The following is a 115,343-nucleotide window of genomic DNA, read 5'->3' as shown; positions in this document are numbered from 1 at the left end:
CCGGATCGGCGCGGTGATCGGCACCGGCAGCGAGGAGCGCGGCGGTGGCTGGCGCGCCCGCCCGGTGCCCGGGCCGGGCGTCTTCACCCGGCTGCCGGCCCGGTCGGGCCGCAAGGAGGCGCAGGGGCTGGTGCGGGCGATCGCCGGCACCGAGATCCGCCCCGGGCGGGGTGACCTCGGCGTCCTCGTCGACATGCTCAACCGGCCGCCCCGGCGGCGGGGCGTGGCGGTGGTCGTCTCCGACTTCCTCGCCCCGACCGAGCAGTGGGCCCGCCCGATGCGCAAACTGCGGGTACGCCACGACGTCCTGGCGGTGGAGGTGGTCGATCCGCGCGAGCTGGAACTGCCCGACGTGGGTGTGCTGCCGGTGGTCGACCCGGAGACCGGGCAGCTGCACGAGGTGCAGACCGCCGACCCGCGGCTACGCCGCCGCTACGCCGACGCGGCCGCCGCCCAGCGGGCGGAGATCGCCGCCGCGCTGCGCGCCGCCGGTGCCGCCCACCTACGACTGCGGACCGACCGAGACTGGCTGCTGGACATGGTGCGTTTCGTCGCCGCGCAGCGGCACGCCCGCACCCGGGGGACGACGCGATGATCCGTTTTCTGCAACCGTGGTGGCTGCTGGCCGTGCTGCCGGTGCTCGCCCTCGCCGCGTTCTACCTGTGGCGGCAGCTGCACCGCCGGGCGTACGCGATGCGCTTCACCAACGTGGACCTGCTGCGCACCCTCGCGCCGAAGGGCCTGGGCTGGCGCCGGCATGTGCCGGCGACCGCGTTCCTGCTGTGTCTGCTGGTGCTGGCCACCGCCCTCGCCCGGCCGGCCGTCGACACCCGGGAGCCGCTGGAACGGGCCACCGTCATGCTGGCCATCGACGTGTCGCTGTCCATGCAGGCCGACGACGTGGCCCCGAGCCGCCTCGAGGCGGCCCAGGAGGCGGCGAAGCAGTTCGTCGACGAGCTGCCGGAGAGCTACAACCTCGGGCTCGTCTCGTTCGCCAAGGCCGCCAACGTGCTGGTCCCCCCGAGCAAGGACCGGCAGGCCGTGGTGACCGCCATCGACGGTCTGGTGCTGGCCGAGTCCACGGCGACCGGGGAGGCGGTGTTCACCTGCCTGGAGGCGATCCGGTCGGTGCCGGCCGACGGCGCGGCCGGTGTCCCGCCGGCCCGGATCGTGCTGCTCTCCGACGGCTACCGCACCTCGGGCCGGTCGGTGGAGGAGGCCGCGGCGGCGGCGCAGGCGGCCAACGTGCCGGTCTCGACGATCGCGTTCGGCACCGACGGGGGCCAGGTGGACATCGGCGGCCAGCTCCAGCGGGTCCCGGTGGACCGGCTCGCGCTCGCGGAGCTGGCGGAGACGACCGAGGGGTACTTCTACGAGGCGGCCACGGTGACCGAGCTGAAGCAGGTCTACCAGGACATGGGCTCGTCGATCGGGTTCCGGACCGAACCGCGCGAGGTCACCCAGTGGTACGCCGGGATCGCGTTGCTGTTCGCGCTCTGCGCCGGGGCGACGAGCCTGCTGTGGTCGTCCCGGATCATCTGATCCGGGCGGCGCGACGGCCGGCGGCGGTCAGTGCCCGCCGCCGGCCAGCACGAAGAGGACGGCCACCCAGACGGCGGCCAGGGTGAAACCCAGTGGTGCGACGTAACGGCTCATGGGATCTGCTCCGGTGGCGACTGGACGCGGGCACGGGTGCCCGCGAGGGTGGGTCAGAACGCACACACGAAGTCGTGACCGGGGGGCTCCGGCCGCGCACCGGTGTTCGCCCCGGCCGGGGGCCGGGTAGGTGGCGCGGAGGAGCGGGGCTGGTCAGCCGGGCTGGGCTCAGCGAGGCTGACGGTCGGCCCGGCCACGACTGGGAGGATCGCTATCTCGCACAGCGATCACCTCCTGCGGTCGGCGGGGCCCGAAGCCGCGAGCCGGCCGTCCGGCTCGCAAACGGGATCATCGTACACCCGCCGAGGGAGGCGTCCGCACTCGCCCGATCGGCCGACCGGGCCGGCGTACCAACGCCACGAGGACGGCCGCCAGCAGCGGCAGCCAGCAGAGCCGCGCGACGATCCAGGCCGGGTCGTCCGGAGCGGTGTGCAGGCCGGGCAGGGCGAACCCGGTGCGGCCGAGCAGCACCGCGACACCGACGAGCACCGGCTGGTGCCAGAGCCAGATCCGCACCGCGTCCCGGTTGACCGCACCGGCCAGGCGCCCGGGCAGCCGCCGGCCCAGCAGGCGGGTCAGCGCCGGTCGGGCGGCCAGCCCCAGCCCCACCTGGGTCACGGCGAGTGCCACCGTCAGCAGGGAGGGCGGGTCGAGGTTGGACACCCCGGCACCCGGTACGCCGACGGCGCTGACCGGGTAGTCCAGCGCCACGAGCGCGGCGAGCCCGGCGGTGCCGGCGGCGGCCAGCCGCCGCCCGTACGGCCGGTCGGGCAGCCGCCCGTCGGCGTGCGCCAGCCCGAGCAGGTAGGGCACCGCCCAGGCGGCCAGCACCGCGACCGGCACCGGCTCGACATCGGTGCGGCGGGTGACCAGGTCGGCCACGGCCACCAGGCCCACGGCCGGTGCGGCGCAGCGCCACGGCCCCCACCGTCGCAGGGCGGCGCGAAGTGGACCGGTGAGTGCCACCAGCGCCAGCAGCGGCGCCAGGAACCACAGGGGACTGACCGTCAGCGTGAGCGCCACCGCGAGGGTCGCGTCGGGGGTGCCCGCGACGACGGCGGCCAGCAGCACGGCTGCCCCGGTGCCGAGCAGGGCCACGGCCGGCAGCACGAGCCGGCTCAGCCGGCGGGCCAGCCAGGCGCGGCTCCCCGTCGCCCGGGACGCCGAGCGGGCCGAGGCGTATCCGGCGGCGAAGAAGAACAGGCCGATGGTCTGGAACGCCCAGGTGGCGGGGGCCAGCCCGGGCATCGTGGCCAGCGGGCTCGCCTGCGCCAGCGAACCGTCGGAGGTTAGCACCAGGCCGGTGACCAACCAGTGGCCGAACACCACACCGGCCACCGCGTACGCCCGGAGCCCGTCGACCGCGAGGTCACGCGGCCGGCCGGCGCCGCTCACCGGGCCGCTCCCGGCACCGGCCCCGCCGTGCCGGCGAGGACCACCGAAGCTACCGCGTCCAGCGTCACGCAACCGGGCATCAGGTAGCCGTCGTGGCCGGTCGAACGGGCGACGGGCAGCGGCCGTGCCCCGAAGGCGGGATTCCCGGGCCGGATCCCGTGCCCGAGGCCGAGCAACGTCACCTGCGGCACCCGGCGGATCCAGTCGGCCGCCGCCTCGGCCGCCCAGACCCGCACGCCGTCGAGCTGGTCGGCCCGGTCCACGCCGGCGCCCACCCCGCCGAGAGTCACCACGTCGGTGACCTGCGGCGGCGCGTCGACGGCCGCGTACCCCACGACCAGCGCTCCATAGCTGTGCCCGATCAGCGTGATCCGCGCCCCGGGCCGGTGCCCGGCCAGCGTGCGCAGCAGGCCGGACAGGGCGGCTCCGCCGTGTCGGGCGCTGGCCGTGCCGGCGGCACCGGGCACTCCGTCGGGCGGGTCGTAGCCGAGCCAGGCGAGTACCGCCACCCGCGCTCCCGGGTCGGCCGTGCGCAGCGCCTCGTACACGTCGCGCGCCTGCCGTCCGGGCGCCCGCCGGGCGACGCCGCCCAGCCCTCGGTCGAAGTCGCTCACCGTGCTGCCCACCCCCGGCACCAGCACCGCGATCCGGTCCGCGGCGGCCAGGTCGCCGAGGACCTCGACGGCCCGGCCGTCCCCGAGCGCGTCGAAGACCAGGAACCGCCGTCCCTGGCGGGCCCACCGCTCGTACGGTGGGCCGGCCGCGCGCATCGCCGCCGCCGTCACCGGGTACGCCTCCACATAGGCGGCCACCGGTGCCGGGTCGGGTCGGGCCGGCAGCACCAGGCCGGTGCCGAGTCCGGTCGCCACCGCGAACCGGGCCACGCCTGTCCACCGCATCGCCGTTCTCCCTCCGCGTGATCCTGCGGTGGGCAGCGTGCGCGGGGCGCCGGTGCCGTGGCGTCACACCGGAGAGCTGTTCCCGACCCCGTACTCCGGTGTCACTCGCCGGCGGCCACCAGACCCGTCTCGTACGCGAGGACCACGGCCTGGGCGCGGTCGCGCAGGTGCAGTTTGGCGAGGATGCGGCCGACGTGGGTCTTGACGGTCTGTTCGGCGACCACCAGGTCGGCGGCGATCTCGGAGTTCGAGCGGCCCCGGGCGATCAGGCGCAGCACCTCGGTCTCCCGGGGGGTCAGTGCGGCCAGGGCGGTGGGGCGGGGGCGGCGCCGGTCGGGCCGGGCGGCGAACTCGGCGATCAGCCGCCGGGTGACCGCGGGCGCGAGCAGCGCGTCACCGGCGGCCACCACCCGGACGGCGTGCACCAGGTCGGCGGCGGGCGCGTCCTTGAGCAGGAAGCCGCTCGCCCCGGCCCGCAGCGCCTCGTAGACGTAGTCGTCCAGGTCGAAGGTGGTGAGGATCAGCACGCGCGGCCGGTCGGCCGGTCGGTCGCCGAGGAGCTGCCGGGTCGCCGCCAGACCGTCGAGCACCGGCATCCGGACGTCCATCAGCACCACGTCCGGGTCCAGGCGGCGGCTCGCGGCGACCGCCTGCGCGCCGTCCGCGGCGTCCCCGACGACGAGCAGGTCCGCCTGGGCGGCGAGGAGCGCGCCGAAGCCCTGCCGGACCATCGCCTGGTCGTCGGCGATCAGTACCCGGATCATCCGTTCCCGTCCTCCGTGTCCGCCCAGGGCAGCTCGGCGTGCACCGCGTAGCCGCCGTCGGCCGTGTGCCCGGCGGTGAACGTACCGCCGAGGGCGAGTGCCCGTTCCCGCATCCCGGTCAGTCCGTGCCCGCTGCCGCGCTCCGCCGGGCGGGCCGGTGCGGGGTCGTTCTCGACCCGTACGGTCAGGGTCCGCCCGTGCGCGCGGAGCGTGACGCGCACCGCGGCGCCGGGCGCGTGCCGGGCGGCGTTGGCCAGTGCCTCCTGCGCGATCCGGTACGCGGCGAGCCCCACCGGTGCCGGCACGGCCGGCGGCGGGCCGGCCGCGAGGGTGACCGTCATGCCGGCGCGGCGGGCGGTGTCCACGAGACCGGGCACGTCCGGCAGGCCGGGCTGCGGCGCCACCGGTGACGGCTCCGCCTCGTTGCGCAGCACCCCGAGCAGCCGGCGCATGTCCGCCAGCGCGGCGCGGGCGGAGCCGGCGATGGCGGTGAACTCGGCGCGGGTGCGCTCCGGCTGGTCGCCGAGCCGGTACGGGGCGCTCTCCGCCTGCACGGCGATCATCGACATGTGGTGCGCCACCACGTCGTGCAGCTCCCGGGCGATGCGGGCGCGCTCCTCCAGCACCGCCCGGCGGTCGCGTTCCCGCTCGCTGACCTCGGCCTGCTCGACCAGGGCAGCCTGGCTCTGCCGGCGGCGCCGGATCTGGTCGCCGAGGACCAGCAGGATGACCACCAGGACGGTGACGCCGTGGGCGTTGGCCTGTTCGTCGACGAACAGGTACACCGGCAGCAGCGTGAGCAGGCCGGCCCAGGCCGCGACGCCGGTGTCGGTGCGTGCCGCCACGGTGACGAGGACGAACAGCCAGCCGATGACCTGCACCGGGTTCCACGGCCAGGCCTCCTCGGGGGTGACGTCCATCACGCCGAGGAAGAGGGCCGGATAGCCGAGCCGCCACGCCCACAGCGGGCGGCGCACCGCGAGCGCGGGTGGGACGGTGGAGGCGACGGCCAGCACGAGCGCCCGCCCCTCGGGCGCGCCCCGGGTGTCCTGAAGGTACCGGGCCGCGGCGACGGTGAGGCCGATCGCGGCGAGCAGCCCGGCCTGGACGAGAACGTGCTGCCACCGACCCCGGCGGCGGCGCGGTGCGGGCGGCGTTTCGGCGCCGGCGAGCAGCCGGCCGAGGTCGCGCCGGGCCAGCCGTACCGGGCTGTCGGGTCGGGCCATCACCGCAGGCTACGTCGGCGCGGCCGGCCGGTCGTGCCGCCACAGGTTGACCCGCATCTCGTACCCCGGTATGACCTTGCCGGCGTTAGCGCTTACCTACCGGTAACCCCTAGGCTCCGACGCGACGCTGAGATCGGCTGAGCAGAGGGGGAAGCGTGGCCCGTACCGTGCTGGTGACCGGCGGCAACCGGGGGATCGGCCTGGCCATCGCGCAGGCCTTCGCCAAGCAGGGCGACCGGGTCGCGGTGACCCACCGCAGCGGCGACGCGCCCGAGGGGCTGTTCGGCGTCCGCTGTGACGTCACCGACTTCGACTCGGTCGACGCCGCGTTCGGCACCGTCGAGGCCGAGCTGGGGCCGGTGGAGGTGCTGGTCGCCAACGCCGGCATCACCGACGACACGCTGCTGATGCGGATGTCGGAGGAGCAGTTCACCCGGGTCCTGGACACCAACCTGACCGGAGCGTTCCGCTGCGCCAAGCGCGCCTCCGGCCGCATGCTGCGGGCCCGGTGGGGCCGCATGGTCTTCATCTCCTCGGTGATCGGCCTGTACGGCGGCCCGGGCCAGGTCAACTACGCCGCCAGCAAGGCGGGTCTGGTCGGCGTGGCACGCTCGATCACCCGGGAACTGGGCAGCCGCAACATCACCGCGAACGTCGTCGCGCCCGGCTTCATCGAGAGCGACATGACCGCCGAGCTGCCCGACGAGCGCCGCACCGAGTACCGCAAGGCCATCCCGGCGGGCCGGTTCGCGTCGCCCGACGAGGTCGCCGGTGTGGTCACCTGGATCGCCTCGGACGCCGCCGCCTACATCAGCGGCGCCGTCATCCCGGTCGACGGCGGCCTGGGCATGGGGCATTGAACAAGCACGGAGGACACAGCGACATGTCAGGACTGCTCGCCGGCAAGCGGCTGCTGATCACCGGCGTCATCACCGACGCCTCGATCGCCTTCTCGGTGGCGCGGCTCGCCCAGGAGAACGGCGCGCAGGTCGTGCTCACCGGCTACGGCCGGCTCTCCCTGGTCGAGCGCATCGCCAAGCGGTTGCCGCAGCCGGCGCCGGTGATCGAGCTCGACGTGACCGACAGCGACCACCTGGCCGGTCTCGCCGACCGGGTCCGGGAGCACGTCGACGGCCTCGACGGCGTCGTCCACTCCATCGGGTTCGCCCCGCAGAGCTGCCTCGGCGGCGGCTTCCTCGACGCGCCCTGGGAGGACGTCGCCACCGCCGTGCACGTGTCGACGTACTCGTACAAGTCGCTGGCGATGGCGGCGCTGCCGCTGATGTCGCCCGGCGGCGCGGTGGTGGGGCTCACCTTCGACGCCACCAGAGCGTGGCCGGTCTACGACTGGATGGGCGTCGCCAAGGCCGGCCTGGAGTCCGCCAGCCGGTACCTGGCGCTGCACCTCGGCCCGAAGGGCATCCGCAGCAACCTGGTGGCGGCCGGGCCGCTGCGCACCATCGCCGCCAAGTCGATCCCCGGGTTCGAGCAGTTCGAGGACGCCTGGTCCGAGCGGGCGCCGCTGGGCTGGAGCCTCACCGACTCCGAGCCGGCCGCGCGGGCCTGCCTGGCGCTGCTGTCCGACTGGTTCCCCGCCACCACCGGCGAGATCGTCCACGTCGACGGCGGCTACCACGCCATCGGCGCCTGAGGTGTAAGGAAGGGCCCCTTCTTAACGCCTCCGGCATAGGAAGGGCCCCTTCTTAACGCCCCGGGACCGGGGCCGTCGCCGCGCCGCGACAGGCAGCGGGGAAGAATGGGGACCATGGTGTACGACGCGGTGGTGCTGGTCTCCTTCGGCGGGCCCGAGCGGCCCGAGGACGTGATGCCGTTCCTGCAGAACGTGACCCGGGGTCGGGGCGTGCCGCCGGAGCGGCTGGCCGAGGTCGCCGAGCACTACCTGCACTTCGGCGGCGTGTCGCCGATCAACCAGCAGTGCCGGGAGCTGCTCGCCGCGGTCCGGGAGGACTTCGCCGCCAACGGCGTCGACCTGCCGGTCTACTGGGGCAACCGGAACTGGGACCCGATGCTCGCCGACACCGTGGCGCGGATGCGCGACGACGGCGTCAAGCGGGCGCTGGCGTTCGTGACCAGCGCGTTCGGCGGCTACTCGTCCTGTCGGCAGTACCAGGAGGACATCGCCGCCGCGCGCGCCGCGGTCGGCCCGGACGCCCCGGTCATCGAGAAGCTGCGGCAGTTCTGGGACCATCCCGGCTTCGTCGAGCCGCACGCCGACGCGGTGAAGACGGCGCTGGCCCAGCTCGACCCGGCCCGGCGGGACAGCACCCGGATCGTGTTCACCGCCCACTCGGTCCCCCTCTCGGCGGCGGCCAGCGCCGGCCCGAACGGCGGCCGGTACACCGCCCAGCTGGCCGAGACCGCCCGGCTGGTGCACGCTTCCGCCGCCCCGGACCTGCCGTACGACCTGGTGTGGCAGAGCCGCTCCGGGCCGCCGCAGGTGCCGTGGCTGGAGCCGGACGTCAACGACCATCTGGCCACGCTCGCCGAGCAGGGCGTCACAAGCGTGGTGGTCAGTCCGATCGGGTTCGTCTCCGACCACCTCGAGGTGGTGTGGGACCTCGACACCGAGGCCCTGGAGACGGCCAAGCAGGTCGGCCTGGACTTCGTCCGCGCCGGCACGCCCGGCACCGACCCGCGGTTCGTGGCGATGGTGCGCGAACTGGTCCGCGAGCGCACCGACCCGGACGGCGCGACGCTGCGCCGGCGCCTCGGCGAGCTTCCGATGTGGGACACCTGCCCGTCGGTCTGCTGCGTCCCGGCCCGCCGCCCCAACTGACCGCCCCGGCGGCCCGACCCCTGGACTGACGAGATGCATGACCGCAAGCCCGTCGAGAGCTGGCTCACCGACATGGACGGCGTGCTGGTGCACGAGGGCCAGCCGGTGCCCGGCGCACCGGAGTTCATCACCCGGCTGCGCGCCTCCGGCAAGCCGTTCCTGGTGCTGACCAACAACTCCATCTACACCCCGCGCGACCTGCAGGCCCGGCTGGCCCGGATGGGGCTGGACGTGCCGGAGTCGTCGATCTGGTCGTCGGCGCTGGCCACCGCGCAGTTCCTGGCCGACCAGCGGCCGGGTGGCACCGCGTACGTCATCGGGGAGGCCGGCCTGACCACGGCGCTGCACGCGGTCGGCTACGTGCTCAGCGACTTCGCGCCGGACTACGTGGTGCTGGGGGAGACCCGCACCTACAGCTTCGAGGCGATCACCAAGGCGATCCGGCTGATCAACGACGGAGCCCGTTTCATCTGCACGAACCCGGACGCCACCGGCCCGTCGGTCGAGGGCGCGTTGCCCGCCGCCGGTTCGGTCGCCGCGATGATCTCGAAGGCGACCGGGGTGGAGCCCTACTTCGTCGGCAAGCCGAACCCGATGATGATGCGCTCGGCGTTGAACACGATCGACGCCCACTCGGAGACGACGGCGATGATCGGTGACCGGATGGACACCGACATCCTCTGCGGGCTGGAGGCCGGGCTGGAGACGATCCTGGTGCTCACCGGGATCAGCAGCCGGGCCGAGGCGGAGCGCTACCCGTACCGGCCGTCGCGGATCGTCGACTCCGTCGCCGACCTGATCGACGAGATCTGACGCGGGCCGCCGTCGCGGTCGCCCGCCGCGCGCGGCCGACGGCTCCGCGCGGGTCCCGGTTGCCACGCGGGTACGCCGTCGGCGCGCCGGTCAGCGGAGGAAGCCGGCCACCACCGGCGCGAGGGTCGTGGCGGGCACCTGATGCCACTCGCCGGGCAGGCTGCGGTGGACGGCGTTCGGCAGCAGCGCCGCTGCGGTGGCGGCCATGCCGGTGAGGTCGTCGGTGCTGCCGCCGCTGTCGAGGACCAGCGTCGGCGCGGTCGCCCGGGCGAGCAGCTCCGCGGTGGTGGCCTCGCTGAGGCTGCTGTCGTACGCGAGGGTGTGCGCCACCGACACCATCGCCGTCCAGTGCGGCGTGCCCCGCATGCCTGCCACGATCTCCTCCGGCACGCCGATGGCGGTCAGGAAGAAGGCGACCGCGTCCGCGTCGGACAGCTCGCGCAGCGTGGCCGTGAACGCCCGTTGCTCGGCCGAGTCCACCGTGGGGTCGAGCGGTGGCTCCAGCAGGACCAGCCGGTGGATGTCGAGGCTGGCGGCCGCCGCGTGCAACGCGAGGAGGCAACCGGACGAGTACCCGTACAGCGACGTCGGGGCGCCGATCGCGGCGATGAGCGCGGCGAGATCCTCGACCTCGCGCTCGGGCGCGTACGGCGGGGTGTCCGTGCTGTCGCCGCGTCCCCGGCGGTCGTAACGGTGGACCGCGAACTCGGCGGCGAGCAGGTCGGCCAGCTCGCCGTGGGCGCTGTTGGCCCGGTAGTGCCCGGCGGCGTCGACGAGGATCAGCGGCGGCCCGGAGCCGGCGCTCTCGTACGCGATGCGGGTGCCGTCCCGCGAGGTCACGGTTCCCATGAACTGAACGGTACAGTACAGTTCAGGCATGCGGAAGGACCTCAAGCGGCGGACGATCCTCGACGCCGCGCTCGCGGAGTTCCTGGAGCACGGCTACCTCGGCGCCGGGATGGACCGCGTCGCCACGCGGGCCGGTGCGTCCAAGGTGACCGTGTACGCGCACTTCGCCGACAAGCAGGCCCTCTTCGAGGCGGTGTTCACGCAGGCCGTCGCCGACGCCGAGCGGGCCGGCTCGGCGTTCGTCGACGCGCTCGCCGAGTCCGACGACCTGCCCCGCGACCTGCGCGCCTTCGCCCGAGAGCACATCGTCACGGTCACCCGCCCGCACCTCGTGCGGTTGCGCCGCATGCTCATTGGAGAGGCCGGCCGCTTCCCCGACCTGGCCCGCGCCTGGCACCGGGCCGCGCCGGAGCGCGGGCACGCCACTCTCGCCGCCGTCATCACGCGACTCACCCGGCGAGGGCTGCTGCGGGCTCCCGATCCGCTGCTCGCCGCCCAGCACCTCAACTACCTGATCCTGTCGGTCCCGCTGAACGAGGCGATGTTCGCCGTGCGGGACACGTTCCCGACGGCGGAGCTGGACCGCTGGGCCGACGAGGCGGTCCGCGTCTTCCTCGCCGCGTACGGCGTCTAGAGCCGCCCCGGACGGCCATTCGGGCCGGGGCCACAACCATGCCGTTGCACCCGCCGGGCGGTCGGCGCGGCCGCACCTGCTGCCCCGGCGCGCGGGCAGGGGCGGGCGGGGTCGGTGCGCGGGGCCGGCGGTCCGTTACGGGCGCAGCGGGGCGTTGCAGGCGGCGACCAGTGCCTGCCGGCAGGCGGTGGTCAGCGGGCGCAGTGCGGCGTCGCGCTGCTGGGCCTCGTAGTTGTTGATCGCGCCACCCGGCGCGGCGTGCCCGGCCAGGGCCAGCACCCGGTCGAGCACGGCGGCGCGGGCGAAGAGCCGGCGGGCCCGCGGATCGAACCCGGGCGGCAGGTCGGTGGTGCCGTCCGGGCGGCGCAGCGCTTCCAGCGCGCCGGCCAGCTCGGGGCGCCACTGCGCCACGTCGAGCCGGGTCAGGGCGGCCGTGGTCTCGGCCAGGGCGGCGGCCAGCTCCGCCTCGGCCTCGGCGGCGCCGGGCAGGGCGAGTGAGGCGGCCGGGGCGTCGGCGGGCAGCGGGTAGACCCGCCACAGCACCGTCTCGAAGGTGTCCCCCGAGCCGGAGGTGTGCGTGCGGACCTGCGGAATCAGGCCGAGACTCCCGGCGACCACGGCCTCGCCGGCGAGCAGCGCGGCGCCGGCGAAGTCACCGGGCCCGGGCAGCCCGCGCGGGTCGCCGGGAGCGGGCAGCACCAGGCGGATGTCGTCGGGCGAGAGCTTGGCGAGCGTCGGCAGCGCTTCGGGCAGCGGGACGTCGGTCCAGGTGCCCGGGGCGTCCGCGACCAGGTGCTCCTCGTCACCGGCGATGGCGTCGGCTACCTCGTCGAATGGCACCAGCCCGGCGCGCCACGCGCGCACCCAGGCAACGAACCGGCTGGACCGGCGCGGCGCGAGAGTGACCGCGCCCGCTGCGGGGGTGGACATGCCGAAAGGGTACGTGCTGACGGCCACCCCTGTCTCGACTGCCGCTCCGGCCCGCCCTTCTCTCGCCGATCATGGAGTTGTGGTGGGCGTTTCAGGGCGTTCAGTCGCCTTTGTCAAGCACCACCACTCCATGATCGACCAGGGGTTGGGCGGCGTGCCGGAGCGGGCGGGTGCGGGGGGCGCGGGTTAGCGTGATCGACATGGTGGGGCGGTACGACCGGGACGTGTTGGCGGGGGACTGGCGGCGGCGGAAGGTGACCCCGGAGATCGAGGCCGAGATCGATCTCGTGGTCGAGGACGCCGACTCGGGCTTCTGCGGTGCGGTGGTCGGGTTCGAATCGGGTGCGGTGGTGCTCGAGGACCGGCACGGGCGGCGACGCAACTTCCCGCTGCGGCCGGCGGCGTTCCTGCTCGACGGCCAGCCGGTGACCCTGCGGCGCCCGGCGCGTCCGGCGGTCCCGGCCGCCCGGCGACGGACCGCCTCCGGATCGATCGCCGTCGACAACGTCCGTGCCCGGGTCGCCAAGGCCAGCCGGATCTGGGTGGAGGGCGTCCACGACGCCGCGCTCGTCGAGCGGATCTGGGGCGACGACCTGCGGATCGAGGGCGTGGTGGTGGAGCCGTTGGACGGCGTCGACGCCCTCGACGCGGAGATACGCGACTTCGCCCCCGGCCCGGGCCGGCGGCTGGGCGTCCTCGTCGACCACCTCGTGCCCGGCTCCAAGGAGAGCCGGATCGTGGCCCGGGTGACCTCGCCGTACGTGCTGGTGACCGGGCACCCCTACGTCGACGTGTGGCAGGCGGTGAAGCCGGCTGCGCTGGGTATCCGGGCCTGGCCGGTGGTGCCGCCCGGCCAGCCCTGGAAGGAGGGCGTCTGCGCCGCCCTCGGCGTGGCCGAGCCGGCCGACTTGTGGCGGCGCATCCTCGCCCGGGTGGACAGCTTCGCCGACGTCGAGACCCCGCTGATCAACGCGATGGAGCGCCTGATCGACTTCGTGACCGAACCGGAGGGGTGAGCCGCCGGTCCGCTCAGGGCTCCTCGTCCGGGTCGCGGGTGAAGACGAAGGTGGCGATGTCCAGCGCCACCGCCGCCCCCGACCCGTCGCGCAGCACCGACAGGATCTCGCCGTACTCCGGCCCGCAGCTGCCCCGCCAGCGGTCCGGGCCCGCCGGCCCGAACCGGCTGATCCGCTCCCCGCGAACCGCGGCCACCAGCTCACCCGTCCCGTGGTCCCAGGTGAGGTCCATCGGTACGCCCATCCACCACCAGCGCCCCGCCAGCTCGGCCGTCCCGGCCGGCGGCGGCTGGGCCGGCCGCCAGGGCGCCGGCGGCACCGGCTCGGTGTCCAGCACCAGGTCGAGGATCCGCAGGGCGAGGCTGCCGATCCCGCCGGTGCGGAAGCCGTACGAGTTGGCGAAGCCCACGACGGCGGTGCGGCTCGGCCGGTGCACGACCAGGGCGGCCACGTAGCCGGGCATCGACCCGCCGTGGCCCACGTACACGCGGTCGCCGCGCCGGTACAGCTCCAGCCCCAGCCCGTGCCCGCCGCTCCACGAGTCCAGGTCGTTGATCACCACCGGTGCGCACATCTCGGTGACGGTCTCCGGAGCCAGGACGTCGGGTGCGGGGTCGGCGAGGAACGCCGCCCAGCGGGTCAGGTCCCCGACCGTGGACCAGAGCTGCCCGGCGGGCGCCATCGCCCCGGTGTCGGTCCGGGGCTCCTCGCGCAGGGTGTCCGTGAAGGGGTGTACGACGTAGCCGCGGGCGAACGGCTCGGTGGCGGCGTACGTGGTGCGGCGCATCCCGAGTGGTTCCAGGATCCGCTCGCGCACCAGGTCGGCCCAGGACGTGCCGGTGACCCGCTCGAGCACGCCGCCGAGCAGCCCGTACGCGAGGTTCGAGTAGTGGTACGACCGGTACGGCGGGTACGCGATCTTGTCGGGCGTCACGCCGCCGAGCAGGGCGGGCAGGTCGCCGCCCTCGGCCCGCTCCCACCAGGCGCCCACCGGCTCGCGTTGCAGGCCGCTCGAGTGGCCGAGCAGTTCGCGCAGGGTGAGCCGGCCGCCCGCCGTGCCCGGCAGGTGCCGTTCCAGCGGATCGTCCAGGGCGAGCCGGCCGGCGTCGCGCTCGGCCAGCACCAGGGTGGCGGTCATCGTCTTGCTGATCGAGCCGATCCGGTACTGCAGGTCGGCGTCGGGCCGCGGATGGTCCCCGGCTGTGGCGAGGTGGGCCAGGGCGCCGCCACGGACCAGGCCGATGACCAGCGACGGCGTGCGGCCGGTGGACTGCGCCTCGGCGACCATGGTGTCGATCTGACGGGTGGTACCGGGTAGAAGGGGCACATTTCCTCCTCGGTGGGCGGTTGCCGGGAGCCTACTGATCATGACAGTTCGATGACACGTGCATTTGCATGTCACGATCGTGTACGTGGACGCGGTGCTGTGGATCGTGCTCGGCGTGGTGCTAGCCGTCGCCGAGATCTTCACGACGACACTTTTCCTGATCATGTTCGCGGTCGGCGCCTTCGCCGCCGCGGGCGCCGCGGCGCTGGGCGCTCCCGTGGAGATCCAGGCGATCGTCTTCGCGATCGTCTCCGCGCTGACCGTGCTGGGCGTCCGGCCGTCGCTGCGCCGGCGTGCCTCGCTCACCGCCAGCGAGGAGCCGTTCGGTGTCGGAGCGATCGAGGGGACCACGGCGCTCGTCCTGGAGCAGGTCGACGTCGACCACGGCCTCGTCAAGATCGACGGCGAGCTGTGGCAGGCCCGCTCCTACGACGCGACCCAGACCTTCGTCCCGGGTGACCGGGTGCAGGTGATCCAGCTTCGTGGCGCCACCGCCCTGGTGTGGCGGGACGACCTTTCTTCCCCCGGCGAGCTACCCGACGCGAAAAGGTGAGTACATGGAATTCGTGTTCCCGGCCCTGTTGATCGCCGTGGCGGTCATCGCCGTGGTGACGCTGGCCAAGGCGGTGCGGATTGTGCCGCAGCAGCGCCAGGACGTGGTGGAACGGCTCGGCCGTTACAAGCGCACCCTGAACCCGGGCCTCAACCTGCTGGTGCCGTTCATCGACGCGGTGCGTACGAAGGTCGACATGCGGGAGCAGGTGGTCAGCTTCCCGCCCCAGCCGGTCATCACCTCGGACAACCTGGTCGTCTCGATCGACACCGTCCTCTACTTCAAGGTGGTGGACTCGGTCCGGGCGACGTACGAGATCTCGAACTTCCTCCAGGCCATCGAGCAGCTCACGGTCACCACGCTGCGTAACGTCATCGGCTCGCTCGACCTCGAGCGGGCGCTGACCAGCCGCGAGGAGATCAACCGGCACCTGTCCGGCGTGCTCGACGAGACCACCGGCCGGTGGGGCATCAAGGTGACCCGGGTGGAGATCAAGGCGATCGAGCCGCCGCCGAGCATCCGCGACTCGATGGAGAAGCAGATGCGCGCCGAGCGGGACCGCCGCGCGGCGATCCTCAACGCGGAGGGGCACAAGCAGTCGCAGATCCTGACCGCCGAGGGTGAGAAGCAGGCGGCGGTGCTGCGGGCCGACGGTGACCGGCAGGCACGCATCCTGCAGGCCGAGGGCCAGGCCAAGGCGATCCGCACCGTCTTCGACGCGATCCACCAGGCCAACCCGAGCCAGAAGGTGCTCGCCTACCAGTACCTGCAGGCGCTGCCGCAGATCGCCAACGGCACCGCGAACAAGGTCTGGATCGTCCCGGCGGAGCTGACCAAGGCCCTCGAGGGCATGGGCGGCGCGCTGGGCGGGCTGAGCCAGATGGTCGGCGACGCGCCGACGCCGGAGGCCTCCGACGGCGCCAGCCAGGTCGAGCAGGAGGCGGCCGAGGCCGCGCAGGCCGCGGCGGCCGCCGCCCAGCAGATCCACGACGAGGTACGCGTCGCCGAGGCGCAGGCCTCGGGCGGCAAGAGCGCGCCGCAGGGGCTTCCGGCGCCCGAGCCGGTGTCCCCGGCGAGCCTGCTCACCGATCCGGCCGACCAGCGCGAGCGGGGCTGACCGGAGGGCTCGCCCGACCGGGCCGGCCAAATACGAGAAACTCTCATGGGGCGCTCCGGTGCCTGCCACGATCGGTCTTAGGACGGGTGGTGACCAGGCCTCGGGGCGCCCCGGCGCGTCCCGCACCGCTCGTGCGGAGCGAGGTGACGCATGAAGGATCCGGGCAGGCGGGCACGAACCTCGGCGGAGATCGGGGCGCACGACCCCGTCGCGCCGCTCGGCACCCGGCGTGCCGGCGGGGGGTTCGGGGTGCTGCCCTTCGTCGCCGAACCCAGGTGGACCGCACCGGCCACCAACGCGACCTGGGCGTGGTCCCTGCGCCGGCTGGCCCGCGCGGCGGTCTGGCTGCTCCCGGCGTACGCGATCCTCTACGGCCTCGTGTCGATGGCCAGTGACGGCGGTGTCGGCAACGACCCGTACCCCGCCGACGGCCGGCCCCTCTACCTGGTGGGCTGGGTCGCGGCGGTGTGGCTCGGCCTGCTCGCGATACTCGCCCTGACCGGCCTGCTGGCGGCGACCCGCAGCCGCCGTGCCGCGGTGACCGGCCTCCTGCTCGGTCTCGCCGGCACCGTGCTCATGCTCCCGTTCGCGGGCCTGGCCGAGGAGACGCCGGTCTTCGGCACCACCGCGCGCATGCTGGTGCTCGTCGGCTCCGCCTGCTATAGCCTGGGCTGGCTGGCCACCGGTTGGGCGGTGGCCCGGTCGGGCGCGTTCAGCATGGGCGACGGCACCATGCTGATGATCGCGGCGCCGCTGCTCGGCCTGGCCGGCTCGCTCATCGGTTCGCTGCAGACGTTCGGCGCGATCTTCGTGCTGATCGCCGGCATCGGCATCGGCTACCGCTCGGGCCGCCTGACCCCGCGGGACATCATCCGCGACGCCACGGCCGCCAGCCTCAGCACACCCACCCCACCCACCCCGACCACCCCCCAGGGCCCCCTCCCAACCTGATCCCCACCCGCCCCGCCCGCGTTGATCATGAAGTTATCGCGGTCCGCGTCGGCGTGTCGCCACTACAACTTCATGATCAACCGGGGGTGGGCGGGTGGGGCTGGGAGGGGGCTGGTTACTCGCCGTGAGGTTGCTGACAACCGGTCGCTGCGGGTGGGCGGTTGGTGGCTTTCGTGGCAATCCTTGGGGACCATGGCCACCCGTACGCCGCTCGCGCGGCTGTTCACCGTGCTGCTCGCCGGCGTTCTCGCCGGTCTCGTCCTGGCGGTCGCCGCGCTGCCGGGCAACCTGCTGCTCGGCTTCACCGCCCGCGCGGCCTTCGGGAGCTACGAAGCGCTGCCGGACGCCCTGCGTACGCCGGCCACCCCCCAGCGCTCCTACCTCTACGCCAACGACGGCAGGACGCTGCTCACCACGTTCTACGACGTGAACCGGACGGACGTGCCGCTGGCGGACATCGCCCCGGTGATGCGGGAGGCGATCGTCGCCGCCGAGGACCGCCGCTTCTACGACCACGGTGGCGTCGACCTGCGTGGCCTGGCGCGCGCCCTGGTCGCGAACGTCTCCGACGGCGAGACCGCGCAGGGCGGCTCGACGCTCACCATGCAGTACGTCCGCAACGTGCTCAAGACCGACCCGGGCCGCACCGCCGAGGAGCGCGCCGCCGCGACCGAGCAGACCGTCGGGCGCAAGCTCCAGGAGATCCGGTACGCGAACGCGCTGGAGCAGCGCCTCGGCAAGGACGAGGTCCTCAACCGCTACCTGAACATCGCGTACTTTGGCTCCGGGGCGTACGGCATCGCCGCCGCCAGCCAGCGGTACTTCGCCAAGGCGCCGGCGGACCTGACGCTCGCCGAGGCGGCGCTGCTCGCCGGCCTGGTGCAGTCGCCGGAGGCGTACAGCCCGATCGACGGCGACGCGGACGCGGCGCTCGTCCGGCGGGCGTACGTGCTGGACGCCATGGTCGCGACGGGCGCGATCACCGCCGACCAGGCCGCCGCGGCCAAGGCCGAGAAGCTGGCGCTGCGGCCCACCGCACAGCCCAACGGCTGCACCGCGATGGCGGGCGGTCACGACGACTGGGGCTTCTTCTGCGACTACCTGCGGCAGTGGTGGCTCACCCAGCCCGCCTTCGGCGAGACGGTCGAGGAGCGCGAGCAGGCGCTGCGCCGCGGCGGCTACACCGTGGTCACCTCGCTGGACCCCCAGATCCAGGCGACCGCGCAGAAGCAGGCGACAAGCGTCTACGGATACGGCAACAAGCGCGCCCTGCCGATCGCCGCGGTCGAGCCGGGAACCGGCCGCGTCCTCGCGATGGCCGTGAACCGGCACTACAGCCTGGCGCCGAACCCGGACGGCCAGACCAACCACCCGAACACCGTCAATCCGCTGATCTCCGGTGGCGGCAGCGTCGCCGGCTACCAGGCCGGGTCGACGTTCAAGCTGTTCACCATGCTCGCCGCCTTGGAGGCGGGCAAGCCCCTGTCCACCGGCTTCGACGCGCCGAGCCGCCTGCCGACCCGGTACGCCGCCGACGGCGACGGCGCCTGCGACGGGCGCTGGTGCCCGGCCAACGCCAACCCGGAGTGGATGGACGGCTACCGGATGATGTGGGACGGCTTCGGCCGTTCGGTGAACACGTACTTCGTCTGGCTCGCCGAGCAGGTCGGGCCGGAGAAGGTGGTCGAGATGGCCCAGCGCCTCGGCATCACCTTCCGGGCCGACGCCGACGCCGCGTTCGCCGCGAACGACGCCGAGAACTGGGGCGCCTTCACCCTCGGGGTCGCCTCGACGACTCCGCTGGACCTGGCCAACGCGTACGCGACGGTCGCCGCGGAGGGGACGTACTGCGCGCCGCTGCCGGTGGTCTCGGTGACCGCGTCGGACGGCTCGACGGTGCCGGTCGAGCCGTCCTGCAAGCGGGTGCTCGACGCCGACGTGGCCCGGGCCGCGACCGACGCGGCGCGCTGCCCGGTCGGCCAGCAGTCCCCGTTCGGCCAGTGCAACGGCGGCACCGCCACCGCGGTGAACCGGATCCTGGACGGCCGGCCGGTCGCCGGCAAGACGGGTAGCTCCGAGGGCAACGCCACCGAGACGTTCGTCGGCTTCACCCCGCAGGTCGCGGTCGCCGGCATCGCCGCCAACCCGGACGACGCGACGGACGCGGTCGGCGGGCCGGTCCAGGCGCGGGTGATCGAGGCGGTCGCCCGGGTGATCGCCACCGCCGTCAAGGGCGAGCCGGAGAGGGCGTTCGCCGCGCCCAGCCCCGAGCTGGTCGGCGACCCCCGCCGCCCGGTCGAGCGCCCGGAGCCGGACGACCGCCGGCCCCGGCGCGACCCGGCCGAGGACCCGCTGGAGAACTTCCGCCGCTGGCTCGACCGCCGCGGCTGAGATGTAAGGAGGGGCCCCCTGTTAACGCCTCGCGTTGTACAGGGGGCCCTTCTTAACACCGCACTGCACCGCGCGGCACCGCACTGCACCGCGCGGCACCGCACTGCACCGCGCGGCACCGCACCGCACCGCGCGGCGCTGCGCGGTCGCCGCAGCAGTCGGTCAGCGCACCGCGCCGCCCCGGGCCCGGCAGGTGTCCCGGACATGCCAGAAGTCGCGCAGGTAGTCGTCGTGCATACCGCGCCCCATGATGCGCAGCAGGGTCTCGTCGGCCTGCCGCAGCGCCGAGACCGCGTAGTTGTGGCTTCCGGTGAAGACCCGGGGCACGATGTCGTCGTCGTACGCGCCGTCGATCAGCATGTACTTGTTGTGGGTCCGGACGTCCAGCCCCGGGCCGACGTTGAAGTTGCACCTGGTGAGCTGGATGGTGCTGCTTAGCGCGTTGAGCACCGCCGTGTTCGCCTCGGTGTAGACGACGTCGACCCAGCAGCCGGCGTTGCGTAGCGCGGTGAGCCGTTTGGCGACCTCGGGCCGGGTGAACGAGTACATGTTGACCCGGATGTCGGTCTGCCGGCGGGTGCCCGCGTCGTCGTAGCTGCACGAGGCCACGGAGTTCAGGATGCTGACGACGGTGTCGGTGGCGGGGTCGGAGACCGGCTGGCCGGACCGTTCCCGGCGCGGGAAGAAGTGCGCCTTGTAGGTGCTGCCGGTCGGCGTCACCCAGTAGTAGTTGTTGTCACCGGTCGAGCTGTACCGGTGGGAGCGCAGGTCCGCGAAGTACGTCCGGTACGCGGTGTACGTCGCGGCGTCGCTGAAGGTGACTCCGTTGTTGTACGCCTCGTTCGCGTCCCACCAGGTCAGGTTCGCCGAGCCCTGGAAGACCACGTTGGAGACGGTCGCCCCGCTGTCGAGCACGATCTTCGAGGCGGTGAGGAACTTGTTGTGGTTGTACGCGGTGACCGTCGAGTCGGTGTAGCTGATCGCCCGCGTACCGATGCAGCCACGGTCCTGGCTGGGGAATCGGTCCGAGCAGTGCACGATGTACGAGCCGGCGGCGTCGTTCGAGCCGAGGACCGGCTGCAGCCGTTGGAACGGGCGCCCGCTCGCCGAGGAGTGGTCGAGGATGATCTTCACCCGTACGCCCCGCTGGTGGGCGCGGATGAGGCGGCCGGGGATGTCCGGCGTGGTGGCCGTGTCGGTGACGTCCGAGAACGAGAAGTGGAACCAGGACATCTGAATCTCCTCGCCCGCCGGGACCCGGTCGATGATCCGGGCGAGCTGCGCGAAGATCGCGTTCTGTTCGGCGACGGTGCCGAGCGGCCGGCTGAACACCGGCTTGTTCAGCACCGGGTCGGGTTCGGCGGCGCTGGCCGGCGCGGGGAGCAGGGCGGGGACACCGGCGGCGGCGAGGAGGGTCGTGAAGACCAGTGCCGACCGGGTCGCGAGGCGTGGCAGAAATCTACAAATCTGCATACCTGGATGATGTCAGCGAACCGGGCCGCCGAGCTACCCCCTCACCCGCTCGTACGCGGCACCACCAGGCCCGACTCGTACGCGAGCACCACGAGTTGCGCGCGGTCGCGGGCCCGCAGCTTGGTCATCGCGCGGTTGACGTGGGTCTTGGCGGTCACCGGGCTGATCACCATGCGTCCGGCGATCTCGTCGTTGGACAGGCCCAGCGCGACCAGGGCGACGGCCTCGCGTTCGCGGGTGGTGAGCTGCGCCAGCGCGGCGGCGGCGTCCGTGGGCGGCGGCTGGGTGACGTACCGGTCGATCAGCTTGCGGGTGATCGACGGTGCGAGCAGCGCGTCACCGCGGGCGGCGACGCGGACGGCGTGCAGGAAGTCCTCCGGCAGGATGTCCTTGACGAGGAAACCGGCCGCGCCGGCCCGCAACGCGTGGAAGACGTACTCGTCCAGCCCGTAGTTGGTGAGGATGACGACGTGCACTCCGGCCAGGGCGGGATCCGCCGCGATGCGCCGGGTCGCCTCGATGCCGTCGACGACCGGCATCTGGACGTCGATGAGCGCGAGGTCGGGCAGGTGCCGCCGAGCCAGGGCCACCCCCGCGCCGCCGTCGGCGGCCTCGGCGACAACGGTGATGTCGTCCTCGGCGTCGAGCAGCGCGCGGAAGCCGCTGCGGATCAGCGGTTGATCGTCGACCAGCAGGACCCGGATCACGACGCACGCTCCACGGGGAGTTCCGCGTGGACGGTGAAGCCGCCCTCGTCGCGCGACCCGGTGCGGAGCCGTCCACCGACGGCGGCCACCCGTTCCCGCATCCCGAGGAGCCCGACGCCGGGCGTCGGCGTGGATCCCGGCGTGGCTCTGCCGTCGTCGTCGACCTGGATGAGCACCGCGTCGGGACGGTGGACGATCCGGACCGACGCGGTGGCGGCCGCGGCGTGGCGGGTGATGTTGGTGAGCGACTCCTGCACGATCCGGTACGCGGTCCGGTCGACGGCAACCGGTACGGCACGGCGGCTCCCTTCGACCGTCAACGTCACGTCCAGGCCGGCTGTCCGTACCCGCCGCACCAGGTCCGGGACCTGGCGCAGCCCGTACCCTGTGGTGTTGCCGTCGTCGCGCAGCGCCTCCAGGGTCGCGCGCAGCTCGCGGGCCGCCTCCCGCCCGGCGTCCCGGATCGCCAGCAGCGCCTCCGGCACCTGCTCACCCCGTTTCTGCGCCAGGTGTACGGCGGCCTCGGCGTGCACCTTGATCACCGAGATCTGGTGGGTGAGCGAGTCGTGCAGTTCCCGCGCGATGTGCAGCCGCTCCTCGTCGGCGCGGCGCAGCGCGATCTCCTCGCGGGTGCGTTCGGCCTCGTCCGCCCGCCGCTCGGCCTGGCGCAACGCTTCGCCCGCCGCACCGGCGGCGATCAGCCAGGCCAGCTCAAGGACGCCGCGGGCCTGCAGGAGCGCCTCGCCCACGTCGCGCAGACCGGAGAGCGTCGCCGCCAGGGGGAGCGCGACAAGCATGACCACGCTCGTCACCACAGTGGCGGTGCGATGCCCGGCCCGCACCGTCGCGTACACCGCGACCAGGTACGCGACCGCGAACACGGTGAATCCGGCGGCCTGGTAACCCACCGCGCAGGCTCCGGTGCCGACCAGGACGGCGACCGGGGCGCGCCGGCGCGCGGCCAGCGCCAGACCACCGGCCGCCAGCAGCGTGACGCCGAGCAGACCCGCGCCACCGGCCGGGCGGTCTCCGGACAGCCCGCTGATCAGCAGGATCGCCGCCACCCCGACCGCGATCAGCCAGTCCCGGACCCGCAATCGTGGGCTGCTCATGCGCGCACCATAACCGGGCGCCTGCCCCGGCGACTCGTGCGCGGGAACGAGCCGCGCCTACCACGTACGCGGTATCCGCACGGCCCGCACCCACGCTCGCAGCAGCGTGAAGTGTCCACATCGGCACGACGCAACGGGACGGGTCCACCGGACAGGATCAGCGACATCCGGACACGAAGGAGAACCTCATGCCGATCAGTGACCTGCTCGCCGCGTCCACCGTCGACGCGTACACCCTGACCGGGGACCGCCTCGTGGCCACCGTGGCCGCGATCGCCACGCTGGCCGCCGTGATCATCGGCGGGCTGGCGCTCGCCCGCCCCGCCGGCCGCAGCGGGAGGCGGAACGCGCTCGTGGCGGTGGTGGCGGGGGTGACCGGCACGCTCGTGGGCGGGCTGGTGGTGGGCACCGCCGACGGTGGCCCCGGCACCGGCAACGGCATCGTCGGCGGGTACGCGGCCCTGGTGCTGGGGCTGGTCGCCGCCCTCCTCGGCGGGCTGGCGCTCGCCCGCACCCGCCGCACCGCCTGAAGACCCAGCCACCGAGGATCGCGCCGACCGGCGGCGGGCCACCTAGTGACGCGGATCGACCGGCGCAGACGGCCGCCGCGGACCGCCCTGCGGTGGCGGCCGGCTCCGGCTGGCCGCCACCCACCGGCAGCCGGACCGACCGGTGCCGCCCACGGACCCTGGTGAGGCTGCTATCGGCTCGGGAGCGATCGCGGTAGCCCGAAGGATGGGAGGACGGTGTTCTCGAAACGGGTCATGGCGCAGATCCGGGCGCCGGTGAGAGTGAGGACGTAGAGACCGGTCCCATGGCTGATGCCGTTCGGGGAGCGTAGGTATGCGCCGAACGCGGGTTGACCGTTGGCTCGCGTCGGGACGAGGTCGAACCGCCGACCGGCGTGGAAGATGCTGGCGCAGAAGCGGGCCACGACGTCCCGGCCCTCGTACTCGAAGGGCATCGGTGGCATCGAGATGAAGACGTCGTCGGTCAGGAGGGCCACCAGCGCGTCCAGATCGGCGGACTCCCAGGCACGGAGGAACTTCGCCACGATCGCATCCTCAGCGGCTGAGTCGGGGACGGGTGACCGTTCGCGGTCGTCGGTCGTGGGCCGTCGGTGCTGCAGGCCGGCGCGCGCCCGTTTGAGAGCGCTCTTGACCGACTCGACGCTTGAGCCCAGCATGCCGGCCACCTCGTTCGCCTGGTAGCCGAGGACGTCGCGCAGGATGAGCACGGCGAGCTGGCGAGGCGGCAGAATTTGAAGGGCGGTTACGAAGGCCAGGGAGATGGCTTCGGTCTGCTCGTAGCGGGCCGCTGGGCCGAGGGGCGCGTCGATGGCTCCCTCGAGCAGGGCGTCGGGAAATGGTTCGAGCCAGACGACCTCGCCGATCCGCGTCGGCTCGGGCGGTTCAACATCGGGTACGTCCCACTGCTTGGCCGGGCGTCGACTGGCGGACCGGCGTGCGTTGAGGCACCGGTTGGTGGTGATGCGGTAGAGCCAGGTGCGCAGCGAGGCCCGTCCCTCGAACCCTCCGAGGCCTCGCCAGGCGGCCAGCAGCGCCTCCTGCAGGGTGTCCTCGGCGTCCTGGAACGATCCGAGCATCCGGTAGCAGTGCACCTGCAGCTCCCGGCGGTACGGTTCGGTCAGCTCCCGGAACGCGTCGCCGTCCCCGGCCTGCGCCCTGCGGATCAAGTCAGCTGCCGCTTCCTCCACCTCGGGCCACCCTCTTCCCGCGAGTTGTCGCGCTTCCTGTCTGGACACCGGCCAAGGGGCGAACGGGGCGGTTGGCGGGCGCCACTTTCGCCACGCGGCGTTGTCTACATCATCGGTAGCGGACAACGCCGAGAAGGAGACCCGACGTGGGAAAGATCGTCATCAGCGAGAACGTCTCGCTCGACGGAGTCGTTCAGGACCCGACCGGTGAGGAGGGCTTCGGGCGCGGTGGCTGGTTCAGCCAGGTCGGGGACAGAGACCGCGAAGCGTGGGCCCAGGTCGAGCGTGACGAGGCGCTGGGCGCCGAGGCGCTGCTGCTGGGCCGGCGGAGCTACGAGTTCTTCGCCGCGCGGTGGCCGTCCCGCAGGGGTGGGTGGGCGGACAGGCTGAACAGCCTGCCCAAGTACGTCGTCTCCGCGACCCTGGAAAATCCCAGGTGGAACAACTCGACGGTCCTGACCGGCGACGTGGTGACCGAAGTCTCGAAGCTGAAACAAGGGTTGAACGGGGACATCGTCGTCTACGCCAGCGGCCGGCTCGTGCACACCCTGATAGAGCACGACCTCGTCGACGAGCTGCGGCTGATGATCCACCCGTTCGTCCTCGGGGCCGGCGAGCGCCTGTTCGGCGGGACCAGCGACCAGAAACCCATGCGCCTGGTCGACATCCGAGCCGTCGGCGACGGGCTCGCCTTCCTCACCTACCAGCCCGTCCGAGACGCCTAGCTACCGCTGGAGGTCGCCGACAACCTGCCGGGCGTGGTGCTGGTGCGTGACCCCCGAGGACCCCGACGGCGGAACGCTGCGCTTCGAGCCGTACGCCTGGCGGGTCTTCGCGGCCGCGGTGAAGCGCGACTGACCGGCGGCGCTCAACTCCGGCGCGGCTTGTACGCGCTGACCGTGGCCGGCAGGCCCCGGCGGAGGATGCCGGCCCAGTCGGTGTCGCCCCGCAGCACCGCCGCGGCGGTCTTGCGGGCCTGGTCGGCGGTGAAGTGCGGCGGCAGCATCAGCTCGGCCGGGTCGACAAGGGCGTTGATGACGGTCGGGCGGTCGGCGTTGAGGGCCCGTTCCCACGCGCCGGGCACCTGGTCGGGGGAGTCGACAAGTTCGCCGCCGAGCCCCAGCACCTCCGCCCACCGGTGGTAGCCGATGTCGGGCAGCTGCTGGCTGTCCGGGAACATCGGCGTGCCCTCGCTGGACCGCTGCTCCCAGCTCACGAACGCCAGGTCCCGGTTGTTGAGGACCAGCACCACGAAGCGCGGGTCGGCCCAGCCGCGCCAGTACTTCGCCACCGTGATCAGTTCGTTGACGCCGTTCATCTGCATCGCGCCGTCGCCGATGAGGGCCACCAGCGGCCGGTCCGGGTGGGCGAACTTGGCGGCGAGGGCGTACGGCATGGCGCCGCCCATGGACAGCAGGGTGCCCGACAGGCTGGCCAGCATGCCGGGGCGGACCTGGATGTGTCGCGCGTACCAGGCGGTGGCGGTGCCGCAGTCGACGGCCAGCATCACGTCGTCGGGGAGCCGGTCGCTGAGGCTGGCGAAGAGCAGCTGCGGGTTGACCGGGTCGCCCGACTGCCCGGCCAGCTCCCGCTGCGACTGCCGCCACGCCGAGGTGTCCCGGGCGATCGTCTCCCGCCAGCGGGTCGGCCCGGGACCGGGACCCAGCTCCCGCAGCAGCGCCCGTAGCGTCGGGGCGGCGTCGCCGGTCAGGTTCACCTCGGTCGGGTAGCGCAGCCCCAGCAGGGTGCCGTCGTGGTCGATCTGCACGGCGCGGGCCTGCCCGGGCGGCGGGTAGAACTCCGAGTACGGCATGTTGCTGCCGACGATCAGCAGCCGGTCGCACCCCTGCATGAGCTGCCAGCTCGGCCGGCTGCCGAGCAGACCGATGGCGCCGGTCACCCAGGGCTCGCGGTGGTCGACGGCGGCGAACCCGAGCAGCGCCGTGGCCACACCGGCGCCGAGCCGGCGGGCGATCTCGCGTACCTCGGTCTCGGCGCCCAGCGCGCCCTGGCCGACGAGCACCGCCACCCGCTCGCCGCCGCGCAGCACCTCGGCGGCCCGGCGGACGTCGGCCTCCGGCGGCACGGTCGGGCCGCTGCTGGGCACGCTGCTGGTGTGGTAGTAGCCGTGGGCGTACGGGGGGTCGGGCACCGCCGGCTTGTCCTGCACGTCGAGGGGGAGGACCAGGGCGGTGACGGTACGCCGGGCGAGCGCCGTGCGGCACGCCCGGTCCACCAGGTGGCGTACCTGGGTGGGGTGGTCGAGCTGGGCGAGGTACGCGGCGGCGACGTCCTTGTAGAGGGCGAGCAGATCCACCTCCTGGTAGTAGCCGCCGCCCTCGGCGGTGAGCGCCGTGTGCCCGACCAGCGCGACGACGGGCTGGTGGTCGAGTTTCGCGTCGTACAGGCCGTTGAGCGCGTGGATCGCCCCCGGCCCGCTGGTGACCAGCACACAGCCGAGGGGCCCGCCGCCGTACTTGACGTGCGCCGACGCCGCGAAACCCGCGGTCTCCTCGTGCCGTACCTGGACGAACTGCGCCTTCTCGTCGGTGCGTTGCAGGGCGGAGGTCATGCCGTTGATGCCGTCACCGGGGAAGCCGAAGTACCGGCGGACGCCCCAGCAGGCCAGCCGCTGCACGATGTGGTCGGCGACCGTCGCGTTTCGGGGCAGGGACCACGGCGGGGTCGGCCGCCACCCGTCACCGTCGATGCTCACGGGCGCGGCTTTCCCCGGCCACGACGGCGGAAACACCCCGAAAGGGTGGCGCCCGGTGCGGGGAGGGGAAGCCCGCACCGGGCGTCGTAGGGAATGGTCAGCTAGCCGAGCAGGACGGGGTCAGCGTGCCGGGGCTGCCGTTGCCCTGGAAACCGAACTCCGTGGTCTGGCCGGCGCCCAGCCGGCCGTTGTAGCTCATGTTGCTGAACCGGACCGTCCCGCTGTTGGCGCTGGGGGTGGCGTTCCACGAGTTGACCAGCGACACACCGCCGGGCAGCGTCATGGTGACCGCCCAGCCGTTGGTGCCGGACGAGCCCGCCGTCACCCGGACGGTGGCAACGAAACCGCCGGTCCAGGTCTGCAGGCTCACCGAGGCGTTGCAGCCACCGGGGCCGGGCGGCGGCGTGCTCGGCGGCGGGGTCGACGGCGGCGGGGTGGACGGCGGCGGCGTGGATGGCGGCGGGGTGGTGGGCGGCGGGTTGCCGTCGTTGAGCGCGTTCAACACCGCGGTGTAGGCGGGCTTCTTGTTGCCGCTGGCGTCGAAGAGCAGCGGGTTCTGGTACGAGCGCCACGAGTCGCTGTCCCGGATGCCCCAGACGGTGATGCCGTTGCAGCGGGCGACGGCGAGGCAGTCCTCGACCACCCGGCGGTAGGTGTCCGCCGACGCGCCCTCGATGTCCAGCTCGGTGATCTGCACGTCCACGCCGAGCGCGGCGAAGCTGGACAGGGTGGTGCGGTAGTTGCTCGGGTACGGCGACTGGTTGTTGAAGTGCGACTGCAGACCGACGCAGTCGATCGGCACGCCGCGCTGCTTGAAGTCGCGGACCATCCGGTAGACGGCCTGCGTCTTGGCGTGGGTCCAGTCGTCGGTGTTGTAGTCGTTGTAGCAGAGCTTCGCGTTCGGGTCGGCGGTCCGGGCGGCCCGGAACGCCGCCTCGATCCAGTCGTCACCGGTGCGCTGCAGGTTGGAGTCGCGCCGGGCGCCGGTACTGCCGTCGGCGAACGCCTCGTTCACCACGTCCCAGGAGTCGATCTTGCCCCGGTAGTAGGTGGCCACCTGGGTGACGTGGTTGAGCATCGCCTGGCGCAGCGCGGTGCCGGACATGTTCTGCATCCAGCCGGGCTGCTGGGAGTGCCACGCGAGGGTGTGGCCGCGGACCTTCATCCCGTTGGAGCGGGCGTGGTTGACGATGCGGTCGGCGTTGGCGAAGTTGAACTGCCCCTGCTGCGGCTCGGTCGCGTCGATCTTCATCTCGTTCTCGGGCGTGACCGAGTTGAACTCGCGGTTCAAGATGCCCACGTACGTGCTGTCCGAGAGCTTGTTCGCCGCGACCGCCGCGCCGAAGTAGCGGCCCTTCTCGGCGGCCGACGCGCCCAGCGTGGTGCCGGCGCTCGCCGTCGGGGCGAGGGCGACCGTGGCGCCGACGAGGGCGCCGGTGACCGCGACCGTCAGGGCCAGGCGCCGAACGGTGCGGGCGCGGGTCGTTCGGTCCCCACGTGGGACCGGGGGGTTGCTCATGTCGATGCCTTCCGGGAAAGTCGGATGGTGGGTGCGGGTGCCGGGCCGGCGCTGCCCATCGCGCCGGGCGCGACCCGCGCAGGCCGCCCGGAGGCCTGCTGAAGATCACGATCTGGAGTGCTCATCCGCGCGGGTCGATGCTATCGGAATGTTTCCGGAAGGCTCAACCATCGACAGCGCCCGGGTTTCGCCGGAAACCGGCCGGCAGGCCACGTCGCGCCCGGAGGGGACGGCCGGAAGATTCCCGGTAACGCGGCCGGCGACGGCCGCCGCCGACCTCCCCGCGCCGTCCGGCAGAATCGTCAGGTGCCCGTCCACCTGATCACCGACCCCGACGACGACCGGATCGCCGACTACCGCGCGCTCACCGACGTCGAACTGCGGACGCGCTGGGAACCCCCGCACGGCCTGTTCATCGCCGAAGGTGAACTCGTGCTCCGCCGCGCCCTGCGGGCAGGGTACCCGCCCCGGTCGTACCTGGTCGACGCCAAGCGGGCCGACCAGGTCGCCGACCTGGACACCGGGGCCGCACCGGTCTACGCGGCCACGCCCGAGGTGCTGCGGCAGGCCACCGGTTTCCACGTGCACCGGGGCGTGCTCGCGTCGTTCCGGCGCCGTCCGCTGCCGGCCGCCGCCGACGTGCTCGCCTCGGCCCGCCGCGTGGTGATCCTGGAGGAGGTCAACAACCACACCAACCTGGGAGCGATCTTCCGGGCCGTCGCGGGTCTCGGCGTCGACGCGGTGCTGCTGTCGCCGACCTGCGCCGACCCGCTCTACCGGCGCAGCGTACGGGTCAGCATGGGCGAGGTGTTCGCCGTCCCGTACGCCAAACTCGACCCCTGGCCCGACGCGCTCGCCGAGGTCCGCGCCGCCGGATTCACCGTCCTGGCGATGACCCCCGCCCCGGACGCGGTCCCGATCCAGCACCTCGACGCCGCCCAGCGGGCCCGGGCCGCGCTGCTGCTCGGCGCCGAGGGCGCCGGCCTGACCCGGGCCGCGATGGACGCCAGCGACGTGCGGGTGGTGATCCCCATGCGGCGCGGCGTGGACTCGCTCAACGTCGCCGCCGCCACCGCCGTCGCCGCCTGGGAACTGGGCCGCGACGACCCCCTCTGACCTCGCCCGTTGCGACGGGCGGCGGTAGCGTGTCGCCGTGTTTCCCACCGTCCGTGAGGTCCTCGCGCTGGAACCGGTGCGCCACGGCGCGCCGCGCCTGGTCGCCGGCGACGCCGGGCTGGACCGGCCGGTCCGCTGGGTGCACGTGGCCGAGGTGCCCGACATCGCCACCCTGCTCGGCGGGGGCGAGTTGGTGCTCACCACCGGGATCGGGTTGCCGGCCGACGACGCCGGCCTGCGGGCGTTCATCAACGGCCTGGCCGACGTCGGGGTCGCCGGTCTCGTGGTCGAGCTCGGCCGGCGGTACGTCGGCGCAGTGCCCCGCGTGATGGCCGCCGCCGCCGACCGGCGCGGGCTGCCCCTGGTGGAGCTGCGCCGGACCACCCCCTTCGTCCGGGTCACCGAGGCGGTGCACGCACTTATCGTCGACGCGCAGCTGACCGAGCTGCGGGCCACCGAGGAGATCCACCAGCGCTTCACCGAGCTGTCGGTGGAGGGCGCCGGACCGAGTGAAGTGGTCCGGCAGGCCGCCGAGCTGTCCGGCTGCCCGGTGGTGCTGGAGAACCTGTCCCGGCAGGTGCTCGCGTACGACCCGGCGGGGCAGAGCGCGGAGCTGCTCCTGGACGGCTGGGAACAGCACTCCCGGCGGGTCCGGCCGGCCGGGCGGACGGCGTACGACGCCGACAGCGGCTGGCTGGTGACCACGGTCGGCGCCCGGGGCCAGGACTGGGGACGGCTGCTGCTGCGCTGGCCCGGCGACGGCGAACTGACCTCCGGGCGCGGTGCGCCGGGGCACGCGCGGGTCGACGAGCCGGCACCGGTCCCCGGCCGTACGCCCGACACCCCACCCACCCGGCTCACCATCCTGGTTGAGCGGGCCGCCTCGACTCTCGCGCTGGGCCGGCTCATCCGCCGGGACGCCGAGGGCCTCGAACGGCAGCTGCACCGCACCCTTTTGACGGCGCTGCTCGACCACTCCCGGCCGGTCGACGAGGTGGCGCTGCGGGCCCGGGCCCTCGGCGTCGTGCTGGAGCGGCGGCACCTGGTGGGCGTGGTGGTCCGGTACCGCGAGGACGCACCCGGTGTCGAACCGGCCGGCGACGGGCTCGCCGCGGGTGGGCCGGAGGCCGGGCCGGCCCGGTTGCGGGACCTCGCCGAGGCGGTCGGTCACGCGGTACGCGAGGCGAACCTGACCGCCCTCACCAGCGCCCTCGACGACCAGGCCGTGGGCGCGCTGCTCGCCGTGCCTGACGCCACGGCCGAGGAACGCTCGCTGGCGGCGTTCGCCACCGCCCTGCGCCGGCACCGCCCGGAGGCGTTCGCCACCCGACCGAGCGACCTGCCCGGCGGGGCGGCCGTGCCCGGCGAGCCTGGGTGCACCGTCCCGCCGCCGCGGGCCGGTGACGCGAGCGGGCCCCCCGCTCCGGCCGGTGCCGTGGTCATCGCCGCCGGCTCGGGCGTCGGCAGCCTCCGGGAGGCGCGACGCTCGCTGGTCGAGGCGCGGCAGGTCGCCGACGCCGCCCGGCGCGACCGGCGGGACCTGCCGGTCTTCCGGCTGCCGCACGTCGGGCTCGCCGGACTGCTGCACCTGCTGCGGGACGAGCCGCGCCTGCAGACGTTCGTCGAGCGCGAGCTGGGCGCCCTGCTGGCGTACGACGCGCAGCACCCCCGGGAGCAACTGCTCGGCACGCTGCGCGCGTACCTGGAGCAGGGCCGCAACAAGACCGCGGCGGCGAGCGCGGCGCACCTGTCCCGCCCGGCGTTCTACGAGCGCCTGGCCCGCATCGGCCGCATCCTCGACGTCGACCTCGACTCGGTCGACGCCTCCCTGAGCCTGCACGTGGCCCTACTGGCCCTCGACGCCATCCGCACCCCCTGACCCACCCCGTCCCGCGCACGTTGATCAAGAGGTTTTGGTCCTGATTCAACCTTGACCACGACCAAAACCTCTTGATCAACCGCCTTCGGGTGGGGGCTAGAGGGCGTTCAGGGTTTTGAGGTACTGGGCGGGGGTGTGGGTGGGGCCGCCCGGGGTGAGGACGTCGGAGGTGGCGGCCGCGCTCCAGGCGGTGTCGGGTACGGCGTCGATGAGAGCGCGGACCACCGGAGCGTCGCGCCACTGGTCCTGCTCGGCGAGCAGGCTCAGCGCCACCACCGACTCCTCGACCTCGCCGACGCACTCGAACGGCTTGTGCCCGTCCACGCCGAGCAGCTCCCGGTAGCCGGGCAGCTGCTCCGGATCGGCGAGCAGATCCCCGCCGAAGATGTGGGTGATCCGCTCGCGCGGCATGAACGGCGCCAGGGCCAGGAAGACGAACCGGCACTTCGGGCAGTTACGGCACCAGCGCTCGGTCGCGCCGCGCAGCTTGAACGCCGCGTTGCAGCTGGTCACCACGTCGTCGTAACGGTCGATGGTCGCGAACAGCCGGGCGATGTGCAGCTCCGACAGCTGGCGCAGCAGCGAGAAGTACGGGTCGCTGAGCCCGGCGTGCTCGCCGAGCGCCGCCCGCAGCAGCCCCTCCGCCTCGACGCCCTTGGACCACTGGTGGTTGATCTCGTGCCCGTCCCACACCAGGTTCGGGTCGGAGGCGGAGCGCTCGTTGGACATCACCACCGGGCCGAGGCCGTTCAGCACCGCCGTCGCGACCGCGATCAGGGAGTTGATCGCGGTGACCGGGATGTGGCCGTTCAACGCGCCCGCCGCGTTCAGGTCGAACAGCACCGGGTCGATCCGCCGCCGCGCGGCCAGCGCCGGCAGCCCGGAGGCCGCGTTGACCGACTCGATCACCCGATTCGGGTTGACCGAGAACGGCACCGGCTCGAACCCGCCCCGGCGCAGCGCCTCCAGACTCACGATCGAGTCCTTGCCGCCCCCGACCGCGGAGAGCGGCCGCCGGCCGTAGGTGTCGTACCCGACGGCCGGCGCGACCTCACCGGCCGGTACCTCGGGACGCAGCTCCAGCACGTGCGGCAGCGCGTTGCGGTACGCGTACTCCCCGAGGCCCTTGGTGTAGACGGCCGTGACCAGTGCGACGGCGGCCGACCCCAGCGGCGCCGGCAGCACCAGCCGGCGCGGCGCGGCGGTCTTGTAGTAGCTGACGCCAGCGACCACGTGCAGCAGTTCCAGGACCCGGCCCAGCGTCGCCACCTGCTCGTCCGACGGCGGTGCCGCCGGCAGCGGGAGCGTGACCACCTCGGTGAAGCGCTGCTCGCCGTCGGGCCCGGTCAGGGCGTAGTCGAACAACGCCTCCCCGGTGGAGAGGTCGATGGAGTAGGACGGGAAGGTGAAGGCGTCCATCCGCCGCGGCTGCTCGTTGGGCACACGCCATACTAGGCCCTGGTTCGTCCGCCGTGCCCGAGTGCGCCGGACCCCGCCCGCCGACGTCGCCGACACCCGAGGAGAGCTTGTGCGCCTGTCTGACCTGCGCGGACGCAAGGTCGCCGTCTGGGGGACCGGCCGGGAGGGCCGGGCCGCGGTGATCGCGATCGCCGCGCACGGCCCGGCGGACCTGGTCGCCGTCGACGACAGCGGTTCCTTCCTCAGTCTGCCCTGGGACGGCCCACTCGCGGAGGCGGCGCCGCTGGTCACCGGCGAGGCGGGCTTCGACCGGCTGGCCGCCGCCGACGTGGTGGTCCGCTCGCCCGGTGTGCCCAACACGCATCCGTGGATGGTCGAGCTGCGAAGCCGGGGCATGCCGGTCACCCAGGGCACCGCACTGTGGATGGCAGACCACGCGGCGCGGACCGTCGGCGTCACCGGCAGCAAGGGCAAGAGCACGACGTCCAGCCTGATCAGCCACCTGCTCGCCGCCGTGGACCGGCCCAACGTCTTCGGCGGCAACATCGGCGTGCCGACGCTGGACCTGCCGGAGGCCGAGCTGTACGTGCTGGAGCTGTCCAGCTACCAGTGCAGCGACCTGACCGACTCGCCCCGGGTCGCCGTGGTGACCGCGCTGTTCCCCGAGCACCTCGACGCGCACGGCGGCGAGCGGGAGTACTACCGCGACAAGCTCAACCTGCTGGCCCACCACCCGCAGACGATCGTCGTCAACGGCGCCGACCCGAGGCTCGCCGCCGAGCTCGGCGACCGGCCGGCCGTGCGCGCCGGAACCCCGGACACCACCCACGTGGCGAGCGGCCCGGACGGCACGCCCTGGTTTTACGACGGCGACCAGCCGCTCTTCCCGCGGGCGGTGCTGCCGCTCGTCGGCCGGCACAACGAGGGCAACCTCTGCGTGGCGCTGGCGGTGCTCGACGCGCTCGGCGTCGACGTGGCCGCCCGCCGGGACACCCTCGCGGTGGCGGTCGCCGAGTTCCAGGGCCTCGCCCACCGGCTCACCGAGATCGCCGACCCGTCCGGGCTGACCTTCGTCGACGACACGCTCGCCACCAGCCCGTACGCGGCGATGCACGCCATCGACGCGTACGACGGGCGGCCGCTCACCGTGATCGTCGGTGGCACCGACCGGGGCCTGGACTACGCGCCGCTGCGCGAACACCTCGCCGAGCGGGAACTCACCGTGATCGGGATCCCGGACAGCGGGCCACGCATCGTCGCGGCGCTCGACGGGCTGCCGAAGGTGCGTTGCGAGGCGGTCGAGGACCTGGTCGAGGCGGTACGGCTGGCCCGGCAGGTCACCCCGGCCGGCGGGGTGGTGCTGCTCTCCCCGGCCGCGCCGAGCTACGGGCGGTTCCGCAACTTCGAGCACCGGTCCGAGGTGTTCGCCGAGGCGGTACGCGACAGCGCTGGCTGAAGTGTTAAGAGGGGGCCCCTTTACAACGCCAGGCGTTAACAAGGGGCCCTTCCTTGCACAGGGTGCGCATCGCGCGGATCGCCGAGCGGATCTCCTGCAGGTAGCGGCCCGCGGTGAGGGTCGGCTCGGGCAGCACGGCCACGTCGGGCAGGGCGGGGTCGACGCCGACCGTCTCGATGCCGCAGCCGTGCGGCAGGGCGAGGGTGCGCAGCGCGTCGCAGTGCTGGAACGGCACGTAGATCGGTGCGGTCACCAGCAGCACCGGGTCGCCGGGGGCGAGCGCCACATGACCGGCCCAGAACCGCTGGGTGTCGGCGGTGTGCGCCCGACGCCGCTCCGGCTCGCTCGACGGGGCGGCCAGCACGCGTACCGGCGGCAGGCCCCGGGGCCGGTACGTGCGCGACGACCATGAGTGGTGCGGGTGGCCGGCCTCGTGCCCGTCCTCCTCGGCCGGCGCGGGCACCCCGAACACCCACCGCACCGCGAGGTCCAGCACGTCGACCTCGGTCGCGCAGGCCGGCAGGCCGGCATCGGCCAGGGCCCGCCGCTCCACCTCGGACAACGGGCGGAGACTGCCGAGCACGGCCAGCTCGCCGCTCGCCGAGACGCCGGCGCGCAGCAGGTGCGCGGCGTACGCCACCCGCCGTAGGCAGGCGTGCGCCAGACCGCCGAGCACCACCAGGTGGGCGTAGTCGGGTCGGGCCGGCGGGACCGGGTGAACCAGGCCGAGCGCGGCGGCGGCGTCGAGGACCAGATCCCTGGTGTACGGGTCGAGGGCCGGCTCGCGGGCGTCCGGGCGTTCCCGGCCGGCGCGGAAGTCCCAGTGCCGGGCGGTGAAGTCGTCCAACCCGTCGAGCAGAGCCGGCAGGTCACCGGCCGGCCAGGCTCCTCCGAAGTGCGTGACCAGGGACCGCAGCGGCGCCGACCCGATCCAGGCCCGGACGCCGCCGACCAGTTCCGTGGCGGACGTCCCGGGCTGCCCGCTCGGCAACGCCACCCCCTGGCTCCGCACCCACCGGATGCTACCGATCAGTCCGCCACACTCTCCGTAGATCTTGGACAGTTTCCGCTCGCGTGGAACGGAAAGTGTCCAAGATCTACGGCTGGCGGACGCGCAGATGCCGCTGGCCGGCACCCGGGTTCGGGTGCCGGCCAGCGGCGTGGTTCCCCCTGTGAGGAAGGTCTGTGGTCAGCTGTTCCAGTGCTCGGCGACGAGGTCGGCGGCCTGCTGCTCCCACTGGGCGTAGTGGTCGGGGTAGGCCGAGACCTGCACGGTCTGCGCGGCCACGGTCAGCGGCATGTCCTGCCAGCCGTCGACCTGCTTGAGGCCCTTGAGGAACGCCATGGTCGAGTACTCGGGGTCGGTGATCTGCTCGACCGTGCCCCACCCGCTGGACGGGCGCTGCTGGAACAGGCCCTGCGAGTCGTGGTCGTTGCGCTCACCCAGGTGACCCAGGTTCTCCAGCTTCGACTCCTGCAACGCCGTGCCGATCGCGACCACGGCGGCCCGCTCGTCCATGCCGGCCTTCTTCGTCGCCGCGATGATCGCCTTCACATTCGCCACCTGCTCATCGGACAGGTCGATCCGCGACTGCGCACCCTGCACACCATGCGGAATCAGCTTGCCCATGTCCGGCTTGTCAGCCTGCACCGCCACAGCGGCGGCCGGGCTGCTCGCCATCGCGGCGGCGGTGGTGTCGTGGTTCAGCGGGCCGGCGACCATGCCACCGGCGAACGCCAGACCAGCAACACCCAGAACGCTCTTACGAAAGATCGTGTTCATGACGGAAGCTCCATTCGGGGGATTGGCACCACGCCACAAGGGGGGACGGCAGTGGTGCAAGCACCATCCGAGGCGCTCACAAGACTTGGGGGAAGAACCCGGCCGGGGCGGGGGGACGCCCTACACGGTGCCGGGTCCAGATGTAACGACCGACCGGCCGACATCATTCCGGCCCACCGCCAACGGGCCCGAAGCCCACGCGGTCCTACTCGATCGTCCACGTGATGTAACGACCCCGAGCCCGCCACCATTCCGCCGACCGGATGCCCCCGACCACACCCCGGAACCGGACACCGACCCCAAAGTTCATCGCGGAACCGGACACCACGCTCGATCTGGCACCAGGCCCGGCCAAGCCCGCGCCGGCCCGGACCGGGCGCCGGGCGCCGTTGACGTGGTGTCAACCGAATGACCCCGGTGCGCTACACAGTGCCAGTTGTCCCCGACGCGCCCCGGTGAGAGCGTGCGAAGACCCCTACCGCGCTGAGAGGTGCACGATGACCGTCGACGACCTGCTGGCCCGGCACCGGGCCGTGCTCCCGTCCTGGATGCCGTTGTACTACGCCGAACCGATCGAGCTCGTCTCCGGCGAGGGCCGGCGGGTGACCGACGCGCAGGGTCGCACCTACCTGGATTTCTTCGGCGGGGTCCTGACGAACATGATCGGGTACGACATCCCGGAGATCCGAGCGGCGGTGGAGCGCCAACTGCGGACCGGGATCGTGCACACCTCCACCCTGTACCTGATCCGGCAGCAGGTGGAGTTGGCCGAGAAGGTGGCGCGCCTGTCCGGCATCCCCGACGCGCGGGTGTTCTTCACCAACTCGGGCACCGAGGCCAACGAGGCTGCGCTGCTGATGGCCACCAACCACCGTCGTTCGCACCAGATCCTCGCCGTCCGCAACAGCTACCACGGCCGGTCGTACGCGGCGATGGGCGTCACCGGCAACCGCGGCTGGTCGGCCAGCCCGCTCAACCCGTTGCAGGTGGCCTGGCTGCACTCCGGTGAGCGGCTGCGCGGGCTGCTCGCCCGGCTGCCGGAGGCGGACCGGATCGACGCGGCGGTGGAGGACCTGCGCGAGGTCCTCGCCACGCAGACCGCCGGTGACGTGGCGTGCGTGATCGCCGAGCCGATCCAGGGCGTCGGTGGATTCGTGCACGGCCCGGACGGGCTCTTCGCGGCCTGGAAGAAGGTCCTCGACGAGCACGGCATCCTGCTCATCTCCGACGAGGTGCAGACCGGCTGGGGGCGTACCGGCGAGCACTTCTGGGGTTACCAGGCGCACGGCGTCACCCCGGACCTGCTGACCTTCGCGAAGGGCGTCGGCAACGGGTTCGTCCTCGCCGGTGTGGTCGGGCGGGCCGAGGTGGTCGAGTCGGTGCCGGCGATCAGCTTCTCCACGTTCGGCGGGAACCCGGTCTCCACGGCCGCCGGCAACGCGGTCCTCGACTACCTGCTCGACCACGACCTTCAGGCCAACGCGGCCCGCGTCGGCGCGATCCTCGCCGACGGCCTGCGGGCCGCGGTGGGCGGGCTTCCGGAGGTCGCCGAGGTACGCGGCAAGGGCCTGATGCTGGGCGTCGAGTTCGTCCGGCCGGGCACCGGCGAGCCGGACCCGGCGCTGACCACCCGCGTCTTCGAGGCGTGCCGGGCCGGCGGTCTGCTCGCCGGCAAGGGCGGCCTGTACGGCAACGTGCTGCGGATGGGCCCGCCGCTCACGCTGACCGAGGACGAGGCCCGCGAGGGCCTGGCCATCCTGGTCGACGCGATCCGCTCCTGCGTCGCCCAGGCGGTGCCGGCGTGAGCGCGAGGAGTGAGCCGGGTCTGCGAGCCCCGCAGTCGCGAACGGAAGGCGGCACCATGAACCTGATCGGGCACTACGTCGACGGAAAGCGTGTCTCGGGTTCCTCGGAGCGGCGCGGTGACGTCTTCGACCCGGCGACCGGCGCGCGTACCGGGCAGGTCGAGCTGGCCTGCGCCGCGGACGTGGCGGTCGCGGTCGAGGCCGCCGAGCGCGCGGCACGGACCTGGCGGGACGCCTCCCTGGCGAAGCGGACGGCGGTGCTGTTCGCCGTCCGCGAACTGGTCAACGCGCGGCGCGACCGGCTCGCCGAGGTGATCACCGCCGAGCACGGCAAGGTGCTCGCCGACGCCGCCGGCGAGGTGCAGCGCGGGCTGGAGGTCATCGAGTACGCGTGCGGCATCCCGTCGGCGCTGCGCGGCGGGTTCAGCGAGAACGTGTCGACCGAGGTCGACTCGTACGCCATCCGCCAGCCGCTCGGCGTGGTCGGGGTGATCAGCCCGTTCAACTTCCCGGTGATGGTGCCGCTGTGGTTCGTTCCGGTCGCGGTGGCCGCCGGCAACGCGGTGGTGCTCAAGCCCAGCGAGAAGGACCCGAGCGCGGCCCTGCTGCTGGCGGAGTGGTTCACGGAGGCGGGCCTGCCGGACGGCGTGCTCAACGTCGTCAACGGCGACAAGGAGGCCGTGGACGCCCTGCTCGACCATCCGGCGGTGCGGGCGGTGTCGTTCGTCGGCTCCACGCCGGTCGCCCGGTACGTCCACCAGCGTGGGTCGATGGCCGGCAAGCGGGTGCAGGCGCTCGGCGGCGCGAAGAACCACATGGTGGTGCTGCCCGACGCCGACCTGGACCTGGCCGCCGACGCCGCCGTCAACGCCGGGTTCGGGTCGGCGGGGGAGCGGTGCATGGCGATCTCGGCGCTGGTCGCGGTGGAACCGGTCGCCGACGCGCTGGTCGCGAAGATCGCCGAGCGGATGGCCGGGCTGCGCACCGGGGACGGCCGGCGCGGCTGCGACATGGGTCCGCTGGTCACCGCCGCGCACGCCGAGCGGGTGCGGTCGTACGTCGAGGCGGGCGTTGCGGCCGGCGCGGTCCCGGTGGTCGACGGGCGGGACGTGCGGCCGGACGGGGACCCGAACGGCTTCTGGCTCGGCCCGACGCTGTTCGACCGCGTCACGCCGGACATGTCGATCTACACCGACGAGATCTTCGGGCCGGTGCTGTCGGTGGTCCGGGTCGGCTCGTACGACGAGGCGGTGGACCTGGTCAACGCCAACCCGTACGGCAACGGCACGGCGATCTTCACGAACGACGGTGGCGCGGCCCGGCGCTACCAGCACGAGGTGGAGGTCGGCATGGTCGGGATCAACGTGCCGATCCCGGTGCCGATGGCGTACTACTCCTTCGGCGGGTGGAAGGCCTCGCTCTTCGGCGACCTGCACGCGCACGGCGAGGACGGGGTGCGCTTCTTCACCCGGGGCAAGGTGGTCACCAGCCGGTGGCTCGACCCCCGTCACGGCGGGGTCAACCTCGGCTTCCCCACCCAGACCTGAGCAGCCGCAGGGTGCCCGCCCCGACCAGGTACGCGGCGAGCGCCGGGACGGGCAGCCCGACCGGCTCCGGGGCGCCGCGCGGGGTGACGGCGTTGTCGACAAGCGCGTACACCACGGCGGCGAAACCGGCGGCGGTGAGCGCGGTCCGGACGGTGGCCCGGTCGCGCCCGGGCCTCGCGTGGCCCGGGCCGCCCTCCGGCGTCCCGCTGCCGTCGCCGCCGGCCGGCTCCGGGACGCGGGCGGCCGGTGGACGGCCGGTGCGCGCCTCGACCGGTCCGAAGGCGGCCACCAGCACCGCCAGCACCACCGCCAGCAGCAGCACCCACGGGATCCGCCAGGCCAGCCAGGCGGCCGAGCCGGCCGGCGGGGTCGGCAGCCGTCCCAGCGCGTCCAGGCCGCCGACCGCGAGGATCGCCGCGCTCAGATGCCACAGGAAGACGGTCAGCACGACGGCGTTCACCGCGATCACCGCCATCCAGGGCCGGTCGCGGCGCAGCCAACGCTGTGCGGGCCCGCGTAGCAGCAGGATCAGCCCGAGCTGCGCGGTGGTCACCGCCAGCAGCGCCAGGCTCGGTGGCGCGGCGTTGTCGAGCCGCTCGCCCGGGATGTTGATCATGCTGACCGGGTACGGGCCGGGTCCGGTCAGCAGCACCGCCACCCCGAGGCCGCCGAGCAGCGCCGTCCATCCGGCCCGCCGGGACAGCGGCAGCCGTCGGGTCCGCACGCGGGCTGTGGGGCCCCCGGGCGGCGTGCCCGCCGCGCCGGACGGAGGTTCCCGGCGGGTGTCGTACCAGGCGAAGCCGAGCTGGTGCACGGCCAGCCAGCCGAAGAGGTAGTTCGGCAGGGCCGCCTCCGCCGGGCCGAGCGCGCGGCCCAGGTCGCCCAGCGCCACCAGCAGCGCGAGCGCCACCGCCACGAGGAGCCCGTAGCGGCGGTGCAGCGCGTACATCACCGGGGTCAGCGGCACCACGACGAGATAGGCGGCGAGGAACCACAGCGGGATGGTGGCGAACCAGACCACGGTGCGGATCAGCGACGGCTCGGCGCCGAGGAGCCGGGCGGCGAGGGCCCCGAGCGTCAGGACGAGCACGAGTACGCTGGTCGGCCGCAGCAGTCGGGCGCTGCGGCCCAGCAGCCAGCCGGTGCCGTCGCCGCCCCGGCGGCGGTGTGCGGTCAGGGACGCGGCGTTGGCGTAGCCGCCGACCAGGAAGAAGACCGGCATGACCTGGACCGCCCAGGTCAGCGGGTACGCCCAGGGGAGGTCGGGTAGCGCGGAGCGGGCGGTGGGACGGCCGGTGGCGTCGTACCCGATCGTGGCGACCGCCCAGTGACCGAGGACGACGAGCACGATCGCGAGGGCCCGGAGCAGGTCGACGTAGCGGTCCCGGCCCGCCGGGGTGGCCTCGGCGAGCCGGCGCAGTCGGCCCATGGCCGTAAGCCTAGGTGACCGTGGCGGTAACGGTTCGGTGTTCGGGTCTTGAAGTCCGGGCGCTCCTGTCGTAGAAATTCTTCAGCAACATTCGACAAACTGAAGACAAACTTCCCCCTGCCTCGCGCGACGGCCCGCCACCCCCGTGTCCGGCGGCCGCCGGAGACCCGATCCGAGGAGCGACCATGAACAGGCGTGACATCCTGCGGCGCACCGCCGCCGCCGGCCTCCTGGCCACCCCCGCCGCCGGCCTGCTCGCCGGCTGCGCCACCGGCGGCGGTGACGACGGCGACGCCGACACCTACAAGGGCACCAAGAGCGAGCAGAACCCCCTCGGGGTCAAGGAGGACGCCCCCCTCGAGGTGGTCATCTTCAACGGCGGCTTCGGCGAGGAGTACGCGAAGGCCCACGAGGCCATGTACACCGAGAAGTACCCGAAGGCGACGATCAAGCACTCGGCGACCCAGGAGATCGCCAAGACCCTCCAGCCGCGCTTCGTCGACGGCACCCCGCCGGACGTGGTGAACAACTCCGGCAAGGACCAGATCGACTTCAACGGCCTGGTCTCCCAGAACGCCATCGCCGACCTGGGCGAGGTGCTCAACGCGCCGAGCCTTGACATTCCCGGCAAGACGGTCAAGGACACCCTGCTGCCCGGCGCGGTCGAGGTCGGGTCGTACGACGGCAAGTTCATGGTGTTGAACTACACCTACACCGCGTACGGCATCTGGCACTCCACCAAGCTCTTCGCCGACCGGGGCTGGCAGTACGCGAAGACCTGGGACGAGCACATCGCGCTCTGCAAGCAGATCAAGGCGGCCGGCATCGCCCCGTGGACGTACGCCGGCAAGCACCCCCGCTACATGAGCTGGCCGCTGATCGCCACGGCCATCAAGTTCGGCGGGCCGTCGGTCGCCACCGCGATCGACAACCTCGAGCCGAACGCGTGGAAGTCCGACGCGATGAAGGCCGCCGCCGACGCCTGGCACCAGATCGTCAAGGACAAGTACATCCTGGACGGCTCGCCGGGTCTCGACCACGTGCAGTCGCAGACCGCGTGGTCCCAGGGCAAGGCCGCCTTCGTCTCCTGCGGCTCGTGGCTGGAGAGCGAGCAGAAGAAGGTGACCCCCGAGGGCTTCAACATGACGATCCAGCCGACGCCCAGCCTCGGCGCCGGCGACAAGCTGCCGTTCGAGGCGATCCGCGGCACCGCCGGCGAGCCGTTCATGGTGCCGGCCAAGGCGAAGAACCTGGCCGGCGGCCTGGAGTACTTCCGGATCATGCTGTCCAAGAAGGGTGCCCAGGACTTCACCAGGAAGGTCTCCAGCCTGACCGTTGTGGCCGGGGCGACCGAGGGTGTCGAGCTGCCGTTCGGTCTCAGCACCGTGACCAAGGCCTTGGACGCCTCCGGCAGCAACGGCTTCAACTGGGTCTACAACAACTACTACCGGAAGCTGGAGCGGGAGCTCGTCGACGCGGCGTGCGGCGAGTTCTTCAGCGGCCGGATCGGCCCGGCCGAGTTCCTCGACATGTGCCAGAAGGGCGCCGACTCGATCGCCCAGGACAGCTCGATCAAGAAGTACAAGCGGGCCGCGTGACATCCGGCCGGCGGGGACGGCGCGCCCGTCCCCGCCGGCCCACCGCACTCGGGAGTAGGTCCTTCTCGTGAAACATGGCAAGTACCCGCTGATCGTCACGTTCCTGGTGCCGCCGCTGCTGCTCTACGGCATCTTCGTCATCTCGCCGTACCTGCAGGCCTTCCAGATCTCGACCACCGACTGGCTCGGCTACTCGGCCGAGGCCAACTCCGTCGGGCTGGCCAACTTCGAGCGGCTGCTGAACGACGACCGGGTGTGGAACGCGCTCAAGAACAACGCCTGGCTGCTCGCCGTGGTGCCGGTGGTGACCATCGGGTTGGGTCTCTTCTTCGCCACCATGCTCAGCATGGGCGGCCGCAAGGGGCGGGCCGGTGTCACCGGAGTCCGCGGAACGTCCGTCTACCGGATGGTCTACTTCTTCCCGCAGGTGCTCTCGGTGGTGATCATCGCCCTGCTCTGGAAGGAGGTCTACCACCCCAACAGCGGCCTGCTCAACGGCGCTCTGCGCGTCGTCGGCCTGCCGACGCCGGCCTGGCTGGGCGATCCCCGGTTCGCGTTCTGGTGCGTCCTGGCGGTGATGGTCTGGGCCAACGTCGGCTTCTACGTGGTGCTCTTCGGCGCGGCCATGTCGGCGATTCCGCGCGACATCTACGAGGCGGTGATGCTCGACGGGGCGTCGCGGTGGACCACGCTGCGGAAGATCACCATTCCGCTGCTCTGGGACACCGTGCAGGTCGCCTGGATCTACCTGGCGATCGCGGCGCTGGACGGGTTCATCCTGATCCAGCAGATGACAAACGGCGGCCCCAACTTCTCCTCCGACGTGATCGGGCTGCGGATGTACGAGACGGCGTTCGGCAGCGAGAGCAAGTTCGGGTACGCCTCGGCGATCGGCGTCGTGCTGTTCTTCCTGACCCTGTCGGTGGCGGTGCTGGCCCTGCGGGCCGCGAAGCGTGATCGGATCGAGTACTCGTGACCATTCTCGACAAGACCACGACCGAGGGCGCGGCTGCGGCGGGCCGGTCGGCGCCGAGGGGCCGGGCGTCCCGGCGCGAGGCCGGCGGCGCCAACGTCTTCTCGCACGGGTTCCTGCTGGTCTGGGGCGCGCTGACGGTGCTGCCGCTGCTCTGGATGTTCCTCAGCTCGTTCAAGAGCGACGGCGAGATCCTCTCCGACCCGTGGGGGCTGCCGGGCGCGCTGCGGTTCGAGAACTGGGCGCGCGCCTGGACCGAGGCGCACATCGGCCGGTACTTCCTGAACAGCGCGATCGTGGTGTCCGGCTCGCTCACCCTGACCATGCTGTTCGGCGCCACGGCGGCGTACGTCTTCGCCCGGTACGAGTTCCGCGGCCGGCAGATCCTCTACTACCTGTTCGTCGGCGGGATGATGTTCCCCGTCTTCCTCGCCCTCGTGCCGCTGTTCTTCGTGGTGCGCAACGCCGGGCTCTTCGGCACCTGGACCGGGCTGATGCTGGTGTACGCGGCCTACTCGCTGCCGTTCACGGTCTTCTTCCTGACCGCCTTCTTCCGGACGCTGCCGACCGCGGTCGCGGAGGCCGCGCTGATCGACGGCTGCGGTCACTTCCGGCTCTTCTTCCGGGTCATGCTGCCGATGGCCCGACCGGGAATGATCAGTATCGCGATCTTCAACTTCCTCAGCCACTGGAACCAGTTCATCCTGCCGCAGGTGCTCATGCAGGGCGACGACTCGAAGTGGGTGCTGGCGCAGGGCCTCACCGCGTTGGCGGTCAGCCAGGGGTACGAGGGTGACTACAGTGGCCTGTTCGCCGGCCTGACCATCGCCACGCTCCCGGTGCTGGCCGTCTACATCCTGTTCCAGCGCCAGATCCAGACCGGCCTGACCGCCGGCCAGCTCAAGTAACCCGGTGTCCGTAACTGACCCGCCCCGCGAGATCGCACTCGATCGGTGAAGTAGTGGCTTCCCACCCGGCGGGAGGCCACTACTTCTGCGTTCGAGCGTGACCTTGGCCCGGTCGTCGGACGCGGCCCGCGGCGGCGCGGCGACGGGGCTCAGGAAGCGGGGACCAGGCGGGCGTGCAGGGCGGCCGGGTCGCCCGCCTCGGGCAGGCCGAGCGCGGCGAGCCAGGCCGCCGCGGCGGCGCCGTCCCCGGCGGACCGTACGTCGACATCCGGCCACCGCCGGGCGACCTCGGTGCGGACCGCCGTCGCCAGCGGGGTGTCGCCGGTGAGCAGACCTCCGCCGAGCACCATCGGTGTGGTGTCCCCGGCCGGGCGGATCCGTGCCGCGGTCGCGGCGAGGTGCCGGGCGGCCTCGTCGATGAGCCCGCTCGCCACCGGCTCGCCGTCGACGGCACCGGCCACCACCACCGGCGCCAGTCGGGCCAGCTCCACCGGCGGGCGGCGGGTGACGGCCTGGATGAGCATGTCGACCGTGTCCCGGGGGCGGGACGCCACCTCGGCGGAGCCGAGCAGGTCGGTGAGCACCTGAGCGCCCAGCGGGCCGGGTGTGCGGCCGGCGTCCAGGTCGGCCAGCAGCCGGCGGACCGCCTCCCGGCCCAGCCAGAAGCCTGATCCGGCGTCGCCCAGCAGCCAGCCGTGCCCGTCGGCGACCCGGTCCAGCCGCAGGCCGTGCACCTGGGCGGCGATGGCGCCGGTGCCGGCGATCAGCACGGTCCCGTCCGGCGCGGCGGTGCCCGAGGCGTACGCGACCAGCGCGTCCCCGTGCACGGCGTACGGGCAGCGCAGCCCGGCGTCGTGCCAGGCCCGGTCGAAGGCGGCGCGACCGGCCGGGTCGGCGAGCAGCCGGGCGGCGCCGGCGAGCCCGATCACGCCGGCCCGGACCCGTGCCGGATCGACGTCGGCCAGCGCGGCGCGCAGCGCGGCGTGCAGTTCCCGGGCGGCCGCCTCCGCGCCGTGGCTGGTGGGGTTGCCGCCGCCGGCCCGGCCGGTGCCGAGGCGCTGCCCGTTCAGGCTCAGGGCGGTGGCGCGGGTGGACGTACCCCCGATGTCGAGACCGAGCACGACGGTGCCGGACACGCACCCACCTCCCTGATCGAAGCCGCGTCAATGCTGGTCGGCCTCGCGTCGGCGGGCAAGACCACGAAGGCCGGGCCGGCTGTGCGGCAGGTAACAGTTTGAAAACTTCGCCCACGGCCTTGACACGGAGGGGCCTTCAGTAAGAACTTTTACCACTAACAGTTAACAGTCTTTTCCGAAAGGGCGTCCGATGGTTGATCACGAGGTGGACACCGCCGCGGGGACCGCGGTGGTCGACACCGACGGGTTCGACCGCCGTGGCGCCCTCGGCGGCCCGGCCGGCGGAGTGCTGGCGCGCGTCCGGGCCGGCGCGGGCGAGCTGACCGGAGCGCTGCGCCGGGTCGCCGAGCACGTGCTCAGCGACCCGGAGGCCGCCGCCCGCGCCACGATCGTCGAGCTGGCCGAGCGCAGCGGGACCTCGCCGGCCACCATCACCCGCTTCTGCCGGGCGATGGGCTTCGAGGGGTACGCGGACCTGCGGCTGGGCATCGCCGCCGAGACCGGCCGGGCCCGCTCGGCCGGCTGGACAATCGACATCGGACGGGAGATCCAACCCAGCGACCCGTTGCGCCGGGTGCTCGACCAGATCATCGCCGCCGACACCCGCGCCATGCACGACACCGCCGCGCTGCTCGACCTCGCCGAGGTGGAGCGGGCGGCCGTCGCGATCGCCGGGGCGAGCCGGGTGAACATCTTCGGCGCCAGCGGCAGCGCCCTGGTCGGCGAGGAGATGCAGTTCATGCTGCACCGCATCGGGGTCGCCGCCTGGGCCTGGAACGACGTCCACGAGGGGCTGGCCTCCGCGGCCCTGCTGCGTGCCGGCGACGTCGCCCTCGGCGTCTCGCACAGCGGCCAGACCCGGGAGACCATCGAGATGCTGGCCGAGGCCGGCAGCCGGGGCGCGACCACCGTCGCCGTCACCGGCTTCCCGCGCTCGCCGCTGGCGGAGCTGGCCGACATCGTGCTGCTCACCGCCAGCCAGGCCACCACCTTCCGCCCCGACGCGCTGTCGGCCCGGCACCCCCAACTGGTGGTGCTCGACCTGCTCTACATCGCCGTCGCCCAGCGCACCCACGACCGCGCCCACGCGGCCTTCCGGCGTACCGCCCAGGCCGTCGACGGGCACAAGGCCGCGAAGGGAACCACGCCGTGATCAGCGCGCAGCGGTACGCCGAGGCGGTCCGGCCGGTGCTCGACCGGCTGGTCGACTCCAGCGCCGACGCGCTCGGCGCCGCCGCCGACCTGATCGCCACCAGCCTCCGCTCCGGCGGGGTGCTCCAGGCGTTCGGCGCGGGGCACTCCGAGGCGTTCGCCGCGGAACTGGTCGCCCGGGCCGGCGGGCTGGTGCCCACCAACCGGCTCGCCATCCACGACCTGGTACTGCACGGGGACGCCCCGCGCGACGTGCTCGCCGATCCGAAGCTGGAGCGCGACCCCTCCATCGCCCACCAGATCTACGACCTCGCGGCCCCGCAGCCCCAGGACGTGTTCGTGGTGGCGTCCCAGTCCGGCATCAACGGCTCGGTCGTCGAGCTGGCGGCGCTGGCCACCGGGCGCGGTCACCCGCTGATCGCGGTCACCTCGGTCGAGCACACGGCACGGGTCGCCCCGCGGCACCCGTCCGGGCACCGGCTCGCCGATCTCGCCGACGTCGTGCTGGACAACGGCGCGCCGTACGGCGACGCACTGCTGCCGCTCGAGGGCGGCGGCGCGGTCTGTGCGGTCTCCTCGGTCACCGCCGCGCTGCTGGCGCAGCTGCTGACCGCGGAGGTCGTACGACGGTTCCACCAGGCCGGGGAGGTACCCCCTATCTACCTCTCCGCCAACGTCCCCGGTGGGGACGAGCACAACCACGCCCTCGAGTCGCGGTACGCCGGGCGCCTCCGGCGGACCGCCTGACCCGATATCCCAAGGAGAGTCGCATCATGTCCGTTTCCCCCGAACTGAACCGCCGGACCCTGCTGCGTCGCGCCGCGGCCGCGGGTCTGCTGGTCACACCGGCCGCCGGTCTGCTCAGCGCCTGCGCCGGCAGCGAGCCGGCCAAGAACGAGAGCAACGAAGGGGCCAAGAGCAAGGACAACCCGTTCGGTGTCGCCGCCGACAGCTCGGTCAAGGTGGTCATCTTCAACGGCGGGCTGGGTGACCAGTGGGCCAAGGAAGACGAGGTCATCTTCAAGGCCAAGCACCCGAACGTCACGGTCAACATGAGCTCCACCCAGAAGATCAAGACCGAAGAGCAGCCGAAGATGGCGACGCAGCCCAGCGACGTCGTGATGAACTCCGGCGCCGACATCATGGACATCAGCACTCTGGTCAACGAGGGCGCGATCGAGCCGCTGGACGACCTGCTCACCGCCCCCGCCTGGGACAGCGAGGGAACGGTGGCCGACACGCTGCTGCCGGGCACCGTCGCCGACGGCACTTTCCAGGGCAAGTTCTACGTGGTCAACATCGCCTACACGGTGTGGGGCAACTGGTACAACGCGGCGCTGTTCGACAAGGAGGGCTGGCAGCCGCCGAAGACCTTCGACGAGTTCTTCGCGCTCGCACCGAAGATCAAGGCGAAGGGCATGGCCCCGTACGTCCACGACGCCGTGCACGGCTACTACCCGCGCTGGGCGCTGATGGCGACCATCTGGAAGTCCGCCGGCAAGCAGGCCGTGATCGACATCGACAACCTGAAGGAGAACGCCTGGAAGGCCGACGGCATCCTGCCGGCCCTGGAGGCGTGGGAGAAGCTGGTCAAGGACAAGCTGCTGCTGCCCGGCAAGCTCGACCACACCCAGTCGCAGCAGGCGTGGCTGGACGGCAAGGCCGCGTTCATCCAGGTCGGCACCTGGCTCAAGAACGAGATGGCGGCGACCATCCCGCCGGGCTTCGAAATGAAGATCTCGGACTACTGGGGCTTGGGCGCCAGCGACAAGGCGCCGAACGACGTCTACGCCGGCGCCGGTGAGGGCATCGTGGTGCCGGCGAAGGCCCCGAACAAGGCCGCCGCCAAGGAGTTCCTGCGGGCCGTTCTCTCCAAGGCCGGCTCGGCGAAGTTCGCCGAGCTGACCAAGTCGCTCGCGTCGACCAAGGGCTCCGGCGACAACGTCCAGGACTCGGCGCTCGCCAGCGCGAACGAGCTGATGAAGAACGCGCCGAAGGATCTCGTCTCGATCAAGTTCTGGAACTTCTACGCCGACCTGGACAAGGAGAGCCAGAACCTCTCGGCGGAGCTGATGGCCGGCCGGCTGACCGCCCAGCAGTTCGTCGACAAGATGCAGGCGGCCGCCGACAAGGTCGCCAAGGACTCGTCGATCAAGAAGCAGACGCGAGACGCCTGATCCCCGAACGGAAAGAGTGAGTCCAATGCGGCACGGTGTCGCGCGGTTCGTCACGGGCTTCCTGGCCCTGCCGGTCGCGCTCTACCTCTTCTACGTGGTCTGGCCGTTCGCCCAGGCCGCCGGGTACTCGCTGACCGACTGGGGTGGTTACTCCGACCGGCAGCAGTTCGTCGGGCTGGACAACTACGTCCGGCTGCTCTCCGACGAGCTGATCAGGAAGGCGTTCTGGCACAACGTGTTCTTCCTGGTCACCGTGCCGCTGTTCACGATCGCGCTGGCCCTGTTCCTCGCGTTCCTGCTCAACGTGGGCGGACGCGAGGACAGGGCCGGCATCCGGGGCGTCTTCGGCTCCGGCGTGTACAAGGTCATCTTCTTCTTCCCGCAGGTGCTGTCGCTTGTCGTCATCGCGGTCATGTGGCAGCAGATCTACCGGACCGACGGCCAGGGCCTGATCAACGGCGTACTGATCAAGTTCGGGCTGGTCGACGCCGAGAACCCGATCGCCTTCACAAACGACCCGGAGCCGTTCCTCGGCGTCCCCGCCGTGCTGTGGTGGCTGCTGCTGATCGCGGTGTGGAGCGGGGCGGGCTTCTACATGGTGCTCTTCTCGGCGGCCATGCAGTCGATCCCCAAGGACGTGTACGAGGCTGCGATCCTCGACGGCGCCGGCCGCTTCCACACCTTCTTCCGGATCACCCTGCCGCTGCTGCGGGACACCGTCTCGGTCGCCTGGGTCTACCTGGGCTTCATCGCCCTGGACATGTACGCGCTGGTCTTCGTGATGACGCCCAGCCAGGGCGGGCCGAACCACGCCAGCGAGATCTTCGCCTCGGTGATCAACTTCAACGCCTTCCAGAAGGGCCAGTTCGGCTACGCCTGCGCGATCGCCGTATCGCTGGCGATCTTCACGATCCTGCTCGCCGCGTTGCAGCTGAGGATCACCCGTCGCGAGCGGATCGAATACTGAGGAGACTGGTGATGAGCACGGTGACCCACGACTCCGGCCGCGCCCGGCCGGACCTGGTCCCGCCGACCCGTCCCGTGTCGGGCCGGCGGCACGAGCCCGGCGGCAAGGGCGCCGGCGCCCGCATCTTCAACGGCTTCTCGCACCTGTTCCTCTTGGTGTGGGCGGTCATGGTGGTCTACCCGCTGGTCTGGGTGGTGATGTCCGCCCTCAAGACCGACTCCGAGGTGATCCGCGAGCCGCTGTCGCTGGTCCCGGACGCGCTGCAGTGGGACAACTTCGCCCGGGCCTGGACGGCGGGGATCGACAGCTTCTTCCTCAACACCCTGCTGGTGCTGGCCGGCAGCGTCACACTCACCATGCTGCTCGGCTCGATGGCCGCGTACGTCCTGGCCCGCTACGAGTTCCCCGGCAACCGGCCGATCTACTGGATGTTCCTGTCCGGGCTGACGCTGCCCATCTACCTCGCCGCCGTACCGCTGTTCAAGGGTGTCTACAACACCGGCGTGGTCCTGCCGCTGCTCGGGCCGAACAAGCACGTCATGCTGATCATGGTCTACGTGGCCTGGTCGCTGTCGTTCACGGTCTTCTTCATGCACTCGTTCTTCCGGACCCTGCCCAACGCGATCGCCGAGGCCGGCTTGGTCGACGGCGCCTCGCACACCCGGCTCTTCTTCAGCGTGATGCTGCCGATGGCCAAGCCCGGCCTGATCAGCATCGGCATCTTCAACGTGCTCGGCCAGTGGAACCAGTGGTACCTGCCGACGCTGCTCATGCAGTCGGTCGCCGGTGAGCCGAAGAACCAGGTCATCGCGCAGGGCCTGATCGAGCTGTCGGTCAACCAGGGCTACAAGTCCGACTGGTCCGGCCTGTTCGCCGGGGTCACGATGGCGATGCTGCCGGTGCTTGTCGTCTACATCGTCTTCCAGCGCCAGGTGCAGTCCGGCCTGACCGCGGGCGTCAGCAAGTAGCCGCCGGCGAAAACGAGCCCAGTGGCCGGGCGGCCACCCCGCGGGGTGGCCGCCTCCGCTGCTGGGCTGGCCCGCTGGTCGTACCATGGCGGGCCAGGTTTGGAGGTCGTCATGTCGGTCGGCAAGTCAGTGCGGAAACCGTGGCTGCCACCACGCTGGTTCATCCGGCTGGCCTGGTCGATGCACCGGCGCCTGTACCGGACCTCCGGCGGCCGGGCCGGGCTGTGGCGGCCACGCGCCAACGGCTGGGGCGCCCTACGGTTGACCACCACCGGGCGTCGGACCGGCCAACAGCGCAGCGTCATCATCGGGTACTTCGAGGACGGACCCAACCTGGTCTCGATGGCGATGAACGGCTGGGGCGCGGGCGAGCCCGCCTGGTGGCTCAACCTGCAGGCGCATCCGGACGCGACCGTCGAGCTGGTCGACGGGCAGCGGCCGGTGCGTGGGCGCGCCGCGACCGGCGACGAGCGGTCGCGACTGTGGGCCCGCTGGCGCGAGATCGACAAGGGCCTCGACGCCTACGCGGCCCTGCGGCCCGGCGAGACCGCGGTGGTGGTCCTGACGCCCAGGCCGGCGGCGGAGTCGGGGAGCGGGTAACACGGCGACACCGGCCGGATAGATTGGGCCCACCGGCAGCCGACCTACGGGGAGAACGGTATGTGGGGCATCGACGACATGCCGAGCCAGACCGGTCGGGTCGCCGTGGTGACGGGGGCCAGCGCCGGCATCGGGTTCGCGGCCGCCAAGGCGCTGGCGGAGCATGGATGCCATGTCGTGCTGGCCGTGCGGGACCCGGCCCGGGGCGCCGACGCGGCGGCCCGCATCGACGGTTCGACGGCGGTGCTCCGGTTGGATCTCGCCGAACTCGACTCGGTCCGGTCGGCGGCCGCCGAGCTGACCGGCCAACACCCGCGGATCGACCTGCTGATCAACAACGCGGGCGCGTGGTCGGCCACCCGAGCCGAGACCCGCGACGGTTTCGAGTTGCAGCTCGGCGTGAACCACCTCGGGCACTTCGCGTTCACCGGTCTGCTGCTCGGCGCGATGCTGACCACGCCGGCTTCGCGAGTCGTCACGGTGAGCAGCGTGAGCCACCGCGGCGGCGCGATCGACCTGGCCGACCTGCCGATGCTGAGGACCTACCGGCACACCGCGGCGTACGCGCGCTCCAAGCTGGCGAACCTGCTGTTCGCGTTCGAGCTGCACCGCCGGTTGGCGCGGGCCGACGCGGCGACCATGTCGCTCGCCGCGCACCCCGGTGGCGTCTGGACCGGACTGTTCCGCGGCGCGAACCCGGCGCTGCTGGTGCACACCCTGGGCCGGCTCGTGACGCAGTCCCCGGAGCGGGGTGCGCTGCCCATCCTCCGGGCGGCGACGGATCCGGCCGCCAGCGGCGGCCAGTACTACGGCCCGGGCGGGATGGGCGAGTTGCGGGGTGCCCCGAAACTGGTCCGGGCGAACGCCAGCGCGCACGACGAGGCGCTGGCCCGGGAGTTGTGGGGCGAGTCCGAACGGCTCACCGGCGTCGGGTACGAACCGCTCCTGCGGTCGGCCTGAGCCGCGCCGGACCCGCACTCGTACCTGACCGGTCGCCGGGTCGAGATCGCCGCCCCGCCCCACGACACGAGTGTCGGACCGGCGAGGCAGAATCGCGTTCGTGCTGGTGGCGGTGGTGGCGGACGAGGTCGGCGGGGGAGTCCTGCAACCCCTCGACGCCGCCGGCCGCCCCACCGCGCCGCCCGAGCCGGTCGCCGACCTGGCCGCCGCCGTCGCCGCCCGCGAGCGCGCCGACCATCCGCGCTGGGTGTGGGCGTCCGGCGTGGCGCTCTACCCGGCGCTGCTGCGCGCCGGCGTCCGCGTCGACCGGTGCCACGACGTCGAGCTGACCGAGGCGCTGCTGCTCGGGCACGCCGGCCGCTGGGGCGAGCCGCGCTCGCTCGCCGCCGCCTGGGCGCGGCTCACCGGCGCTCCGGTGCCGCCGGACCTGCCGCCGCGCCCGGCCGAGCCGCCCGGCCACGGCCAGGACGCGCTCTTCGACAGCCTGCCGGGCCCGCCGGGCCCCGGCATCGAGGCGCTGACCCGGGTGTACGCCGACCAGCTCGCCCGGGTCGCGGCCACCGAGCACCCCGGCCGGTTCCGGCTGCTGGTCGCCGCCGAGTCGGCCGGCGCGCTGGTCGCCGTCGAGATGGGTGCGGCCGGGCTGCCGTGGCGGGTCGACGTGCACGACGCCGTCCTGGCCGAGCTGCTCGGCGAGCCGTCCCCGGTGGGCGGTGCGCCGCGCCGGGTGGCGGAGCTGGCCGCCCGCATCGCCGACGCGTTCGGCGTACGCCGGTTGCACGCCGACTCCCCGGCGGAGCTGGTGAAGGCGTTCGCCCGGGCGGGCGTGGAGGTGCCCAACACGAGGGCCTGGGTGCTGCGCGGCGTCGACCACCCGGCCGTGCCGCTCGTTCTGGAGTACAAGGAGCTCTACCGGATCTGGACGGCCCACGGCTGGTCCTGGCGGGACGCCTGGGTGCGCGACGGGCGGTTCCGGCCGGAGTACGTGCCCGGCGGTGTGGTCTCCGGCCGGTGGGCCACCCGCGGCGGCGGCGCGTTGCAGATTCCCAAGGTGATCCGTCGAGCGGTGGTGGCCGACCCGGGCCGGACGTTCGTGGTGGCCGACGCCGGGCAGCTGGAACCGCGGGTCCTCGCGGCGGTCTCCGGCGACCCCCGGCTCGCCGCCGCCGGTGGTGCCGGTGACCTCTACGCGGCGCTGGCCCGGGACGCCTTCGGCGGTGACCGGGCCCGCGCCAAGCTGGCCCTGCTCGGCGCCATGTACGGGCAGACGGGCGGGTCGGCGGTGCCGGCGCTGGAGGTGCTGCGCCGCAACTACCCGACGGCGTTCGCCTACGTCGAGGCGGCCGCCCGGACCGGGGAGGCCGGTGGGTTGGTCCGGTCCTGGCTGGGCCGCACCTGCCCGCCCGGCTCCGCCGGCTTCGGCGACGGCGAAGAGGCCGGTCCGGACGGCGAGGGCGGCCGGTCGGCGCGGGCCCGGTCGCGGGGACGGTTCACCCGCAACTTCGTCATCCAGGCCACCGCCGCCGAGTGGGCGTCGACCCTGCTCGCCACGCTGCGCGGCGAGCTGGCCGGCACCGGGGGTGAGCTGGTGTTCTTCCAGCACGACGAGGTGGTCGTGCACTGTCCGGAGGAGCGGGCCGCCGCGGTGGCGGCGGCGGTCACCCGCTCCGGCGAGCGGGCCACCGCCCTGCTGTTCGGTGACACCCCGGTCCGGTTCCCGCTGGATCTCTCGATCGTGAACTGCTACGCCGACGCCAAGTGAGGGCGCGGCGTCGAGAGGCAGCGTGGAGAGGCCCCGTTCGGATAGATACCGAATTTATACGATTTGCTCCCGCCACCCTGTCCGACCACGCTCGTTGCAGACGGTGTGCGTACGAGGGGACGGACGAGGCCCGGTGGTGCCCGGACCGGTCCCACTGTGGAGGGAGCGCAGCTGAACCGGATCGCAGGAATGATCATCGCCGCGGGCGGGGGACGCCGGATCGGCGGCCCGGAGGCACTGCTGCACCTGGGCGAGAAGCCGCTGGTGAGCCGGATGATCGACACGATGACGGAGGCGGGCTGCGAGCAGATCGTGGTCGTCCTGGGTGCCGCGGCGGACCAGGTACGCGAAACGGCGGATCTGACCGGCGCCACGGTTGTCGTCAACCGGGCCTGGGGGACCGGCGTCGGCTCGTCCATCCGGGCCGGCCTCGCGGCGATCGACGACGACGGGATCGAGGCGGTCGTCGTGGTGCCGGTGGACATGCCGGGCCTGACCGCCGCGGCGGTCCGCCGGGTCACCGCGCTGCCGTACCCGGACGTGCTCGTCTGCGCCACCTACGGCGGGCTGCGCGCGTACCCGATGCTGTTCGGCCGCCGGCACTGGTCCGGCATCGCCACGCTGGCCAGCGCCGACGTCGGCGCCCGGCCGTACCTGCTGGCGCACAAGGACCAGATCGTCGACATCGCCTGCGACTCGGTGGCCGACGGCAGCCGCGTCGACAGTCCGGAGCTGATGGCCCTCTACGGCCTGACCGTTCCCGAGCAGCGGGTCGGGGTCTGAGTCAGGCGGGCAGGCCGAACAGGGCCGCCGCGTTGCCCCAGCAGACCGCGCGCAGCCAGTCGTCGCCCAGGTCGAGCCCGGCCAGGCCGACGAGCTGCTCCGCGTACGCGTAGGGCAGGTTCGGGAAGTCGCTGCCGAGCAGCACCTTTCCGGCCAGCCCCAGCTCCCGCAGCCGGGGCAGCTCCCCGGCGGGGAACGGCACGAAGCGGTCGAAGAACGGCGTGAACGCCATCGTCGTGTCCAGCCGGACCCGCTCGTACCGCTCAGCCAGGTCGAGGAACGCCACGTAATCCGGCGCGCCGAGGTGCGCCACGACGGCGGTGAGCCCCGGGTGCCGGGCGAGCACCGCGGCGAACGGCTCGGGGCCGGTGTGCGCGGTGCCGACCGGGGCGTGTCCCGCGTGGACCACCACCGGCACGCCGGCCTCGGCCAGCAGCCCCCAGACCGGGTCGAGCGCCGGGTCGGTCGGGGTGAACCCGCCGACCTGCACGTGCACCTTGAAGACCCGGGCCCCCTCGGTGAGCGCGTCGGCCACGTACCGGGGCGCGGCCGGTTCCGGGAAGAACGTCGCCGACGGCAGGCAACCCGGCGTCGCCCGGGCGAAGTCCAGCGTCCACCGGTTCAGCTCGACCGCCATGTCGGGCTTGTGGGCGTACGCCAGGGCGGTGAACGCCCGCACGCCCAGCCGGCGCAGGTGGGCGACCCGCTCCGCGTCGCTCCACCGGTACCGGATGGGCCACTCGGTGCCGACCAGCGGCCCGGCCGCGTCGAAGTACGCCCACACCCGGCGCAGCAGCCGGGGCGGGAGGAAATGTACGTGCACGTCGGCGAGGCCGGGCAGCCCGAGCCGCTGCCAGAACGCCGGCACCTCGGCGTCGTCGGCCCCGGACACCCCGCTCAGACCTCGATGTCGAAGCGTTGCAGCAGCGACGGCGCGACCAGCCCGACGGCGGCGAGCACCGCGATGACGGTGAGGGCGGCCCGGACCACCACCACCTCGGTCTTGCCGCCGGCCCGCAGGGCGATCGAGTCCGGCAGGCTGACCGGCGTCCACATCCGGCGTTTGATCGGGATCGGCCAGAGGATCGGCACGCCGGCCCGCGTGATCATGTCGCCCAGGATGTGCACGAAGCACCCGACCCCGACGGCCAGCCCGATCATCGGGTAGCCCCGGTCGCCCGGCAGGTTGGCGAAGGTGAACCAGGCCGCGCCGAGCGAGGCGAGCGTCACGACGACCCAGCCGGCGCGCTCGGCCCACTCGTCGAACAGCCCGCGCAGCGCGAGACCGAACATGAAGAACAGGATGCCGATCACCGCCCACTTGCCGTACGCGGCGCACAGCGTGGTGGTGCCCCAGCCGACCAGCACGGTGAAGGGGATCGTGTGGGTCAGGGTGCGGTGGCCGTTGCTGCGGCGCGGGTCCCGGCTCAGCTTGGTGGCGTAGTAGACCCCGAGCGACACCTTCTCCATCACCTCGGCGAGGAACAGCGAGAACACGCCGAAGGTGCGGGCGACCGTCGCCCCGCCCTGGTTGCGGGTCACCTTGCCGGACAGGTCGAGGTCGGGGAAGAGCGCCCCGCCCGCGCAGACGGCGGTACCCACGGCGAGCGCGAGCGGTGACTGCTCGTAGCCGGCGAAGTGGTCCAGCGCCCAGGACCCGGCCAGCCACACCGCCGCGCCGGACAGCGCGTGCGACGGTCCCATCATGCCCGCTCACCCTCCTGGGGATCTTGGTCGCCGGAAACTACGTCACTGTAGTTCAGCCCCGCACCGGGAGGGGTGACGCCCGGCCGCTCCGCGATGGACGGTCAGTGCAGCGGTGTGAAGCTCTGCCGGATCATCAGGAAGTACTGGGTGTTCACCGCCCAGTCGAACTCCTTCGTCAGCCACGACACGGTGTACGCGCGGCCGGCCGACACGTTCACCAGCAGCCGGGCCGTGTGCACCCGTTCGCCGGCCGGGTTCACCCACGCGCACTCCCAGACCGCGGCGCCGTCGAAGAAGTCGTCCAGGGCGGAGATGCCGACGTTGCGGTAACCGGCGAGGGAACCGTCGCCGGTCAGCCGCCGCTCCTCGGCCCGCCACCAGGCGACCGGGTCGGCCCGCCGTGGCCCGGTCTCCACGCTGAGCACCCGGACACCGTCGGGTTCCTGGAAGCACGTGACCGGCCCCTCCGTCCAGCGCAGCCAGGCCACCGGCGTGGCGATCCGCCACCCGCCCGGGTCCACGTGCCACGTCCAGCCGGGAACCAGGCGCAGCGCGCCCGACGGTGGCGGCACCGACGGCACCGGCGTGGCGACCGCGGGGGGCGTCGCGCAGGCGAACGGCGTGCGCCGGTCCGGTGCCCCGCCCCCGCCGGTGCCGTCCGCCCGGTCCGCCGGGCCACCGGCCCGGGTGAGCAGGCCGCCGCCGATGCCCGCCGCGGCGAGCAGCAGGGCCACCGCCGCCACGGCGGTGCGCCGGCGAGGTCGCCGCCGCCGCGCCGGGCCGGTCGACCCCCGCCGGTGGACGGCGGGGGCAGCCGGCGTGCCGGGGTCGCTCGCCGGCCCAGCGGGCGGAGGTGGTCGCCCGGACCGCGGCGGTGGGCCGTCGCGGTCCGACGGGGGCCGGCCGGTGTCCGTGCCGGGCGGCGGCGCCGGCCCGGCGGCGTGCTCGGGGTCGGCCGATGCCGCCGCGCGAAGCAGCGGTTCGACCTCGACCGCCGTCAACCGCCGCCACGGCTCCCGTTGCAGCAGGCCGGTGAGCAGCGGTCGCAGCGGCCCGGCCCGGCGCATCGGGTCGGGGGGCTCGACGGCCAGCGCGCTGAGCGTCGCCATGGCGCTGGACCGGGCGTACGGCGAGCGGCCCTCGACCGCCGCGTAGAGCGTCGCACCCAGCGACCACATGTCCGTGCGCGGATCGGAGACCCCGTCGCGGGCGCGTTCCGGCGCGACGAACTCCGGCGAGCCGAGCACCATGCCCGGCCCGGTCATCGCCCCGTCGCCGCCGTCGAAGGTGGCCAACCCGAAGTCGGTGAGCATGACCCGCCCGTCGTCGGCCACCAGCACGTTGTGCGGCTTGACGTCCCGGTGCAGCACGCCCGCCGAGTGCGCGGCCCGCAGCGCGGCCAGCACGGCCAGCCCGATCCGGGCGGTACGGCGGGGGCTCAGCGGCCCGTCGGAGGTGATGATCTGCTGGAGCGAGCGGGACCGCACGTACTCCATGACGATCCACGGGTTGTCCCCGACGTGCACGACGTCGTAGACGCGTACCACGTTGGGGTGGGTGAGCCGGGCGGCGGTCCGCGCCTCCCGCAGCGTGCGCAGCCGTACCTGGTCGCGTTCGGCCTCGGCCAGCCAGCCCGGCGGGACGATCTCCTTGACCGCGACGTCCCGGTGCAGCATCTCGTCGCGCGCCAGCCAGACCCGGCCCATCCCGCCGGTACCGACCAGGTCGCGCAGTCGGTACCGTCCCGCGATCAGCCGATCCCGCACGTGCCGTTCCCCCTCGGTCACCCCCGGTCACAAACATATCGAGGGGCGCGGCGTTTCTCACCGGGGCGGGGCTGTGTCGCGGCCGAGGTCAGCGGCCGACGCGCAGGCTGGCCCGGACGGTGGCGAACTGCGCCGTCGCGGCGGGCCAGTCGTGCTCGTGGGTGATCCAGCCGAGCGTCCAGCCGGCGGCGGGCCCTTCGGTCGGAATCACCTGCACCGCGCGCAGCCGGCCGCCGTGCGGGGTGACCCACCCGGACTCCCACTCCGCCGCCGTGCCGGTCAGGCCGAGCCGGAACTCCGCGTACGCCGGCAGCGTGCCGGCCGCCAGTTCCCGCTCCCGCACCGCGCGCAGCCGGTCCAGGGCGACCCCGGCGTCCCGTCCACCGGCGACACTGAGCGCCCGCCCGGTCACCGGGTCCTGGAAGCAGGCCACCGTGCCGTGGCCGGAGTAGCGCCAGCCGGAGGGCAGCGCGACCCGGAAGCCCCGGCGGTCGGCGTGCCACACCCAGCCGCCCGGTGGGCGGAACCGCTCCCCGGCGGGTGGGGACGCGGCGATCACCGGCTCGCCCACCACATCGGGGCGGACACACGGGAACGGCGGCGGCGGGAAGGCACCCCGGCCGCGTGGCGGCGGGGGATCGCCGGGCCGGCCCGGGTACTCGGCCACGGTGGTCGGACCCAGGTCGTTCGCCGCCGCCGGGCCGTCCCGGTCGTCCCGGACCGGGCCGCCGGTCGGGACGAAGCCGTCCGCCCGGTAGCCGGGATCGTCGGCCACCGCGAGCGCGGTGCCCACGCCGGCGGCGACCGTGACAAGCACCGCCGCGGCGGCCAGCGCCCACCGCCGCGCGAGCAGCCGGCCCGCGCGGAGACGCCCGGCCGGCCCGTCGACTCCGCCCGCCCTGACGGCCGGTCCGGTCACCGTCGCCGGGTCCGGCGACGGCGGCGCGGCCGGGCCGGCCACCGCGGCCAGCCGGCGCCGCGTCTCCTCGTGGTCGGTGCGGTCGGCCGGGTCGCGGCGCAGCAGCCCGGCGAGCGCCGGGGCCAGGGGCCCGGCGTTCGCCGCCGGGTCCGGCGGCTGCGCGGCCAGCGCGCTCAGCGTCGCCATCGCGGTGCTGCGGGCGTACGGGGACCTTCCCTCCACCGCCGCGTACAGGGTCGCGCCGAGCGACCACAGATCCGCGGCGACGCTCGACACCCCCTCGGCGGCGCGTTCCGGGGCGACGTACTGCGGGGAACCGAGGACCATCCCCGGCCGGGTCATCGACCCGTCACCGCCGTCGAAGACGGCCAGCCCGAAGTCGGTCAGCAGCGCCCGCCCGTCGGGGGTGACCAGCACGTTCGGCGGTTTGACGTCGCGGTGCAGCACGCCGGCGGTGTGCGCGGCGCGCAGGGCGGCGAGCAGGTCCAGCCCGATCGCGGCGGTCCGCGCCGGAGACAGCGGTCCGTCGTCGTCCAGCACGTCCTGCAGGGTCCGCGACCGCACGTACGCCATCACGATCCACGGGCTGTCGCCCACCGACACCACGTCGTACACCTTGACCACGTTGGGGTGGTCGATGCGTGCGGCCGTGCGGGCCTCGCGCAGCGTGCGGCGGCGGACCTCGTCGCGCTCCGTACCGGTCAGCCAGGCCGGCGGTACGACCTGCTTGACCGCGACCTCGCGGTGCAGCACCCCGTCGTGAGCCCGCCACACCCGGCCCATGCCGCCGCGCCCGACCAGTTCCAGAAGCCGGTACCGGCCGGCGATCAGCACTCGCTCCACAGTGCTCCCATCCGTGGCCCGGCGTACACCATAGAGGCTGCCGCGGACCGCGGGCCGCCCCGCGGACCCGCGCGTCACCCGATGACCTCCCGGCCGGGCGAGGGAGCGCGCATCCGCCGAAGCGCGCACGGCGACGGACGTCCGTCGGCGGTGGGTGGCTCAGCCGGTGGCGCCGCCGACCGCGAGGAGGTTGCCCTCCGGGATCTCGATGGGACTCCGGGCCGCACCGACCCGCGTGGCGGCGTGCCGCCCGGCCGTTGCGTGCTCCCGCTGCGCGGCGGCGTACGTGCCGGCGGTCCGCGCCGCGATCGCCGCCCAGCCGTACCGCTCGCCGACCATCGCGCGGGCGCGACGGGCCACCCGGCGGGCGAACACCTCGTCGGCGAGGAGCCGGTCCACCGCGCCGGCGAGGGCGTCCGGGTCGCTGTGCGGGAAGGTCACCCCGGTGACCCCCGGCTCGACGATCTCGGCGAGGCCACCGGTCGCGGACACCGCGAGCGGCGCGCCCGCCGCGGCGGCCTCCAGGGCGACCATGCCGAACGGCTCGTAGAGGCTGGGCACCACGGTCGCGTCCGTGGCGCCCAGCACGGCCGGCAGCTGCCCGGCGTCCAGGAACCCGGCGAAGCGGACCGTGCCGTCCAGGTGCAGCCGCCGCGCCTGCCCGACGAGTTCCTCCCGGTACGGGCCGTCGCCGGCGATCAGCACCCGCAGCCCCGGGTGGCGCCGGCGCAGGTACGGTGCCGCGTGCACCAGATGCTGCACGCCCTTCTCGTAGACGAGCCGGCCGGCGTAGCCGACAAGCGGGCCGTCCCCGGCGAACCGAGCCCGGGCCGAGGCGACCGCCCGGGGGCGGGCCCGCCACGCCCGGTCGTCGACGCCGTTGGGCACCACGTCGACGTGGCTCGCCGGCACCTCGAAGAGCGTGGTGACCTGGTCGCGCATGTACCCGGAGCAGGTGATGACCCGGCTCGACCCGGTGGTGAGCCAGTGTTCGACGCCGTGGATGGTGCGGTTCATCTCGTGGGGCAGCCAGCCTTGGTGGCGGCCGGCTTCGGTGGCGTGGATGGTGGTGGTCAGTGGGATGTCGAGGTGTTCGCGCAGGGTGATGGCGGTGTGGGCGACGAGCCAGTCGTGGGCGTGGATGACGTCGTAGGTGTTGGTTTCGGTGGCGCGTAGGGCGGCGCGGGTGAGGGTGTGGTTGAAGGCCATGGTCCAGGCGAGGAGGCTGTCGGTGGCCAGGGGGAAGCGGACGGGGTCTTCGGTGGCGCGGATGATGTGGACGCCGTCGGTGTGTTCCTGCAGGGGTGCGCCGTCGGCGTGGCGGGTGACGACGGTGACGTGGTGGCCGGCGGCGGCGAGGGCGACGGACAGGGCGTGCACGTGGCGGCCGAGGCCGCCGACGAGCACCGGCGGGTACTCCCAGGACAGCATCAGCACGCGCTGCTGCCGGGCGGGCTGGATGTCGATCACGTCGGCGTCTGGTGGCATGCGCGGCCCCCTTGAGTTGTCCCCGAGCGCGCGCCGACCGGCACCCTTCCGGTGCCCCGTTCGCCGCGACTGGATCGGAACTCATCCTGCTGGTTGCGGGCTAACCAGCGGAGACACCGCCGTTGCGAGACTGTAAAGCGGCCCCTACCGGACGCGGCGGGCCCGCAGCAGCTCGGCGACCGACCACGCCTGGAACGGGCACCCGGTGGCCCGGTGCGGGGGCAGCCCGTCCGCGGTCTCGCTGACCGACCCGAGGCCGAACTCGGCCAGGTGCGCCTCGACACCGACGAACAGCTCGTCCACCGGGAGCTTGGCGCGCCGGTAGGCGTCCACGAACGGGCCGAGCAGCCACGGCCACACCGTGCCCTGGTGGTAGGCGCTGTCCCGCTCCGCCGGGCCGCCCCGGTGCCGACCCACGAACTCGGGCGCCTCGGGGGACAGGCTGCGGGGCCCGAGCGGGGTGAGCAGCTCCGCGGCGACCCGGCGCAGCGTCGGCTCGTCCGGGTCCAGCGGCGCGTACGGCAGCGACCAGGCCAGCAGTTGGTTGGGGCGCAGCAGGTCGTCGTCGTGGACGGCGGCCCCGCCCAGCGGGTACGCCGGCGCGGGCGCGTCCACCACGTCGTGCAGCCACCCGGCGGGGGCGGGGAACCGCTCCTTGAACGCCCCGACCGCCCGGTCGTGCAGCCGTCGCAGCTCCGCGGCGTCCTGCCCGGCCGTCTCCGCCAGCTCGGCGAGCCCGGCCAACCCGTTGATCCACAGCGCGTTGACCTCGACCGGTTTGCCGGTACGTGGCGTCACCGGCACCCCGTACACCCGGGCGTCCATCCAGGTCAGCGCGGTGCCCGGGGCGCCCTGCGTGAGCAGCCCGTCGGCCGCGTCGACCGCGATGCCGAACCGGGTGCCGGCCAGGTGCGCGTCGACGACTCCCCGCAGTGCCGGCAGCAGCTCGGCGGCCAGATCGGTGTCACCGGTGACGGCGACGTGGCGGCTCACCGCGTGCAGGAACCACAGCGTCCCGTCGACGGTGTTGTACTCCACCCGGCCGGTGTCGGCGGTGTTCGCGAGCATCCCCTCCGACAGCGTCGCCGCGTACGACCGCAGCAGCGCCCGGCCCTCGTCGGCGCGGCCGGTGCACAGGAACAGCCCCTCGTACGAGATCATCGTGTCCCGCGACCAGGCCCCGAACCACGGGTACCCGGCCACCACGTCCGGCCCGCGGTCGGTGCCGATCACGAACGCGTCGGCGGCCAGGACGAGCGTCGCCTCGACCGGGTCGGCCGGCTGCGCCGACGCCACCACCGCCCGGTTGCGGGCCCGGGCGGCGGCGACCACCGCCGGCCCCGGTGGCGGCTCGGCGGCCGGGTCGCCCGCCCAGGCGAGCACCGAGACAGTGTCGCCGGGCCGGTCCAGCGCGCCGGCGAAGCGGCCCGCGTACCAGAGGTCCTCGTCCGGGTGCAAACCCCGCGCGGCCTCCTCGCGGTGGTGCGCGCCCAGCCACCACTGGCCCTCCGGCACCCAGCCCGGGCCGGCGAGCCGGAACGCGCCCTCGATCACGGCGCCGTCGGCGACCGGGTCCATCCGGGGGCTGGGCCCGTCGGCCCGGCGCTCGCCGTGCGCGTCCCGCCAGGTGCACGCCGCGGCCAGCTCCAGCCGTACCGGACCGCCGGTGACCAGCCGGTGCACCACCGCGACGCAGGGGCGGCCGGACACCGCCGCCAGCTCCCGCTCGATCACCACGTCGCCGATGCGCCACCGCCAGCGGGGCAGCCCGTCGGTCAGGTCGAAGCGTTCGAGCAGCTCGAAGCCGCGCGGGTCGACGTCACCGGAGGCCCATTCGTGCGCGCCGAGACGCACCCGGGCGCCGGAGGGGAGGAGCACGGCCGGGTCGAGGCTCGCCAGTCCCACCCGTCGGGACGCCGGGGTTTCCCCGGCCACCACGAGCAGACCGTGGTAACGACGGGTACGCAGCCCCGCGACGGTGCCCATCGCGTACCCGCCGAGCCCGTCGGTGACCAGCCACTCGCGGGTGGCCGCGCTGCTCAGCTCGCCGCACACCTGCGGACCGAACGTGATGTCGATCAATTTCCCTCCACCGGCGGCGAGGAGTGACACGGCATGGGAAGAATGGCCGCTGTGGTGAGGTACCCCGGCGGCGTCGAAGATGGGCGAGTGATCACCGACATGCCGCCCTACGAGGCTTCCGCCCCCGACCCCGAGCGGACCCGGCTCGCGCAGGCCGACGCGGGCGAGCAGGACTGGCGCGCATGGGGTCCCTATCTGTCCGAGCGGGCGTGGGGGACGGTACGGGAGGACTACAGCGAGCACGGCACGGCGTGGGACTACTTCCCCCACGACCACGCGCGGTCCCGAGCCTACCGGTGGAGCGAGGACGGCATGGCCGGCGTCTGTGACGACCGGCAGACCTTCTGCTTCGCCCTCGCCCTCTGGAACGGCCGCGACCCCATCCTGAAGGAACGGATGTTCGGGCTCGGCGGGGACGGCGGCAACCACGGCGAGGACGCCAAGGACTACTGGTGGTACCTCGACAGCACGCCGACGCACTCGTGGATGCGCTGGCGCTACCACTACCCGCAGGCCGCCTTCCCGTACGACGAACTGGTCGCGGTCAACGCGCTGCGCGGCCGCGACGACACCGAGTACGAGCTGGTCGACACCGGGATCTTCGACGACGACCGGTACTGGGCGGTGACCGTCGACTACGCCAAGGCCGGCCCGACCGATCTGTGCGTCCTGATCACGGTCGCCAACCGCGGCGACCGGGCCGAGACCCTGCACGTGCTGCCGACGCTGTGGTTCCGCAACACCTGGGCGTGGGGGCTGCCCGGCGGGGACCGGGTGCCCCTCCTCGTGGGGTCGGAGGCCGGCGCGGCACCCGGTGGCCCGGGTGCCCGGCTGGTGGGCGAGCACTGGGTGCTCGGCCAGCTGCTGCTGGAGGGCGACGGCGAGCCCACCCCGTTGCTGTGCGACAACGACACGAACGCCGAGCGGCTGTGGGGGCTGCCGAGCCGGTCGCGCTACCCGAAGGACGGGATCAACGACCACGTGGTCGACGGAGCGCCGACGGTCAACCCGCAGCGGCAGGGCACCAAGGGCGCCCTGCACTACGTGCTCACCGTGCCGGCCGGCGAGCAGCGGCAGATCCGGCTGCGGCTGACCCGTACCGCCCCACCGCCCGGCGGGACGCCGCCGCCGCCCGCAGACCTGGGCGACGGCTTCGACGCGGTCGTCTGGGCGCGGCGGACCGAGGCGAACCGCTTCTTCGCCGGGGTGATCCCCGCCGCGGCGACGCCGGACGAGGCGCTGATCGCCCGGCAGGCCATCGCGGGGCTCATGTGGGGCAAGCAGTTCTACCACTTCGACGTGAAGCGGTGGCTGGAGGGCGATCCCGGCTCGACGCCGCCGCCGGCCGGCCGCCGGCACGGGCGCAACAGCCACTGGTGGCACATGACCAGCTTCGACGTGATCTCGATGCCGGATCCGTGGGAGTACCCCTGGTACGCCGCCTGGGACCTCGCGTTCCACTGCGTGAGCATCGCCCGGGTCGACCCGGGCTTCGCCAAGGAGCAGCTGCTGCTCCTGCTCCGCGAGTGGTACCTGCACCCCAACGGGCAGATCCCGGCGTACGAGTGGGCGTTCGGCGACGTGAACCCGCCGGTGCACGCCTGGGCGGCGCTGAAGGTGTTCGAGATCGACGGGGGCCGCGACCACGCGTTCCTCGCGCGGGTGATGCACAAGCTGCTGCTGAACTTCACCTGGTGGGTCAACCGCAAGGACACCGGCGGCAACAACGTGTTCGAGGGCGGCTTCCTCGGGCTGGACAACGTCGGGCCGTTCGACCGCTCGGCGGCGCTGCCGGTCGCCGGGGTGCTGGAGCAGTCCGACGGCACCGGCTGGATGGCGATGTACGCGCTCAACCTGCTGGACATCGCCGTCGTTCTCGCCGAGCACGACCGCACCTGGGTGGACACCGCGACGAAGTTCTTCGAGCACTTCGCGTACATCGCCGCCGCCGGGTACGAGCAGGGGCTGTGGGACGACGAGGACGCCTTCTTCTACGACGTGCTGCGGCTGGCCGACGGCACGAAGGTCCCGTTGAAGGTGCGGTCGGTGGTCGGGCTGCTGCCGCTCGCGGCGGTCACCCGGCTCACCGCGCGGACCCTGCACCGGCTGCCCGAGCTGGGTGCCCGGCTGCGCTGGTTCCTCACCAACCGACCCGAGTACGCGGCCGTGATCGGGTCCCGCCGCCTCGGCGGGGACGGCCGCCAGCAGCGCCTGCTGTCCATGGTGGGTCCGGAGCAGCTCGTCCGGCTGCTGGCCCGGATGCTCGACACCGACGAGTTCCTGTCCGAGTACGGGCTGCGTACGCTCTCCCGCGCGCACCTGGACAAGCCGTTCGCGGTCACCCTCGGTGGGCAGGAGTGCTGTGTCGGGTACGAGCCGGCCGAGTCGACAAGCGGGCTGTTCGGCGGCAACTCCAACTGGCGCGGCCCGATCTGGATGCCGACGAACTTCCTGCTGATCAGCGCGCTGCGCGACTACGCTGCCTTCTTCGGCGACGACCTGCAGGTGGAGTACCCGACCCGCTCCGGCGTGAAGCGGAGCCTCGACGAGATCGCCGACGACCTGTCGGCCCGGCTGATCAGCCTGTTCACCCGGGACGACTGGGGTCGGCGGCCGATCTACGGCGCCGCGCAGCTCTTCCAGACCCACCCGGACTGGCGGGACCTGATCTGCTTCCCGGAGTACTTCCACGGCGACAACGGCGCCGGCCTCGGGGCCTGGCACCAGACCGGTTGGACCGCCCTGGTCGCCGACCTCATCCTCACCCTCCGCCGCACCTGAGCAACTCGGATGACGCGACCGGCGTCCCGCACTACGGTGGGTCGCTGACGGGGAGGGGGACCGATGGGGGACGCGACGCGACGGCACGGGCAGGTGCTGGTCTTCGACGCCGACGACACGCTTTGGGAGAACAACGTCGTCTTCGAGCGGGTCATCGACGACTTCCTCGGGTGGGTGGACCACCCGACGCTGGACCGTACCGAGATCAGAGCCATCCTCGATGACATCGAGCGGGCGAACTCCGTCGCGCACGGCTACGGCAGCAAGGTCTTCCTGCGCAGCCTCGGGGAGTGCTTCGAGCACCTGCGGGAGCGGCCGGCCACCGAGGCCGAGCGGCGGGAGATCCACGAGCTCGCCGTCGCTCTGGTGGAGCACCGGGTGGAGCTGATGCCGGGGGTCGCCGAGGCGCTGGACGAACTGGCCGGCCGGCACGAGCTGCTGCTGCTCACCAAGGGCGAGCGGGAGGAGCAGCAGCGCAAGCTCGACGCCGCCGACCTGCTGCACCACTTCCGGGCCGCGCACATCGTGCCGGAGAAGAGTGTGGACACCTACCGGTGGCTCGCCAAGGAGCACGACTTCGACCCGGCCCGCGCCTGGATGATCGGGAACTCCCCGAAGTCCGACATCGCGCCGGCCCGGGCGGCCGGGATGAACGCCGTGTTCATCCCGAACGAGCACACCTGGGTGCTGGAGCACGACGAGTTGGACGCGACGGACGCGGGGGTGCTGCACCTCGCGGCCTTCCCGGACCTGCTCCACCACTTTTGAGCGAGGGTCTCCGGACACCGATGCCGGCGCGAAGCGCAGTCCTCGCTTCGAGGGGAAACAGCGTTGCTTCCGGGCGGTGCGTTACGCCGACATGCCGCTTTTGCAGCTTGACATCAATCACGCTGCCACGGGCGTCGCACACCTTGTCCGAGCTGGAGAAACGCTCATAACCTGATCCGGCGTCCACGCCTCTTCGGGGTGAGTCGGGGGCGCGCCGAGTCCGGTAGTTGGGCACCGTGGAGCTGAGTGCAGGCGGGCCGGATCGCTGTGGTGGGCCCGACGTGGGCGGCGTGCCCCGCCCGCGTGTCCACCATGGCGATGTCCGCTACCACGCCGGACGGCTGGGGTCAGGGCCGGGGAGTTGCGGACCCGGTCCTGACCCATTTTCTTTCACGGCAAAGCAGCACTTTCGCGGCTGGTCGGAAATGTCATGGTTTTCGGGGCGGCGGTCGGCTGCGTCGCGTGCCAGGATCGTCGACATGAAACGGCGTACCCTCATCCTCGGCGCGGCGGCCGGTGTGGCCGCGCCCGCCGTCGCCGGAGCTACCCCCGCCGCCGCGGTGGTGACCGATCGCGACGCGGGCGGCTCGGTGCCCACCGGGCCTCTTCCGCGCCGCTACCTGGGCAAGACCAAGGCGGACAAGCTCACCACCCTGCCCGCCGACACGCGGCAGGTCATCCTGGTCAACGCCACCGGCTACGGCACCAGTTACGCGACGCTCGAGAGCTTCACCCTCTCCGGCCGGCGGTGGCGGCCCGTCTCGGCGCCGCTGCCGGCGCGGATCGGTTCGAAGGGCTTCAGCGACAACCACGTCGAGGGCGGGGCCACCACGCCGACCGGCGCGTACGCGATCGGCCCGACGATGTACGGCATCGCCGCCAGCCCGGGCGTCCGCTACCCGTACCACCGGCTGGTGACCAACGACTGGTGGAACGGAAACCCGGAGTCGGCGGCGTACAACACGTTCCAGCACACCAGCACGAACCCGGGCGGCTGGAGCGAGGCGCTCTGGACGGTGAAGCCCGCGTACACGCACTTCGCGGTGATCACCTACAACATGCCGCCGACCGTGCCGAAGCCGGTCCCGTACGCCGGCAGCGCCATCTTCCTGCACGAGTTCAGCACCGCCGGGGGCAACGCGACCGCCGGCTGCGTCGGCCTGTCCCACGACCACCTGGTCGGCGTGCTCCGGTGGCTGGACCCCAGGGCGAACCCCCGCATCGTCATGTGCCCGGTCCAGAACCTGTCCCGGTACTGACGGCGCGCACCGAAGCGCTGAGCCGGCTCGACCACCCGGTCGGGCCCGTGTCCGCTGGGGCCTGTGCTGGCGGACAGCTCCGATCGGTCGGCGGGTGCGACGGTTCGCGGCGTGACACCTGCCCCACCGGTGTGGGCAGCTCGACAGGCGGGCCGGCCAATCGATCGCTGCGCAGGCTCGCCCTGGCGGACGGGCGGGCGTCAGGTGGCGGCGCCGCGCACGATCGCCACGGCCACCCGGCAGAACTCATCCATGTCGGGGTTGAAGCCCGCCGCGATGTCCGGGTGCAGGCCGGCCCGGGTCTCGTCCAGCAGCCGCTGGCAGACCTGCTCGACCGGCTCGCCGGCGTAGCTGGCCCGCACCCGCTCGGTGGCGGCCTTGAGCGCCGATGTCAGCTGATCCTCCAGCGGGCCGCGCAGCTTCTCCTGCACGGCATCACGGGGGTCCAGCGTGACGTGTGGCTCCGACATCGGCGCTCCCTTCCTCGGCGACCGCGGTACCCCACCGCGGCCGTCGGTCAAACCGCGGCCGGTACGGCGGCCACCCGTACCTGGTACGAGAAGTCCTCCGCGGGCTCCTCCCGGTACGACAACTTCCGGATCTGCCGGTCGTCGTCGTAGAGGGCGACGTCCACCAGGACGCCGAGGTGGGCCAGGCCGATGCTGCTCACCCGCTTCTTGTCCTGGAGCACCGCGCACACCCCGCCGAGCAGGGTGCTCGCGTCGGAGGTGCGGTGCCCCGGCGGGCAGCGCAGCACGAGGTCCACCTCGATCGGCCCGGACAGCGGGGTCCAGCCGGTCTGCTGGGCCGCCGCACAGGCCGCCTGGAGGAGAGCGCGGACCCTCGTCGCCTGCCGGTGCCCGGCGGCGAAGATGGACAGCGCCTCGGTCTTGACCGGTGGCAGGCCGCTCACCTCGAACGTCAGGGCGAGAGCGCGGGTGTCCTGCACGACGGCACCTCCTCGTTGGGGACGATCCTGCCCAACCGGTGCGGTGGCGGTGGGAGATCCCGCGAGAACCAACCGATCGGGCGGGCCGGGGTCGGCCGAGGCGTGTCGACAGCGGTGGCGAACGCGCAGGTCAACGCTAGTCCACCTGGTGGGCGCCGGGTAACCGTCCGCTCACTCGGTGGGACGCGGCGGGAACGCGCAGAACTCGTTGCCCTCGGGGTCGGCCAGCACCCACCACCTGGCCTGCTCGGTCGGCTCGTGCAGCAGTGTGGCACCGGCCCGGACGAGCGCGGTCGGTTCCGGGTCGACCAGGTCGACGTCCCAGTGCATCCGGTTCTTGACCGTCTTACGCTCGGGCACCGGGTCGAAGACCCAGTACTCCCAGGGGAAGCCGGCCGCCCCGCTGATGGAGGCGTCCCCCTCCTCGCTGGTCTCCACGGTGCCGCCGACCACGCCGGCCCACCACCGGGCCTGTGCGGTCGGGTCGGCCGTGTCGACCACCAGTTCGAACGGCCCGGGTCGGCTGTCGTCCCGGGCCGCGAACGCGCAGAACAGGTTGCCCTCCGGGTCCGCGAGGACCCACCAGCTGATCTCGGCGTCCGGCTCGCGGACCAACCGCGCGCCGGCCTCCAGCAGCGGCGCCGGGTCCGCGCCGGGCAGCCGCAGCTCCAGGTGTACGCGGGTCTTGCCGGTGCGCGGCTCGGGCACCCGGTTCACCCAGATCGACTCGACGCCCGAGCGGGCCCCCCGCGGATCCACCCGGGTGTCCCCACCGCCGACGTCCACGACCTCCCCGTCGAGCACCCGCCCCCAGAACCCGCCCAGGGCGTGGGCGTCGGCAGCATCGAGACAGAGATCCTTGAACCGCGCGATCACGGCCCCATCATGCCCGCCCGCCGCCCGCACCGCCGCCCCACCGCGCCCCCTCCGGGGGCCGCAACTTCGGGGAAGATGCTGCCTCGCGTGCGGAGAAGGCAGCAGTTTCCCCGAAGTTGCGCAGGTCCTGCTCGGGGTTCTCAGCGCTTGCGGGTGCGGATGGCGTGGCGTACTTCGGCGAGGAAGCCGTCGAAGTCGGTCGCGAAGCGCTTCGAGGTCAGGTGCAGGACGATCCAGTCGTCACCGACCAGCCGGTTGAGGCGGCGCCGATCGCGGTGCAGCTGGTCCGGGTCGTGGTGCCAGATGCCGTCGTACTCGATCGCGATCCTCCACTGCGGCCAGGCGAGGTCCAGCCGGGCGACGAAGGCCCCGTCCCGTACGACAACGAACTGGGTGACCGGGGCGGGCAGGCCGGCCAGGACGAGCCGGACCCGGAGGCGGGACTCCGGTGGCAACTCCGCACCACCGTCGGCCAGGTCGGCGACCCGGAGCATCCGCTTCCAGCCGCGCTCGCCCGAGTGCCGGCGCGTCCGCTCGCTGAGCTGCGCGGGGTCGACGAGCCGGCGACGGACGAGTACGTCGACCAGAGCGACGGCATCCTCCACCCGGAGCCACTGCGCGAGATCCCAGCAGGTGCGCTCCGGCGTGGTGACCGGAACACCGGCCCGGAGGACCACGTCGGTGCCGGGCAGGCTGCCGGAGTGCACGGCCAGGCCGGCCACCGGACCGAACCGTCGTGCGGTGGGTACCAGGACGTCGAGTGACTCGTGCGCCTCGATGCGTCCGGCTCCGAACAGAGCCGCGGCACTTCGTCCGGCGATCGCCGCGCCGGGCGGAAACAACCACCGTGCCGCCGCCGCGCAGCGCGCCGAGTGCGAGACGACGAGCCGGGCATCGGCGTAGACGTCCTTGAAGACGGGCCGCCACGCGCTGCTCCGGAGCTCAGCGCGGGTGAGCAGTCCCTCAGACACGGCCTGCGACCCGCGAAAGATGCGCCCCTGCAGGCGCGCGGGCCGTCGAGGAGAAACCGGCATCCATCCACCCTGGACGACGGCGATCGCCCCCGTCTGCCCCTGTGGATAACCCCGCTCCGCCCCGCGCCGACTCACCGGCGGAACAACTTCGGGGAAGATGCTGCCTCGTCGCGCGGCGAGGGGGCATCTTCCCCGAAGTTGCGCGGATCTTGGGGCGGGGCAGGGCAGGGGGCAGGGGGTCAGTGGCGGGCGCGCTTCAGTTCGTGGAAGGTCGACAGGCGCATCAGGGGGACGGTGCAGTCCCAGATGGTCAGGGCGTCGTCGGTGCCGGGGACCTCGGTGAGGATCGGGCCGTGCAGGCCGCGGTCGGCGCCGGGGACCATCAGCACCGGTGAGCCGACGTCTGGTCCCGCCGACGCGTACGCCAGCGCGTGCGACTCGCGTACCGCCTGGTCCCAGCGCTCGTCGTCGAAGGCCGACGCCGCCTCGCCCAGCCCGGCCGCCTCGACGGCCGCGTCCAGGATCTTCGGACCCGGCGGGTTGCCGGCGTCGTGGGTGCGCGCGCCGAGTTCGGCGTAGAACCGGCCGCTGTCGTCGTGCCGGCCCTCGGCGCGCAGCGCCTCGACCAGGCGCAGCGCCCGGCTGGCGGCCTCCATCGACTCGGCGTGCTCCGGCGGGACCGTGCCGTCGTTGAGGATGGCCAGGCTGAACGCCCGCCACTGGATGCGCAGGGTACGGGCGTCGGCGACGGTCACCAGCCAGCGGGAGGTTCGCCAGGTCCATGGGCAGGCCGGGTCGAAGAAGAAGGTGACGTCCATCGGCCGAGCGTACGAGCCGAGGCCCGGGTCCGCAGCGCGGTGACGCGCGCCACATCCGCCACTGTCGGTCCCGTCGCGGTCGCACCAGGTTTCGGAACTTCGCAGGTCGGGCAGTGTTGGGGCCACGAAACGCCCGGGGCGCGACCGGCGCACTGGTCGACGCCCCGTCCGTCTCGCCGTGCGCCGGGGCACGGGAGCCTTCCCCCCGGCTTTGGCCGAGAAGGAGGGGAGGGGTGATGAGCGACTCTGACCAGGCCGGAGGGCGGCGGCGGGCCCGCGCGCTGGCGGCGGCCGCGGCGCTGACGTTGGTGGCACCCATGGCCGCCTGCGGGACCGGGGGAGACGAGGGCACACCCACGATCAACCTGTACTACCCGCCGGAGCAGAACCTGCAGAAGGTCGTCGACGACTGCAACGCGCAGGCGCAGGGGCGCTACCGGATCGAGTACCGGGTGCTGCCCCGGCAGGCCGACGAGCAGCGGGTGCAGATGGTCCGCCGGCTCGCCGCCGAGGACACCGGCATGGACGTGCTCGGCCTCGACGTTACCTGGACGCAGGAGTTCGCCAGCGCCGACTGGATCCTGGAGTGGACCGGCGAGGACAGGGCCGAGGCCGAGCAGGGCACGCTTGAGGGCCCGCTGGAGACCGCCCGCTACGAGGGCCGGCTCTACGCGGCGCCGAAGAACACGAACGTGCAGCTGCTCTGGTACCGCAAGGATCTGGTGCCCGGGCCGCCGGCGACGTGGAACCAGATGATCGTCGCCGCCCAGGAGCTGAAGAACCAGGGCAAGCCGTACCAGGTGCTCACCATGGGCGCCCAGTACGAGGGCCTGGTGGTGCTCTTCAACACGCTCGTCGAGAGCGCCGGCGGGCGGATCCTCAACGACGACGGCACCGAGGCGGTGATGGACGAGGGGACGGTGCGAGCCCTCGCCCAGCTGCAGCGCTTCGCCACGGCGGGCGTGACGTCGCCGTCGTTCAGCAACGCCACCGAGGACCCGGTCCGGCTGGAGTTCCAGTCCGGCGCCGGGGCGTTCCAGCTGAACTGGCCCTTCGTCTACCCGGCGCTGCAGGAGGCGGACCCGGAGCTGGCCAAGCAGGTCGGCTGGGCGCGGGTGCCGGGCATCGAGCCGGGCACACCGAGCAAGGTCACGATCGGCGGCGTGAACCTGGCCGTCAGCGCCTACTCGGAACACCCGGAGGAGGCGTTCGACGCCGCCACGTGCCTCCGCAACGAGAAGAACCAGAAGTTCTCCGCGATCAACGACGGTGTCCCGCCGACCATCGAGAGCGTCTACGACGACCCGGAGATGACCGAGGCGTACCCGATGAAGGAGACGATCCTCGAGGAGCTGAAGGAGCCGGCGGTGCGGCCGCTGACCCCGGCGTACCAGAGCATCTCCACGGTGATGTCGGCGATCCTCTCGCCGCCGTCGGCGATCGACCCGGAGGCGACCGCGGACGAACTACGCGACGCCATCTCCGACGCGCTGGAATCGAAGGGGGTCCTGCCGTGAGCGAGTGCACCCGTTACCCGGTCGACTCCGGCCGCCGGGAGGTGACGGCATGAGCATCAACGCGACGCCGGCGGGGGCGGACGTCTCCGCCGACGAGACCGCCGGCCGCACCGGGCGGCACGCGGTCGTGCCCGCCCAGCGGGCCGGCCGCCGCAAGGCCCCGCTGAGCGAGAACAAGCGCGCCGAACGCAAGCTCGGCTGGCTGCTCTGCGCACCGGCCGCGCTGGTCATGGTGCTGGTGACGGCGTACCCGATCCTCTACTCGGTCTGGCTGTCACTGCAGCGCTTCGACCTGCGCTTCCCCGACGAGCGGCAGTTCATCGGGCTGGAGAACTACGTCACCGTGCTGACCAACGAGTTCTGGTGGACGGCGTTCGGTGTGACCATGCTGATCACCGTCGTCACCGTCGCCGTCGAGCTGGTGCTCGGCATGGGGCTCGCACTGATCATGCACCGGACGCTTGTCGGCCGGGGCATCGTGCGGACCGCGGCGCTGATCCCGTACGGGATCGTCACGGTCGTCGCCGCCTTCTCCTGGCGGTACGCGTGGACGCCCGGCACCGGATACCTGGCGAACCTGTTCGACGGAAGCGCACCGCTCACCGAGCGGGCCAGTTCGCTGGCGATCATCATGCTCGCCGAGATCTGGAAGACGACCCCGTTCATGGCGCTGCTGCTGATGGCGGGCCTGGCCCTGGTGCCGGAGGACCTCCTGAAGGCGGCCTCCACGGACGGGGCGACGGCGTGGCAGCGGTTCACGAAGGTGATGCTGCCGGTGATGAAGCCGGCGATCCTGGTCGCGCTGCTGTTCCGCACGCTGGATGCGTTCCGGGTCTTCGACAACATCTTCATCCTGACGTCCGGGGCGAACGAGACGTCGTCGGTGTCGATGATCGCCTACAACAACCTGATCCGCGGTTTGAACCTCGGCATCGGGTCCACCATGTCGGTGCTGATCTTCATCACCGTGGCGATCATCGCCTTCATCTTCGTGAAGCTGTTCGGAACCGCTGCCCCCGGCAGCGACGACGGGGAGAGGCGCTGACATGGCGGACAACACCACAAAGGCCAAGCTGCGCTGGGGACTGCTCGACGTCGTCGTGGTGGTCTTCGCGCTGATCCCGGTGCTGTGGATCGTGTCGTTGTCGTTCAAGACCCCGGCCACGCTCACCGACGGGAAGTTCATCCCCCGCGAGTGGACGCTGGAGAACTACCGGACGATCTTCGACACCGACCAGTTCGTCCGGGCCCTGGTCAACTCGATCGGCATCGCGCTGATCGCCACGTTCATCGCGGTGGTGCTCGGCGCGATGGCCGCGTACGCGATCTCCCGGCTGGACTTCCCCGGCAAGCGGCTGCTTGTCGGCGTCTCCCTGCTGATCGCGATGTTCCCGCAGGTGTCGCTGGTGTCGCCGCTGTTCGAGATCGAGCGGCAGCTCGGCATCTTCGACACCTGGCCCGGCCTGATCCTGCCGTACATCACGTTCGCGTTGCCGCTGGCGATCTACACGTTGTCGGCGTTCTTCAAGCAGATCCCGTGGGATCTGGAGAAGGCGGCGAAGATGGACGGCGCCACCCAGGGCCAGGCGTTCCGCCGGGTCATCGCGCCGCTGGCCGCGCCGGGGCTGTTCACCACGGCGATCCTGGTCTTCATCTTCTGCTGGAACGACTTCCTGTTCGCCGTCACGCTGACCTCCACCGAACGGGCCCGTACGGTGCCGGTCGCGCTGTCGTTCTTCACCGGCGAGTCGCAGTTCGAGGACCCCACCGGGGCGATCTGCGCCGCCGCCGTGGTGATCACCATTCCGATCATCCTGTTCGTGCTCTTCTTCCAGCGCCGCATCGTCTCCGGCCTGACCTCCGGCGCAGTCAAGGGATAGGTGGTAGTCGTGGCTGACATCGTGCTCGACAAGGTGAGCAAGAAGTTCCCGGACGGCACCGTGGCTGTCCAGGACGTCGACCTGGAGATCGCCGACGGTGAGTTCGTCATCCTGGTCGGCCCGTCCGGCTGCGGGAAGTCCACGACCCTCAACATGATCGCGGGCCTGGAGGACATCAGCTCGGGCGAGCTGCGCATCGCCGGCCAGCGGGTCAACGACAAGGCGCCCCGGGACCGGGACATCGCGATGGTGTTCCAGTCGTACGCCCTCTACCCGAACATGACCGTCCGGGAGAACATGGCGTTTCCGCTGCGCTTGGCGAAGCTGGACAAGGAGACGATCCACCAGAAGGTGGAGGAGGCGGCCAAGGTCCTGGAGCTGACCCCGCTGCTGGACCGCAAGCCGGCCAACCTCTCCGGCGGCCAGCGGCAGCGGGTGGCGATGGGGCGGGCGATCGTCCGGCAGCCCAAGGCGTTCCTGATGGACGAGCCGCTGTCCAACCTGGACGCCAAGCTGCGGGTGCAGATGCGCACGGTGGTGTCCCGGCTGCAGAAGCAGCTCGGCACCACCACGGTCTACGTCACCCACGACCAGACCGAGGCGATGACCCTCGGCGACCGGGTGGTCATCATGCGGGGCGGCGCGGTGCAGCAGGTCGGCCCGCCGCAGGAGCTGTACGACCACCCGCGCAACCTGTTCGTCGCCGGGTTCATCGGCTCGCCCGCGATGAACTTCCTGCACGCCGCCGTCGAGGACGGAGCACTGCGCACGGCGCTGGGCGACGTGCCGCTCGGCGAGCGGGTCCGGCACCAGCTTGAGGGCGCCGACGCGCCGCGTGAGCTGATCCTCGGCATCCGGCCGGAGCACTTCGAGGACGCCGAACTGGTCGACGACGAGACCCGCCGCCGGGGCATGGAGTTCGAGGCGCCGGTGGACATCGTCGAGTCGATGGGCTCGGACAAGTACGTCTACTTCTCCGTCGAGGGGGAGCGGGCCAGCGCCGCCGAGCTGGAGGAACTGGCCGCCGACGCTGGCGCGGATTTCACCGGTGGCGGCGCCAGCCTGGTCACCCGGCTGTCGGCCGAGTCCGGCGTACGCGAGGGGGAGAGCCGGCGGGTCTGGTTCAACCTGGAGAAGATCCACCTGTTCGACCCGACCAACGGCCGCAACCTGACCCTGCACGAGGGCCGTGCCGCCGGGGCGCTGGCCGACTGACATCCTCGTCAACCCAGCAGTTTCGGGGAAAGTGCTGCCTCCACCGCATGGCAGGCCGCACTTTCCCCGAAACTGCGACCCGTGGGCCGTGACCCGTGACCCGCGACCCTTGACCCGTGACCCGTGGGCAGCCGGCGAGTCGGCCGATCGCGGCGGCCGGCGGCGGGGCGACGCTGGGCCGGTCACGGACGCGGGCGGGTGGGCCGCATCGGCCCACCCGCCCGGTGTGTGTGCATCGTCAGCGGCGACGCCGGGACGGCTCGGGAATGTCCGCGTCGACCCGTTCCCGCCGGATCTGGTCGTCGACCGGCTGATCCTCGACGACCTCGTCCTTGGCGAGCCGGACCCGTTCCACGGGCACGGTCTCCTTCGCCACCACGGGCCGCTCGGCGCGGAGCGTCATCTCCTGCTCGGCCTCGCCGATCTCACCGCGTACGCTTCGCGCCTGCTCCGGTGCGATCGGCTCGCGCTCCACGTGCACCTCGTCGTGCTCCACCGGGACGGTGGTGTGGACGTCCTCGGTGACCACGTGCTTGCGCAGCCGGGCCGTGCCGGCGGGCTGGCTCTCGGTGCCCACCCGCAGCCGTTCCTCCGAGCGGATCAGGTCGTTCCCGGCGCCGGGCGCGGGGGCCCGTGCCGCCGCGCCGGGCCTACCCTGCGCGGGCAGGTGGTAGTGGGCGTGGAGCTGCTGCAGTTCGGCGGTGCTGAGCGGCTCCTCGCGGTCGCTGTCCACGGCAGGGGCGTCCTTGACGGTCGACGTGTCGTAGTCGACCGACACGCCGTTGCCACCGATGCGTGCCTTCTGCAGCGGCGCGAGGGTCTCCTTCGCGCCCATGGCGCCGCCCGTCACGCTCACCCAGGTCGGTTGCCCGGCGGCGTCGGTCCAGATCTGGGCGACGGTACCGATCGTCTTGCCCGATCGGTCGCGGATGTCCTGCCCGTACAGCGAACTGGCCTGCTGTGCGCTGATTGTCATGGCTGCTGCCTCCCTCTGGGTTCACTTCTCGGATACCCGGGGGCCGGGGCCGGATTCGTTCGTCGCCGGCCGGACAGGAGCAGCGGAGCGGCCGCGGAAGGTGTCCCAGGTGTCCCGTGTCACCGCGATGGCGCGGCGCGTCACCGACTAGATGGTGATGACGACTTTGGCCCGCGCGTGTTCGCCTTCGAGGTACCGGACGGCCTGGGGCACCTCGTGGAGCGGGTAGGTCCGGTCGATGACCGGGGTGAGGCGGCCGGCCTCGGCGTAGCCGCGGAGCGCCTCGAGGTGCTGCCGGCTGGGCCCGGTGTCGAGCACGACGACGCGGTGCCGGATGAAGGGCGCCAGCAGCCGCCCGCGCGCGATGAGCCAGACCGGCCCGACGAGGCTGCCGCCGCGGTACACCCCGCCGCCGGAGAGCACAAGCGTCCCGGCCGGGGCCAGCGCCCGCCGGAGCGCTGTCAGTGAGCGGTTGCCCACCAGGTCGAACACGACGTCGTGGCGGCCGGCGCCGTGGGTGAAGTCGTCGCGGGTGTAGTCGACGACGTCGTCGGCGCCGAGCGAGCGGACCAGGTCGACGTTGCGGGTGCTGCACACGCCGGTCACGGTCGCGCCGTGAATCTTGGCCAGTTGGACGGCAAGCGTGCCGACGCCGCCGGAGGCGCCGTTGACGAGGACCCGCTGGCCCGGCTCAACCCGCCCGGCGTCGCGCAGCCCCATCAGCGCGGTGATGCCGGCCAGTGGCAGGGCCGCGGCCTGCTGCGGTGTCAGGTTCGCCGGCTTCGGCGCCACCAGGGCCGCGGGCACGCAGACGTACTCGGCGAACGCGCCGTTGGCGTCGCCGAGGTCGCCGAAGACGGCGTCGCCGGTCCGCACCTGGTGGACGTCGGTGCCGACGGCCTCGACCCGGCCGGCGAAGTCGCGGCCACGGATGCGCGCCCGGGGCCGCGACCGGCCGAGGGACAGCCGCGCCAGCCGCGGGTCGCCACGCATGACGTGCCAGTCGTACGCGTTGAGCGCGGCGGCCTCGACCCGCACGAGCACCTCGTCGGCGGCGGGCACCGGCGGGTCGACGTCCGCGAGTTGAAGCGTCTCCGGTGGGCCGTACCGGTCCTGGACGATCGCTTTCATGTCGCCTCCCTCGCCTCGGGTGTACGGCGTACACCTTTATGTGAAGGACGGTAGGTGTACGCCGTACACCTGTCAAGACGGTTATGGTTCAACCGCCGCCGGAAGACGAGGACCGAGATGGCTGAGCAGGTGGGGACGCTGCGCCGGGCGCCGCTGAGCAGGGACCGGATCCTGCGTGCCGCCGTCGCGCTCGCCGACGGGGCCGGGATCGGTTCCCTCAGCATGCGTAACCTCGCCCAGGACCTGGGTGTGGTGCCGATGGCCCTGTACAAGCACGTGGCCAACAAGGACGAACTGCTCGACGGAATGATCGACGTGGTCGTCGGCGAGATCGATCCGCTGGTGCCCGACGCCGACTGGAAGCACGCCCTCCGGGAACGCATCCTCTCGGCGCGGCAGGCGCTGCGGCGGCACCCCTGGGCGCCGCTCGCGATCGAGTCGCGGAGCATGGCGACGCCGGCCATTCTCGCGTACCTCGACTCGATGGTCGGGAGACTGCGGGCCGGCGGATTCTCCGCCGACCTCGCCCACCACGTGATGCACGCGATGGGCAGCCGGATTCTGGGCTTCAGCCAGGAACTGTTCGACCCCTCCCGGCAGGCCGGCCGATCCGGCACGGCCGAACCCGACCCGCCGGCCGCCCTGCCGCCGGAGATCGCCGCCCGGTTCCCGCACCTCGCGGAGATCGCCACGGCGGCGTCCCACGACGACGCCTCGGTCGTCGGGCCGGGCTGCGACGACCAGTTCGAGTTCGAGTTCGCGCTGGACCTGCTGCTGGACGGCATCGAACGGCTGCACCGGCGAGGCTGGACGTCCCGTCACGTACCGCGCTGAGCCGGCCCGGACGCGGCACGGGCGGCGCCGATTCCTGTCGGTGGGCTGGGGCAGCATGTCGCCATGACTGTGACAGCCAACCTGGATCTGGCCATCTTCGACGCGGCGGACATCGACAAGGTCGGCGCGTTCTACGCGGAGCTCACCGGCTGGGACGTCGTCCGCCAGGACGCGGACCGGTTCGGTGTACGCGCTCCAGACGGCCAGGAGATCGAGTTTCAACGCGCGCCCGACCACGTCGCGCCGCAGTGGCCCGGGCAGGACCGCCCGCAGCAGTTCCACCTCGACCTGCAGACCGACGACCCCGAAGCGGCGGCCGAGCGAGCGCTCGCCCTGGGCGCCACCCGGCTGGCCGACGGACCCAGCTGGATCACGCTTGCCGACCCGGCGGGCCACCCCTTCGACCTGTGCCAGGCCGACGGCGTCGGGCCGGTGATGCGGCTGTTCGCGGTGACGATCGACGCTCCCGACGCGTCGGCGCTGGCCCGCTTCTACGCCGATCTCACCGGCATGGCGGTCACCTACGACGGGCCGGAGGGCGCGCTTCTCGCCGGTAACGGCAAGAGCCTGATGTTCCAGCAGATCGACGGCTACAACCCGCCCCGCTGGCCGGACCCGGCGTCCTCGCAGCAGGCCCACCTGGACCTCCTCGTCGACGACCTGGACGCCGGCGAGGCCCGGGCAGTCGAGCTGGGTGCGCGGCGGCTGAGCGCCGGCGGCGAGCGCTTCCGCGTGTTCACCGACCCGGCCGGTCACCCGTTCTGCCTCATCCGGTAGCGCCGGAGACGCGAACGCGGCGTCCGATGGCCGCCGAGGATGCGACGCGGCGGTCGTACGTCAGCTGTCGAGAATCTCGCGCAGCTTGCGGGCGAAGGCCTCGGGTTGGCCGGGATACCCGAACTCGCCGCCGAGGAAGCCGCCGTGGTGACTCGGGAACACGGTCGCCTGCTGGCCGAGCAGTTCGGCGGTGGCCGCCGCCGTCCGTGCCGTGAAGCCGCCCGCCGACTCCTCGCCCACGGCGATCACGATGCGGGTCGGCGCCGCGGCCAGCGCGTCGCGGTCCGGGCGGTAGCTGCTGACCGCCCAGGACCGGTCGGACAGCAACGGGTCGTCACGGCGGCCGTCGTCCTCGCTCGGCATCCCGAACGCGGCGGGGTCCGGCTGCGACTGGGCGAAGAAGCCGTCGGTGAACTCGCCCTGCCAGGACGTCATGGCGATGAAGGCAGCCATGCCGGCGTTCGATCCCTTCGCCTCGTACGCCTCCCGGACGCCACTGCGGGCGCGCTCGGCCGCCTCGGCGTCCGGAAGCACCGGGATGAGCGGCGGCTCGTGCGCGACCAAAGTGGTCACGTCGTGGGGATGGGCCGCCACCAGCGCGAGCGCGGTCACCGCGCCGCCGCTGCTCGCGAAGATCTCCACCGGCCCGACGCCGAGCGCCTCGATCACGGCGTGCACATCGCCCGCCTGGACGGTGGGATCATGGTCGACCCGGCCGTCCTTGCGCCGGCTGCGGCCGAGCCCGCGAGGGTCGTACGTCACCACCGTGCGGTCGGGGAAGTGCGACGCCAGCGTGGCGAAGCCGCTGGCGTCCATGGGCTGGCCGATCATGAGCAGTGGTGGGCGGCCGTCGGCCGTCGGCAGCGGGCCGCGGACGTCGTAGACGATGTCGGCCTCGGCCGTCTCAAGAATGTGTGTGGTCGTCATGGCAGTGCTGACCTCTCCCGTGGTGCAAACTCATCGGACTCCTCACCGATTCCAACGCCGCAGCCGTCCGCTGGCCTACGCCGGTCCTGCGCCGACGCCGGGGTCGAACCTAGACTCCGCGTCGTGACAGACACCGAAGACACTTACGCCGACCAGCGCGTCGCCGTCGCGTGGGCGCGGGTTGAGGCCGGCCTGAGCCGGGTCCTGCCGGCTTCCCTGGGGCAGTTGGCGGCACCGGCCGTCGAGCCGGCGATCGACGAGGTGGAGGCTGCCCTGGCGGTGGCACTGCCGGGGGACCTCCGGGCCAGTCTCCGCATCCACAACGGAACGACATGGGCTTCTCCCGGCTCGGGTCAGCCCAGCCCGGTGCCGCTGGAGCGCCTCTACGACACCGGACAGATCGTCGAGGCGACCCGGATGTGGCGCGACAACTACGCCCCGGACCCGGTCTTCGACGATCCCCATGTCTGGGCGTACCTGGTCGACCAGGAGCACCTCTGCCTGAACGGGCCGGTGCGACCGATCGTGGGTTCGTCGGGCGCTCTGGTGCTGGGCGACCTGAACGGTGACGTGCACTGGCTGCTCGACTTCGACCCGGCGCCGGGCGGGACGCCCGGACAGGTGGTCCGGGTCGACGTCGAATGCTCCACGTGGGACGTGCTGGCCCCGTCCTGGACGCAGCTTCTCATCCGCTACGCCGAGGACCTGGAGCTGTTCGCGACCGCTCCGGACCGTTCCACCCTCGTGATCGATCCGGACCTGGGACCGGCCAGCGAGTGGGGGAGCGCGGATGCCGACTCCTGGGGGACCCGTCCCGCATGGCTCCGGGACGTTGAGCCCCGAGACCCGTACTCCAGCTAACCGCTACCCCGCAGCCACCGCAGGGCGGCATCGGCGCTGTCGTCGGGGCCCCGGTTGAAGGCGATGGCCGCGTTGGGCGCGTGCCGCCGGACCAGGTTGACCACCTTCTCGAAGAACTCGAGCAGCGGCTCGTGCTTCCGGATGCCACCCCCGATCACCACGCAGGCGTAGTCCCGTCCGCTGAGCGCCGCCACGATCGTCGCCTCGGCGTTGTTGTCGTCGAGCGCCACCAGGCACAGGTCGGCCTCGATGCCGTGCTCGGCGAAGCGGGCCTGGCCGCGCCTGATCGCCGCCTCGACCGGCTCCGGATCCCACCCAGGGATCCGGGTCGGGTCCAGACCGAGAACCAGCACCCGCCCCAGCGCCATGCACCCTCCAGAAGTGGCCCGCCTACCGGGCCAGCAGTTGCTCGCGCAGGATGTCGGCGTGCCCGCAGTGCTGGGCGAGCTCCCGCAGCACGTGCAGGTACACCCAGCGCAGCGGGAGCGGCCCGCGCCGGTTCCCCCGCAGCACGTCGTCGAGCCCCAGCGACGACGTCGCCCGGCGGGAAGCGGCGCACGCCTCACGGTACGCCCGCTGAACGCCGGCGATGGTGTCGTCGTCGGCCAGGATGAAGGACTCGTCCGGGGTGGCCGGAATGCCGATCTCGGCGCGTGACCGGCAGGTGACGGCCTCGTCGAACCAGACCCTCTCGACGAAGGTCGCGTGCTTGACCAGGCCGAGCAGGGTGGTCCGGGAGGGCACCAGGGACCGGCGTGCCTGCTCCTCGGTCATCCCGTCCAGGCAGTCGTGCAGCGCCCTGCGGTGCGCGTCGATGAACGCCTCGAACTGGGCCCGGAGCGGCTGGTCCATCACCTCTTCGACGGACCTGGCTGGCAGGGAGGACATGTCGCGCAGCATCCCAGGGCCACCCGTCCGAGAGCAACTGACCACGGCGGCCCGTGCGAACTCGATGAAATCCCGCGACAAACCCTGCGCCGGGCGGGCGGCCAGCCGTGGCCGTGCGCCGAGGCGGTCCGTCTTGAACCCGGATGACCGGGGCCCGCCGCCGCGCCTGCACCTGGCCGGCAGCGGGCCGCCCGGTCGTCACCCGGCTGCTGCGCCCATCGGGCGCCAGACGAGGACAGTGACCGCCCCCATCACCACGGCCGCGATCCAGAACGGTGTGGTGATCGTCCAGGTGGTCGCCAGCATGCCGCCGACGAGCGATCCCAGCGCGGCGCCGCCGAGGTCGAGGAGCCCGTACACGCTTCCGACCCGACCGCGCAGGTGGGACGGGACCGCCCGCTGCCGCACGGATGCGACGGTGATGCCCCAGACCACGGCGTGGACGCTGAAGACGACCAGGACGGTGGCCGCCACCCAGGGCTCCGTCGTTACGGCCAGGATCGCGTGCGTGACGACCTCAACGACCAGGCCGGCACGGAGCAGCGCAGCGCTGCCGAACAACGCCGTGGCCCTGGTCGCGATGGTCGACCCGAACAGGCCCCCGACCGCGAACGCGGTCAGTAGGAAGCCGAACTCGACGTCGGACAGGCCGAGCCGCTGCCGGCAGTAGAGTACGAACACGGCGAAGGCGGCACCGAATGCGACGTTGCCCAGCCCCATGCTCAGGGCGAGCGTCCTCAGCAGGCGGTGTCGCCACAACCACCGCACGCCCTCGACGATGTCGAGCCGTAGCGAGCGTCGTGGCTGAGGTTCCACCGGGCCCGGTACGGGCCGGATTCCCGAGAGCAGCGCGGCGGCCACCGCGAAGGTCAGCGCGTCGAGCCCGAACGGTACGGCGGCGGAGACGACGAAAAGCCAGGCGCCCAGCGGCTTGGCTACGAACTGGTTGCCGATCGTGAACGTCGCATACAGCCGGGCGTTCGCGCTGGGCAGCTTCTCAGGCGGAACCACCGCAGGGAGCAGGGCACCCATGGCGGTGTCCGCGAGGGTCTCGCCAATCCCAAGCAGGAAGAGCACGGCGTAGATGACGGCGATGGTGACGGTCCCGGTGGCGACGGTGACGGTCAGTCCGGTCAGAGCCGCAGCGCGCACCAGATTGACGGCGACAACCAAGCGGCGGCGGTCGAGCCGGTCGACGAATGCGCCGCTGATCAGGGCGAACAGCAACCACGGCAGTTGCTGAGCGAAAACCGCGCCGGCGATCAGGGCCGGATTGTCGGTGATGGAGGCCATCAACAGCGGGCCGGCGACCATCGTGACGCCATCGCCGACGTTGGACACCGCCGCTGCGGTCCACAGTTTGTTGAAGTCCGCGCTCAGACGCGCGGATACCGGGGCATGCAAAGGAGCTCCTCGAGCGGAAGTGGGAAACGGTCGCGGGGGACCGCTTCGCGGCGAGGAGCCACACACCGCCGGGTACCGGCGGCGAAGGGTCAGCGTGCGGCGTGCTCCCGCGGCGAAGCGGAGACCGTCACCAGCTCGAGGCGCATCTTCCAACTCCTGTCTGTGAGTCGACGTTCCGGGCAGGATAGCCGCAGTGGAGCCCCGGTGCGCACCGGGCGCGGGACCCACGATCGAACTGCCGGCGGTACCGTGACGGCGCGAGCGGGGACGCGCACGCCGCTGCCTGGTCGCCGGCCGGGACTTCCGGCGGAGCCGTCGAGGGGGCGTACCGGCAGGTCAAGCCCACGCCAGGCGGGGCACCCGGTCGAGGAAGTCTGCGTAGCGAGCCAGCGCGCGCTCCACCCGCGCCCGGGCCCGCTCGTCCATCGGCACGAGCGGGCGCAGCGTCACCGTCACCCGGTTAGGGTCGAGCTTCCGCTTCCAGGTGCCCACGACCCGCCCGCCCCGGACGACCGTCGCCTGGAAGACGCCGTTGCCACCGGGCACGATCGCGTTCACGTGCTCGGGGTCGAGCATGAGCGAGCGGTCCCGGTAGCCCAGCAGGTACTCGTCGAAGCCGGGCAGCACCAGCACGTCGTCCGCCCGGCGGGGCGCGGTGTCGAGCAGGGCCGCGTCGACGACCGCTGCCTCGCCGTCCACCCGCACCGCCGCCAGCGCGTCACCGGCGGCGTCGAAGCCCCGGCGGGCGTCGGTGAGGGTCAGCCCCGTCCACCCGGCGAACTCGCGGGCCGTCACCGGGCCGTGGGAGCGGACGTAGCGGTGGGCGAGGGTGGCCAGCGCCTCGTCCCGCTCCATTTGGTGCTGGCCCGGCGCCCACTCGTCGAGCAGCACGAAGGTCTGCTCGGCGCCGACGTTCGGCGCCAGACAGGTGACGCCCTTCAGGCTCGCGTACGACAGCAGGTGATAGCCCCGCTGCCCGCTGGTGTCGATGCCGGCCGCCGCCACGGTGGCCAGGCACTGCGCGCGGGTCAGCCGGCCGCCGCCGGCCAGCGCGTCGCCGAGCACCTCCACCGCCCGCTCCGCGTCGACCTCGGTGAGGCCGAGCTGGGTGCGGCGGGTGGCTTCGGCCTTGCGCACCCGTACCCCGGTCAGTTCCAGCATCCAGCGGGCGTCGCGGGGCGGCACGAGGTGCAGCGTGCCCCGCATCGGCCAGGTGCGCAGCGCCTCCCGGCGCTCCAGCGCGGCCGACACGTCCGCCTGGCGCAGCGCCGGCAGTCGGACGCCGAGCGACCACAGGCCGCTGGACAGGTCCTGCGCCTGCATCGCGCCGAACCACTCCACCACCTTTGCCACCGCCCGGCGTGGCCCCGCCGGATGCGGCCGGAGCAGCAGGCTGGTCATCCGCAGCGCGAGCGCCGCCCGCCCGGTCAACTCCACGCCCTCGGCTCCCCTCCGTCGGTACCGGGCAGCCTAAGCGGGACCACCGACACGCGGCATGAGGCGGCTCGCAGCGGGAATGCGACCGCCGAGTACGCGCACCAACGTGCGGGAGGGAGCGACATGACTGCGTCAAGTGAGCCGGTTCGCGGGATGCCGGGCCGATCGCGTGCCACCCGGGGCGGGATCGGAGCGAAGACCAGCGCGGCGGCGACCTTCGCACTGGTGTTCGGGGTCGCCGGGCTGCTCAGCGTGCTGACCGCGGTGCTGGCGCCGGTCGGCCTGGTGCTCGGGATCATCGGGGTCGTGCTCGGCATCGTCGCGCTGCGAACGGCCCGCCGTCCGGGTGTCACCGGCCGGGGTGTCGGCATCGGTGGGTTGGTGCTCAGCGCGCTGGCGGTGCTGATCGGGCTGGCACTCGCCGCCGGGTTCACCACCGTCGTCAACAACGAGGCGGCGGTTGACCGGCTGCAGCAGCAGGTCGACGACCTGCGGGACCGGCTCGACGAATAGCCGCCGGACCCCTGATCGCGCTACGCCGGCGACGTTGCCGGCGGAGCGCGATCCCCCGTGCCAGGTCGACCGTCGCGTGGCCCGCCGCGCCGGTGCGACAAGGATCCCCGCCACCGGTCGGTAACGGCACCGGCACCAGGGGAACTTGCGGAAATCTTGAGCACTCCGTTCACAGCCGACGGTGCATGACCAGTAGGTCGACGTACCCCTCGGTGGGGTGCCGGAAGGCCTCCGGGACACGGCCGACCACCGCGAATCCCAGCGACCGCCACAGCGCCACCGCCCGGGTGTTCGTCGCCACCACCGCGTTGAACTGCATCGCACGGTAGCCGTCGGCGCGGGCGAGGCCGAGCACGGCCTCGCCGAGCGCCCGACCGACACCGCGGCCGGCGGCGGCGGGGGCGACCATGAAGCTCGCGTTGGCCACGTGATCGCCCGGCCCGGCCTGGTTGGGGAGCAGCTTCGCCGAGCCGAGCACCGCGCCGTCGGGGTCCGTCGCCACGAGGACCCGGCCGGGTGGCGGCACCAACCACAGCCGGCGGGCCTGCTCCTCGTCGACGCCCTGAGGCCAGGTGTACGTCTCACCGGCGGCGACGATCTCGCGCAGGAACGGCCAGATGGCGGGCCAGTCGTCGGGTCGGACGGGACGGATCTCCACGGGTCGAGCATGCCATCAGGTGTCAGCCGGGATCCGTTTGACGCCGCAACTAACGGGTAGTCGCGGGGGCTGACCCGATTGTTGAGGAGGAAGACATCCGATGGCTGCCCAGACCAAGGTCGCGGTGATCTACTACAGCGCGACCGGCATCACGTACCAGTTGGCCCAGGCGGTGTGCGAGGCCGCCGGTGACGCCGGCGCCGAGGTGCGGCTGCGCAAGGTGCGTGAGCTGGCGCCGGACGAGGCGATCCGGTCGAACTCGGGCTGGCAGGCGCACCACCTGGAGACGCAGGACGTGCCGGAGGCCCAGCCCGACGACCTCTCCTGGGCCGACGTGGTGATCTTCGGGTCGCCCACCCGGTACGGCATGGTCGCCGCGCAGCTCAAGCAGTTCATCGACACCACCGGACCACTGTGGGCGCAGGGTGCGCTGGCCAACAAGGTCTACTCGGCAGTCACCTCGACCGCCACCTCCCACGGCGGGCAGGAGACGACGCTTACCTCGCTGTTCTCGGTCTTCTACCACTGGGGCGGGATCGTGGTGACCCCCGGCTACACCGACCCGAGCCAGTTCGTCGCCGGGAACCCGTACGGCGCGTCGCACACCAGCAACAACGGCGAGATCGCCCCGGACAGCATCGCGCTGGGTGCGGCGGCGCTCACCGCCAAGCGGGCGGTGGAGATCGGGACCGCGCTGAAGAAGGGCCTGGCTGCCTGAGCCGCGTGTTAAGAGGGGCCCCTTGCACAACGCTAGGCGTTAACAAGGGGCCCTTCCTTACTCAGCAGGCCGGTGAGGAGGTCGGCGAGGACGTCGACGCCGTCGGGGCTGAGCACCGACTCCGGGTGGAACTGCACCCCGGCCAGGCCCGCGCCGCGCAGCGCGTGCACCGCCCCGTCCGCGTCGTCGCGGGCCACCTCCACCGGGCCGTACGGGGTGTCGAGGCGGTCCGCGTCCGCCCGGGCGGTGAACGTCGAGTAGAAGCCGACCCGCCGCCGGGCGCCGAAGAGCGGCACCTCCCGCTGCAACCCCTGGTACGGGGCGTCCCGGCGGTGCAGGGGCAGCCCCAGCAGTCCGCACAGCAGCTGGTGACCGAGACAGACCGCCAGCGTCGGCCGGCCGGCGGCGAGCAACCCGCTCAGCAGGTCACGCATCGCCACCATCCTGGGCTCGGCCGGGTCCGTCGGGTCGCCCGGCCCGGGGCCGACGACGACCAGGTCGTACCCGTCAACCGGGCCCGGCGCGTCCCACCGCCGCAGGTCGACGGCGAGGCCGAGCGCCCGCAGTTGGTGGGCGAGCATGCCGGTGAACGTGTCCTCCCCGTCGACGATCACCGTCCGGCGGCCGGCGAGCCCGGGGCGGCCGGGCGCGTCCACCGGCCGCTGGTCGAGCCAGAACCGGGCCAGCGGCGCGTTGCGAGCGGCGAGCGCCGCGCGTACCTCCGGGTCCTCGGCGAGCCGGCCCAGCGACCCCGCGGCCGGTACCGGCGCCTGCGGGCCGAGGCCCAGCGCGGCCAGCACGCCGGCGGCCTTGGCGTGGGTTTCGGCCACCTCCCCGTCCGGGGTCGAGTGGCGGACCAGGGTGGCCCCGACCGGCACGCGCAGCTCCCCGCCGGGGGAGAGCTCGGCGGTGCGGATCAGGATCGGCGCGTCCAGCGTCTGACGGCCGGTTCCGTCGCGGCCGAGCAGCGCGAGCACCCCTGCGTAGTAGCGCCGGCCGGTGCGCTCGTGGCGGGCGATGACGCGGCAGGCGTTCTCCATCGGGCTGCCGGTCACCGTCGGCGCGAACATCGTCTCCCGCAGCACGTCGCGGACGTCCATCGAGCCGCGGCCGGCCAGCAGGTACTCGGTGTGCGCGAGGTGGGACATCTCCTTGAGGTAGGGGCCGACCACCTGACCGCCCCGGTCCGCGACGGTCGCCATCATCTTCAGCTCTTCGTCGAGCACCATGTACAGCTCCTCGACCTCCTTCGGGTCGGCGAGGAAGCGCAGCAGGGCGGCCCGGTCGGCGGTCGCGCCGGTGTGCCGGAAGGTGCCGCTGATCGGATTCATCATGACCAGCCCGTCGTCGACGCTGACGTGCCGCTCCGGGCTCGCCCCGACCAGGGTGCGGGTGCCGGTGTGCACGACGAAGGTCCAGTACGCGCCGCGTTCGGCCAGCAGCAGCGAGCGCAGCGCCGCCAGCGCCGCCCGCAGCGGTGGGCCCTGAACGGTGGCGCGCAGCGTGCGGTGGACGACGAAGTTCGCGCCCTCACCACGGCCGATCTCGTCGGTGAGGACCCGGCCGACCGTGGCGGCGTACTCCTCGTCGGTGACGTCGAAGCGGGCGTCGCGGGTGACCACCGGGCCGTCGGGCAGCGCGGCCAGCGCCGCCGGGAGGTCGACGCGTTCGTGCAGGTCGATCGTCAGGCACTCCAGCGGGGCGCCGTCGTCCACGCAGGCGAAGCCGCGCTCGGCGATCTGCCGGTACGGCACCAGCGCGAGGGTGCGCGGCCCGGGCGTCCCGTCGGGCAGCGGGATGTCGGCGAGCCGTCGTACGGTGCCCACCGGGCCGGTGAACAGGTCCAGGTGGTCGGCGCCCTCGCGGCGGACGAGCGCGAACGGGCCGGGGTCGGCGCCGGCGGCGACGTCGGCGAGCAGCGCGGGAAGGTGGGTCATCGGGTCTCCTCGGATGCCGGGTGCCGCCCGACGGGGCGCTCCGCTGCCCGGTGGAGACCGGCGGCCGCCTCGACGGGCGGCCGCGTGGAAAAGCTACGCGCGGGGGGTGGCCGCCGGATCGGCGGGCCACCAGCAGGACAGGTGCGCGAGCATGAGCCCACCCTACGCGGTCCCGGTCGGAGGCGGAAGCGCGAGCGTCAACCGGCGCGAGAGCGGCCGGCCGGATAACGTGTCCGGCGATGACCATTCTCGCGCTGGACCTGGGCACCTCCTCGGTACGCGGCCTGGTGCTGGACGACGACGCCCGGTCGCTGCCCGGGGCGCTGGCCCGGCGCCGGGTGAGCCTCGCGGTCGGCGAGGACGGCACCGGCACGCTGAACGCCGACCGCTACCTCGCGTGCCTCGTCGAGTGCCTGGACGAGCTGGCGGCCGGCGGGCACCTGGCGAGCGTCGCGATGGTGGCGACCTCCGCGCAGTGGCACTCGGTGGTGCCCCTCGACCCCGGCGGTACGCCGCTCGGGCCGGTGCTGACCTGGCTGGACACCCGACCCGAGCCGCCCGCCGGCCGGGCCGGTCCGGCCGACGCGGAGTCCTTCCACCAGCGCACCGGCACCTGGTGGCACCGCTGCTACTGGACGGTGCGCCTGCCCTGGCTGCGGGACCGGGTCGACGGGCGGGTCGCTCGCTTCGCCGGCCTGGCCGAGTACGTCCTCGGCGCGCTGCTCGACGCCGCGCCCATGTCGGTGTCGCAGGCCTCCGGCACCGGCCTGCTCGACCTGCGCACACTGGACTGGGACCCGGAGGCGTGCGAGCTGGCCGGCACCGGGCCCGCGGAGCTGCCCGAGCTGGCGCCGGCGGGCTGGCGCGGGCGGCTGCGTCCGGAGTACGCGCGCCGCTGGCCGCAGCTGGCCCGCGCGTGGTGGGCCGCGCCGATCGGTGACGGTGCCGCGTCCAACGTCGGCTCCGGCTGTGTCGACCCGGGACGGGCGGCGGTGACCGTGGGCACCTCGGCGGCGGTGCGCCTGGTCCAGGCTGTCCCGGCCGGCGCGCCGCTGCCCCGGCTGGCGCCCCGGCTGTGGCGGTACCGGGTCGACCACGACCATGTGGTGACCGGCACCGCGTACTCCTCCGGGGGGAACCTCTTCGCCTGGGCCAACCGGGAGCTGCGCCTGCCCGCGGGTCCGGCGCTGGACACGGCCCTGGCGACCGTGCCGGTCGACGGCGGGCCGGCGGCGAACGTGCGCTTCGGCGGCGACCGGCCGCCCGGCCTGGCGCCGGCCGGCACCGGTGAGCTGCGCGGGCTCAGCTTCGGCACGACCGCCGTGGAGATCCTCGCCGGCCTGATGCGCGGCCTCTGTGACCTGGTCGCCGCGGACGTGGCCGTCCTCGAGTCCGAGGTGGACGGGACGCTCGAGGTGATCCTGGGTGGAGGGGCGGTGGCCGCGTCCCGGTGGTGGCGGCAGGCCTTCGCCGCCACGCTGGCGCCCCGGGCCGTGTGGCACCAACGCGACCCGGAGATCGGCGCCACCGGCGCGGCGCTCGTCGCACTCGGCCGGATCGCCGACGCGCCACGGCTCGCCGACATCGGCCGGACGGACGACCTGCCCTCACCTTCCTGAGTCGCAGGTCGCTCGGCCCGTTGACACGGCTGTCGGGCCTGGTTGGATGGACTCCGCTCCTCGCGTCGGAGGACGCGGGAACAGCGGGAGGCACGTGTGGGGGCAGGTCCGGAGCCGACGCACAGCGCGGTGCCCAACCACCGCCGCCGCCGGTTCGACGTCCGGGTCGTTCCCCACCGGCGGCCGTCGGCGCTGCGCCTGCGCGACTGGCGGATGCGCACCAAACTCACCACCGTCCTGGTGATCCCCTCGCTGGCGTTCCTGGTGCTGGCGGCCGTGCAGACGCACACCCTGGTCGGGCGGACCACGGAGTTGGGTGACTTCGCCGGGCAGGTGCGCATCGGGCGGCAGATCACCGCCGCGATGCACGAGCTCCAGCACGAACGCGACCGCTCCGCCGGTGAGCTGGGCGCGCTGCGCCGAGCCGGCGCCGCCGCCGACTCCAACACGGCGCTCCTCGCGCTCCGGGTGCCGCAGCAGACCACCGACCGGGTGATGGCCGAACTCGCGCGGGCCGCCGAGCCGCTCGCGGAGGCGGACGCGGCGTGGCGGTTGGCGTACTCGGAGGTGCAGGAGGCGTACGGGCAGGTGGCCTCCGTCCGGGCGGCGGTGCCGCAGGGGGTGCTGAGCAGCGACACGATCGTCGGGGCGTACAACCGGGTGGTCGAGGCGTTGCTCAACCTGCTGGGCAGGCCGACCCCGGGCGAGGACCGCCCGGCGCTCAGCGACGCGGTGGCGCGCTACGTGCAGCTCGCCCGGGTCAAGGAGCTGTCCTCGCGGGTCCGCGCCCAGGTCTACGAGGCCTCCCGCGCCGGCGCCTACAGCGTGGAGGACCGGGTCCTCCTGACCGACCTGCGGGCGCAGCAGCTCACCGCGCTCGGGGCGTTCCGGGTCGCGGCCACCACCGATCAGATCCGCCGGTACGACGAGACCTCCGTCAGGCCGGAGTTCGTGGCCGCCACCCGCCTGGAGGAACGAAGCCTGCCGAGGGACGGCTCCGCTCCGGTGGTGCCGCCGGCCGAGCAGTGGTGGTCGGCCGGCGAGCAGCGCCAGGAGCTGCTGCGGCAGATCGAGGCGTCGGTGCTGGCGGACGCGATCCGGCAGGCCGACACGGTGAGCGCCGCCCAGCTGCGGACCACGCTGCTGGTCGTCAGCATCGTCGCGGCGGTGCTGCTGGCGGCCGTGCTCATGTCGCTGCTGGTCGGCCGGACCATCGCCCGGTCGATGCGCCTGCTGCGCAGCCAGGCCCTGCGGATCGCGCAGATCGAGCTGCCGGACGCCCTGGACCGGCTGCGGACGGTGACCGGCGGCGTACCGGCCATCGACGTGGCCCCGCCGGTGGTCCGCTCGCTCGACGAGATGGGCGAGCTGGCCGAGGCGTTCGTCGCCGTGCACCGCAGCGCCGTCAGCGTGGCCGTCGAGCAGGCCACCATGCGGCGCAACGTCAACGCCATGTTCGTCAATCTCGCCCGCCGCAGCCAGGTTCTGGTCGAGCGCCAGCTGGAGCTGCTCGACGACCTGGAGCGCGAGGAGGACGACCCGGAGCAGCTGGAGAACCTGTTCAAGCTGGACCACCTCGCCGCCCGCATGCGACGCAACGACGAGAGCCTGCTGGTGCTGGCCGGCACGGAGTCGACCCGTAGGTGGAATCGCCCGGTCGGGCTCGGCGCGGTGCTGCTCGCCGCCAGCGCCGAGATCGAGCAGTACCAGCGGGTCCGCCACGGCGACGTGGTCGAGCTGCACGTCGTCGGCCACGCCGTCGGTGAACTCGTCCACCTGCTCGCCGAGCTGCTGGAGAACGCCACCGCCTTCTCGCGCCCGGACACGTTCGTCGAGGTCAGCGCCGTTCAGGAGGCACGTTGCGCGCTCGTCGAGATCGCCGACCGAGGTCTGGGCATGAGCCCGACCGCGCTGGCCGAGGCCAACGCCGTGCTCGCCACGCCGCCGGCCGCGGACGTCGCCACCGTCGAGCGCATGGGCCTGTTCGTGGTCAGCCACCTGGCCGCGCGGCTCGGCGTCCAGGTGCGGCTGCAGGCGGGTACGACCGGCCTGGTGGCCCGTGTCCGCCTGCCCCGCGAGCTGCTGGCGCCGGCGCCCCCGGTGGAACTGGAACCGTCCGGGCCCGTCAACGGCCGGTACGTCGGGCTGCGGGACCCGGTGGAGCTGCCGGTGGCGGGCCGGCGCCCGGAGAACGCGGTGCCCCGGCAGACCCGTGGCGTGCCGGTCCGGGCGGAGGACGTGCTCGCTCCGGCGGCCGGCGCACCCGCCCCGGCGGGTGGCGGCTGGTGGAGCCGGCAGGGCCCGTCCGGTGTCGTCGACGACGCCGCCCCGCCGGCCGTCCCGGTCACCGGCGGCACGAACGACCGCGGCCTGCCGGTGCGGGTGCCGATGGCGCAGCTCGCCGCCGTCACCCAGCCGGCCCGGCCGGAGGCGCCCGCGCAGCGGGACGACCCGGACCCGGAGGCGGTCGGCGGCATGCTGTCGCGGCTGTACAGCGGCGTCCGGCGGGCCGAGGCCGAGGACACCACCGAACTGCCCGTGCCGCCGGCGCGCGGGATCACCGAAGGGGGACAGCAGTGACGACGTTGAGCCAGGAGGCCCGCGACCTGAGCTGGCTGGTCAGCGGTTTCGCGCAGCGGGTACCGGGGGTGGCGCACGCGGTCGTGGTTTCCTCCGACGGGCTGCTGGTGGCGATCTCCGACCACCTGCCTCGCGACCACGCCGACAAGCTCGCCGCGGTGACCTCTGGCCTGATGAGCATCACCGCCGGCGCCGCCCAGATGTTCGACGGGGACGTGGTCAAGCAGACCGTGGTCGAGATGGGGCGCGGCTACTTCCTGGTGATGCAGGTGCGGGACGGCTCCATCCTGGCCACGCTGGCCGCCGCGGACGCCGACATCGGCGTCGTCGGGTACGAGATGGCGCGGCTGGCGAAGCAGGCGGGGGAGATGCTGACCCCGGCGCTGCGCGCGGAGCTGCAGCAGGCGCTGCCCCGCTGACCGGGTCCCGCCCGGCGGCCGGTGCTCCGGCGCCGGGCGGGTGCCGACGGTCACAGACCTCCCGCGGCGATGACGTCGCGGTACCAGTGCGCGCTCCGCTTGGGGATCCGCCGCTGGGTCGGGTAGTCCACGTACACCAGTCCCCAGCGCTGGTCGTAGCCCTCGGCCCACTCGAAGTTGTCGAGCAGCGACCAGACGTGGAAGCTCTCCAGTGGCACGCCGTCGGCCATGGCGCGGTGCGCGGCGGCCAGGTGGTCGTGGAGGAAGCGGATGCGCCCGGCGTCGTCGACCGTGCCGTCGTCGGCCAGCGTGTCGGGTGTGGGCAGGCCGTTCTCGGTGACGGTCAGCGGGATCGGGCCGTAGTCGCGGGTGACCCGGGTGAGGATGTCGTACATGCCGTCGGGGTGGATCTGCTGCCACTCCGCCTCGGAGGTGGGCCAGCGCCGGACGGTGCCGCCCTCGGCGGTCACGTAGATCGGCGTGTAGTACTGCACCGCCACGAGGTCGACCGGTGTGGAGATGACGGCCAGGTCGCCGTCGCGGATCCCGCGGACCATCCGGCTGTCCGGTCCGAGGTCGGCCAGCACGTCCTCTGGGTAGCGGCCGGTGAGTGCGGAGTCGAGGTAGAGCCGGTTCTCGTAGCCGTCGTAGAGGCGGGTGGCCTCGGCCGCGCCGGGTGAGGAGTCGGCCGGATAGCACGGGTGCAGGTTGAAGGCGGGGCCGATGCGGCCGTCGCCGCCGGCGGCCCGCAGTGCCCGTACGGCGAGGCCGTGGGCGAGTTGCAGGTGGTGGGCGACCAGGTAGGCGGCCTGCGGGTCGCGGTGGCCGGGGGCGTGGTGGCCGTGCAGGTAGCCGTTCTGCACGACGGTCTTCGGCTCGTTGATGGTGAGCCAGACCGGCACCCGGTCGCCGAGTGCCCGGAAGACGTGGTCGGCGTAGTCGGCGAAGCGCTGGGCGACGTCGCGTGACTCCCAGCCGCCGCGGTCCTGGAGGGCCTGGGGCAGGTCCCAGTGGAACAGCGTCGCCATCGGCGCGATGCCCCGTTCGTGGAGCCCGTCGATGAGGCGCCGATAGAAGTCCAGCCCGCGCTGGTTGGGCGCGCCGGTGCCGTCGGCCTGGACGCGGGGCCAGGAGATGGAGAACCGGTAGCTGCCCAGGCCCAGCTCACGCATGAGGTCCAGGTCTTCGACGTACCGGTGGTAGTGGTCGGCGGCGACGTCGCCGGTGTCGCCGTTGCGGACGCGACCCGGGGTGCGGCTGAACGTGTCCCAGACGGACTCACCCCGGCCGTCCTCCTTGGCGGCGCCCTCGATCTGGTACGCGGAGGTGGCCGCGCCCCAGCCGAAGCCGGGCGGGAAGCGCAGGGCGCCGCCCGGAGCCGGTTGGCTCCGCGGGTCGCGCGGCCGGTCGTCGCGGGACTCGTCGCAGCCGGCGAGCGCGGCGCTGGCGGCGGCGGTGCCGGCGAGCCCGGCGCCTGTGGCGGCGGCCGTGGCGGTGGCCGAGAGCGCGGCGCGCCGCAGCAGTCGCCGCCGGGTGAGTATCGACATCGAGGGTCTCCTCTGGCTGGGCCTGAAACCGCCACCGGGAGCGCTCCCACGATTGGGCAGGGTTCGCCTCCGGCTCTCCCGGTGGGAGTCCGGGGGCGAGGGAATTCTAGGAAACGGCGGGGGTCGGCCTGCTTTCGCCTCTTCTCCCACCGTGAACGGGGGTTTAGTGTGGGGACGGGGGAGGGCAACCCCCGTCCCCACCGGTGCTGCACACGCACGTTCGGAATTGGCGTCCAGTCGTGCGTGTCGCGCGGGAGCCGGGCCACGCGAGTGGCTTGAGGATCCACCTCCCTCCACTGTGGTGGGATGATGGCTGGCGGCGGCGTCCGGGCTGGCCCGCCGTCAGCCCTCCGGGTCTTCCCCGGTCCGGCCGGGAGCCGGGTCCGGGCGATCTTCTTGGTGGAACTCCGTCGATGGAAGCGCTCCCATCGGCGATGGTGCGACTGTAACGCCCGTCACCGCTTTGTGAAAGCCCCAAAACGAGATCGAAACATCGACCTGCTGCAACGCGTACCGGGTCCTTGTGGGAGCGCTTCCATTGATGGCACACTGACCGCCGAGCCACCGTCACGTGAGCGCGGGTCGCCGAGGGCAGCCGGTTCCCCCCGGTACGGCACCCGAGGTGAGCCGGCGTCACCACCGCCGCCACCGGCCCCGGCCCCGCCGGGGAGACCCTCATCCCGGGCGCCTCGCCCCGCCGGTACCGCACCGGCCAGGCGCCCCGCCGGGGCGCAGATCCGTCCCGGCCCGGTCCGAGGAGACACCGCGCACATGAGACATCTGGCACGACGTCGCCGGTTGGCGATGGTCGCCGTCACCGCGCTGGCGATCGGTGGGGTCACCCTGCCCGCCGGCGTCGCGCAGGCCGCGCCGGCCTGCGACGTGGTCTATGCGACGAACGACTGGAACACCGGCTTCACCGCGAACGTCACGATCAAGAATCTCGGCGACCCGATCAACGGCTGGACGTTGCGGTTCGCGTTCCCCGGCGACCAGCGGATCACCCAGGGCTGGTCGGCGCGGTGGAGCCAGACCGGCAACCAGGTCACCGCCACCAACGAGTCGTGGAACGGCACTATCGGCACCGGTGGCTCGACGAACATCGGCTTCAACGCCTCGTACAGCGGCACCAACGCGAAGCCGACGTCCTTCTCGGTCAACGGGGTCACCTGCGGCGGCGCGCCCCAGCAGCCGCCAACGGTCCAGCTGAGCGTGCCGGCCGGGCCGTTCGAGGCGCCCGCCGACGTGCCGCTGACCGCCACCGCCAGCGACCCGGACGGGACGATCAGCAAGGTCGAGTTCTACCGCAACGGCCTGCTGGTCAACACCGACACCACCGCCCCGTACGGCTACACGCTCGAGGACCTGCCGGCCGGTGACTACACCGTGCAGGCCCGGGCGTACGACAACGCGAACCTGAGCGCGATCGCGGAGCGGTCCTTCACCGTCACCGCCGCGTCCGGCCCGCAACTGGTCGCCACGCCGTCCGCGGTGAGCGTCAACGAGGGCGGCAGCTCGACTGTCAACCTGAAGCTGAGCCGGGCCCCGTCGTCCAACGTCGCGGTGTCCCTCGCCCGCACCGGCGACGCCGACATCACCGTCGCGCCGGCGTCGGTGACGCTCACGCCCAGCAACTGGAGCACCGGCGTCAACGTCACCGTGTCGGCCGCGGAGGACAGCGACACCGTCGGCGGCACCGCGACGATCACCGCGTCCGCCAGTGGGTTCGCGCCGTTGGCGATCACCGCGACCGAGATCGACAACGATGTGCCGGGCGGCGGCGACGGCGAGTACGTCGAGCGCTTCCTGGACCAGTACGGCAAGATCAAGAACTCGGGGTACTTCAGCCCCGAGGGCGTGCCGTACCACTCCATCGAGACGCTTATCGTCGAGGCGCCCGACCACGGGCACGAGACCACCTCCGAGGCGTTCAGCTTCTGGCTGTGGCTGGAGGCCTACTACGGCCGGGTGACCCAGAACTGGGCGCCGTTCAACAACGCCTGGACGGTGATGGAGAAGTACATCATCCCGTCGCAGGCCGACCAGCCCACCGCCGGCGCTCCGGGCACCCCGCAGTACGCCGCCGAGCACGACCTGCCCAGCCAGTACCCGTCGACGCTGGACCAGAACGTTCCGGTCGGCCAGGACCCGCTGCGCGGGGAACTCCAGTCCACCTACGGCAACGGCCAGATCTACGGCATGCACTGGCTGCTCGACGTGGACAACGTCTACGGCTTCGGCCGCTGCGGCGACGGCACCACCCGGCCGGCGTACATCAACACCTTCCAGCGCGGCACGCAGGAGTCGGTCTGGGAGACCGTGCCGCAGCCGTCCTGCGACACCTTCGCCCACGGCGGCCCGAACGGTTACCTCGACCTGTTCATCAAGGAGTCCAACGCGCCGGCGAAGCAGTGGAAGTACACCAACGCCCCGGACGCCGACGCCCGGGCCGTGCAGGCCGCGTACTGGGCCCTGACCTGGGCCAAGGAGCAGAACAAGGCGGCCGACGTGGCGGCCACCGTGGCCAAGGCCGCGAAGATGGGTGACTACCTGCGGTACGCCCTGTTCGACAAGTACTTCAAGAAGATCGGCAACTGTGTGGGCCCGACCACCTGCCCCGCGGGCAGCGGCCGGGACTCGGCGCACTACCTGCTGTCCTGGTACTACGCCTGGGGTGGCGCGTACGAGACCAACCAGAACTGGTCGTGGCGGATCGGCTCCAGCCACAACCACTTCGGCTACCAGAACCCGTTCGCGGCGTGGGCGATGACAAACGTCAACGAGCTGAAGCCGAAGTCGCCGACCGCGGTCGCCGACTGGGAGAAGAGCTTCGAGCGGCAGCTGGAGTTCTACACCTGGCTGCAGTCCGCCGAGGGCGGCATCGCCGGTGGCGCGACCAACAGCTGGGGCGGTCACTATGGCCAGCCGCCGGCCGGCACGGCGACCTTCTACGGCATGTTCTACGACGTCGACCCGGTCTACAACGACCCGCCGTCGAACCAGTGGTTCGGCATGCAGGCCTGGTCGATGCAGCGCATCGCCGAGCTGTACCTGGTCACCGGCAACGCCAAGGCCAAGGCGCTGCTCGACAAGTGGGTGCCGTGGGCGATCGCCAACACCACGGTCGGCACGAACTGGTCGATCCCGTCGGACATGCGCTGGACCGGCCAGCCGAACAACTGGAACCCGACCAACCCGCAGCCCAACACCAACCTGCACGTCGAGGTCACGGTGAAGGGTCAGGACGTCGGCGTCGCCGCCGCCTACGCGCGCACCCTCATCGCGTACGCGGCGAAGTCCGGCAACACGGCTGCCAAGAACACGGCCAAGGGCCTGCTGGACGCGCTTCACGCGGCCAGCGACGCCCAGGGCGTCTCGACGGTGGAGAAGCGGGGCGACTACCGCCGCTTCGACGACGTCTACGACGCCGCCACCGGCCAGGGCCTCTACGTCCCGCAGGGCTGGACCGGGCGGATGCCCAACGGGGACCAGATCGCCCCCGGCAAGAGCTTCGTCGACATCCGCTCGTTCTACAAGAACGACCCCGCGTGGCCCAAGGTGCAGGCGTACCTCAACGGCGGAGCGGAGCCGGAGTTCCGGTACCACCGGTTCTGGGCCCAGGCGGACGTCGCGATGGCGTACGCCGACTACGGGAAGCTGTTCCCCAACGGCTGACCACACTTCTCCGGGCGGGCGGCCACCGCCCGCCCGGAGCGCCGGCCGGGGTGCGGGGGAGACGCGGCACCCGGCCCGGCAGACGGCCTGACACCCACGGTCAGGCCGGGGTGGGCCGGTCATCCGGCCGACGCAGCGGATAGACCGGCCCACCCCACCACCCGGTTGTGCACAGGGCGCGAAAAGGCCCGAAAAACAACCACTCCCGGGATCACGAAGTGGACCGTGACGGAGTAACGTACGTCACCGGAGAGGCCGCTCCCCCCGTGGCGGCCTCTCCACTTCTTTTGTCGGTCCGGCTGTCACCCGCCGGCCGGCGCGGCTGCCGACGTCGCCGGCTCCCCGGCCAGCGGATGGCGCAGGCCCGGATGCCCGGCCGGCAGCGAACGGCGCACGACCACCCAGCTCACCGCGAGCGTGGCGGCCACCAGTGGCCAGCTCAGCGCCACCCGGGCCACGCTCAGCGCCACCACCTGCCCGCCGAGCCACAGCGGCAGGAACACGGCCACCCGCAACACGTAGCTGGCCGCCCAGAGCCAACTGCCCCGCCCGTACGCCCGCAGCAGCGCCGGGTCCCGCCGCCACCGGGTGCGCTGCCGCAGCGCGGCGCCGACGACGACACCGAGCAACGGCCAGCGGACCACGATGCTGACCGCCCAGGCGAGCGCGCTCGCCGCGTTGGCGACCAGTTGCACCAGGAAGAAGTCCTCGGCCCGGCCGGTGCGGAGCGCGACCAGCGCGGCGACGCAGACGGCGAGCAGTCCCAGCAGCACCGACCGGGGCCGGTGCCCACGACGCCACCGCCACCCCGCCACCGCCGCCCCGGTCACCAGCGCGGCGCCGACCCCGATCGGCAGCGACTCCCCGCCGAGGAGCCAGCCCGCGGCGAACGCCACCGGCGGCAGGGTGGCGTCGACCGCCCCGCGGCGCCCGCCGAGCAGGTCGGCGAGCGACTCCGGGCGCGGCGCCCGCTCCGCTGCGCTGCCCACCCGCACCTCCCTGACGTCCCGCCGCGGCCCCTGGCATGGCGACGCCTGCGGACCAGCCTCCAACCTAGTCCCGATCCGGCGGCGGGCCACCCGGGCGGAGGTGTGACGTGTCGCTTAAGTTGTGCGGGTGCGTGAGACGGCGAGGGGTTGGACGGCAGTCTGGTTGGTCGTGCTGGCGCTGGCCCAGGCGGCCGCCTTTTTCGCGCTGTGGCGCGCGGCCGTGCACACCGAGCTGGGCCAGTGGCTCGACACGGTCGCCCTGACCGGGAACCGGATCGGGCAGGACCGCATCGACGAGCCGGTCGACCGGATCCTCAACGCCATGTCGGTGGTGTCGCTGCTGGCGGCCACCGCCGTGATCGGGTTCATCGCCCTGATGCGGGGGCGGGTCGCGCTCGCGATCACCGCCACCCTGCTGATCGTCGGTGCCAACGTCACCACCCAGGCGTTGAAGTACGGCCTGGCGAGGCCGGACCTCGGCATCGACCCGGAGCGGATCTACGCCGGCAACAGCCTGCCCAGCGGGCACACCACCGTCGCCGCCTCGGTCGCGGTGGCGCTGGTGCTCGTCCTGCCCCGGACGGTTCGCGTCGCCGGTGCGTACCTCGGCGCCGGCTACGCTGCCGCCGCCGGGGTGGCCACCCTCTCCGCCGGCTGGCACCGGCCCAGCGACGCGGTCGCGGCGTACCTGGTGGTCGGGGTGTGGGCGGCGCTGGGCGGTCTGGTACTGCTCGTCACGCAGCGCGAGCGGGCGAAGGTCGACTCCGCCGACGCGCACCGCCTCGCCGCCGGGGTGCTCGGGGTGGGCGGCCTGCTCGCGGTGGTGGCCGGTCTCGTCGCCCTGGCCTGGTTGACCGACCTTCGCGGTACCACCCCGGACGAGCTGAGTCGACGGCCGCTCTTCGCCGGGTACGCGGGCAGCGCCGCCGGGATCGCCGGCGCGATGGGCGTCGTCATGGCCCTGGTGCTGATCAGCGTGCACCGTCTCGTACCCCGACGGGCAGGCTGACGATGACCGGCCCCGAACTGGTCCGTACCGGGTTCCGGGACGAGTGCGCGCGGCTCGTCGAGGTGCTACGCGACCTCACCGAAAATGACCTCGACCGGCCCACCGACTGCCGGCCGTGGGACGTCCGGGGCCTGCTCGGGCACGTCCGCACCGGCGTCGGGCGGCTGGCCGACATGCTCGCCGCCCCCGCGCCCCCGCACGCCGAGGTGGACGCCGCGGGCTACTTCGGCGCGGCGAAGTTCACCCCGCCGGTGGACGCGGCTCGCATCGACGGCGGCCGCCGGGAGGGCCGGCAGCTGAGCGCCGCGGCGCTCGCCGACGACGTCGACCGGGTATGGCGGGCGACGCTGCACGCCGTCGACACCCAGCCGGCCGGCCGGGTGGTCCGCACCCGGCACGGCGACGCCATGACCGTGGTCGAGTTCCTGCGTACCCGCGTCGTCGAGGTCGGGGTGCACGGCCTGGATCTGGCGGCGGCGCTGGACCGGCCGCCTTGGCTGACGCCGGCCGCCGCGACGGTCGTCGCCGACCTGCTCACCGGCGGCCGTCCGGTGCCGCCCGGCCTCGGTTGGGACCGGCTCACGCTGGTCCGCAAGGCCACCGGCCGGGCGCCGCTGACACCCGCGGAACGCGCCACCGCCGACGCCGCCGGCTTCCGCTGGTTGAGCTTCGCGCCCTGACCGGCGCCGCCCAGAACCGCCACGATCCGGCCGGAGTCAGGAGGCGGGCAGCGGCTCGCCGGCCGGCCGGGGCGCGGGTACGCGCGGGGCGGCCTTGCGGAGCTGATCGAGCACGACCGGGTCGATCCGGCCGGGCACCAGCCGCTCCTCCAGGTTCTCCAGGCCCGCCCAGTCGAACAGCGCCGCCTCCGGATCGGCCGGGTCGGCGGGGTGACCCAGGGCGGTGAGCAGGAAAGCGACCTCGGCGGCGACCGCGCCGCCGAGGTCCAGCAGGGTCGCCGGATCCGGCCGGGTGAACAACAGCGTGTGCACGGCGAGCAGCCGGCCCAGCTCGGCCACCGGGTCGGAGTGGTCGTCGACGCGCAGGTCCACCAGGACGTCCCCGGTGCCGCCGTACCCGCCACCGCGCTCGACCACCAGCAGCCCGGCGCTCTGGCGGCCCCGCCGGTCCCCGCCGGCCTGGTCGCCGGCGCGCAGCGCGGCGACGAGCCGGTCCGGGAACGGCAGTGCGGACCCGCCGAGCCAGGCGTCGCGCACCGCGTCGATCACCTGCGGACCGGCGAGGATGTTGCCCTGCGCCGCCCAGCCGTCGCCGGCCTGGCCGCCGGCCCACGGATGACAGGCGGGACCGGTCCACGTGCCGCCCGGGCCGGCGACCCCGACCACACCGAGCTGCCGGTGGTCCCGCTCGCCGTCGGCGGCGACCAGCCCGGCGACGACGTCCGCCGCCGCGACGCCGGTGCGTAGCAACGCCAGCCCCTGCGGGCGGTACGCCAGGTTCACGTGGGCCTGCGTGGCGAGCGCGCCGACGTCCGCCTCGGCGGCCGGGACCAGCGCGCCGGCGGCGAGGAACCGGCTGGCCACGACGACGCCGTGCAGGCGGCCGTCGTCGGAGCGGGCGACGAGGGAGAAGGTCACGTGACGCAGCGTAGCGCGCGGTGCCGGCGGGCCGGATCGTCAGAACGGCGGCGCCGCCTCCTCCGGCGGGCGGCCGCCTGCGCGCCACGGCCAGAACCGGGAAACCTCACACCGATCTTGCCCGGCACCGCCACGGGCGGACATCATCCATTGATGACGACGCGATGGGGCATGACGGTGCCATTGGGCGGGATCCCGCTCGCCGACCACGCCGCGGTCTACCGGGCGCTCGACGAGGCCGGTTTCACCGACGCCTGGTCCGCCGAGGTCGCCGGGGCCGACGCGTTCACCCCGCTGGCGCTCGCCGCCGCGTGGACGCCGCGGCTGCGGCTGGGCACCGCGATCACACCGGTCTTCACACGCGGGCCGGGCCTGCTCGCGATGAGCGCCGCCGCGCTCGCCGAGGCCGCACCCGGCCGGTTCGCGCTCGGCATCGGGGCGTCCTCCCCGGTGATCGTGGGGGACTGGAACGCCGGCGAGTTCACCGAGCCGTTCCGGCGTACCCGCGACGTGCTGCGCTTCCTGCGCTCCGCCCTGGCCGGCGAGACCGTCGACGCGGCGTACGACACGTTCGCGGTGCGGCGGTTCACGCTGGAACGGCCGCCGGCCGTGCCCCCGCCGCTGCTGCTGGCCGCGCTGCGGCCCGGGATGCTGCGGCTGGCCGGCGCCGAGGCCGACGGCGTGATCCTCAACTGGCTCGCCGCCGGCGACGTCCCGAAGGCGCTGGCCGCGCTCGGCGAGCGCCGCCCCGGCTTCGAGGTGGTCGCCCGGATCTTCGTCTGCCCGACCGAGGACGCCGCGCACGCCCGGGCGCTCGGCCGCCGGCTCATCACCAGCTACCTGACCGTCCCGGCGTACGCGGAGTTCCACCGCTGGCTGGGCCGCGACGAGGTGTTCGGGCCCATGTGGAAGGCCTGGGCGGCCGGCGACCGGCGCGGCGCCGGAGCGGCCGTGCCGGACGAGGTGGTCGACGCCCTCGTGCTGCACGGGGCACCGGAAGAGTGCCGGGCGCAGGTGCGCCGGTACGCCGAGGCGGGCGTCGACGTGCCGGTGCTGGCGCTGCTGCCCACGCCCGAGCTGGCGGCCGGGGGAGCCGGCGCGCTCTTCGACGTGATCAACCGGCTGGGCGGAGGTGAGCCGCGGTGAACCTCACCGACCGGATCGTGGTGGTCACCGGCGGGGCCGGTGGCATCGGGTCGGCGCTGGCCCGGCGGTTCGCCGCCGAGGGCGCGGCGGCCGTGGTGGTGGCCGACGTGAACGCCGACGCGGCCCGTGCGGTCGCCGCGGCGGTGGGGCCGGTCGCCCACCCGGCGGGCGTGGACGTCACCGACGAGGAGCAGGTCCGCGCGCTGGTCGCCGACACCGAGCAGAAGTTCGGGCGGATCGACCTGTTCTGCGCCAACGCCGGCGTGTCCACCGGCGGGGGAGTGGACGCGCCGGACGCCGACTGGGACCGGGCGTGGCGGGTCAACGTGCTCTCCCACGTCTACACCGCCCGCGCGGTGCTACCCGCGATGCTCGCCCGGGGCGGGGGGCACCTGCTCATGACCTGTTCGGCGGCGGGGGTGCTGACCGCGGTCGGGGACGCCCCGTACACCGCCACGAAGCACGCCGCTGTCGCGTTCGCCGAGTGGCTCGCCATCACCTACCGGGACCGGGGTGTGCGGGTCAGCGCGCTGTGCCCGCAGGGGGTGGACACGCCGATGCTGTCCGAAGGGCTGGCCGCGGGGCACCTGGGCGCGAAGGTGATCGCCGCCTCCGGTGCGGTGCTGACCCCGGACCAGGTGGCCGACTCGGTGATCGCCGGTCTCGCCGAGGAACGCTTCCTGATCCTGCCGCACCCGGAGGTCGCCACGTACGCGCGCCGCCGCGCCGAGGACCCGGACGGCTGGCAGGCCGGCCTGCGCAAGCTCGTCCGCCGGCTGACCGCGTGAGACGACCCTTCGATCCGCCAGACTGACCGTCCCGGCGGGGATCGATCAGGATTCGAGAAGTTCCGGTCCCGGGACCGCCCTAGCCTGATCACCATGGACATCACCATTCACACGACCGTCCTCCCGCACGTCGACCCGGACGCGTCCGTGGCGTTCTACCGCGACGTCCTCGGCTTCGAGGTCCGCACCGACGTCGGCCAGGGCAAGATGCGCTGGATCACCGTCGGCCCCGCCGGCCAGCCCGACACGTCGATCCTGCTGGCGCCGCCGGCCGTCGACCCGGGCGTCACCGAGGACGAGCGCCGCACGATCCTCGAGATGATGGCCAAGGGCACCTACGGCTGGATCCTGCTGGCCACCCGGGACCTCGACGGCACCTTCGAGCGGGTGCAGACCGGCGACGTGGAGGTCGTCCAGGAGCCGACCGAGCAGCCCTATGGTGTCCGTGACTGCGCGTTCCGCGACCCCGCCGGCAATCTGGTCCGCATCCAGGAGCTTCGCTGATCCGTCGCGGTCATCGCCGGAGAGGAGTTCGCTAATGTGTCAACCCTCCTGGGGGTGCGCACGCGCCGCGGCGCAGCGCCTGCGCGACCTCGCGGTGCTGCGCCGGGTCCGCGACCGGATCGACCGGGAGTACGCGCGGCCGCTGGACGTCGAGGCGCTCGCCCGCGGCGTGCACCTGCCGGCCGGGCAGTTGAGTCGCCAGTTCCGGCTGGCCTACGGGAAGTTGCCCTACGCGTACCTGAAGGCACGTCGCGCCGAACGCGCCATGGTGCTGCGGTGGCGGGGCGAACCCGGCGTCGCACTGACCGGCCGGAGCCCCGCCGCTGTCTCCTCGTCCGGCCCGGCGGGACCCGCACGAGCTACCGGGAAGCGCCGTCCCGCGGGATCGGCACCGGCGCGGCCGTCCGCTGCACCGGAACGCGCCGGGATGCGGTAGCGGCACGCAGCGGGCCGGGGTGGACCGCCCAGAGGAGGCGGCGCCACCGGGGCCGGGCCTGCCGCAGCGCCGCGACGTACACCCGGGCCGCCATGACGGCGCGCCCCGCCTGCTCCTCGGTGAGCGTGCCCGGCGCGAAGGCCGCCCGGTTCAGCAGACCCGCCAGCTCCACGACAGCCACGGGCCCGACCGATCCCCGACCGGCCGTGGCCTGGGCGAGCACCTCGTGCGCCACGGCGGCGACCTCGGTGGCCGCCAGGTCGCCGGAGACCGGGTGACCGGCCAGCCGCAGCGCGTCGGTCACCTCCCGCCAGGCACCGGCCACCCGTTCGCCGGGGTCACCCCGGTTGAGCCGCGCCCGGCTGAGCGACCGGCGCATGCCCAGCAGGGTCAGCAGCACGGTCGCGACCAGCAGCAGCGTGCCGCCGGCGCCAGCGCCCACCAGCACCGCCGTCGGCACGCCACCGCCGTCCGCCGGCCGGCCGGCCGCGGCCTGCGGTTCCGGCGGGACGGTCGGCTCCACACTCGGCTGCGGCGCCTCCGACGGCGGCGGCTCCTCCGGTGGCGGGCGGAAGTCCTCCTCGACCGGGCGAGGCTCGGTGTCCGGCCGGGGCAGCGGGTCGAACGACACCCAGCCGAGCCCGTCGAAGAGCACCTCCGGCCAGGCGTACGCGTCACCCGCCCGCACCGGGCCGGTGCCCGGGGAACGGAAGCCCACCACCACCCGGGTCGGCAGGCCCACCAGCCGGCCCAACACCGCGAACGCCGCCGCGAACTGCTCGGACGTGCCGCGCTGCCCACCGGCGTCGCCGGGGCCGAACAGGAAGAAGGCCAGGTTCGGGTACGCGTGCCCGCTCGGCGCGTCGGCGACCAGACGGTAGTGCTCGGCGAGGAACTGCTCCACGGCGGCGGCCCGCGCGTACGGCGCGCCGGACGACTCGGCGAGTTGGGCCGCCAGCCGGCGCAGCGGCTCCGGAACCCCGTCGGGGACCGACAGCACCCGGGCCACCTCAGCGCCGGCCGGCACGTCCGCGGTGGCGAGGAGGTTGACGACCGGCCGTTCGTGGGCGGAGGTCACCGCGTACCGCAGGCCCGGCGTCAGGCCTTCGGGTCGGATGAGCGTCCCGGTCGCCGGGTCGTACGCCACCCGCGCCCCGGTGACCTCACGCGGGGTGGGCACGGCGGGCAGCAGACGCCCGGTCAGGTCGGCGACGGTGATCTCCTGCCGTACCGTCCCGACGGTGCTGGCCGGGGCGGGGGCCGCCGCCGGCAGGACGCGGCCGGCGTTGCGGTAGGTCGCGCCGACCCGCCAGGTGACACCGTCGTAGTCGCTGAGCACCGCCAGCCGGATCCGCGGCCGGTCGCCGCCGGGGGGCACGTCCCCGCTGCCGTCGGGATCCGCGCCGGTGGGATCGCTGCCGCCGGCCGGGCCCTCGCCGTCACCCGGATCGCCAGGCCGGGTCGTCACGTCGAGCAGCTTCTGGTCCGGGTGCAGCGCCCAGCCGGAGATGCGGATCAGCGGGTTCTCGTCGAGGGAGTCCACCCGTGGCGGCTCCACGTACCGGCGGGGATCCACCGGCCGGCCGCCGACCTGCCCGGCGAGGGCCGGACCGAGCAGGGCGGCCAGCGCGACCACCACCGCCACCCCGGCCGCGGACGCCCCGGCGAGGCGGACCCGTACCGCCGAGCGGACCCCGGCCGGGAGCCCCGCAGCCGGGTCGGTACCCGCCGCTGCGGTGCGCCCCCGCACGGCGAGCCCCAGCACCGCCACGGCCACGAACACAAGCGTCGGCCGTACCGCCGGGTCGGCGTTCGGGCCGACCACGTAGAGGGCACCGGCGTACAGCAGAACCGGCGGCAGGTAGCCGAGCAGCACCCGGCCCGCCCGCAGCGCCACCTCGGCGGCGGCGAGCCCGGCCAGCCAGGCGGCGACCACCGGCACGAGCACCGTGTCCGGTGTCGGCTCGACCGGGATCAACGCGGTCAGCAGCCGGGGAATGCCGTTGCGGGCGGCGTCGGCGGCCACGTCGGCGAGCGGACCGGGCAGGTCGGCGCGGCTCGCGGCCAGGCGTAGCGACCACAGCGTCCACGCCGCCATGGCGAGTACCGACACGGGCGCCACCAGCCAGGACGGCAGCCGCCGGCAGGCCACCCCGACCAGCACCGACCCGGCCGCCGCACCCGCGACCAGCCCGGTGAGCAGCCCTCCGGAGTAGACCCGCCCGAGCACCACGCCGGCCAGCGCCACCATCACGACCAGCGCCACCGCCTGTGCAAGGAAGGGCCCCTTTTTAACGCCTGCGGTAGAGGAAGGGTCCCCTGTTAACAGCTCAGGCCCCGCGTCCGCGACCTCCGGCGGCCCGGCCCGGCCCGTCGTGCTCACCATCGCCGCACCCGGTCCCACTCGGCGGCGAACGCGGCGCCGTCCGCGGCGTCGATCACCACCAGACCGGTCGCGTTCGCCGGCTCCGCCGCCCCGAAGACCCCGACCACCACCGACGGGTACGCGCCCCGCAGCGCGGCGACCCGCCCCAACGCCGCCCGGCCACCCGGGCCGGTGAGGACGACAAGCGTGTCGCCGAGGCGGTCGCCGCGCAGCCGGGTCAGCACCGCGTCGAGCGTGTCCTCGCCGAGCTGGGCCGCCGCGAGCCGGTCCAGCGGGGTCGCAGCCGCCTCCGCCACGCCCACCGCCGACGGCGCCACCAGCACCAGCACCGCCGGCAGGTCGGCCCGGTACGCGGCGGTCAGCACCGACGCCGCCGCCTCGCACGCCGACTCGAACGACTCGGCGACCGCACCGGCCCGGTCCGGGTGGGCCACCGCCCGGTTGTCCAGCAGCACCACCAGGCGGGGCAGGCTGGTGTCCACGTTCTCGCGGACCATCAGCTCACCCACCCGGGCGCTGGTCCGCCAGTGCACACGGCGCAGCTCGTCGCCGACCACGTACTCCCGCAACGAGTCGAACGTGATCGACCCCTGCGGAACGGCGTCCACCCGGCCGTCGAGGCTGCGCCCGGCGCCGGTCGGCACCGCCGCCAGCGGGTGGATCCGGGGATGCACCCACACCGGAACCGTGCCGCCGAACCGGCGGGACACCGCCACCAGGCCCAGCGGGTCGCGCCGGGTCACCCGCAGCGGCCCGACCGGCACGACACCCCGGCGCGACGTCGGAACGTCGTACCGGACGGTGGTGTCCCGGCCGGGCCGCAGGCGCAGCAGTGGCACCGGCACGGTGGCGGCGCCGCAGCGGTCCTCAGCGACCAGGCTCGCCGCGCGCAGCCGCCCGGTGTTGCGGGCCGTCACCGTCATCGTGGCCGGCTCGCCCCGTGCGACGCGGTCCGGCTCGGCGTGACGGGTCACCGCCAGCCGGGGCCGCCAGGCGGCGTTGGCCACCGCGTAGCCCACCGCGACCGCGGCCGCCGCGCCCAGCAGCGCCAACTCCGGGTACGCGAACCGGAAGCCGGCCACCAGCAGGACGACGGCGGCGACGAGCATCCCGGCGCCCCGGGCGGTGATCCACACGACTCAGCCGTGCACCGGGGTGGCCTGGCCGGTCGGCAGCGGCACCGGCACCGAGGCGACGGCCTGGCGCAGCACCTCCGCCGGGGTCACCCCGCGCACCTGCGCGTCCGGGGTGAGCAGTAGCCGGTGCGCGAACACCGGCTCGGCAAGCGTCTTCAGGTCCTCCGGCATGATCCAGCCCCGCCCGTCGATAAGCGCGTACGCGCACGCCGCCCGGGTCAACGCGATCACCCCGCGCGGGCTCACCCCCACCCGCACCTGCGGGTGGTTACGCGTCGCGGCGGCGATCCGCACCGCGTACGAGTACAGCGGCTCGGCGATGTGCACCCGCCGGGCCATCCGCACCATCTCCCCGACCGTGGCGGTGTCGGTCACCGGGATCAGCGCCTCGGGGGAACGGACCGTCGCGCCGCGCAGCACCTCCACCTCGACCGCCTCGTCCGGGTACCCGACGGACAGCTTCACCAGGAACCGGTCCAGCTGCGCCTCCGGCAGCCGGTACGTGCCGTCCATCTCGACCGGGTTCTGCGTGGCGACCACGAGGAACGGCTGCGGCACCGGATGGCGCACGCCGTCGACGGTGACCGTGCGCTCCTCCATCACCTCCAGCAGCGCCGACTGGGTCTTCGGCGACGCCCGGTTGATCTCGTCGGCGATGACGATGTTGGCGAACACCGGCCCCGGGTGGAACTCGAACCCCCGGGTCGCCTGGTTGAAGATGGTCACCCCGGACACGTCCGACGGCAGCAGGTCCGGAGTGAACTGGATCCGCCGCCACTCGCCCTTCACGGTGGCGGCGACGGCCCGGGCCAGGGTGGTCTTGCCGACCCCCGGCACGTCCTCCAGCAGCACGTGCCCCTGCGCGAACAGCGCGGTCAGGGCCAGCCGCACCACCTGGGGCTTGCCCAGCACGACCGCGTTGACGTTCTCCGCCAGCCGGGCGGCGAGGGCGGCGAAGCCCTGCACCTCCGGCTGGGTGAGCGGCTCGGGAGGATTCACGGGTGGTGCTCCTTGCCTGGCGTGCGGTCAGCAGGTGGGCAGGACGCCGATGTCGTCACCGCTGTCGAGATTCAGCCAGGCCCACGGGATGTAGTTGCGTCCCTTGTAGTCGACCTGCACCCACCAGGTGCTGCGCTTGTGGTCGTTGTAGATGTAGGCGTACACCTCTTCACCCGCCCGCTTGCAGAACGCCTTGAGCCGCGTGCCCGGCCGCGCCCACCCGGCCTGCTGGTCGTTGTCCTGCCGGGGGACCTTGAAGATCTCGTTGCCGTTGCGGCCGTCCACGTCCCGGTCACAGTAGGTGGCCTCCGCCCCGGAGGCACCGTTGCGGCACGTCGCCGTCCCGTACAGCGCGGCGGTGCTCTGCGCCCGGGTCGCGGTGCCCCGCCCGGCGGCGTTGCTCGCCGTCACCGTGAACGTGTACGCCGTGCCGGGCGTCAACCCGGGAATCGTGATCCGCGAGCACGGGCCGGACTTCGCCGGCTCGCCGGAGGTGCTCAGCGCGCAGGTCGCCGTCCCGCCACCGGCGTCCACGGTGAACGTCACCGTCGCCGACGTCGCGGTCGCCGACGAGCCGGTCACCGTCACCCTGGGCTCGGCCACCGTCCGCGCGGTGGCGGTGGCCTCCGGACCCGGCCCGGCCTCGTTGACCGCCTTCACGGTCACCCGCACGTCCTGCCCGTCGCCCAGCCCGCTCACCGTCGTGCTGGTGTCGGTCACCTCGCTGCGCCGCCCGCCGACGTCCACCTGGTACGCCGTCACCGGCCGTCCGTTCGCCTCGGCCGGCGCCCACCGCACCGCGACCGTGCCCGGCTGGTCCGGCACCGTCGTGGCGCGCAGGTCCACCGGGCGCCCCGGCGCCGCGTACGGAACCACCGTGTCGCTGACCGGGGAGGCGGCCGACCCGGCGCCCTTGTCGTTGACCGCGACGACCGAGAACGCGTACTGCGTGCCGTACTCCAGCTCACCGGCCGGCACCACCAACTCGGTCCGCGTCGACTCACCGGCCGGGGCGTTGGCGCCGGCCGAGGCGGCCGTCACCACGTACCGGGCGATCCGGTTGCCCTGCCCGTTGGCCGCCGGCCAGCGCACCACGACCGTGCCGTCCGGCCGCGCCTCGGCGGTCACGCTGGCCGGCGGGTCCGGCACGGCCGCCGTCGGCGTCACCGGGTTGCTCGTCCGGGCCGGTCCCTGGCCCTTGGCGTTGACCGCGAACACCGAGAACCGGTACGTCTCGCCGTTGGTCAGGCCCTCGATCTCCACCGCCCGCTGGTTGGCGCCCACCTCCACCCGCTGCCCGCCGCCGGTCACCACGTACTTGGTGATCTCGGCGCCGTTCGCGGCGGCGGCCCGCCAGCTCACCCGGGCCTGCGCGTTGCCGGCCGCGGCCGTCACCGAGCGCGGCGGGCCGGGCTTGCCCACCTTCGGCTTTCGCGGCGGGGGCGGCGGCGGGGGAGCGGGCGGCGGGTCCCCGCCCAGCACGTCGTTGGCGTACTTGTCGACCTCGCGCACCTGGTGCCGGTCGTCGACCACCCGGGCGGTCGACGAGTCCGGGGCGTTGATGAAGAGGTGGTTCTCCCGGACCTCCAGCTCCAGCGGGCCGGTCCGCCGGCCCCGCACGGTGTCGACCAGCCGGCCGGACCCGTCGAACGCGTAGACGGTGCCGGTGGCCTCGTCCGCGCAGTAGACCCGGCCCGCCCAGGACACGGCCGGGCTCAGGTCGCCCCCGGCGCCGGGCACCGTGAAGCTGCGCACCACGCCCTCGGTGACCACGTGCACCCGACGCTCGGCGGGCACCGTCACCGGCACCGCCGGCCCGCTGGTACGGGCGGGCAGCACGGCCGGCGCGGACGTGGCAAGCGGCGTGCGCGTCACGTCGCCCCGGCGCACCAGCACCAGCACACCCGCCGTCCGGTCGAGCACCGCCACTCCGTCGTCCAGGCTGGAGACCACCAGCTCGTGGTGCGGCTCGGCCACCTCGTACGTCTCGACCCGCTGCGGGCCCGCGCCGCCCGCGGAGCCCGACGGCAGCGGCGCGGCCGTGACCGCCGAGACCGTGCCCTCGCTCGGCACGGCGATCCACAGCCGACCCTCGCCGTCGAACGACCCGCCGGTGATGCCCGGGGGATAGCGGATCGGCTCACCGACCGGCGCCAGCGACCGCGGGTCCAGCTGGCGGACGATGCCCTGCACCGCATCCACCACGAACGCCGCGTCCTCGTGCAGCGCCACGTTGACCCCGAGGCCCGGCGTGGTGGGTGAGGTGGCGGTGATCTGCAGGGTGGCCAGGTCCAGGGAGTTGACCTGGCCGGTGGTCAGATCCCGCAGGACCAGCAGCCGGTCGGTCTGGGTCACCTGCAGCGGATGCCGCCGTGCGCCCGGCACCTCCATCCGCGTGTCGACCCGCGCGGTCACCCCGTTGACCCGGGCCAGCTCCCCGCGGGCGGTGCTCCACAACCAGGAGCTGGCGTCGAAGCTGGCCACCGCGTTGTCGGCGGCACCCACCCCGAGCACGGTAAGCCCCATCGCGGCCAGCAGCGCCGCCACCGTGGCGACGGTGACCAGCCCGCCCCGGAAGCGGCGGCGTGGACCGTTCACAGCATCGTCGACGGTGGCCACAACCAGCTGCCTTCCCGTTTCGTTTGAGCAGGTGACGGGCCAGAAGACGGCGGCCCTCCCCGGAAGCCGGGTGCCATCATATGGGCCTGGCCGTCACCAGGGGAACCCGTACCGTCCCGCTGTGGACACACAGCGTGTGCGACGCCGGGCTCACCTCTCCCGGTCGGTGCACACCTGCCCCGACGTGGCGAACGTGTCCGTCGAGTACACCGCGAGCACCGTGAAGCAGTAGTCCACCCGGGAACTCAACCCGTTGACCGTGTAGCTGGTCCGCCCCGGGTCCACTCTGGCCAGCACACCCAGCCCTTGCCCGGCCCGCCCGGCCGCGATCATGAACGGCACCGCGCCCCCGGACGGATCCGTCCAGCTCAGGGTGATCGTCGCGGAGTCGTCCCGCAGCCGCAGGTCCGCCGGCGGTGGCCCGGTCGGCGCGGTCTCCGTCGGCGCCGCCGCGTCCGGCGCCGCCGCGGAGGCCAGGGGAGCGGCGGGCGGTGCCGCGGGCTCGCCCCGACCGAGCACCACCACACCGGCGGCGACGGCCGCAACGGCCACCCCCACGGCCCCGAGCAACGCGATCCCCGCCGTCCGGTTGCGGCCGTGCCCCACCGGCTCCTCGGGGAAGTACGCGGGCAGCGTCCCGCCTCCCGCCGGCGCACCGGGGTACGGCGGTGCCGGATGCCCCCCGGACGCGGGATGTGCCGGCGCCGGGCCGGGGAGCGTTCCCGGTTGCGGCGGTGGCGCGTGCTGCGCCGCCGGTCGGGCCAGGCTGCCGGGCTGCGTGCTCCCGGCCGTGGCGGCCTCCTGCGGACCCGGCCGGGCCCCGGCGTACGCCGTGCCGGCCGGTTGCGGAGCCGCCCGGGGCGCGCCGACCGGCGTTCCGGCGCGGTCCGGTGACGGGTGAGCGCCGCCGGGGAACGTTGCGCCGGGGCCAACGGTCAACCCGCCCGGTCCGGTGGCGACACCGGCGTCCCCCGTACTGCCCATGATCCACGGCGGAACCGGCGCGGAGCTGACGTGCGCCGGGTCGAGCCCGGAGATCCTTGCGGATGCCGGCCCCGCCAGGTGCGGGCTCCCACCGTCCCCCGGGGGCCCTGCGCCAACGCCCGGCTGGCCGGGCGGTGCGGTCACCGCACCGATCGGCCCGGTGGACGGGGCTGCGGGCGACGGCGGACCGCTGACCGGTGGCGCGCTGACCGGTGGTGGTCCGGCGGCGAACGGCGGAGCGCTGATCGGTGGGCCCGGTGGCCCGCTCACCGGCGGCCCGCTCACCGGGAACGGCGGCCCGCTGACCGGCGGCGCGCTCACCGGGAACGGCGGGCCGCTCACCGGCTGTCCGGGGGTAGGGCCGGCGGGTCGGCTTCCGGCGCCACCCCGATTCGGGGTAGTCGCCGGGAGCGCCCCGGACGGTCCGTCCGGGCGCACGGGGCTGCCGGTCGCGTCCCCGGTCGAGGATCCGTCCGCGAGCAGCGGCTCGATCTGCCGGACCTGGATGGTCGGCGAGTCCCAGCCCGCGGACCCGGGAGGTGCCGCCGGGCCCGGTGGGGCTGCGGGCGCATCCCGGCTCGACGGTGGCCCCGACACGGGCTGCGGTGCGCTGGCCGGGTGGCTCTTCGCAGGCATCGCGCCGGGCGGGGGCGCGGGTGCGGACGGTGCGTCGGAAGGCCGGGTGGGTCCACCGGCCGGCTGGTCCGCTGCGAAGTGGGCCTCGTCCACGCGCCCGCGGTCCGGCGCCTGCCCGTGCGGCGCGTCGGCCGCCCGGCCGACCGTGGTCGCGCCGTCGTGCGGACGCCAAGCGGTGGTGAGGACCGCAAGGGACACCGTCGGTCCGTTGAGCGCGGCGAGGTCCGTCGTCGTGCCCCGGCCCGTCCGGACCGGTTCAGGACCGGCCGGCGCGGGCCCGGTAGGCGGGTGATCGGCCGGCGCGGGCCCGGTAGGCGGGTGATCGGCCGGCGCGGGCCCGGTAGGCGGGTGATCGGCCGGCGCGGGCCCGGTAGGCGGGTGATCGGCCGG

99 protein-coding genes (1 of these 99 only partly in view) are annotated in these 115,343 nt (G+C 73.3%); 53 read left to right on the top strand and 46 right to left on the bottom strand.

The window, feature by feature from the left end; translation table 11 throughout:
• Both ABTW87_RS10500 and ABTW87_RS10495 read left to right on the top strand, forming a co-directional pair.
• A protein-coding gene (locus ABTW87_RS10500) for a DUF58 domain-containing protein (protein ID WP_350650528.1) crosses the window boundary here: on the top strand, positions 1 to 595 show its 3' portion. It extends 404 nt beyond the left edge of the window; 595 of the gene's 999 nt are visible here — the last part of the coding sequence; its start codon lies off the left edge, out of view; its stop codon occupies positions 593 to 595.
• Complete coding sequence (locus tag ABTW87_RS10495) at positions 592 to 1,542, top strand: VWA domain-containing protein (protein ID WP_350650527.1); 951 nt, start codon at positions 592 to 594, stop codon at positions 1,540 to 1,542. The genes ABTW87_RS10500 and ABTW87_RS10495 overlap by 4 nt, the downstream gene beginning before the upstream one ends.
• 402 nt (positions 1,543 to 1,944) lie before the next feature.
• Here ABTW87_RS10495 and ABTW87_RS10490 read toward each other — a convergent pair whose 3' ends face one another.
• The 4 genes from ABTW87_RS10490 to ABTW87_RS10475 form a co-directional block, all read right to left on the bottom strand.
• Positions 1,945 to 3,051, bottom strand: coding sequence for an acyltransferase family protein (locus ABTW87_RS10490; protein ID WP_350650526.1), 1,107 nt, complete (start codon positions 3,049 to 3,051; stop codon positions 1,945 to 1,947).
• A complete protein-coding gene (locus tag ABTW87_RS10485; protein ID WP_350650525.1) occupies positions 3,048 to 3,950 on the bottom strand; it encodes an alpha/beta hydrolase in 903 nt (300 codons plus the stop codon). Before ABTW87_RS10485 ends, ABTW87_RS10490 begins: the two co-directional genes overlap by 4 nt.
• Positions 3,951 to 4,051: 101 nt before the next feature.
• Complete coding sequence (locus ABTW87_RS10480) at positions 4,052 to 4,714, bottom strand: response regulator (RefSeq protein WP_350650524.1); 663 nt, start codon at positions 4,712 to 4,714, stop codon at positions 4,052 to 4,054.
• Complete coding sequence (locus ABTW87_RS10475; protein WP_350650523.1) at positions 4,711 to 5,940, bottom strand: sensor histidine kinase; 1,230 nt, start codon at positions 5,938 to 5,940, stop codon at positions 4,711 to 4,713. The genes ABTW87_RS10480 and ABTW87_RS10475 overlap by 4 nt, the downstream gene beginning before the upstream one ends.
• 155 nt (positions 5,941 to 6,095) lie before the next feature.
• On the opposite strand from ABTW87_RS10475, the gene fabG reads away from it, so the two are divergent.
• The 4 genes from fabG (at position 6,096) to ABTW87_RS10455 (ending at position 9,550) form a co-directional block, all read left to right on the top strand.
• On the top strand, positions 6,096 to 6,800 hold the full coding sequence (fabG, locus tag ABTW87_RS10470) for a 3-oxoacyl-ACP reductase FabG (RefSeq protein ID WP_350650522.1): 705 nt from the start codon (positions 6,096 to 6,098) through the stop codon (positions 6,798 to 6,800).
• 23 nt (positions 6,801 to 6,823) lie between these two features.
• A complete protein-coding gene (fabI, locus tag ABTW87_RS10465) occupies positions 6,824 to 7,591 on the top strand; it encodes an enoyl-ACP reductase FabI (protein WP_350650521.1) in 768 nt (255 codons plus the stop codon).
• A 114-nt stretch (positions 7,592 to 7,705) separates the two neighbouring features.
• Positions 7,706 to 8,737 (top strand): ferrochelatase, encoded by a 1,032-nt coding sequence (locus tag ABTW87_RS10460; RefSeq protein WP_350650520.1) that lies wholly within the window; start codon positions 7,706 to 7,708, stop codon positions 8,735 to 8,737.
• A 33-nt stretch (positions 8,738 to 8,770) separates the two neighbouring features.
• On the top strand, positions 8,771 to 9,550 hold the full coding sequence (locus ABTW87_RS10455; RefSeq protein WP_350650519.1) for an HAD-IIA family hydrolase: 780 nt from the start codon (positions 8,771 to 8,773) through the stop codon (positions 9,548 to 9,550).
• A 90-nt stretch (positions 9,551 to 9,640) separates the two neighbouring features.
• Here ABTW87_RS10455 and ABTW87_RS10450 read toward each other — a convergent pair whose 3' ends face one another.
• Positions 9,641 to 10,399, bottom strand: a complete 759-nt coding sequence (locus tag ABTW87_RS10450; RefSeq protein WP_350650518.1) for an alpha/beta fold hydrolase — start codon at positions 10,397 to 10,399, stop codon at positions 9,641 to 9,643.
• A gap of 28 nt (positions 10,400 to 10,427) precedes the next feature.
• On the opposite strand from ABTW87_RS10450, the gene ABTW87_RS10445 reads away from it, so the two are divergent.
• A complete protein-coding gene (locus tag ABTW87_RS10445; RefSeq protein WP_350650517.1) occupies positions 10,428 to 11,033 on the top strand; it encodes a TetR/AcrR family transcriptional regulator in 606 nt (201 codons plus the stop codon).
• 135 nt (positions 11,034 to 11,168) lie between these two features.
• Here the strand turns inward: ABTW87_RS10445 and ABTW87_RS10440 are convergent, their stop codons facing one another.
• On the bottom strand, positions 11,169 to 11,963 hold the full coding sequence (locus tag ABTW87_RS10440) for an Rv1486c family protein (protein WP_350650516.1): 795 nt from the start codon (positions 11,961 to 11,963) through the stop codon (positions 11,169 to 11,171).
• Positions 11,964 to 12,163: 200 nt separating this feature from the next.
• Between ABTW87_RS10440 and ABTW87_RS10435 the strand changes: the two genes are divergently transcribed.
• On the top strand, positions 12,164 to 12,979 hold the full coding sequence (locus tag ABTW87_RS10435; protein WP_350650515.1) for a DUF3097 domain-containing protein: 816 nt from the start codon (positions 12,164 to 12,166) through the stop codon (positions 12,977 to 12,979).
• Positions 12,980 to 12,992: 13 nt separating this feature from the next.
• On the opposite strand, the gene ABTW87_RS10430 is transcribed toward ABTW87_RS10435, so the two are convergent.
• The gene (locus ABTW87_RS10430) at positions 12,993 to 14,306 is read right to left on the bottom strand and encodes a serine hydrolase domain-containing protein (RefSeq protein ID WP_350650514.1); all 1,314 of its coding nucleotides are present in this window, start codon (positions 14,304 to 14,306) and stop codon (positions 12,993 to 12,995) included.
• Between the two features lie 85 nt (positions 14,307 to 14,391).
• On the opposite strand from ABTW87_RS10430, the gene ABTW87_RS10425 reads away from it, so the two are divergent.
• The 4 genes from ABTW87_RS10425 to ABTW87_RS10410 all read left to right on the top strand — a co-directional run bounded on the left by ABTW87_RS10425 (position 14,392) and on the right by ABTW87_RS10410 (position 19,318).
• A complete protein-coding gene (locus ABTW87_RS10425; protein WP_350650560.1) occupies positions 14,392 to 14,859 on the top strand; it encodes an NfeD family protein in 468 nt (155 codons plus the stop codon).
• 4 nt (positions 14,860 to 14,863) lie between these two features.
• Positions 14,864 to 15,976 carry an SPFH domain-containing protein gene (locus ABTW87_RS10420; protein WP_350650513.1) on the top strand — a complete coding sequence of 371 codons (1,113 nt, stop codon included), beginning with the start codon at positions 14,864 to 14,866 and terminating at the stop codon, positions 15,974 to 15,976.
• Positions 15,977 to 16,126: 150 nt separating this feature from the next.
• The gene (locus ABTW87_RS10415) at positions 16,127 to 16,927 is read left to right on the top strand and encodes a hypothetical protein (protein WP_350650512.1); all 801 of its coding nucleotides are present in this window, start codon (positions 16,127 to 16,129) and stop codon (positions 16,925 to 16,927) included.
• Between the two features lie 192 nt (positions 16,928 to 17,119).
• Positions 17,120 to 19,318 carry a transglycosylase domain-containing protein gene (locus ABTW87_RS10410; RefSeq protein WP_350650511.1) on the top strand — a complete coding sequence of 733 codons (2,199 nt, stop codon included), beginning with the start codon at positions 17,120 to 17,122 and terminating at the stop codon, positions 19,316 to 19,318.
• Positions 19,319 to 19,480: 162 nt separating this feature from the next.
• Here the strand turns inward: ABTW87_RS10410 and ABTW87_RS10405 are convergent, their stop codons facing one another.
• From ABTW87_RS10405 to ABTW87_RS10395, 3 genes are read right to left on the bottom strand one after another with little or no spacing between them, the layout of a single operon-like run.
• On the bottom strand, positions 19,481 to 20,791 hold the full coding sequence (locus tag ABTW87_RS10405; RefSeq protein WP_350650510.1) for a phospholipase D-like domain-containing protein: 1,311 nt from the start codon (positions 20,789 to 20,791) through the stop codon (positions 19,481 to 19,483).
• 41 nt (positions 20,792 to 20,832) lie between these two features.
• Entirely contained in the window at positions 20,833 to 21,498 is a 666-nt protein-coding gene (locus tag ABTW87_RS10400) for a response regulator (protein ID WP_350650509.1), read from the bottom strand.
• A complete protein-coding gene (locus ABTW87_RS10395) occupies positions 21,495 to 22,610 on the bottom strand; it encodes an ATP-binding protein (RefSeq protein WP_350650508.1) in 1,116 nt (371 codons plus the stop codon). The genes ABTW87_RS10400 and ABTW87_RS10395 overlap by 4 nt, the downstream gene beginning before the upstream one ends.
• Before the next feature lie 188 nt (positions 22,611 to 22,798).
• On the opposite strand from ABTW87_RS10395, the gene ABTW87_RS10390 reads away from it, so the two are divergent.
• Complete coding sequence (locus ABTW87_RS10390) at positions 22,799 to 23,140, top strand: DUF6223 family protein (protein WP_350650507.1); 342 nt, start codon at positions 22,799 to 22,801, stop codon at positions 23,138 to 23,140.
• 170 nt (positions 23,141 to 23,310) lie between these two features.
• Here the strand turns inward: ABTW87_RS10390 and ABTW87_RS10385 are convergent, their stop codons facing one another.
• The gene (locus tag ABTW87_RS10385; RefSeq protein WP_350650506.1) at positions 23,311 to 24,327 is read right to left on the bottom strand and encodes a sigma-70 family RNA polymerase sigma factor; all 1,017 of its coding nucleotides are present in this window, start codon (positions 24,325 to 24,327) and stop codon (positions 23,311 to 23,313) included.
• Between the two features lie 146 nt (positions 24,328 to 24,473).
• Between ABTW87_RS10385 and ABTW87_RS10380 the strand changes: the two genes are divergently transcribed.
• The gene (locus ABTW87_RS10380) at positions 24,474 to 25,052 is read left to right on the top strand and encodes a dihydrofolate reductase family protein (protein ID WP_350650505.1); all 579 of its coding nucleotides are present in this window, start codon (positions 24,474 to 24,476) and stop codon (positions 25,050 to 25,052) included.
• Between the two features lie 143 nt (positions 25,053 to 25,195).
• Here ABTW87_RS10380 and ABTW87_RS10375 read toward each other — a convergent pair whose 3' ends face one another.
• Entirely contained in the window at positions 25,196 to 27,043 is a 1,848-nt protein-coding gene (locus ABTW87_RS10375) for a thiamine pyrophosphate-requiring protein (RefSeq protein ID WP_350650504.1), read from the bottom strand.
• Positions 27,044 to 27,140: 97 nt separating this feature from the next.
• Positions 27,141 to 28,562, bottom strand: a complete 1,422-nt coding sequence (locus ABTW87_RS10370) for an endo-1,4-beta-xylanase (protein ID WP_350650503.1) — start codon at positions 28,560 to 28,562, stop codon at positions 27,141 to 27,143.
• Between the two features lie 240 nt (positions 28,563 to 28,802).
• Between ABTW87_RS10370 and ABTW87_RS10365 the strand changes: the two genes are divergently transcribed.
• Both ABTW87_RS10365 and ABTW87_RS10360 read left to right on the top strand, forming a co-directional pair.
• Positions 28,803 to 29,678, top strand: coding sequence for a TrmH family RNA methyltransferase (locus tag ABTW87_RS10365; protein WP_350650559.1), 876 nt, complete (start codon positions 28,803 to 28,805; stop codon positions 29,676 to 29,678).
• 37 nt (positions 29,679 to 29,715) lie between these two features.
• Entirely contained in the window at positions 29,716 to 31,557 is a 1,842-nt protein-coding gene (locus ABTW87_RS10360) for a PucR family transcriptional regulator (protein ID WP_350650502.1), read from the top strand.
• Between the two features lie 96 nt (positions 31,558 to 31,653).
• Here the strand turns inward: ABTW87_RS10360 and ABTW87_RS10355 are convergent, their stop codons facing one another.
• Positions 31,654 to 33,000, bottom strand: a complete 1,347-nt coding sequence (locus tag ABTW87_RS10355; RefSeq protein ID WP_350650501.1) for a MurL-like N-terminal domain-containing — start codon at positions 32,998 to 33,000, stop codon at positions 31,654 to 31,656.
• 85 nt (positions 33,001 to 33,085) lie between these two features.
• Between ABTW87_RS10355 and murD the strand changes: the two genes are divergently transcribed.
• Entirely contained in the window at positions 33,086 to 34,432 is a 1,347-nt protein-coding gene (gene murD / locus ABTW87_RS10350) for a UDP-N-acetylmuramoyl-L-alanine--D-glutamate ligase (protein WP_350650500.1), read from the top strand.
• Positions 34,433 to 34,436: 4 nt separating this feature from the next.
• Here murD and ABTW87_RS10345 read toward each other — a convergent pair whose 3' ends face one another.
• Positions 34,437 to 35,444, bottom strand: a complete 1,008-nt coding sequence (locus ABTW87_RS10345) for a hypothetical protein (RefSeq protein ID WP_350650499.1) — start codon at positions 35,442 to 35,444, stop codon at positions 34,437 to 34,439.
• Positions 35,445 to 35,621: 177 nt separating this feature from the next.
• The gene (locus tag ABTW87_RS10340; RefSeq protein ID WP_350650498.1) at positions 35,622 to 36,215 is read right to left on the bottom strand and encodes a hypothetical protein; all 594 of its coding nucleotides are present in this window, start codon (positions 36,213 to 36,215) and stop codon (positions 35,622 to 35,624) included.
• A 497-nt stretch (positions 36,216 to 36,712) separates the two neighbouring features.
• On the opposite strand from ABTW87_RS10340, the gene ABTW87_RS10335 reads away from it, so the two are divergent.
• On the top strand, positions 36,713 to 38,020 hold the full coding sequence (locus ABTW87_RS10335; protein ID WP_350650497.1) for an aspartate aminotransferase family protein: 1,308 nt from the start codon (positions 36,713 to 36,715) through the stop codon (positions 38,018 to 38,020).
• Positions 38,021 to 38,076: 56 nt separating this feature from the next.
• Positions 38,077 to 39,567: a CoA-acylating methylmalonate-semialdehyde dehydrogenase gene (locus ABTW87_RS10330; protein ID WP_350650496.1), complete on the top strand. Its 1,491-nt coding sequence runs from the start codon at positions 38,077 to 38,079 to the stop codon at positions 39,565 to 39,567.
• On the opposite strand, the gene ABTW87_RS10325 is transcribed toward ABTW87_RS10330, so the two are convergent.
• Complete coding sequence (locus tag ABTW87_RS10325; RefSeq protein WP_350650495.1) at positions 39,539 to 40,996, bottom strand: acyltransferase family protein; 1,458 nt, start codon at positions 40,994 to 40,996, stop codon at positions 39,539 to 39,541. The genes ABTW87_RS10330 and ABTW87_RS10325 overlap by 29 nt on opposite strands.
• 185 nt (positions 40,997 to 41,181) lie before the next feature.
• Here ABTW87_RS10325 and ngcE (ABTW87_RS10320) point away from each other — a divergent pair, with 185 nt between their 5' ends.
• The 3 genes from ngcE (ABTW87_RS10320) to ABTW87_RS10310 all read left to right on the top strand — a co-directional run bounded on the left by ngcE (ABTW87_RS10320) (position 41,182) and on the right by ABTW87_RS10310 (position 44,475).
• Positions 41,182 to 42,594, top strand: a complete 1,413-nt coding sequence (gene ngcE / locus ABTW87_RS10320) for an N-acetylglucosamine/diacetylchitobiose ABC transporter substrate-binding protein (protein ID WP_350650494.1) — start codon at positions 41,182 to 41,184, stop codon at positions 42,592 to 42,594.
• Positions 42,595 to 42,661: 67 nt separating this feature from the next.
• Complete coding sequence (locus tag ABTW87_RS10315) at positions 42,662 to 43,570, top strand: carbohydrate ABC transporter permease (protein ID WP_350650493.1); 909 nt, start codon at positions 42,662 to 42,664, stop codon at positions 43,568 to 43,570.
• A 2-nt stretch (positions 43,571 to 43,572) separates the two neighbouring features.
• Positions 43,573 to 44,475, top strand: coding sequence for a carbohydrate ABC transporter permease (locus ABTW87_RS10310; RefSeq protein WP_502891563.1), 903 nt, complete (start codon positions 43,573 to 43,575; stop codon positions 44,473 to 44,475).
• Positions 44,476 to 44,624: 149 nt separating this feature from the next.
• Here ABTW87_RS10310 and ABTW87_RS10305 read toward each other — a convergent pair whose 3' ends face one another.
• A complete protein-coding gene (locus ABTW87_RS10305) occupies positions 44,625 to 45,611 on the bottom strand; it encodes an N-acetylglucosamine kinase (RefSeq protein ID WP_350650491.1) in 987 nt (328 codons plus the stop codon).
• Between the two features lie 190 nt (positions 45,612 to 45,801).
• Between ABTW87_RS10305 and ABTW87_RS10300 the strand changes: the two genes are divergently transcribed.
• From ABTW87_RS10300 to ABTW87_RS10260, 9 genes are all read left to right on the top strand, one after another.
• Entirely contained in the window at positions 45,802 to 46,764 is a 963-nt protein-coding gene (locus ABTW87_RS10300) for a MurR/RpiR family transcriptional regulator (RefSeq protein WP_350650490.1), read from the top strand.
• The gene (locus tag ABTW87_RS10295) at positions 46,761 to 47,510 is read left to right on the top strand and encodes an SIS domain-containing protein (RefSeq protein ID WP_350650489.1); all 750 of its coding nucleotides are present in this window, start codon (positions 46,761 to 46,763) and stop codon (positions 47,508 to 47,510) included. Before ABTW87_RS10300 ends, ABTW87_RS10295 begins: the two co-directional genes overlap by 4 nt.
• 26 nt (positions 47,511 to 47,536) lie before the next feature.
• Entirely contained in the window at positions 47,537 to 48,940 is a 1,404-nt protein-coding gene (gene ngcE / locus ABTW87_RS10290) for an N-acetylglucosamine/diacetylchitobiose ABC transporter substrate-binding protein (RefSeq protein WP_350650488.1), read from the top strand.
• Positions 48,941 to 48,965: 25 nt separating this feature from the next.
• A complete protein-coding gene (locus ABTW87_RS10285) occupies positions 48,966 to 49,907 on the top strand; it encodes a carbohydrate ABC transporter permease (RefSeq protein ID WP_350650487.1) in 942 nt (313 codons plus the stop codon).
• A gap of 11 nt (positions 49,908 to 49,918) precedes the next feature.
• Positions 49,919 to 50,875: a carbohydrate ABC transporter permease gene (locus ABTW87_RS10280; RefSeq protein ID WP_350650486.1), complete on the top strand. Its 957-nt coding sequence runs from the start codon at positions 49,919 to 49,921 to the stop codon at positions 50,873 to 50,875.
• Between the two features lie 111 nt (positions 50,876 to 50,986).
• Entirely contained in the window at positions 50,987 to 51,475 is a 489-nt protein-coding gene (locus tag ABTW87_RS10275; protein ID WP_350650485.1) for a nitroreductase/quinone reductase family protein, read from the top strand.
• 60 nt (positions 51,476 to 51,535) lie between these two features.
• On the top strand, positions 51,536 to 52,435 hold the full coding sequence (locus ABTW87_RS10270) for an oxidoreductase (protein ID WP_350650484.1): 900 nt from the start codon (positions 51,536 to 51,538) through the stop codon (positions 52,433 to 52,435).
• Between the two features lie 70 nt (positions 52,436 to 52,505).
• Complete coding sequence (locus tag ABTW87_RS10265) at positions 52,506 to 54,197, top strand: bifunctional 3'-5' exonuclease/DNA polymerase (protein ID WP_350650483.1); 1,692 nt, start codon at positions 52,506 to 52,508, stop codon at positions 54,195 to 54,197.
• 189 nt (positions 54,198 to 54,386) lie between these two features.
• Positions 54,387 to 54,980, top strand: coding sequence for a nucleotidyltransferase family protein (locus ABTW87_RS10260; protein ID WP_350650482.1), 594 nt, complete (start codon positions 54,387 to 54,389; stop codon positions 54,978 to 54,980).
• Position 54,981: 1 nt separating this feature from the next.
• On the opposite strand, the gene ABTW87_RS10255 is transcribed toward ABTW87_RS10260, so the two are convergent.
• From ABTW87_RS10255 to ABTW87_RS10230, 6 genes are all read right to left on the bottom strand, one after another.
• Positions 54,982 to 55,872, bottom strand: a complete 891-nt coding sequence (locus ABTW87_RS10255) for an amidohydrolase family protein (RefSeq protein ID WP_350650481.1) — start codon at positions 55,870 to 55,872, stop codon at positions 54,982 to 54,984.
• Between the two features lie 5 nt (positions 55,873 to 55,877).
• The gene (locus ABTW87_RS10250; RefSeq protein WP_350650480.1) at positions 55,878 to 56,687 is read right to left on the bottom strand and encodes a metal-dependent hydrolase; all 810 of its coding nucleotides are present in this window, start codon (positions 56,685 to 56,687) and stop codon (positions 55,878 to 55,880) included.
• A 101-nt stretch (positions 56,688 to 56,788) separates the two neighbouring features.
• A complete protein-coding gene (locus ABTW87_RS10245) occupies positions 56,789 to 58,453 on the bottom strand; it encodes a serine/threonine-protein kinase (RefSeq protein ID WP_350650479.1) in 1,665 nt (554 codons plus the stop codon).
• Between the two features lie 88 nt (positions 58,454 to 58,541).
• A complete protein-coding gene (locus ABTW87_RS10240) occupies positions 58,542 to 60,215 on the bottom strand; it encodes a serine/threonine-protein kinase (protein WP_502891559.1) in 1,674 nt (557 codons plus the stop codon).
• 159 nt (positions 60,216 to 60,374) lie between these two features.
• Positions 60,375 to 61,703 (bottom strand): glycosyltransferase family 4 protein, encoded by a 1,329-nt coding sequence (locus ABTW87_RS10235; protein ID WP_350650478.1) that lies wholly within the window; start codon positions 61,701 to 61,703, stop codon positions 60,375 to 60,377.
• Positions 61,704 to 61,847: 144 nt separating this feature from the next.
• A complete protein-coding gene (locus ABTW87_RS10230; RefSeq protein WP_350650477.1) occupies positions 61,848 to 63,785 on the bottom strand; it encodes an amylo-alpha-1,6-glucosidase in 1,938 nt (645 codons plus the stop codon).
• A gap of 99 nt (positions 63,786 to 63,884) precedes the next feature.
• Between ABTW87_RS10230 and ABTW87_RS10225 the strand changes: the two genes are divergently transcribed.
• The 3 genes from ABTW87_RS10225 to ABTW87_RS10215 all read left to right on the top strand — a co-directional run bounded on the left by ABTW87_RS10225 (position 63,885) and on the right by ABTW87_RS10215 (position 68,593).
• Entirely contained in the window at positions 63,885 to 66,566 is a 2,682-nt protein-coding gene (locus tag ABTW87_RS10225) for an MGH1-like glycoside hydrolase domain-containing protein (protein ID WP_502891562.1), read from the top strand.
• Between the two features lie 63 nt (positions 66,567 to 66,629).
• Positions 66,630 to 67,334: an HAD family hydrolase gene (locus tag ABTW87_RS10220; protein WP_350650476.1), complete on the top strand. Its 705-nt coding sequence runs from the start codon at positions 66,630 to 66,632 to the stop codon at positions 67,332 to 67,334.
• A gap of 479 nt (positions 67,335 to 67,813) precedes the next feature.
• Complete coding sequence (locus tag ABTW87_RS10215; RefSeq protein WP_350650475.1) at positions 67,814 to 68,593, top strand: L,D-transpeptidase family protein; 780 nt, start codon at positions 67,814 to 67,816, stop codon at positions 68,591 to 68,593.
• Positions 68,594 to 68,793: 200 nt separating this feature from the next.
• Here the strand turns inward: ABTW87_RS10215 and ABTW87_RS10210 are convergent, their stop codons facing one another.
• The 5 genes from ABTW87_RS10210 to ABTW87_RS10190 all read right to left on the bottom strand — a co-directional run bounded on the left by ABTW87_RS10210 (position 68,794) and on the right by ABTW87_RS10190 (position 72,210).
• Positions 68,794 to 69,063 (bottom strand): hypothetical protein, encoded by a 270-nt coding sequence (locus ABTW87_RS10210; protein ID WP_350650474.1) that lies wholly within the window; start codon positions 69,061 to 69,063, stop codon positions 68,794 to 68,796.
• 47 nt (positions 69,064 to 69,110) lie between these two features.
• Complete coding sequence (locus tag ABTW87_RS10205) at positions 69,111 to 69,542, bottom strand: RusA family crossover junction endodeoxyribonuclease (RefSeq protein ID WP_350650473.1); 432 nt, start codon at positions 69,540 to 69,542, stop codon at positions 69,111 to 69,113.
• A gap of 171 nt (positions 69,543 to 69,713) precedes the next feature.
• Entirely contained in the window at positions 69,714 to 70,418 is a 705-nt protein-coding gene (locus ABTW87_RS10200; protein ID WP_350650472.1) for a VOC family protein, read from the bottom strand.
• Positions 70,419 to 70,558: 140 nt separating this feature from the next.
• Entirely contained in the window at positions 70,559 to 71,389 is an 831-nt protein-coding gene (locus ABTW87_RS10195) for an endonuclease domain-containing protein (RefSeq protein ID WP_350650471.1), read from the bottom strand.
• Positions 71,390 to 71,631: 242 nt separating this feature from the next.
• Positions 71,632 to 72,210, bottom strand: a complete 579-nt coding sequence (locus ABTW87_RS10190) for a mycothiol-dependent nitroreductase Rv2466c family protein (protein ID WP_350650470.1) — start codon at positions 72,208 to 72,210, stop codon at positions 71,632 to 71,634.
• Between the two features lie 236 nt (positions 72,211 to 72,446).
• Between ABTW87_RS10190 and ABTW87_RS10185 the strand changes: the two genes are divergently transcribed.
• From ABTW87_RS10185 to ABTW87_RS10170, 4 genes are read left to right on the top strand one after another with little or no spacing between them, the layout of a single operon-like run.
• Entirely contained in the window at positions 72,447 to 73,727 is a 1,281-nt protein-coding gene (locus tag ABTW87_RS10185; RefSeq protein WP_350650469.1) for an ABC transporter substrate-binding protein, read from the top strand.
• Positions 73,728 to 73,776: 49 nt separating this feature from the next.
• Positions 73,777 to 74,772, top strand: coding sequence for a carbohydrate ABC transporter permease (locus ABTW87_RS10180; RefSeq protein WP_350650468.1), 996 nt, complete (start codon positions 73,777 to 73,779; stop codon positions 74,770 to 74,772).
• A 1-nt stretch (position 74,773) separates the two neighbouring features.
• The gene (locus tag ABTW87_RS10175) at positions 74,774 to 75,607 is read left to right on the top strand and encodes a carbohydrate ABC transporter permease (protein WP_350650467.1); all 834 of its coding nucleotides are present in this window, start codon (positions 74,774 to 74,776) and stop codon (positions 75,605 to 75,607) included.
• Between the two features lie 9 nt (positions 75,608 to 75,616).
• Positions 75,617 to 76,822 (top strand): ABC transporter ATP-binding protein, encoded by a 1,206-nt coding sequence (locus tag ABTW87_RS10170; RefSeq protein ID WP_350650466.1) that lies wholly within the window; start codon positions 75,617 to 75,619, stop codon positions 76,820 to 76,822.
• Between the two features lie 238 nt (positions 76,823 to 77,060).
• On the opposite strand, the gene ABTW87_RS10165 is transcribed toward ABTW87_RS10170, so the two are convergent.
• Together ABTW87_RS10165 and ABTW87_RS10160 are read right to left on the bottom strand one after the other, a co-directional pair.
• Positions 77,061 to 77,798 carry a PRC and DUF2382 domain-containing protein gene (locus ABTW87_RS10165; protein WP_350650465.1) on the bottom strand — a complete coding sequence of 246 codons (738 nt, stop codon included), beginning with the start codon at positions 77,796 to 77,798 and terminating at the stop codon, positions 77,061 to 77,063.
• A gap of 147 nt (positions 77,799 to 77,945) precedes the next feature.
• Positions 77,946 to 78,929 carry an NAD(P)-dependent alcohol dehydrogenase gene (locus ABTW87_RS10160; protein ID WP_350650463.1) on the bottom strand — a complete coding sequence of 328 codons (984 nt, stop codon included), beginning with the start codon at positions 78,927 to 78,929 and terminating at the stop codon, positions 77,946 to 77,948.
• A 117-nt stretch (positions 78,930 to 79,046) separates the two neighbouring features.
• On the opposite strand from ABTW87_RS10160, the gene ABTW87_RS10155 reads away from it, so the two are divergent.
• Positions 79,047 to 79,763 (top strand): TetR/AcrR family transcriptional regulator, encoded by a 717-nt coding sequence (locus tag ABTW87_RS10155; RefSeq protein ID WP_350650461.1) that lies wholly within the window; start codon positions 79,047 to 79,049, stop codon positions 79,761 to 79,763.
• A gap of 63 nt (positions 79,764 to 79,826) precedes the next feature.
• Positions 79,827 to 80,540, top strand: coding sequence for a VOC family protein (locus tag ABTW87_RS10150; RefSeq protein WP_350650459.1), 714 nt, complete (start codon positions 79,827 to 79,829; stop codon positions 80,538 to 80,540).
• Positions 80,541 to 80,600: 60 nt separating this feature from the next.
• On the opposite strand, the gene ABTW87_RS10145 is transcribed toward ABTW87_RS10150, so the two are convergent.
• Positions 80,601 to 81,467, bottom strand: a complete 867-nt coding sequence (locus ABTW87_RS10145) for an alpha/beta fold hydrolase (protein WP_350650458.1) — start codon at positions 81,465 to 81,467, stop codon at positions 80,601 to 80,603.
• 123 nt (positions 81,468 to 81,590) lie between these two features.
• Between ABTW87_RS10145 and ABTW87_RS10140 the strand changes: the two genes are divergently transcribed.
• Positions 81,591 to 82,328 (top strand): SMI1/KNR4 family protein, encoded by a 738-nt coding sequence (locus ABTW87_RS10140; RefSeq protein ID WP_350650456.1) that lies wholly within the window; start codon positions 81,591 to 81,593, stop codon positions 82,326 to 82,328.
• Here ABTW87_RS10140 and ABTW87_RS10135 read toward each other — a convergent pair.
• The 4 genes from ABTW87_RS10135 to ABTW87_RS10120 form a co-directional block, all read right to left on the bottom strand.
• Complete coding sequence (locus ABTW87_RS10135; RefSeq protein ID WP_350650454.1) at positions 82,325 to 82,696, bottom strand: hypothetical protein; 372 nt, start codon at positions 82,694 to 82,696, stop codon at positions 82,325 to 82,327. The genes ABTW87_RS10140 and ABTW87_RS10135 overlap by 4 nt on opposite strands.
• Positions 82,697 to 82,718: 22 nt before the next feature.
• A complete protein-coding gene (locus ABTW87_RS10130; protein ID WP_350650452.1) occupies positions 82,719 to 83,216 on the bottom strand; it encodes a DinB family protein in 498 nt (165 codons plus the stop codon).
• A gap of 198 nt (positions 83,217 to 83,414) precedes the next feature.
• Positions 83,415 to 84,620: an MFS transporter gene (locus tag ABTW87_RS10125; protein ID WP_350650556.1), complete on the bottom strand. Its 1,206-nt coding sequence runs from the start codon at positions 84,618 to 84,620 to the stop codon at positions 83,415 to 83,417.
• A 336-nt stretch (positions 84,621 to 84,956) separates the two neighbouring features.
• The gene (locus ABTW87_RS10120; protein ID WP_350650555.1) at positions 84,957 to 86,021 is read right to left on the bottom strand and encodes a winged helix DNA-binding domain-containing protein; all 1,065 of its coding nucleotides are present in this window, start codon (positions 86,019 to 86,021) and stop codon (positions 84,957 to 84,959) included.
• Positions 86,022 to 86,180: 159 nt separating this feature from the next.
• Between ABTW87_RS10120 and ABTW87_RS10115 the strand changes: the two genes are divergently transcribed.
• Positions 86,181 to 86,570, top strand: coding sequence for a DUF4190 domain-containing protein (locus ABTW87_RS10115; RefSeq protein WP_350650450.1), 390 nt, complete (start codon positions 86,181 to 86,183; stop codon positions 86,568 to 86,570).
• A gap of 169 nt (positions 86,571 to 86,739) precedes the next feature.
• On the opposite strand, the gene ABTW87_RS10110 is transcribed toward ABTW87_RS10115, so the two are convergent.
• Positions 86,740 to 87,228: a GNAT family N-acetyltransferase gene (locus ABTW87_RS10110; protein WP_350650448.1), complete on the bottom strand. Its 489-nt coding sequence runs from the start codon at positions 87,226 to 87,228 to the stop codon at positions 86,740 to 86,742.
• Positions 87,229 to 87,328: 100 nt separating this feature from the next.
• Between ABTW87_RS10110 and wrbA the strand changes: the two genes are divergently transcribed.
• On the top strand, positions 87,329 to 87,946 hold the full coding sequence (wrbA, locus tag ABTW87_RS10105) for an NAD(P)H:quinone oxidoreductase (protein WP_350650446.1): 618 nt from the start codon (positions 87,329 to 87,331) through the stop codon (positions 87,944 to 87,946).
• A gap of 32 nt (positions 87,947 to 87,978) precedes the next feature.
• On the opposite strand, the gene ABTW87_RS10100 is transcribed toward wrbA, so the two are convergent.
• Positions 87,979 to 89,883 (bottom strand): chorismate-binding protein, encoded by a 1,905-nt coding sequence (locus ABTW87_RS10100; RefSeq protein WP_350650444.1) that lies wholly within the window; start codon positions 89,881 to 89,883, stop codon positions 87,979 to 87,981.
• Between the two features lie 239 nt (positions 89,884 to 90,122).
• Between ABTW87_RS10100 and ABTW87_RS10095 the strand changes: the two genes are divergently transcribed.
• From ABTW87_RS10095 to ABTW87_RS10085, 3 genes are all read left to right on the top strand, one after another.
• Positions 90,123 to 91,502 carry an FGGY family carbohydrate kinase gene (locus ABTW87_RS10095; RefSeq protein WP_350650442.1) on the top strand — a complete coding sequence of 460 codons (1,380 nt, stop codon included), beginning with the start codon at positions 90,123 to 90,125 and terminating at the stop codon, positions 91,500 to 91,502.
• A 96-nt stretch (positions 91,503 to 91,598) separates the two neighbouring features.
• Complete coding sequence (locus ABTW87_RS10090; protein ID WP_350650440.1) at positions 91,599 to 94,082, top strand: sensor histidine kinase; 2,484 nt, start codon at positions 91,599 to 91,601, stop codon at positions 94,080 to 94,082.
• A complete protein-coding gene (locus ABTW87_RS10085) occupies positions 94,079 to 94,501 on the top strand; it encodes a roadblock/LC7 domain-containing protein (RefSeq protein ID WP_130327322.1) in 423 nt (140 codons plus the stop codon). The genes ABTW87_RS10090 and ABTW87_RS10085 overlap by 4 nt, the downstream gene beginning before the upstream one ends.
• A gap of 50 nt (positions 94,502 to 94,551) precedes the next feature.
• Here ABTW87_RS10085 and ABTW87_RS10080 read toward each other — a convergent pair whose 3' ends face one another.
• The gene (locus tag ABTW87_RS10080) at positions 94,552 to 96,048 is read right to left on the bottom strand and encodes a GH1 family beta-glucosidase (protein WP_350650438.1); all 1,497 of its coding nucleotides are present in this window, start codon (positions 96,046 to 96,048) and stop codon (positions 94,552 to 94,554) included.
• A 771-nt stretch (positions 96,049 to 96,819) separates the two neighbouring features.
• Between ABTW87_RS10080 and ABTW87_RS10075 the strand changes: the two genes are divergently transcribed.
• Positions 96,820 to 99,723 (top strand): glycoside hydrolase family 48 protein, encoded by a 2,904-nt coding sequence (locus tag ABTW87_RS10075; RefSeq protein WP_350650436.1) that lies wholly within the window; start codon positions 96,820 to 96,822, stop codon positions 99,721 to 99,723.
• Between the two features lie 302 nt (positions 99,724 to 100,025).
• Here the strand turns inward: ABTW87_RS10075 and ABTW87_RS10070 are convergent, their stop codons facing one another.
• Positions 100,026 to 100,712, bottom strand: a complete 687-nt coding sequence (locus ABTW87_RS10070) for a DUF3159 domain-containing protein (RefSeq protein ID WP_350650434.1) — start codon at positions 100,710 to 100,712, stop codon at positions 100,026 to 100,028.
• Positions 100,713 to 100,833: 121 nt separating this feature from the next.
• Between ABTW87_RS10070 and ABTW87_RS10065 the strand changes: the two genes are divergently transcribed.
• Both ABTW87_RS10065 and ABTW87_RS10060 read left to right on the top strand, forming a co-directional pair.
• A complete protein-coding gene (locus ABTW87_RS10065; protein ID WP_350650432.1) occupies positions 100,834 to 101,721 on the top strand; it encodes a phosphatase PAP2 family protein in 888 nt (295 codons plus the stop codon).
• A 2-nt stretch (positions 101,722 to 101,723) separates the two neighbouring features.
• Positions 101,724 to 102,401 (top strand): maleylpyruvate isomerase N-terminal domain-containing protein, encoded by a 678-nt coding sequence (locus ABTW87_RS10060; protein ID WP_350650430.1) that lies wholly within the window; start codon positions 101,724 to 101,726, stop codon positions 102,399 to 102,401.
• A gap of 36 nt (positions 102,402 to 102,437) precedes the next feature.
• Here ABTW87_RS10060 and ABTW87_RS10055 read toward each other — a convergent pair whose 3' ends face one another.
• Positions 102,438 to 103,319, bottom strand: coding sequence for a DUF1028 domain-containing protein (locus ABTW87_RS10055; protein ID WP_350650428.1), 882 nt, complete (start codon positions 103,317 to 103,319; stop codon positions 102,438 to 102,440).
• Positions 103,320 to 103,490: 171 nt separating this feature from the next.
• Here ABTW87_RS10055 and ABTW87_RS10050 point away from each other — a divergent pair, with 171 nt between their 5' ends.
• The 4 genes from ABTW87_RS10050 (at position 103,491) to ABTW87_RS10035 (ending at position 106,193) form a co-directional block, all read left to right on the top strand.
• Positions 103,491 to 104,465, top strand: a complete 975-nt coding sequence (locus tag ABTW87_RS10050; protein WP_350650554.1) for an LLM class F420-dependent oxidoreductase — start codon at positions 103,491 to 103,493, stop codon at positions 104,463 to 104,465.
• Positions 104,462 to 105,253, top strand: coding sequence for an SDR family oxidoreductase (locus tag ABTW87_RS10045; protein ID WP_350650426.1), 792 nt, complete (start codon positions 104,462 to 104,464; stop codon positions 105,251 to 105,253). The genes ABTW87_RS10050 and ABTW87_RS10045 overlap by 4 nt, the downstream gene beginning before the upstream one ends.
• 93 nt (positions 105,254 to 105,346) lie before the next feature.
• Positions 105,347 to 105,757, top strand: a complete 411-nt coding sequence (locus ABTW87_RS10040) for a VOC family protein (RefSeq protein WP_350650424.1) — start codon at positions 105,347 to 105,349, stop codon at positions 105,755 to 105,757.
• A gap of 34 nt (positions 105,758 to 105,791) precedes the next feature.
• Positions 105,792 to 106,193, top strand: coding sequence for a helix-turn-helix domain-containing protein (locus ABTW87_RS10035; protein ID WP_350650422.1), 402 nt, complete (start codon positions 105,792 to 105,794; stop codon positions 106,191 to 106,193).
• On the opposite strand, the gene ABTW87_RS10030 is transcribed toward ABTW87_RS10035, so the two are convergent.
• From ABTW87_RS10030 to ABTW87_RS30210, 5 genes are all read right to left on the bottom strand, one after another.
• Positions 106,117 to 108,597, bottom strand: a complete 2,481-nt coding sequence (locus ABTW87_RS10030) for a transglutaminase TgpA family protein (protein ID WP_502891558.1) — start codon at positions 108,595 to 108,597, stop codon at positions 106,117 to 106,119. The genes ABTW87_RS10035 and ABTW87_RS10030 overlap by 77 nt on opposite strands.
• Positions 108,573 to 109,715 carry a DUF58 domain-containing protein gene (locus ABTW87_RS10025; RefSeq protein ID WP_350650418.1) on the bottom strand — a complete coding sequence of 381 codons (1,143 nt, stop codon included), beginning with the start codon at positions 109,713 to 109,715 and terminating at the stop codon, positions 108,573 to 108,575. Before ABTW87_RS10025 ends, ABTW87_RS10030 begins: the two co-directional genes overlap by 25 nt.
• 3 nt (positions 109,716 to 109,718) lie before the next feature.
• Positions 109,719 to 110,714, bottom strand: a complete 996-nt coding sequence (locus ABTW87_RS10020; protein WP_350650416.1) for an AAA family ATPase — start codon at positions 110,712 to 110,714, stop codon at positions 109,719 to 109,721.
• Between the two features lie 27 nt (positions 110,715 to 110,741).
• On the bottom strand, positions 110,742 to 113,333 hold the full coding sequence (locus ABTW87_RS10015) for a fibronectin type III domain-containing protein (protein ID WP_350650414.1): 2,592 nt from the start codon (positions 113,331 to 113,333) through the stop codon (positions 110,742 to 110,744).
• Positions 113,334 to 113,483: 150 nt separating this feature from the next.
• Positions 113,484 to 114,317 carry a fibronectin type III domain-containing protein gene (locus ABTW87_RS30210; protein WP_502891557.1) on the bottom strand — a complete coding sequence of 278 codons (834 nt, stop codon included), beginning with the start codon at positions 114,315 to 114,317 and terminating at the stop codon, positions 113,484 to 113,486.
• Positions 114,318 to 115,343: the final 1,026 nt, after the last annotated feature.

Source organism: Micromonospora sp. NPDC126480 (assembly GCF_040302465.1).
Lineage (GTDB): Bacteria > Actinomycetota > Actinomycetes > Mycobacteriales > Micromonosporaceae > Micromonospora.
This window is presented reverse-complemented; position numbering and strand designations above follow the sequence as displayed.

Coding starts and splice junctions, on each gene's coding strand:
- ABTW87_RS10495 (WP_350650527.1), top strand. CDS start 592: ATGATCCGTTTTCTGCAACCGTGGTGGCTGCTGGCCGTGCTGCCGGTG.
- ABTW87_RS10485 (WP_350650525.1), bottom strand. CDS start 3,950: ATGCGGTGGACAGGCGTGGCCCGGTTCGCGGTGGCGACCGGACTCGGC.
- ABTW87_RS10480 (WP_350650524.1), bottom strand. CDS start 4,714: ATGATCCGGGTACTGATCGCCGACGACCAGGCGATGGTCCGGCAGGGC.
- ABTW87_RS10475 (WP_350650523.1), bottom strand. CDS start 5,940: ATGGCCCGACCCGACAGCCCGGTACGGCTGGCCCGGCGCGACCTCGGC.
- fabI (WP_350650521.1), top strand. CDS start 6,824: ATGTCAGGACTGCTCGCCGGCAAGCGGCTGCTGATCACCGGCGTCATC.
- ABTW87_RS10460 (WP_350650520.1), top strand. CDS start 7,706: ATGGTGTACGACGCGGTGGTGCTGGTCTCCTTCGGCGGGCCCGAGCGG.
- ABTW87_RS10455 (WP_350650519.1), top strand. CDS start 8,771: ATGCATGACCGCAAGCCCGTCGAGAGCTGGCTCACCGACATGGACGGC.
- ABTW87_RS10450 (WP_350650518.1), bottom strand. CDS start 10,399: ATGGGAACCGTGACCTCGCGGGACGGCACCCGCATCGCGTACGAGAGC.
- ABTW87_RS10445 (WP_350650517.1), top strand. CDS start 10,428: ATGCGGAAGGACCTCAAGCGGCGGACGATCCTCGACGCCGCGCTCGCG.
- ABTW87_RS10440 (WP_350650516.1), bottom strand. CDS start 11,963: ATGTCCACCCCCGCAGCGGGCGCGGTCACTCTCGCGCCGCGCCGGTCC.
- ABTW87_RS10435 (WP_350650515.1), top strand. CDS start 12,164: ATGGTGGGGCGGTACGACCGGGACGTGTTGGCGGGGGACTGGCGGCGG.
- ABTW87_RS10420 (WP_350650513.1), top strand. CDS start 14,864: ATGGAATTCGTGTTCCCGGCCCTGTTGATCGCCGTGGCGGTCATCGCC.
- ABTW87_RS10415 (WP_350650512.1), top strand. CDS start 16,127: ATGAAGGATCCGGGCAGGCGGGCACGAACCTCGGCGGAGATCGGGGCG.
- ABTW87_RS10410 (WP_350650511.1), top strand. CDS start 17,120: ATGGCCACCCGTACGCCGCTCGCGCGGCTGTTCACCGTGCTGCTCGCC.
- ABTW87_RS10405 (WP_350650510.1), bottom strand. CDS start 20,791: ATGCAGATTTGTAGATTTCTGCCACGCCTCGCGACCCGGTCGGCACTG.
- ABTW87_RS10395 (WP_350650508.1), bottom strand. CDS start 22,610: ATGAGCAGCCCACGATTGCGGGTCCGGGACTGGCTGATCGCGGTCGGG.
- ABTW87_RS10390 (WP_350650507.1), top strand. CDS start 22,799: ATGCCGATCAGTGACCTGCTCGCCGCGTCCACCGTCGACGCGTACACC.
- ABTW87_RS10370 (WP_350650503.1), bottom strand. CDS start 28,562: ATGAGCAACCCCCCGGTCCCACGTGGGGACCGAACGACCCGCGCCCGC.
- ABTW87_RS10340 (WP_350650498.1), bottom strand. CDS start 36,215: ATGAACACGATCTTTCGTAAGAGCGTTCTGGGTGTTGCTGGTCTGGCG.
- ABTW87_RS10335 (WP_350650497.1), top strand. CDS start 36,713: ATGACCGTCGACGACCTGCTGGCCCGGCACCGGGCCGTGCTCCCGTCC.
- ABTW87_RS10330 (WP_350650496.1), top strand. CDS start 38,077: ATGAACCTGATCGGGCACTACGTCGACGGAAAGCGTGTCTCGGGTTCC.
- ABTW87_RS10325 (WP_350650495.1), bottom strand. CDS start 40,996: ATGGGCCGACTGCGCCGGCTCGCCGAGGCCACCCCGGCGGGCCGGGAC.
- ngcE (WP_350650494.1), top strand. CDS start 41,182: ATGAACAGGCGTGACATCCTGCGGCGCACCGCCGCCGCCGGCCTCCTG.
- ABTW87_RS10300 (WP_350650490.1), top strand. CDS start 45,802: ATGGTTGATCACGAGGTGGACACCGCCGCGGGGACCGCGGTGGTCGAC.
- ngcE (WP_350650488.1), top strand. CDS start 47,537: ATGTCCGTTTCCCCCGAACTGAACCGCCGGACCCTGCTGCGTCGCGCC.
- ABTW87_RS10285 (WP_350650487.1), top strand. CDS start 48,966: ATGCGGCACGGTGTCGCGCGGTTCGTCACGGGCTTCCTGGCCCTGCCG.
- ABTW87_RS10280 (WP_350650486.1), top strand. CDS start 49,919: ATGAGCACGGTGACCCACGACTCCGGCCGCGCCCGGCCGGACCTGGTC.
- ABTW87_RS10275 (WP_350650485.1), top strand. CDS start 50,987: ATGTCGGTCGGCAAGTCAGTGCGGAAACCGTGGCTGCCACCACGCTGG.
- ABTW87_RS10270 (WP_350650484.1), top strand. CDS start 51,536: ATGTGGGGCATCGACGACATGCCGAGCCAGACCGGTCGGGTCGCCGTG.
- ABTW87_RS10260 (WP_350650482.1), top strand. CDS start 54,387: ATGATCATCGCCGCGGGCGGGGGACGCCGGATCGGCGGCCCGGAGGCA.
- ABTW87_RS10250 (WP_350650480.1), bottom strand. CDS start 56,687: ATGATGGGACCGTCGCACGCGCTGTCCGGCGCGGCGGTGTGGCTGGCC.
- ABTW87_RS10235 (WP_350650478.1), bottom strand. CDS start 61,703: ATGCCACCAGACGCCGACGTGATCGACATCCAGCCCGCCCGGCAGCAG.
- ABTW87_RS10225 (WP_502891562.1), top strand. CDS start 63,885: ATGCCGCCCTACGAGGCTTCCGCCCCCGACCCCGAGCGGACCCGGCTC.
- ABTW87_RS10220 (WP_350650476.1), top strand. CDS start 66,630: ATGGGGGACGCGACGCGACGGCACGGGCAGGTGCTGGTCTTCGACGCC.
- ABTW87_RS10215 (WP_350650475.1), top strand. CDS start 67,814: ATGAAACGGCGTACCCTCATCCTCGGCGCGGCGGCCGGTGTGGCCGCG.
- ABTW87_RS10210 (WP_350650474.1), bottom strand. CDS start 69,063: ATGTCGGAGCCACACGTCACGCTGGACCCCCGTGATGCCGTGCAGGAG.
- ABTW87_RS10190 (WP_350650470.1), bottom strand. CDS start 72,210: ATGGACGTCACCTTCTTCTTCGACCCGGCCTGCCCATGGACCTGGCGA.
- ABTW87_RS10185 (WP_350650469.1), top strand. CDS start 72,447: ATGAGCGACTCTGACCAGGCCGGAGGGCGGCGGCGGGCCCGCGCGCTG.
- ABTW87_RS10180 (WP_350650468.1), top strand. CDS start 73,777: ATGAGCATCAACGCGACGCCGGCGGGGGCGGACGTCTCCGCCGACGAG.
- ABTW87_RS10175 (WP_350650467.1), top strand. CDS start 74,774: ATGGCGGACAACACCACAAAGGCCAAGCTGCGCTGGGGACTGCTCGAC.
- ABTW87_RS10165 (WP_350650465.1), bottom strand. CDS start 77,798: ATGACAATCAGCGCACAGCAGGCCAGTTCGCTGTACGGGCAGGACATC.
- ABTW87_RS10160 (WP_350650463.1), bottom strand. CDS start 78,929: ATGAAAGCGATCGTCCAGGACCGGTACGGCCCACCGGAGACGCTTCAA.
- ABTW87_RS10155 (WP_350650461.1), top strand. CDS start 79,047: ATGGCTGAGCAGGTGGGGACGCTGCGCCGGGCGCCGCTGAGCAGGGAC.
- ABTW87_RS10150 (WP_350650459.1), top strand. CDS start 79,827: ATGACTGTGACAGCCAACCTGGATCTGGCCATCTTCGACGCGGCGGAC.
- ABTW87_RS10145 (WP_350650458.1), bottom strand. CDS start 81,467: ATGACGACCACACACATTCTTGAGACGGCCGAGGCCGACATCGTCTAC.
- ABTW87_RS10135 (WP_350650454.1), bottom strand. CDS start 82,696: ATGGCGCTGGGGCGGGTGCTGGTTCTCGGTCTGGACCCGACCCGGATC.
- ABTW87_RS10130 (WP_350650452.1), bottom strand. CDS start 83,216: ATGTCCTCCCTGCCAGCCAGGTCCGTCGAAGAGGTGATGGACCAGCCG.
- ABTW87_RS10120 (WP_350650555.1), bottom strand. CDS start 86,021: ATGACCAGCCTGCTGCTCCGGCCGCATCCGGCGGGGCCACGCCGGGCG.
- ABTW87_RS10115 (WP_350650450.1), top strand. CDS start 86,181: ATGACTGCGTCAAGTGAGCCGGTTCGCGGGATGCCGGGCCGATCGCGT.
- wrbA (WP_350650446.1), top strand. CDS start 87,329: ATGGCTGCCCAGACCAAGGTCGCGGTGATCTACTACAGCGCGACCGGC.
- ABTW87_RS10100 (WP_350650444.1), bottom strand. CDS start 89,883: ATGACCCACCTTCCCGCGCTGCTCGCCGACGTCGCCGCCGGCGCCGAC.
- ABTW87_RS10095 (WP_350650442.1), top strand. CDS start 90,123: ATGACCATTCTCGCGCTGGACCTGGGCACCTCCTCGGTACGCGGCCTG.
- ABTW87_RS10080 (WP_350650438.1), bottom strand. CDS start 96,048: ATGTCGATACTCACCCGGCGGCGACTGCTGCGGCGCGCCGCGCTCTCG.
- ABTW87_RS10075 (WP_350650436.1), top strand. CDS start 96,820: ATGAGACATCTGGCACGACGTCGCCGGTTGGCGATGGTCGCCGTCACC.
- ABTW87_RS10060 (WP_350650430.1), top strand. CDS start 101,724: ATGACCGGCCCCGAACTGGTCCGTACCGGGTTCCGGGACGAGTGCGCG.
- ABTW87_RS10050 (WP_350650554.1), top strand. CDS start 103,491: ATGACGGTGCCATTGGGCGGGATCCCGCTCGCCGACCACGCCGCGGTC.
- ABTW87_RS10040 (WP_350650424.1), top strand. CDS start 105,347: ATGGACATCACCATTCACACGACCGTCCTCCCGCACGTCGACCCGGAC.
- ABTW87_RS10035 (WP_350650422.1), top strand. CDS start 105,792: ATGTGTCAACCCTCCTGGGGGTGCGCACGCGCCGCGGCGCAGCGCCTG.
- ABTW87_RS30210 (WP_502891557.1), bottom strand. CDS start 114,317: ATGGGCAGTACGGGGGACGCCGGTGTCGCCACCGGACCGGGCGGGTTG.